This is a genomic window from Vibrio sp. Vb1026 (assembly GCF_033338745.1).
Classification (GTDB): domain Bacteria; phylum Pseudomonadota; class Gammaproteobacteria; order Enterobacterales; family Vibrionaceae; genus Vibrio; species Vibrio alginolyticus.
This window is the reverse complement of the sequence record NZ_JAWOTH010000002.1, coordinates 230687-346029: the sequence shown is the minus strand read 5'-3', so window position 1 is coordinate 346029 and position 115343 is coordinate 230687. Positions and strand designations below refer to the sequence as shown.

Below are 115343 nucleotides of genomic sequence, written 5' to 3'. Positions count from 1 at the left end.
ATGTTTGCTGCTTGGTCACTGAGATTGTTGGGGTAACGGGTTTGCAGCTCTTTGAGGTGCTGTTGAAAATGGCGCTCTAGTGCGTCTTCATCTTGGTGGTTCCTAGCGTTAAGCAGAGTCGCTTTAAGTAGGATACCGTCAAACTTATCGCCGAAACGCAGTTTGCTCTGCTGGGCAAATTCGCTCTGTTCTGTCTCGAAGCTCGCGTGTTGGGTGAGGTGTAAAGAGAAGTGACTTGCTTCAATATCAAGCAGACTGGCAATAAACATCGCCAGATGCGACACACTGAGCTGCATCAGCTGTGGGATACCTCGTTCGCTGTGCACATCAATATTGAGCGACAACCGTACCCAATCATCTTGTGGCGTCATGTTGAGAGTGACCCCTGACGAATGCAGATAGAGAAAATCATTCACCCGCGCCAAGGCTTCACCGACCGTTTGCGCCCGGGAAACCAGCATTGGCAAGTCTCCCAAGCTCTGTAGGTTTTGACGCTCGGCGAGCAACACGCCAAACAGCGGTTGCTGACAACGAGCAGCCGCTTCCTCCAGCAACTCAGCCAGCCTAGGGTAGGCGAGATACGTATCGGGATTGCGAAACTGCGCCGCAGACAGCCCGACGGCAGCCATAATCTCAACCGGATTCTGCCCCAGTTCGGAAACCAAGCTATCAAATTTATCGGCAGCGCCACTTCGTACGATATACATGTCTCGATCTTTAAATGTTAACAGGTTGTAAATCGCAATGTATCAAATTTACTTCGCAAAAGGTCAAGTGAGTGTCAGTGAGTTGATCTAGGTTACATTTTGATAACAACAACGCATGGGTGAGAAGCAGTATGGAACTTATCAATAAAACGGCCATTGTGACTGGGGCGGCTGGTGGAATTGGCCAAGCCATCATTGCAAAGCTGAGAGAGCAAGGAGCCAAAGTGCTTGCTGTCGATATTTCAGAACAATCACTGCAAATGTACACAAGTTTTGACCCAAAGCAGTTGGGAACCTTTGTCGCGGACGTCACCGATTACCAACAAGTTGAAGCTATGGTGAAGTACGCGGTTGAACAGTTTGGCTCGCTTGACATCATGGTTAACAACGCGGGCATCGGTGCACCGAAACCTCTGCTTGACCACGATCCAATTGCCGATTTTGAGCCGATCTCTAAGGTCAACCAAAATGGCGTTTACTACGGCATTCTTGCCTCTGGAAGACAATTCCAAGCGCAAGGCACGCCGGGCGTGATCCTCAATACTTCTTCTGTTTACGCACGAATGGCGTCTGAGATGACCTTTACCTACAACGTCAGTAAAGCCGCAGTCGATATGATGACCAAATGCGCCGCATTAGAACTCGCACCATTGGGTATTCGTGTTTGCGCTGTCGCTCCGGGACGCGTTGATACTCCGATGTTAAGGCAATACGAAGAGATTGGCCTGTGGGACCACATCCGCAAAGAACAGATGCGTCAAAACTTCACACAACCAGAAGAGATTGCTGATGTGGTGGCGTTTCTGGTCAGCGAGAAAGCCAACTGTATCAACGGTTGTACCATCTGCGCATCTGACGGTTTCGAGAATTTTAAGTACCCACTTATGGGATAGGCGAGTACGCCACATTACAGCAATAGCGAGGATGTAAGTTATGTCATTACCAGAAGTTATTCAGCACCAAGATTTCTTATTAACTCTTAATACCAATGAGGAGTCGCTCATCAAAGACGCGTTACCGGGTGTGGATGTTTACCCGTTGTTTCTTGACCCAGAAAACGGTACTTGGGTGATTCGTGCCAAATTCAAACCGGGTATCACTCTGCCTAAGCACTTCCACACTGGCGTGGTGCATTTCTATACGCTGAGTGGCGCTTGGCACTACATTGAGTACCCAGATCAAGTCCAAACTTCTGGTAGCTACTTATATGAGCCGGGCGGTTCGATTCATACCTTTCACTGTCCAGAAGAGTCGGGTGGTGCAGATGGCTTTATGGTGATCCAAGGTGCGAACATTAACTTTGACGACGAGGGTAACTTCATCAACATCATGGATGCAGGTTGGATTGAGCAAGTTGTTATTGCAACAGCGAAAGCACAAGGCTTCACCGCGCGCTACATCAAACCGGGTGCGATTGCTGGCCTAAGCGATGAGCTAGCGGAGTAACCCCATGCAACAGATGAACAGTATCATAATGCAGGATGGTAGTGTCCGCCTGCAGCAAGTCGAAATCCCCAAACCTGCAGCGGGACAAGTGTTGGTTCGCAGCCTTGCCTGTGGCATTTGTGGCTCCAACCTTCACATTACTCGACACGCGGATGAGGTATTTGATGTATTCCACCAGCTCGGGTTGATGCCTGATGAAGCCGGTGAGCACGCTCAAGTGATGTTGGGGCATGAGTTCTGTGCGGAAATTATCGAATACGGTGCCGATACGCAGCAAACGTTGTCCGTTGGTAGCCGAGTCACCTCAGTGCCGATGTTGCTCAGCCAAAATGGCGCGGGCGTTGGTGTTACTCCGGGTACTTATGGCGCTTACTCTGAGTACTTCCTGCTTGATGAAGCGTTATTGCTACCTGTGCCAGACGGAATGCCATCTGAGGCGGCGGCACTGACTGAACCACTGGCGGTCGGTTTGCACGCGGTCAATCGCAGTGAGATCGAGACGGAAGAAACAGCGCTGGTTGTCGGTTGCGGTCCTATAGGGCTGGCTGTGATTGCTGCACTGAAACAACGTGGCGTCAGCAATATTCTTGCGGTCGATCTTCAGGAAGAAAAGCTGCAACTTGCCAGCGAGTTTGGCGCAAATCGATTGATCAACCCGACCAAGGAAGACGAGATCGCCGTTGGTGAGCAGTACGCGATGAACTCACGTCTGGTCATTTATGAGTGTGTGGGTAAGCATACCTTGATTGACGATTTTATGCGCCGCGCTCCTGCCCGAGCGCGAATCGTCATCTCGGGTATCCATACTACACCCGCAATCATCAACTACGCGTACGCGACGGTAAAAGAGCTCGATTTGAGATTCTCTTACTACTACCAACCGCACGAGTTTGAGCAATGCCTACAAGCGATTGCCGAACATACGTTGCCTTGGCAGAAAATGCTCACCGCCAAAGTGGGAATCGACGGTGTCGAAGACGCATTTACACAGTTAATGACGCCAAATGATCACATCAAAGTGGTGATCGAACCTTGGCGCAGCGGCGCGTTAGAAGTGATTTAACTCTTAGCCAGCTTAAGCCAGCCAAAACCAATTTTAGTTTGGTGACAGCCCCAACCGTAGCAGCTAGGTTGGGGCTTTTTTTTGTTAGGCCTGTTCTGCGCATTCCTGTTGCAGAGCAGGGTAATCGGTGTAGCCTCGTTCGTTTCCGCCAAACAACGTTGAGCCATCGAGTTCTGCCAACGGATGGTGATGTTGCAAGCGAGAGACTAAGTCTGGGTTTGCTACGAATGGTCGTCCGAATGCGACAAGATCCGCGTAGCCTTTCTCTAACACTTCGTTTGCTCGTTGAGGATCGTAGCGACCTGCGACAATGATAGCGTTGCGAAAGCGCTTTCTAAGTTCGATTCGAAACGTCTCGGGAATCGTTGGTGCATCGGCCCAATCGGCCTCAGACAAGTGCAAGTAGGCAATGTCGCGCTCCTGTAGCTGTTTTGATGCTTCCAAGATTGTTGGCACGATATCTGGGCAGTCCATATCTTTAAACGTAATGAATGGTGCCAATCTCACTCCAACTCGATGCGCACCAACAGCGGCGATAACTGCATCCACCACTTCGATAAGAAAACGGATACGATTTTCTCGTGAACCGCCGTAGTTGTCTGTTCGATGGTTTGAGTTGGTTCTTAAGAACTGATCGATCAGATACCCATTCCCGCCGTGGATTTCTACACCATCAAAACCCGATTCAATAGCGCGTTTGGCTGCGTTCGCGAAATCACCGACAACTCGGTTGATATCCGCTTGTGTCATGGCGCGAGGCTCAACACAATCGACCATATTGCCGTTGCCTTGTTCATCTGCAATCCAAACTTGCGTCTCTACCGGAGCGAGCGCAGATGGCGCGATAGGCTGTTCACCATTTTGGAATGTTGGGTGAGACACTCTGCCCACATGCCATAGCTGACAAAACATCGCTGCGCCTTGTGATTTGACCGCTTGGGTCACACCCTGCCAGCCCGCCACTTGCGCATCGGTGTAAACGCCAGGGGTGAACGAATAGCCTTGAGAATCGTCCGAAATTTGTGTGGCTTCGGAAATGATCAGCCCGGCAGAAGCGCGCTGTTGATAATACGTTGCCATCATCTCATTCGGGATGTTGCCCGGCTGAGTGGTGCGTGCGCGAGTCATTGGTGCCATGACAATACGGTTTTGTAGTGACAACGCTTTCAGTTGAGCTGGTTCAAACAGCTTATTTGATCTTTGTTGCATGTTGCGCTCCTTAGATAAGTACTGGCACGTTGGTCGCTTTACGAGCGGTTGCCATCCAATGAAGTACGGCTGGATCCCATTGCACTTCGGGAGCACTGAAAAAACCGCGTAGAATAGAGAACATAATGGCTTGGTCAACCAGTGACGTTTGCTTTTCTGAACTTAGGTTGAGCAAGGGTTTGGTTTGTTCTATCAAAGCGGCGACTTCTTTCGCAATCGCAGGTGTATCGTTAATCAAGGCTTCAAAATTTAACGCTTCGGTTTCTTTTTTTGCACGCCATGCTTGTTTAGCGGTTTCTGTTGCAAATTCCGGTAACGTCATGTTTGACCAACGCGGATACCCGACTTTTTGTAGCGGTAAAAACGCTTGTTTTTGCCAGTCTAAAACCGGCGCTGAGGGTTGGCTGCTTTCATTGGAAGATGCCAATTCAAGGAAGTAGTTGATGATGTCTAAGCTTTCCGCCATCGCTTCACCATCGTCTTTGATCAAAAGAGGAACTTGTTTTGCGCCGATGATGTTTGTGGTGGTGCTCTCGTCGTCATAAGCAATGTTGATGACGTCGAGCTGAATATTCAGCATGCCAGCGACAAAACGGACGCGGGCGCTAAAGGGGCAATGTTCATAAATGTACAGTTTCATTTTTTGTTTCCTATTCTCTTGGCTGGGTAGGGCGTGTTGTTGTGCGTTGAACAGCGTTACGGCGTTTAACTTTGCCCTGTCACATAACGTTCTGGGTCTAAACAATGTCGATAGGGTCAGTATATGGATTCGACTTAATTTGATAATTGGGTTATATCTGAATTGATTATTCAGTTTTTCCAAATAATAAGGGCGCGAAGGTGGATAAGTTTTCGGATATGACGTTGTTTGTCAGCATCGTTAAACATCAAGGTCTGGCAGCGGCGGGAAGGGAGTTAGGTTTGTCTCCGGCGACGGTAACGGCAAGGCTGCAAGCGATAGAAGAACGCTATGGCGTAAAGCTGCTCAACCGAAGCACACGCCACGTATCACTCACGGACGCAGGGGCAATGTACCATCAAGCTTGTCTGAACATCATTGATAGCGTGAAAGAGACGGAAAACTTGCTGCAAACGGGTATTTCGGAAGTGCGCGGAACGTTGAAAATTTCAGCTCCACGAGATATTGGCAAACAAATTATTTCGCCGATGGTGTCGGCTTTTTCTGAGCAATATCCGGATGTGACGCCTTATCTTTATCTTAATGACAATTTATCGAACTTGGCTGAATCGGGGCTCGATTTGGTGATTCGTTATGGCGAGTTAGCGGACAGCAATCTCATTTCGCGCAGGCTGGCGTCGAGTCAACGCGTGCTGTGCGCATCACCTGACTATTTGTCGAAGCAAGGTGTCCCAAACTGTCCACAAGATCTCGCGGATCATCGCTGCTTAGCCATGGTGCGCAGCAATGAAGAATTAAAAACGTGGCACTTTAAAGATGAAGAGTCTCACCAAACGATCACGGTCACGCCGAAGCGCTTTTCTGATGACGGTGAAGTGATTCGACAATGGGCGTTGGACGGTGCGGGGATTGCGTTGAAATCGATTTTAGATATTCAGCAAGACCTCAAACAACAATGTTTAGTAACGGTTTTGGATGGGTATATGAAAAACTTCAGCGCCTTTTCGCAAGGCGCTGAAGCGGATCTGCATGTCATTTATCAAAGCCGTCAATATCAACCGAAAAGAGTTCGCCTGTTTTTGGACTTTCTAGTTGAGCAATTTAGCGCGCTGAGTGATGCCAGCAATCAGCTCTAGATGCGATTCGGAGGTTTCTCGGCGGTGGCGATAAATCCCGACGGTGCCAGGGTTTGGTTCTTTTTCCATGGTTAAGCATCGTAAGCCAAAGGATTCCAAATACGGTTGCAGATGGCGAGTATAAGACATCACCGCGACGCTTTCTTTCAGTACATCAATGCTGGCGAGCAGAGAATCTACTTCGTAAGTCGGTCTGTCATCCAGTTGCTGCCTTTCGCGTTCATTTTGTTTCGGGATTGGGTTATCGATGACGTGAGCGAATTTCTTAGCGTCATAAGTGACCGAAAGAGCGGGGTATTCGTGCAGCATCTCTTCGGTGACGGTTTTACCTAGCAGTGGATGATTTGGGGAAACAAAATAGGCATCAACCGTTTGAAATAACGGAATAAACGTAACATCGCATTTAGACGACAAGCCGACAATCTCGTGGCCGATGAAGAATTCAATCTGTTCGTTGATTAATGAATCCATCAAGCCTAAGTGGTTGCCAAATTCGACGTGTGTAGATGCCGATGGCTGCTTGGTCAGATGTTCATTGAGTGCTTGTTTGACGAACAGCGGCCACCACGCATCGCCAGTACCCATTTTAATTTTTCCGACTTGATACTGTTTCCGTTCATCAATGCTTTGCATCATTTGGTTGTATTCATGCTGCATCGCGTTGCTATGGCGATAGAGGATGCGTCCGTATTCGGTCAACACCATGCCATTAGGATGACGTTCAAACAGCGTCACGCCGAGATTCTCTTCCAGCTTCTTTAAATTGCTTGTTACCGTTGGCTGGCTTAACCCTGCCATTCTTGCCGCAGCACTGATGCTTTGGCAGCGTGCAACCAGTAAAAATTGCTGCAGAGATTTGTCCATTTTCTTTCCCCTCTAAGAACGAGGGGTATTTTGCACAATTTCATTTATAAATCACAAATCTGTAATCTCATTTGATTGAAATTATGCGCATTTCATAGATCTACATCACTGTTGGGGTCTGACGTATAGATGTTATCTATAGCTCGCTCCTGACTTCCTATTTTCTCCTCAAAAAGGTGTTCTTTAGACTGTCGCCAAAACAACAATCTAAGGGATGAACATGAAACCGAGTTTTATTGCGCTTGCTGTCGCGTCTTGTATTGGTCTTGCTGGATGTGGGTCAGATTCCTCTGATGCGCCAGTGTCAGTCGACAAACCAATTATTTCAGCCGACTTATATTTACGTGGTTTAAATGGGGATTGGGGCACGGCAGAGCATGCCAAGCTAAACTATTTGGGTAATAACGAGTACGAAACCGTACTGCGCGTCGCTCGAGGTAGCAATCATTTCAAGATTGCTGATCCGGGTTGGCAGATCCAATACACCTACTTTGAGGAGCCCGCGGCGTTCGATAAAGCTCAGGAGTACCTACCAAAACCAGACACGAATGAAGCGTGTATGAACGATGATTGCAACTCTGAGATCACGTTTGAAGACAAAGGGTATTACAAGTTTTCTGTGAGCTTTACCGATGAAAGTCGCGCGACAATGACTGTGACGAAAGCAACGCAAGAAGAAGCGGAAAAATACTACTCTGATGCGATTCTCGACCCTGCAATGGTGCATGAAGGGCATCAGAGCAAAGAAGTGAAACTGTTCGCCAATTACGATGACTCGAGTGATACCGTGATTTTCTCGGTGAAAGATCCTAAAGCGGAGCTGCGTGAATTTGGTATTTCAACGACGACAGAATTGCGTGATGCGCTCGACCAAGGCTTAGTGATTAATGAGCAAACAGGGCCGCGAGTGGTGTCGGGTGATGTCGCGTTTGACGCGTTGTTTGCATTGACGATGAAAGAGCTAGACCAGCTTGCCGTTTCTGAAATCAAAGACGGCAATTACAACTACAACAACCCAATCAAAGCGGAAGTTTTTGAGACGGGCGCGAAGTGGCATTACGTATGGACGCGTGATTTGGCGTACGCAGCAGACCTTTCGCTTGCATTGATGAATCCAACTCGCGTGCAAAATGGTTTGAATTTCAAATTGTCTGCTTTCCGCGACACGACCGATCAGCAATACGATGGCGAGCAGATTGTGCAAGACACGGGCACGGGCGGCAGTTGGCCAATCAGTACCGACCGCACGACTTGGGCGCTTGGTGCTGAACGCTTACTTTCGGCATTAGATGGGGAAGAGTACAACCAATTTGCTGAGCGCGCATATAACGCTATCAGTAATACACTTGAAGCCGATCGCCTGGCGGCTTTTGATGCGAAATCCGGTTTATACACTGGTGAGCAATCATTCCTCGATTGGCGTGAGCAAACGTATTCAACGTGGACGCCAAACGATGTCAATACGATTGGGAGCAGCAAAGCGTTATCGACAAACGTGGCTCACTACCGCGCGATTCAGCTCGCGGCTAAGTTGGCAGAGAAGTACGATTCAACCAACGCGGTCAAATACACCGATTGGGCTGAGCAGTTAAAAACCGCTATCAACGAGCAGTTTTGGAATGCCGAACGCGGTATGTACGTAAGCTATTTGTTTGACAATGGCAAAGACATCGCGGTCGACAAATACGACATGTTGGGCGAAGCGTTGGCGATCATCAGTGGCGTGGCAAGTGATGCGCAGGCGAAACAAATCATGGCCAATTACCCACACAGTGAGTTTGGCGTGCCGGTTTACTTCCCTCAACAACCGGACGTGCCTGTGTACCATAATCGCGCAATTTGGCCATTTGTTACCGCGTACAGCTTGCGCGCCGCGCATCAAACACAAAATGTGGCAGCAGCGAACAATGCCATTCAATCGTTGGTTCGTGGCACGGCAACTAATTTATCCAACATGGAAAACTTAGAGTGGCTTTCTGGTAAGTCATTCATCATCCATAGTGATCATGGTGAAGATCCAAGCATGGATGGCCCAGTTATTAACTCTCAGCGTCAGCTTTGGTCTGTGGGTGGCTACTTGAACATGGTGGTAGAGACCCTATTCGGCATCCATACCGAAACGGGCAAGTTGGAAGTGAAGCCGTTTATCACAAGTTGGGTGCGCAATAACTTGTTGGCTCAGTCTGAACAAATCACGTTGGAAAACTTTGCCTTCAAAGGAAAGAACTACTCGGTAACGATTGACTTGCCTGAAGTAAGCAAAGATGACACAGGTTACTACCCAGTTGAAAATGTCACGATGGACGATGAGGGGCATTTCCACGTGACATTGGGCGCGCTTGTGAATGTAGATAGCAGCATTACTTTAGTTTCTGGTGTGAAACCGTACGCAAGTGAAGATAGTCGCGTTTATTCTCCGCAAGAGCCAACATTGGTGGTAAAAAGCGTTGATAATTCGGTTTCGATTGACGTGACGAGTAAGTACAACGTGAACTTGTATCGCAATGGCGAGCTGATTCAAAAGAACGTGATTGCTCAATCTTATTCCGATACGCCAACAGGTTTTGCTTGTTATTTGGCTGAAAGCATTAACGATAAAGGCTTCCGCTCCAACCCAAGCCAACCGGTTTGTGTCGGTGAAGAGATCCGCATCAAACTTGATGGCGAATATCAGCCACTCAAAGACAATGTCTCAGTGGTTACGGTGAGTAAAGACAGTGGCATCGTAAAAGGTGCAGAGTCGTTTACAGCCCCTGTAACGGGCACTTACCAGTTCGATGCTTGGTACAACAATAACCTAGGGCAACTTAATACTGGCATCACGAACACCGTGAAATTGTTAGAGGTATTGGATGATGCAGGTAAGGTGGTTGGCCAAGGTTACTTGCAGATGGGCCATATTGGTGAAAACCAAGGTATGCGTTACTCAACGCCAATTGAAGTAGCGTTGGAGCAGGGAAAAACCTATCAGATCGCGCTGAAGGACCACTTCAATATGAGTTACCTCAAATCGAATGAAACCTACATCTACGCTGGTGGTATTGAGGGTGAAAAGAACGAAGCGCAAATCGCAGATATTCGAATCACACCTTTAATGTAGACTGTTTTAACAAAGCTGTATTCTAAAAAACTGTGTTTTAAGAAAAAAAGCCGCTGAGATTATCAGCGGCTTTGTTGTATTTGCTATCGGTGGCCGTTTACAGATTAGTTTGCAGCCTGCGGACGAGGTTTACGGCGCTGACCTGACGGTTTGTTTCCTGCAGGCTTAGCATTGTTTGGCTTGCGGTTACCAGACGGTTTACCAGCGTTGCCACTCTTATTACCGTTTGGTTTATTTCCACTCGGTTTATTGCCATTTGGCTTGTTGCCGTTAGGTTTACGTTCATCTGGTTTGCTGTGTGCACGACCTTGGCCTTCACGGTTACCTTTAGGCTTACCCACACCGCCTTGGTTGGTGCTGTTTTTGTTGCCGTTGTTACCACCGTTGAAGCGACGCTTAGGTTTGTTTGCACCATTGCCTGCTTTCTTATTGGTTGCTGGGGCGTCTTTTGGTTTTTTCGGCTTCTTAGGCTTTTTCGGTTTGATTGGGCGAGTATCCAGTTTAGATTCTGGCACCACATTGGTTGGCGCAAAACCTTCCAGCTCTTTACGTGGTAGTACTTCTTGAATCAAACGTTCAATCGCAAACAACTCAGATGCTTCTAGCGCACACACGAGTGAAATCGCTTTACCTACTTCGCCCGCGCGGCCAGTACGACCAATACGGTGAACGTAGTCTTCTGCCACTTTAGGTAGCTCAAAGTTCACCACTTGCGGCAATTGAGGAATATCGATACCGCGCGCAGCAATGTCCGTCGCGACCAACACACGAATTTCACCCGATTTAAAATCCGCCAGTGCTTTGGTACGCGCGCCTTGGCTCTTGTTGCCGTGGATGGCAGCAGCCGGTAGGTTTTGTTCGATCAGGAACTTCGCTAGACGGTTTGCGCCGTGTTTCGTTTTCGTAAACACCAGCACTTGCTTCCAATCGCCGTCTTTGATCAATTTAACCAACATCGGTGCTTTCTTTTTCACGTCTGCTGGGTAGATGCTTTGCTCAACCGTTCTCGCCGTCGAGTTTGCCGGGTTCACTGAAATCTCAACCGGGTTGTTCACCAAGCCTTTCGCAAGGTCGCGGATTTCATCCGAGAAAGTTGCCGAGAAAAGTAGGTTCTGACGCTGTTTTGGTAGCAGAGCTAGGATCTTACGAATGTCACGGATAAAGCCCATATCCAACATACGGTCTGCTTCATCCAGCACTAGCACTTCCAGTTGGTCGAACTTCACCGCATTTTGGTTGTACAAATCCATCAGGCGCCCTGGTGTCGCGACCAACACATCCGCACCTTTGCGAAGACGCAGCATTTGCGGGTTGATCTTCACACCACCAAAAACAACTGCACTGCTTAGTGGAAGGTGACGGCTGTACATAAACACGTTTTCTTGCACCTGAGCCGCAAGCTCACGTGTTGGCGTCAGGATAAGTGCACGAACTTGGTTAGCACGAACGCGAGGGCCGTTCGATAAACGCTCAAGAATCGGTAGCGTAAAGCCTGCAGTTTTACCTGTACCAGTCTGCGCTGCTGCCATTACGTCTTTCCCTTCCAAAATAGCAGGAATTGCTTTTGCCTGAATTGGCGAAGGGGTGTCGTAGCCTTTCTCTTGAATAGCTTTAAGGATTGGAGCAGATAGACCTAACGAGGTAAAACCCATATGTATGATTCTCAATTGTAGAGTTAGATAACAACGCGCCGAAAATAAATCGGTGCGAAAAGTGCGACATTCTGAGGCTTTTACGCGCAGGCTTCAACTAATTCCGTCATGGATAAATATTTGAACTGGATCTCATTTCTTTTTGGCAGGCAAAACTGATAACTGGTTTGGTCGATCGATTGAATGGTTTTACGTTGGCGATGCCCATTCTTACATCGCTATCACGGTATGCAGTTTTAGTTTATCAAATGCTGTTCGGAGTGTGGGGGAGGCTTGCTCCTTTCATTACTCCGCTTTTGCATGCGTTAAAAACGCACTCGTCAATTGCTGAAAGAGCGAATCTACCGACGGGCGGTCGGATATATGATGGAAGAGCGGTGTGTGGACATCACCACGAATATCATCGTCATGACCACAAAACTGATTACACATTCGTACTGGTTCGACAATCTTCTCGACGTCGGCATCAATCAGAATGCATGCTTGTGATAACACTACTTGCCCACCGCCTTTTTTCAGTAAAACGCGCTGCGCGGTTCCCACGACTTTTTGCCCGCCAATGTTGAGGTTGTACTCGCCATCGCAGTAAGAATAAGGCGTAGCATGAACATCCACTTTCACGCCGAGCTGTTTAAAGAAAACCGTTAATATCGCACATAAATCGAGATACGCTTTTTTGATGTTGTAAGGCTCGCCTTCTGGCCAGTGGTAAATGTGGGATAGATTGATAATACCTGGCACCTGAGGGACTGGGGCACCACCGGTTTTACGAGAAAAGAGCTTCCAGCCAGACGTATTTAACGCATGTTCTAACTCATTAGACACTGGCCATTTCTTACCCGCGGGAAGCACGAGCGTTGGACTTTTTACTTGCCAAAGCAATAGCACTTGCGAGAGTTGGTTGGACTGAACTTGTTTAATGAGCTCATCTTCTTTGTCAAATGCATCAGCGACTTCCGTAGCTGTGTAGCGAATTAGCTTATTTTTAGCAACCAAACTCTATCCCTCGCGGCTATTTAATCATTACTGTTGTATCTCAGATACAGCTTTATTGCTAGGTTTGAGTGATTAGGTTTTTGCTCGCTAGTTGCATGATCACCTTTTGAGTCTTTTCCGTTGTCCATTAAGTTTGCTTGAACACGCGATAAAAAGTTTTTGCTAGTCATCACATCAGCCATTCATAAAATCTGCCATCTATGAAATTTTTTGGCGATATAAGTATGAAAAAGCGAGTGATGACCCTCGCGTTAGCGGCATCATTAACGGGATGTGTGACGTTCCCAACTCAAGAATCTGAGCAAGTACAGGTGCTTTGGGACAATGTGAATGCGATTGAAAACTGTGAACTAATGGGTACCGTGATCGGCTCAGAAGGACACTTTTACGACTATTGGCTTCACGCCGATAAAGACATGGTTTGGGGTACGTTAAACCAAATGCGCCTCAAGGCGGCGGATTTAGGCGCAGATACCTTGTACTTATATCAACCGTTGAGCTTTTCTACGTCAGTGACGATGTTTGCAAATGCTTACAAGTGCAAACAGTAGCTATTGGCTTGATCATAATTGAAAGACAGGCGCTGCTCGCCTGTCTTTGATGCGCTCTACAAATACTGGAGACTTTGCGTTAATTGACGTTTGCTGTCGCCACCGCTGATGTATCAGAGAACGACAATGTAAAGTCTCGCTCGGTATTAAGCACTTTGGCTGGAAACTCTAAGCTCAACTGCGTATGTGGCGCGACTTCTGAAGCAATGCTAGTAACGAATTTTCGGGTTTCTCCAGGAGAGATCGATATGTCACTTCCACCTTGTGATGAGAGCTCAGCGATACCCATTGTTTCAAGTGTGTTACCTGCAGTATCCGCCAGGTGTAGTAAAGATTCTGACTTGTAGATTAATTCTCCACTTTCTGTGCGATATGCATTAAACGTGTTGAAATTTGGTTGTAATGATCCTTGTGAACCAATGTTAGTAACGGAAAATGTCACATTAGCGCCATCAAAGTTCTCGACTCTTACGAGTACGTTACCGTCTTGGTAACGAGCGGCTGCTGCCGCGGTTGCTTGTTGTTTCTGCCGCTGTTTCTCTTTTTCAATGTCGCTTAACTGTTTCTGCTCATTAGCGATTCGATTCTTTGCCATGGAGTACGACTGATCGACCATTGCTATTAAAGCGGGGATTGAATACAAAGTGAGGCCTTCCAAATGGTCAAAGTCGATTTTGGCATGTTGAGTACGTTTATGATTAGAAAATTGGCAGTAACCATCAATCAAACTGATGAAAGCCACTTCAAAAGTGCCCTGTAATCGGCTTACTTCCTGTGCTGCTTTCTCTAGATTTGAGCGGACTTTCCGAATCTCTTCCAAACTCTTTTGTGAAAGACGACCGTTTGGCGATACGTCGTTAGAAACCGAAACCAGTTCTTCGGTCACAAATGGATTGTTTTCGGCTGGAATCACCGTAGTTATACGGTTGGATTTGGTGATGTCTTCGCCCAATAAAACCATCATTTTTTGCGATGCGGCGGTTGTGTTGCCCGCTAATACGTTACTACAGTTTGGCGACGTATTGGCATACACGGCGAATGCGGTAAAAAGTGAAAGTGTAACGGACCAGCCGATGGTGACGAGTCCTGTCGTGGTTCGAGTATTCATCCTGATAACCCCTCTGTCATTTGGTGCGATTCACTGACGTAATTGCCAATCAAAAGATTGGCTCGCGACATTCAGAATGGTTCTGGTCAACCCTTCGTAGTGGGTCTGCCCACAGATGCTTTTTTAGTCGTTTATCAACCGCTAAGCCACGATTGATAAAGTGTCTGAAATTGAGAGCATTAACGCTGCGAAGTTGATGTCTTTGACTGAAAGATAGACGTAACTTTTCTAACCATCAAATACGTGATTGAGTTCTCATTTTTATATGAGTGAGAGGTTCAAGAGAAAACAGGCACTTACTGTAGAGAGTTGATTTGAAGGAAAAATATAAATTTTTTTGGGGAACTTTTTTGATGCTGCCTTTGAGACTTTTTTTGAATCTCAAAGGCAGGTTCTTACACTCGCGTTCAATTACAACGTGTTGAGGACATCCGCGAGTCGAGAGACAGCTGTCGTCAGTTCTTCTGGTGTAGCATTGGTAAAGTTAAGACGCAGAGCGGCTTTTACCTTTGAACCTTCTGGATAAAAGACCGGGCTCGGCACTACGGCAACCCAGTTTGCGAGAAGGTTTTTCGCCAGTTCGAAGGTGTCGCATTCTGGAATCTCGACCCAAACGAACATGCCACCATCGACGGGTTTGAGTACGCAACTTTCTGGCAGCTGTTTTTGCAGCTCAGCAAACATGACATCGTAACGTGATTTGTAAAGCGCACAGATGGTTGAAATGTGCGTTTCGAAGTTGTCATGTTGCAGCAGACCATGCAGCAAAGCTTGCATAGGAATACTAGAGTGCAGATCGGCACCTTGTTTAATTTTGATGAGTGGCTCAAGGTAGCTGCTTTTGCCCGTAACTACACCAATACGCAAGCCTGGTGAAGCTATTTTGGAGAAAGAGCGCAATACGATGGAGTGCTGTGGGCAGAAGTCCGAAACCAGTGGAAGCGCTTCACCAGAAAAACGCAGCTCGCGGTATGGTGCGTCTTCAATGAACGCCACGTCGTATTGTATACAAAGCTCGGCAACTTTTTGGCGAGTCTCTAGCGCCCAGCATACGCCCGTTGGGTTGTGAAAATCGGGTACGGCGTAGAACATTTTTGGTTGCTGCGTGGCAAAGCATTGTTCGAGTTCTTCAAGGTTTGGGCCACACTCGGTTTGTGAAACGGTCACGATGTTGGCTTGCACTAGACCGAATACTTGCATAGCACCAAGGTAGCTCGGTGCTTCCATCACCACTTTATCGCCCGGATTCACGTACGCACGCGCAATCAAATCTAGCCCTTGCTGAGAGCCCGTTGTGATCATCGCCAAATGAGATTCTGGCAGCTGGTAATAATCGGTCAAAAAATTAAGTAGCGGTGCGTAGCCTGCTGTTGCGCCATATTGAAACACCTCTGGCATATTCGCGAGGTTTTCTAGCGTCGGTTTCATTAAGTCGATCGGGAAGGTTTTTTCGTCCGGTAAGCCACCAGCAAGAGAAATGACGTTCTTATCGCTTGCTGCTGCGAGGATCTCTCGGATGTAGGATGACTTAGTTTGTTGTAATGACTGTGCGATTTCCATGTGCTGTGCTTCTCGTAATTGTCTTTTTTTATGTCAGAAATAGTATAGGTAAATTGCCAAGCTTGGTGTGTCCATTTATGCTGTTAAATGTGTCCATTTATGCTATTTAAGCGAAAGTTTACTCCGTGAGCCATCAACAAGTTTCCAGAATCAATGACGTGCTGTTTTACATTCACCAGGACATTAGCAGAGATTTATCGGCTAAAGAGCTAGCAGATGTAGCAGCCTATTCTGAACAGCACTTCCATCGTATTTTTAAAGATGTGGTAGGGGAGTCTGTCCATCAATATATCCGTCGCACAAGAATGGAATACGCCGCCAATCAACTGATGTTTGATACCAGCTCATCGGTGTTAGACATTGCTAACAAGTGCGGCTTTAGCTCGGTATCTTCTTTTAGCCGAGCGTTTAAAGCAACGTTCGCTATGTCTCCTGGTGCGTGGCGAAAGCATGATTTACAAGTCGCAGAAAAGCCGTATCTAAAAGATCCGGAAGTGGCTGCGGGTTATCATCGGGTTGCGAAACGCGAGTTGCCAGAACCTAAAATTATGGAGGTTCCACAACGCTTTGCGGCTTATGTGCGGCATGAGGGTTATAGCCGTTCCATTCGCAATGCGTGGCTGATTTTGAAGGCGTGGGCAAGCTCTGAGAATCGGGACTTTTCGGTTCAATACGGTTTGCATCACTCCAACCCCGCTTGGGTCGAGCTCGATAAGTGTCGCTATGTGGCTTGTATGGCGATTGATAAGCCGCTTAAAGTACGCGGTGTCGTGAATCAAATGACGATTCCGGGTGGTTTGCATGCTGTTTTTCGCTTAACAGGGGTATATGGAGAGCTTCTTCCTCAATTGAGTATGGTGTTAGAGAAGTGGTTGCCGAATTCAGGCTTTAAGCAGCGTTCTACTCCCGCTTATGTTCACTATCATAAAAACCATTTCCTCAGCCATGATGAGGCGTTTGAGCTGGACTTCTATCTGCCCATCAGCTTTTTCTAACTGGAGTATTTATTTACTATCCGTAAGGAAGAAAATGCTAAGCTCTATATGGTGATTTTTTACAAATAATTGAAAATTAAATGAACATCGATCATGTAAAGCTATTTGTCCGTTTGGCTTCGACACACAACATCAGCATGGCTGGTCAGGAGCTTGGACTTTCTCCTGCTGTCGCTAGCGCACACATCAATAAACTTGAGGACAGCTTAGGAGTTCGTTTAGTTCATCGCACCACACGCAAAGTTTCCTTAACTGAAGAGGGGCAGGCATTTTTACCTCACGCGGAGGAGGTCCTTGCAACAGTGGAGGCAGCAAGGGGAGCTGTTGGCTCAGGGCAGAGCGCGCCAACGGGAGTATTACGTATAACCGCCTCTGCAACTTTTGGTCGCTTGCATATTGTGCCCGCATTAAAAGGTTTTATGGCGCGTTACCCAGGGTTAACCGTGGACTGCCGATTTTCTGATTCCATTATGGATCTGGTTGAGGGAGGTTTTGATGTCGCCATTCGTGTCGCTGAGTTGAAAGATTCTTCATTGGTCGCAAGAAAGCTTGCGCCAGATCGTCGTATTATCGTTGTATCACCAGATTATATTGAACAATTTGGGAGACCTAACAAGCCCCAAGACTTGGCGAATCATGAATGTATTAACTTAGTTGGAATGAATAATTGGTCATTCAATACAAAAGATGGAATGTTCAATGTAAGAACTTCTGGTCGTTTTAAAACCGATAATGGTGATGCGATGAGAGACGCGACGGTAAACGGGTTAGGTATTTCTATCAACTCGGTTTGGAGTGTTTATCAAGAATTACAAAGTGGTCAGCTAGTGGAAGTACTCGAAGATCACCCTTTAGCGATGGATGCTGGGATTTGGGCTGTGTACCCAAGCTCTCGTTTAATTGCGCCTAAGGTACGTGCCTTTATTGATTACTTTGCTGAATACTATGGCACGCCACCTTATTGGGAGTTTGCGGAAAAGTGATAACAAGTTTCACTTATCGAATACATTGTTTTTAAGGTCCGAATAAAAACGAACCTCAAGATAATTCTTAATTGTTATTAATAGAGTTTGCTTAAGATTAATTCAATAGTATCAATTATCTGCTGTGTTTTGCTTTGATCTACTGCATCAGGGTGTGGGGGCGCGAATGCTTCAATGTCATTATCGAAGTACATACCATGCGCTTGAGCAAACTCTTCTGATAGCGCAGCGCGAGTTAGAATATCTGCTCCTAAGCGGATATCACCACCAGCAACCCCATAAGCATCTTTAACCATCTTACTACCTAGGAATGATTTTGGGTTTACTGATACCAACATAGGGCCAGTGTTCTTAAGCTTTAGTCCGATTGCTCGTGACCACATCGTTAATGCCAATTTGCTTTGGGCATATGCTTCGCCATCTGACAATGGTTTGTTACCGAGTAAAGCGCTAGTGTTTACTGTTGTTTGTGCAGCTGAAGACAAATTAACCACACGACCCGTATCTCCGAGCAACGGCAATAGCTCTCTAGTGAGTAAGTAGGGAGCAATGGTGTTGACTGCGAAGCGTACATCAAGACCCTCTTTAATTCTTGGATTTGGTGTTGCGTACACACCAGCATTGTTAATGATGACGTCTAAATGATTGAACCGTTCTGTTATCTCCATCACTATCTGTTTTACCGCATTGGGAGAGGATAAATCAGCAACAAGGCTTTCAACTTTACCACTTTTCATCTCCCTCAAACTTTGCTCAACTTGTTGAACTTTCTCTATATTCCGGCCATGGATTATTACGTGTTGTTCACGGTTAATTAACATTTTCGCGGTTTCTAAACCAATACCGTCAGTAGATCCAGTAACTAGAATTGTCTTTCGCATGATCGCTCTCATTGTTGAGGGTTAATATAGAACGATCATAGTGGCATCTTTTGCATTCGACTATTGAGACTAAAAAGAAAACACTTTCTAGGAAAAATTGAAAATAACTTTGTTGTTCTTTTTGTGGACGGTGCGACGAATTAACGTCTCATTAGATGCTACGGTTATACATGTGGTGCTCAAAAATTAGGCACTATTTTGTACTCAAATAATAGCCAAGAGGTCTCTATGTTAGGTGAAAATCACTCATTAACTCATGAATTCCCAGAACATTTGGATACCATTACTCAGCTTACCGAAAACGATGCATCATTTGCTGAAACCGTTAAAAACTACAATGCTTTAGATAAGGAAATCCGCGTACTAGAACTTCAAGGAAGCCCGATTGATGATCACGAAATGAACGTGTTAAAACATAACCGGGCTGAGCTCAAAGACTGGCTCCACTCGCGAATAATGGGTTCTTAGTGACGAAATGATCATCGGCTCGTAAATTGCGGGCCGATTTTAGTTCCAATGGACGATGCCAAGTGTGCAAACACTAGGAGTGCTGAGCAGGAGCTTGGAGCGGCAGGTGACCAGTTTTTACCCAAATGATCGTTTCTTGCTCTACAAAAGGAAAATGCTCACTCATATGTGGGCTTCGAATCCAAGAGAGAGCGGGATAGGTACCTAGCTCGTCTCTAAACTCTCCTGACAATACGAAAATTTCTTCACCACCAAAGTGACGGTGTGGTTGAAACTTCTCACCTTTTGGCCATTTAACCAACGCGACATGTTCGTGCTCAAAATTATGCAACGGCATGACTTGCAACCCACCGACACCACTCTGCCAGCTCGCTTGGTTTGTATTAATGCGAACTGTTTCAAGATCCTCAGATTCGAACTGATTTAGTTTAACTAAAATCACACAGCCTTCTTTGCTAAATGGTGCGTGTTGACTTCCTGGAGGGTTACGAAGGTAAGTGCCAGCAGGGTAGTCACCGTATTCGTCAGAGAATACTCCCTCGAGCACCAATATTTCTTCTCCTTGAGGGTGAGGATGAGTCGAAAACTGCGAATTTGGCTTGTACTTAACGACGCTGGTGGTATGCCCTGATTCTTTGGCTTCTCGTTCCAAAGGTTTGCGCCACACACCTTTGGAAGGGCTGGCGATCCATTCCTGTTGAGCAGTATCTATCACGATTCTTTTTGAAAAATCCATATTCAACATATTGAAATTCCGTTACTTATTTAATTACTAATTCTCATTAGTATACGTTTAAAAAACATCAATTGATTCATTTGTTGATAGCCTAATTCATGGATTGAGTACGAACATGAAATCGGAACCTAATTTAAATTTCTGCTTGTGTAATGATAATTGTTATATTATAACATCGCAAAATTAAATGTTATAACATAACAAAAAGGAAAAAGTAGTGAATAAGAAATTGGTGTCTCTCGTGATCGGTAGCATTTTTGCATCCCCTGTTTTTGCCGACACACTATCGAACCCACAGATTGGTGTTGTTGTTGATGGCTACTACCAAGATGGCCAACGTCATAATTCTGAGCGCGAAGAAGGCTTTGGTCTAGGCCATACGGAATTAAACTTCTCATCGAATATCGACGACAAGTTTTACGGCGCATTGACCGCGGTTCTTGAAAGTCACGGTGATGAGACAGAATTAGAGCTTGAAGAGGCATTCATCGAAACTTTGGCATTGCCATATGGTGTAAATGTGCGCGCTGGCCGATTCCTATCTGACTTTGGTTATCTGAATAACCAACACATGCACACCGATAGCTTTGTTGAGCGTCCAATTGCTTATCGTACTTTCCTTGGCTCGCACTACTACGATGATGGTGTACGTGCAAACATCGTGTTGCCAACCGACCTTTACGTAAAATTTGGTGTAGAAGCGCTTAGTGGTAGCAAAATGTCTTCTGTCGAAGATGGTTCTGAAGTTGGCGTGTACACCACGACGCTGAAGCTTGGGAATGACTTCTCCGAATCTTCAAGTTGGCAGTTTGGTTTAAGTTACCTGCGCAACGAAAACGGCAAGGTTAAAGAGTTCGAAGATCACGACCACGGTCATGAAGAAGAGCATGATCACGATCACCATCATGGCGCAGCAGTGACAGGTGCGAACCTTTACGGGGCTGATTTTGTTTGGAAATGGGCACCAGACGGTAATTACAAATACAGCAACTTCACGCTATCGGCTGAATACATGCTGTTAGACGGTGTGGTAGACAGCAAATATAAAAACGATGCAGAGTCACCAGACAACTTAAGCGCTTACTATGTTTCGGGTGTTTATCGCTTCAACCCAAGCTGGTCAGCAGGTCTACGTTACGGCGAAGCAGAAAGCTACGATGGTCATGCACACGGCGACCACATGCATTTTACTGAGCTGAATGATAAAGAAATGGATGCGATGATCGCATGGGATTCTTCTCACTTCGGTACTATCCGTGCGCAATACACTCGCATTGATAACCAAGACAGTGAGACAGACAACGTGTTCACTCTGCAATACGTGATGACATTTGGAGCGCACGGTGCTCATGCGTTCTAAGCTGACATTAAATAAATGTAGTTTGGTGATGATGGCGGCAGGAGCTGCCATCATTGCTTCGCCTGCTTCGGCTCTAAACATTTTCGTTTGTGAGCCAGAATGGAAAGCCTTTCTCGAAAGCCACGCGCCAGATGCCAGTATTTATTCAGCGACAACGGCTAAGCAAGACCCACATTACGTACAAGCTCGTCCTTCTTTGATTGCGAAGATGCGCCAAGCGGACATGGCAATGTGTTCGGGCGCAGAGCTAGAGGTGGGGTGGTTACCTATGCTGCAAGTTCGTAGCAGCAATGCGGCGGTGCAAAATGGTGCGCCGAGCATGATCTACGCGACGGACTTCGTGCGCATGTTAGATACTCATGCTCACGTTGACCGTAGCATGGGAGATATACACGCTCACGGTAACCCACATGTTCAATTTGCGGCAAATGACATGATTCCATTATCTCGTAAAGTCACGGAGCGCCTAAAAGCGATTGATCCCGACAACGCACAAAGTTACCAAGTGAATGGTATGAAGTTTCGTGCTCATTGGCGTAAAAAGCTTAAAGAATGGAATGAGAAAGGGGCTGCTTTAAAAGGTAAGCAAGTTGTCGGTTATCACGCGACGTATCGTTATTTGTACGATTGGCTCGGAATGAAGCAGATTGCCGATCTCGAACCTAAACCGGGCATTTCACCGACCACATCTCACCTGCAATCGCTTACCAAGTTAAATGCCGACAGTTTTGATGCGATTGTTTACTCCTCTCATCAGGATCAGCGTCCAGCGAACTGGTTGCAAGATCATACTGACAAACCTGTGATTCAACTGCCATTGACCGTTTCTGAGGGTGAAAGCTTGGATGAGATGTACGATCAGGTCATTGATGATTTACTGGATGTGTTAGTGCCACCCGTTCCTGTGAAGATCTAAGTCATGGCGGATTATGCATGGCTTTTACCTGCGGTTTTGTGTGGTTTAATTGCGTTAGTTGGCAATATCGTTCTGGGGCAACAAGTTCTTAATCGTCAGATCATCTTTATAGATTTGGCGGTGGCGCAAGTCGCGGCATTGGGGGCAGCACTAAGCCACTACTGGTTGAGCCAATACGCGCTGTTCTCAGGCTCATTCTTTGGCGAAATGATTGGCCCTTGGGTGATGTCTTTGATGCTTTGCGGTTTGATTGCCTTAATGGAGAAACGATACCAGCAGCATTTAGAGCCCATGATTGGCAGCTTGTTTGTCGTGTCTGCATCGCTGGCAATCCTGCTGGTGAGCAAAGACCCACACGGCGGAGACTTTATTCAAGGCATTCTTAATGGGCAACTGTTATGGGCGACTTGGGCAGACGTTTGGCCTTTGGCACTCATTACCGCTGCGATGTTGCTATTGGTTTGGTTAAAACCTGCGTTTATGCGCGGTAGTGGTTTTTATCTGATCTTTGCTATTCTGATGCCCATTACGGTCAAGTTAACCGGCATTTATTTAGAATTTGCTTTGTTGGTGATTCCAGCTTTATGTGCGGCAGCATTGAAAGGAACTCGATTCTTTGTCGCCAGTATCAGCATCGGTATTGTTGGGATCTTATCGGGTATTGCCGCATCGGCTCGCTATGACTTACCGAGTGGTGCGAGTATTGTGATCACCCTGTTTATTGCTGGCATGTTGTTTAATCTCTTGCTTCAGCCTTTTATGGTGAAAATAACAGAACCAGCTTTTGTAAGAGATTAAGAAGCAAGTAATATTGGTCTGATGAAGTAGTATTTGAGTAATCAGACCAATACTTTTCTATCCAAGCCCTCCAATCGTGTAACTTTGCGCCTTCCAACACACTTTCTTACGTTGATCTTGCCATAGTCATCAAGTTGCCTTGATTAGTTCACATCCGACTCCCAGACTGTTTCTATAGTTTTTATAAGATATAAAAGACCCTGCGTATGGGAAGCGCAGTTGTAACGCGACTAGGCATAAAAACAAAAAACGCTAGGGATACAAGCGAATTTGTAATCTCAACATTTAAGGAAGACCAAGATGAAACCGGAAAAAGTAGCAGTAGTCACTGGTGCGGCTCGTGGTATTGGCCAAGCGATTTGTGAACAATTACTGGAGGATGGATTCCATGTAATCGGGCTAGATATAGCGCCCGTGGAATGGAGCCAGTCGGCGCAGCTAAGCAGTTATCAAGTCAACTTGTGTGATGCCGAAACCGTAAGTGAAGTAGTAGAAAGTGTTGTAGAGCAGCACGGAAGAATCGATGCTCTGGTTAACAACGCGGGCATCACTCGAGATGCACTGTTGCCAGACATGTTAGAGCAAGACTGGGACAGCGTGATCGACGTGAACCTAAAAGCGGTGTTCTTACTCACTCAACGTGTTGCTCCTGTCATGCTAGAGCAGGGCACAGGCAGTATTGTTAGCATTTCTTCTATAGTGGGAACGGATGGTAATATCGGCCAGAGCAACTACGGCGCAAGTAAAGGCGGCGTCATCTCAATGAGCAAAGGCTGGGCGAAAGAACTTTCAAGAAAGGGTGCACAGATACGCGTCAACTGTGTCGCGCCAGGCTTTATCGCCACCGACATGACCAAGAACCTGCCAGAGAAAGTTATTCAAATGATGGAAGGCAAAACCCCATTAGGGCGCATGGGCTCAGTTCAAGATATTGCCAATGGCGTCTCCTTCCTAACCTCAGACAAGAGCGCCTACATCACAGGACAAGTGCTCAAGATTGACGGTGGGTTGGTATTATAGCTCGCTAATCAAAACGTCAAATACCAAACGCCCTTTACTTATATGAAGGGCGTTTTTGTTTGAGGAACATTAATTGACCTGCTGGTATTTTTTTGCTCCTAAATGATTCAGTGGAATCAGTCAATAGTACGTGATGGAAGGTATAATTGCTTACTTTTATTAGCGAAGAAACTGATTGTATTGAGTGTTTTGTAGCCACTTGTTTTCTGGTAGCTTACAGCTCTTATTAAAGCTGTTGTGCCAGTCACATCTAATTAACCAAACATACAAGGAAGGAATTGTGAAGTATACGCCAAAGCCAAAGCCTATTCGACCTAGCAACCCATCTGCATTAGAGTTGGCTATTTATCGCTACGAATGTCAGGCCGCTGAATATCACGACAAAAAGAATAGTGTTGCGCCTAACAATGAATCTAAAGAAGCTTGCAAGCAGCGTATTGATGCTTTGGAAAAGGATTGGGCACACCTTCAGCATGAGCGAAAAAAGATTACTGCTCAGGTGATGCTACAGCAGGATCTTGAAACATACCGTGCTGAAAACAAGTTGAAAGATGAAGATGAGTTGTTCGAGGAGGCTCATCATCCGACTCGTGTGCTGGCTCGTAATCTCACTGCAGTTGGTGAACCTAAGCCGAGTAGCATCCATGACCCACATCATATCATTCCGGGTAAAGGGCGGTTTCAGCAGGTTAGACTTGTTGTGACACGATTAGCTCTTCATGCTCACGGTATTGGAATCAATGACCCGTTGAATGGCGCTTGGCTACCTCGCTATAAAAAGCACAAAGGTCACTGGGCAGGCAGTGAAGCACCAGCTCATCGAGAGATACATCGGTATAACTATGAATCATGGATTGTGAATACGTTTAGTTCTCCAATGCTGCCTGAGCAGGCAATGATTAGTCGCTTACAAAGAGTAAAGCACAAACTTCTGCATGGTGGATATCCGCAGAAAATTATTGAAAAGAAAGACACTAGCTGGAGCGGTCAATCATGAAAATCTACCAGTTAAAGCAACGCCCTGAGGAGTTTAAAACTCTAACTCTGGATATTATGAATCTTGCTAATCAGCTTGGTAATAAAAAGCTAGTAAGGCAACTCCGACTGCAGCCTTCTACTAATGAGCCTTTACTACCAATTTGGAAAGATGGTGTGGTTGGCGATTTTGAGGATGTTTTAGGAAAAAACTCTACGATGCCGGACATATCAACATGGTATAGCACATATCTAGCGCTAACTGCAGGTGCATGCGATAAGCTAGAATCGGTACTAGCGTCTGAGGGGGAGTTCTTGCCTATAAACGTTGGTGACGAAACCATATATGTTTTTAATTGCCTTAGTTTTGGCGCTGAAGATGAGTCTATGTGCCTTAAGAAATATACCGATGGTTTTGAAGATGGTCTGGAAACCATTGAATTTGATGAAGAGGATATCGAACCACGCTATGTATTCAAATCTCGCTTACAAGGCTGTACAGTGCTCTATGCTACAGAATCTTTCAAGCTTTTGTGCGAAGAGCATGGACTAGAAGGACTTAAGTTTGATGAAGATTTGCTGGATCCGTTTTAGTAGTTGACCAATGGGGTTAATGAATCCAACCACTACACTAGAAATTTGCAATACCTAAGCTAATGTTAGTGGGTTAATCGGCTCGTGGTTTTTCACAGTAGAGCCAAATTAGAAGTTGCATTTATTGCTAGTTCTGTCTTTTCTTTAGTAACAGTAGAATATGAAATCATGCAGTCGAGGCGTCAGGTGGCGGGATTGCAAAGCAGTCTTTATCTCTAGTATCAAAGAGGACGGGGAGCCGCTTTTTACAGGCGACTATATCGAATACACTAATTAGCGCAGTTTTAATAAGCGTAATGAAAATGAAAATGAGAAGCTGAGAAAGCCCGAGAAGAACTATTAAGTCGAGATTCCTTTCTAATATGTAGTGAGTGGGTTGATTTGGCCAACCGACAAAAGGATTTGTAACATCTATAATTGTCCATTAAATGCTAATTTAGCAAAACCTATAACTCAATTTTCCAAAAATGAGTTTCGTTAGCTTGAACTAGAATAACAAAGCGCTCTTCACAGAAAGTGAAGGGTGTTTATCTCGTCTTAACTGCCTTTCATGTCTTTTGAACCAAGGTATCGAGATCCGCTTCGCTCCTAGTTACGTTCAACCTTAGCTGCTACTTTTCATCAATAAATAGAGATGAGTTACCATCAAGTAGCATAGGGAAGCGCGTGAGCACTATTCTCTCAAATGAACACTAAACTCCTTCTTTGTAGCCTGTCACCTTCAAACTACTTCCTCTAGCGCTAACAATTAATTCAAATGTGCGCTGGTTAATGATTTTTCTGTAAGTAACACAATTGAACGTGATAGAAGTAACAAAATGGCCTCTTAACGGTAACGTTCCCGAAAGGTTTATATATTATCGCCCTCATTGATATAAGTAGTAGAGACGCTCTGAGTCCGAGCGCTCTGAAATTCAGGCTTTAGATGGACATTTAAAGTCACCATATGTTTGCGATTTTTATTGGGAACGTTTGCAATGCACCTAAGTATAAATTTACGTGAGACTATGGAAATGAAACTACACACTTTGACGATGGCAGTAGCGCTTGGACTGGTTACTGCACCTGTATTCGCAGCAACAGATGTTGACGCTCTTGAAAAGCGAATTAATGAATTAGAACAGAGACTTGAGCAGACAGAAAAAGCATCCACAGAAGCAAATGAGAAAGCCTCAAGCTTTGAGTTTCACGGCTACGCTCGTTCCGGGCTACTGATTAATGACGATCTGAATGGTGCAGTGGGTACTGGTCCTTACATGACGGCAGCTGGTGCTATTGGCGCTCCAGTTGGGCGATTAGGGGTAGAGGATGATCATTATGTGGAAGCAAACCTTATTCACAAACGTTTTGCAGATGATGGTTCCAGCGCATTGTTCCGAATCATGTTGGCAGATAGTACGGAAACCAATAACGAATGGACGGCGAGCGAGAGTCAATTAAACGTTCGTCAGGTATATGCTGAGCTAAACAAGTTGAGCATGTTCTCTGAATCAAGTGCGTTTGCTGACGCGACGTTTTGGGCTGGTAAACGATTTGACCGTGATAACTTTGACATTCACTTCTTTGACTCGGATATTGTTTTCTTATCTGGCACTGGTGCTGGTGTGTATGACGTCCAAATGAGCGAATCATGGAAAGCAAACTTCTCGATCTATGGTCGTGATTTTGGTGAGATTGATAGCTCGTCAACGGATGTTGAAAACTATATCGCGACAATGAACAACCGCTTCGGTAATTGGCAATTGATGCTGAGCGGCATGACGTCAGCTGATAACAATGATCGCGTAGAAGGAGCAGCGGACAAAGGTTTACATGCGATGTTTGCCTACCATGGCGATAACTTCTTTGGCATGAGTGAAGGCTTCTCTAAAACCGGTATTTTGATGGGTGATGGACTGGGAGCGGAACTTAAAGGCATCGGTTCAAACGGAGATTTGTTAGAAGACGCAAAAGCCGTACGCTTGTTCAGCTATGGTGTAACACGCATCGGCGACAACTGGCGTGTAGCACCTGCGTTGCTAGCAGAACACAGCCAAGATCGCTTTGCTAAACATGATGAATTTACGTGGGCATCGTTCAACATCCGCTTAGCGCAAGAGTTTACGCAGAACTTTGAGATGGTTTATGAAGGCTCATACCAATACATGGACCTAGACAATGCGATTGATAAAGCAAGTGGCAGTTTTTACAAAGCGACAATTGCACCAACGCTTAAGATGTCTACCGCTGCAGGTTTCTTTGACCGTCCGGAGCTACGTTTTGCAGTTAGCTACGTTGATTGGAGCGAAGACTTGAATGGCTACTCGATTAGCCAGGATGCGGGTGCTGCAACGATGGGTGATGGTGGTGAAGTTCTGTTTGCACTGCAAATGGAAACTTGGTTCTAAAGGGACCTAACCTACAAAGAGTAATAAGAAAAGCGCCAACTGATTTCAGTTGGCGCTTTTTCATTAACAGGACTGACGCTCAATAGTTTTGAAGGTTAGTACCATCTTACTCATTTCAAAACTTCTGTTGGCAATTCTATCTAGTAGCAGTTTCGCACCATTTTCCCCTGCTTTATCAAATGCATAGTTAAATGTTGATAAGGTTGGGGTGCACACTGATGCGAGCTCATCATCACCAACGCCTAGCACTAAAACGTCTTTACCCGGTGTTAACCCGAGCTCTTGAATCGCTCTCATCGCACCGATAGCAATACGGTCTGTCGCACAGAACAAGCCATCTAGCTTAGGGTTCTTTGTTAAGTGTTGTTTTGCCAATGAATAGCCAGAATCGATGGTAAAGTCACCACGAGCATGGAAGGCGAGCTCAAAACCATGATGCTGTAGCGCTTGAACAAATCCTTCAGAGCGTTGCTTATCTACCGCGATATCGTCACCTTGCACACCAATAAAACCCATGGTTTGGCAACCTTTTGCAACCAGTCTATTTCCCGCTTCAAACCCTACTCGTGCGTCATCATGAATGATGCTTGGAATATTAAACATGGAACCATCTTGACCGACGAGCACAACTGGGACGGCTGAGTTTTGAATTGCTTTTACCAGCTTGGAATCGAGGTGGGTGGCGTAAAGAATGATCCCTTCAACCCGTTTTTGGTTAAAGATCTGAATGTATTCCAGTTCTTTTTCGTGGGCTTGGTGAGTGCTAGCAAGTAAGACATGTTTCCCGGCTTTTTCAAGGACATCGGTTAATCCATCGACACCTTGGGATGTGGCATGAGAGGAAACCCGAGGAACAATGACACCAACCAGATTGGTCTTTTGAGATTTTAGATCTTTAGCGACTTGGTTCGGCACATAGCCACACTCCGCTACTGCTTGGCGGACCTTCAGTTTTGTCGCTTCTTTTACGCCATATTCATCGTTTATAACCCGTGACACTGTTGATTTTGATACGCCAGCCAGACGGGCGACATCATGCAGACTCGCCATTGTTCCTATCCATTCTGTTTTTCGTTTTTGGGATTGTTTGCAAAGAGAAGATGAAAAGCTCTTTGATAAGTAGCGATTCTAACCTCCTATACTGCTCTTAGGGAGAGAATTTGACGATCATTCTCACATTCTATCTGCTTTATCTTTGATCATTTGGTTTTATTGAGCAAAAATCTGTTTTGCAAACGTTCCCGAAAATTTCGCAAGCTCAGATAATAATCCAATGGGGTATGAAATGAATTATCCGGCAGTAGCAAAAGAGTTGTTAACTCTATTAGGTGGTAAAAGCAACATCACCGCACTTGCGCATTGTGCGACACGCTTACGCCTTGCCGTTGCAGATGAGCAAAAAATAGATGAACAAGCGATTGATAGCCTTGAAGGAGTAAAAGGGCAGTTCAAAGTTGCGGGTCAGTACCAAATCATTTTTGGATCAGGCATCGTAAACCAAGTTTATGCAGAAATGGCGAAGTTGACGGGGATGAGTGAAATGTCCACCAACGACGTTGCGTCTGCTGGCGCAGAGAAACAAAACATCGTTCAGCGCGCGGTGAAAGGGCTGTCTGATATCTTCGTCCCAATCATTCCCGCAATCGTCGCTGGCGGTTTGTTGATGGGTATCTATAACCTATTGACTGCTCAAGGTTTGTTTATTGATGGCAAATCTTTGATTGATGCCAACCCAGGACTGACAGACTTGGCGAACATGATCAACACGTTTGCGAACGCTCCGTTTGTTTACCTGCCTATTTTGCTGGCATTTTCAGCCAGTAAGAAGTTTGGCGGTAACCCTTATTTAGGGGCGGCGTTAGGTATGTTGATGGTTCACCCTGACTTGTTGAATGGTTGGGGGTTCGGCGGCGCATCTGTGTCTGGCAACATTCCGGTTTGGAATATTCTTGGCTTTGAAATCCAAAAAGTGGGTTACCAGGGTTCGGTGTTACCGGTTTTGGTATCGGCATTCATTCTTGCGAAGGTTGAGCTAGGCTTACGTAAAGTCATACCTTCTGTTTTAGACAACCTTTTAACGCCATTACTGGCGATTTTCATAGCGGGTTTGCTAACGTTTACTGTCGTCGGTCCGTTCACACGTGATATCGGTTTCCTATTAGGTGATGGTCTGAACTGGCTATACAGCACAGCTGGCTTTGTTGGTGGTGCGGTATTTGGTCTTATTTATGCTCCGTTTGTTATTACTGGTATGCATCACAGCTTCATTGCGATTGAAACTCAACTTCTTGCGGATATTGCGACGACGGGTGGCACTTTTATCTTTCCTATTGCGGCGATGTCTAACGTTTCTCAAGGAGCGGCAGCGTTGGCGGTGGGCGTGATGAGCAAAGATAAGAAGATGAAAGGTATTGCGATTCCATCGGGTGTTACGGGTTTGCTGGGTATTACAGAACCGGCTATGTTTGGTGTTAACTTAAAACTACGTTACCCATTTATTGCGGCAGTTTGCGCTGCGGCGTTATCAAGTGCGTTCATCACAATGTTTAATGTGAAAGCTCAGGCATTGGGCGCAGCTGGTCTTCCAGGCATCATTTCCATTACGCCAGAGAAGATTGGGTACTACATCGCGGGTATGGTGATCGCGTTCTTGACCGCATTTGTTCTCACCATTGTTCTTGGTATGCGTGACCGCGCTAAAGTCGGTAAAAAAGCAGCGGCTTAATCTGAACTCCTTAAGGGTGGAGTCCCCCAAAATCCACTTCTTTTCCTAAATGTTTGGGGTGCTAGCCAAGCACTAATGGCTTGGCTAGCCTTTTTCAATTTTTACTTGGTAGTGAAGGTGTTCAACACGTTGGACTATCAGGGCTTTAATTTTAAGGTAAGCAAGATGAATCAAGTATGGGTAACTGGTGATGCAGTTGTCGATCTAATACCGGAATCTGAGACTTCTTTACTCAAATGTCCCGGTGGTGCACCAGCGAATGTCGCCGTAGCAATTGCTCGTCTATCTGGTAAGAGTGCGTTTTTTGGACGTGTAGGTGATGACCCATTTGGTCGCTTCATGCAATCAACGCTCGATCAAGAGGGCGTGAGCACGGAGTTTCTCGTTAAAGACCCTGAGCAAAGAACATCAACAGTGGTGGTAGATTTAGACGATCAAGGGGAACGCAGCTTTACATTTATGGTAAAACCGAGCGCTGATCAGTTTATGTCTGTTGAAGACATCCCAAACTTTAAGCAAGGTGACTGGCTACACGTTTGCTCAATTTCACTGGCAAATGAGCCAAGTAGAAGCAGCACATTTGAGGCGATCAAAAGAGCAAAAGCCGCTGGTGGTTTCATTAGCTTTGACCCTAACTTGCGTGATGAAGTGTGGCAAGATCAATCAGAAATCCAAGCTGTCGTGATGAAGGCTGTAGCGATGGCCGATGTGGTTAAGTTCTCTGAAGAAGAGCTTTTGTTCTTAACTGACTCAACGTCGATGGCGCAAGGTTTACAACAAATAGCCTCTTTGAATATTGCTTTGGTCTTGGTGACACAAGGTGCGAAAGGTGTTTGGCGCGTCTTTGAAAGTCAGAGTGAACTGATCACAGGTCAAGTCGTTAGTCCGATTGACACCACAGGTGCGGGTGATGCTTTTGTCGGAGGGCTACTGGCATGCCTGTCTCGGCATGACGATTGGAAAAATCATCCTGTTGTTAGCTCTGCGATTCAATGGGCAAATGGCTGTGGTGCATTAGCGACGACGCAAAAAGGCGCAATGACCGCGCTTCCGACCCAGACAGAGTTGCTGCAATTTATTGGGCAATGATCTTCAGATCCAATTTCAGTTGAGAAAAATTATGAGCTTAAACAACCGTTGGACTGTAGAGCAAAGATATCGTCGACTTGAGCAAATCCCTCAGTGTGATATCGAAGAAATGACACTTTCACGTCAGCAAGATAAAGGCTTTCCTAGTTTTCATATCGCCCCTAGATTTGGGCTGTTAAATGACCCAAATGGGTTGTGCTATTTCAATGGTGAGCACCACATCTTTTACCAGTGGACGCCTGTGGGACCAGTCCATGGAATGAAGTATTGGTATCACCTTTCTACTAAAGACTTCATCCATTTTACTGATCATGGCGTGGGTCTTCATCCCGACCAAGACTACGATTCACATGGTGTCTATTCGGGCGGCGCTTTGGTGGAAAACAACAAGGCTTTGCTGTTTTTTACTGGCAACAAGCGTGACCAAAACTGGAATCGAATCCCAACACAGTGTTTTGCCACCATGGATTCAGACGGCAGCATTGAAAAGCACGGTGTAGTCATTGAGAACGAACATTACACGGAGCACTTTCGTGACCCAAAAGTTTGGAAGAAAGGCGACGACTATTTGATGGTGGTGGGTGCTCAAACCAAAACCGAGCATGGTTCTATGGCGCTCTATCAAAGCAAAGATTTGAAAACGTGGCAGCATAAAGGTCCTATCAAGACCAAGTTCTCTGACCTTGGGTACATGTGGGAGTGTCCTGATTTATTTGAGATTAATGGTCAATCGGTGATGCTGTTTTCTCCACAGGGCGTGAGCAGTAGTAATCCTTATGATTTCAAAAACATCTATTCTGTCGCGTATATCGTGGGTGATCAGTTGAACCTAGAGTCGATGACTTTAGAAAACCACCAAGATATTTTACAGCCAGATTATGGGTTTGATTTCTACGCCCCACAAACCTATTTAGATGAGAATTGGCGTCGCATTCTTATTGCATGGATAGGGTTGCCAGAAATCGACACGCCATCGGTCACACACCAGTGGGCAGGAATGTTGTCTCTTCCTAGAGAACTAACGTTGAAAGATGGTTTTCTTGTTCAAACTCCACTCCCTGAATTGGAGAGTTTAAGAAAAGAAGAGGTAGTCTTTGCACAGTCCCATACACTGGAAAGCACAAGTTGTTTGATCCAATTAGACCTTGAGGGCGATGGCTTTGAACTTGAGCTGAGTAACCTCAAAGGTGACAACATCGTCTTTAGTGCGACAAAGCACGAGTTTATGCTGGACCGTCGTCACATGTCTCATTTGTACGCAGAAGAATTTGGTAGCATTCGAAAAGCACCAAGATTGGACGCTAAGCAGACGATTGATATATATATCGACAATTCTGTCATCGAGATTTTCATTAATGGTGGCAAACACACGATGACCAGTCGTTTCTTTATTGATGACCTGAATACGGTAACGTTGAGAGGGTTGGAGCAAGCAAGGCTTTTCCCTTTGAAAGGTATTTCTGGTTTGTTTGAATCAGCTAAGTAACGGTTTCGAATACATTAAAACGCCCTTCATTGATTTAGTGAAGGGCGTTTTTCTTTCTAACTATCTAACTTAACTGCCTATCACGCACGTAAGTTGTTTGAACTAAGGTATCCAGAACAACTTCATTCTTGGTGACTTTGAAGTTTAGCGGTTGTTCTAAATCCCCAAATAGAGGTGCGCCGCCGAGTGTAGCTTACTCATCGTTGGCATCTCGAACCTAGTTCACATTACCGTGACGTTTTTACTTATAGCGTGAAAGAAAATCCCATAACCAAAGGTTCTAACTAAAAGAGATTACAGGACTTTTATTTAGCGAATTCGACCTAATATCTTGAGTATGCCTAATCGCAGTTGGCGAAGAGGTGATGTTAATAATGCTTGCTGGCGCGTAAGACCCGTCAGTTTGAAGATGCATTCAAACACAATAAGGGAAAACAATGGCTAACGAATACATTCCACCAAAAGTTTGGACAAACGATAATGAAAACGGCGGTCAGTGGGCGAGCATCAACCGTCCGGATTCTGGCGCACGTCATGAGCAAGAGCTTCCAGTTGGTGAGCACCCATTCCAACTTTACTCAATGGGTACCCCAAATGGTCAGAAAGTGACGATCATGTTTGAAGAGCTTTTGGCGGCTGGCGTAACGGCAGCAGAATACGATGCATACCTGATTAAGATTGGCGATGGTGACCAGTTTGGTTCTGGCTTTGTGGCTGTTAACCCAAACTCTAAAATTCCGGCATTGGTTGACCGTTCGGGTTCTGAGCCAGTGAACGTGTTTGAATCTGGCAACATCTTGTTTTATCTAGCAGAGAAGTTTGATCATTTCTTACCAAAAGAAGGCGCTAAGCGTGCTGAGGTAATGAACTGGTTATTCTGGCTGCAAGGTTCTGCGCCATATCTAGGCGGTGGTTTTGGTCACTTCTACGCGTACGCACCAGAGAAGTTCGAGTACCCAATTAACCGCTTTACAATGGAAGCAAAACGTCAGTTAGATGTATTAGACAAGCGTCTTGCGAACAATGAATTCCTAGGTGGCGATGAGTACAGCATCGCTGATATCGCAACTTGGCCATGGTACGGCAACCTTGTGTTGGGTCGTGCTTACGATGCGGCTGAATTCTTAGACGTAGAAAGCTACAAAAACGTTGTACGTTGGGCAAAAGTAATTGATGAGCGTGAAGCGGTAAAACGTGGTCGAATTGTGAACCGTTCATGGGGTGAGGAATGGGAGCAGTTACCTGAGCGCCACAGCGCAGAAGATATTGATAAAGTATTGAAACTTAAACCATAAGCAATCTTGGCCTAGCTACGTCAAATGAGTTTAGTTTTATCTATGCTTATACAGTGACCTCAATCAAATCTATAGCGCACCATATTCTTCGGTGCGCTATTTTTATTCTCATCTAGTCTCGAAATTCTAATTTATATCACCTCTTGAAGATCATTTAGTTCGTAGATGAATCTTTAATGTATTTATATATTATGATGCAAAACAAAGCTCATATTTCCATGTTAAATATGGACTGGTCATACTGCTTTCTAATAATTAAATTATTTAAAAATTATAAACTGATTTTATATCCATTATAAATAAAATTAATGATAATTAATATTTGACATAACCACTAAATTTATGTGGAATGTGCGGGTTGATTTGTTTTGAAGAAATAAAATTAATTTCTAGTACTTTTATTTAAGACAAGCTTAGCTTTTAGCGATGTTTAATTATTAATGCTTATATCATGAAAGAGGATATGTATGATGTCGTCGTTTGAGTCGTACTGGGTTGGGATACGTCAAAGAATAGCCGTACAAACCGAAGGTAACCGCAGTTTAAAGTCTCTAGTCATTAAAAAGCAGCGTGTGAACTTAAATAACAGTGGGTTATCCTTTCGCGCTAAGTCCGGATGCCTTATCCCTCACTGTTATACCAAGTTCTCTGATGAGATAAACCTAAAAACATCGAAAAAATCGTCTCTTAGTTTTAAAAAAGGAAAGCTGTATTTTTCTCCAGTTTAATAATAAATGAAATTTACATAAATTATAATATTAGGTTTTTAAATTTATCGATAATTAATTACGATTTTATGATGCGTTTTCAATATGTTTTCTTGGTAAATAATTAGCTGGGCTTATTGTTGATTGTTTTTGTTGTTTCCTATTTAGATATGGATAAAAGCTCAACTACTTTTCCTATACCAACTTACTCCCTGAATTGACTTGCGCGCTTTTTCTCCCCTCTCAAAAAACATAGCGTTACGGAATTATTTTCGCTCCTGTTTCATTCTTCAAGACGAAAGCTCTACCTACCTCTCATTATTTTCGACAAACATTGAGTAAAAGTAACCAATCGTAACAAGGTGGCTGTAACTGAGCGCCGTTTCAATATACTCGTTTTTTAACTAGGTAATCCCGCGCTTTGAATTCATTCGGGTACCGTTTGTAAGCCTTAAATGCTACTAAGATAAGATGTCATGATGAGAAAAAGTACTATATTACACACAGTGTTAATTACAGGGTTCGCTGCTGTATCCTCGTTGGCTTATGCTGCGCCTTCAGTTGTGCCAAATGCGCCGGAACTCAGTTCTCGTGGTTATGTTTTGATGGACTTCCATACGGGGAAAGTACTGGTTGAACGTGATGCCCACAAACGTTTAAACCCTGCGAGTTTAACGAAGTTGATGACTGCTTATGTAGCTGGTCAAGAAATTAATACAGGCAATATTACGTTGAATGATGAGGTTGTCATCAGCAGAAATGCTTGGGCAAAAAATTTCCCAGATTCTTCAAAAATGTTTATTGAAGTCAATACTTCCGTTTCTTTGTCTGACTTATACCGTGGTCTGATTGTTCAATCTGGTAACGATGCCAGTGTCGCTATTGCTGAGCATGTTGCGGGAAGTGAATCAGGGTTTGTGAGTTTGATGAATAGTTGGGCCGCCAAGCTTGAATTGTCTAACACGGCATTCACCAACCCTCACGGCCTAGACAGTGACGGTTTATATTCGACACCTTATGATATTGCCAAGTTGGGCCAAGCGATTATTCGTGACTTACCTGATATCTATCCGCTGTATAGCGAAACCTCTTTTACTTACAATGGCATCACTCAATACAACCGTAATGGCTTGCTTCGTGATCGTAGTATGAATGTCGATGGCATGAAAACTGGATATACAAGCGGTGCGGGTTATAGTCTAGCGACTTCTGCAACACAAGGTGATATGCGTCTGATTGCTGTAGTGATGGGAGCGAAGAGCGAGAATGTTCGTGAATCAGAAAGCAAGCAGCTGTTAAGTTATGGCTTCCGCTTTTACGATACGGTAATGCCGACTGAGGCGGGTGCGGAACTTGCGAAAGCTCGAGTTTGGATGGGCGAAAAAGACGAGCTTACTGTCGGCGTAGCTAACGATGTTTATCTCACTTTGCCAAAAGGAGATGTAAAAAAGTTGCAAGCGGAAGTTGAATACAACGGTGATTTAGTTGCGCCAATTTCTGAGCAACAAGTGGTTGGTAAAGTGCTTTACAAAGTCGACGGTAAGGTCGTAAATGAAGCCGAGCTCGTTGCATTGGAGTCCGTGGAGGAAGGCAGTTTATTCAAGCGAATTTTAGACTGGTTTAAACAATTGGTCGCTAGCTGGTTCTAAACAGTAGCGAACTTCTGTCTATATCACTCTATCTTGTTAATGTTCTATTAAATCAATTTACTAAGGCGACCAACGTGGTCGCCTTACGTTTTTGGAATACTCGTTGCGTTAAAACGCAGGCCTTCTTGTAAGGGTGTGTTTTTACCTGACCAAGAGCGTTTTGTGTTTTTGGGTGCGAGAGAAAAGAAACTAGAACAAGAATGGAGTGACACGTGCACAAGATTTTATCTTTGACATTGATTTTATCGCTCATGGGCTGCGCTATGCCTTACCAGCAGGAGGTCGATAGCGGCCAATGTGTTGGAGTCATGACCTCTCAGGATGCATATGGTTATTTAAACCCAAACCATTACACGATGCAGGTACTCGCGCTAAAGCAAGAAAAAGATGTGAAAGATTATATTCGCTATATCGATCCTAAGCATCCGGTTTGGGTTAACTGGAAAAACAGCCGAGGCACGCGTTGGTATACGGTAACTGTTGGTGATTTTAAAACGAAACAGGATGCCTACAATGCGCTTTCTTCATTACCAAGCCGTGTAAAGCAGTCATCCCCGTTTGTGCTGACTTTTGCGGAAATGCAGCGTAAGCAACAAACGAGTGTTGTGAGAATGCGTTAGCCAACAAAAAACGGAAGCGATGGCTTCCGTTTTTGTATTTAGGAGTAAGCTTAAAGCGCCGCTAAAATCGTTTCTGCTTTGCTTGCTTCAAACTCTTTTGGCTCTTCAACGTTAAGCTTAGTCACTGTGCCGTTTTCAATGATCATCGCGTAACGTTGTGAGCGAATACCACCAAAGCCGCCTGTATCCATTTCAAGACCTAATGCTTTAGTAAAGCTAGCGTCGCCATCACCCAACATCAGAATCTCAGAAGCGTTTTGAGCTTCGCCCCACGCTTGCATCACAAATGCATCGTTTACAGAAACGCACGCAATTAAATCAACACCTTTTGCCTTTAGCTCATCAGCTAATACCACATAGCCTGGTAGATGAGCTTCTGAACAGGTAGGGGTGAATGCGCCAGGTACAGCAAAGAGTACGACTTTCTTGTTCGCAAACAGTTCTGTAACGTCGTGGTTAACCATACCATCGGCAGTCAACTCACTTAGAGTTGCAACTGGTAGAGCTTGGCCTTGTTGAATCATGATTATATTCCTTTTTGTGTGCTAGTTTAGCTTTCTCAGTCTAGCGTTTATAAATGCGGTTAACCACAGAGTTTTTGTAGGGTTTTAATACCTACGCGTTTGACCTAAGGCGTGGCACTGATGCCTTTATTGCAACGCTTCGTGCTGGTTTACGTATTGGCTAACAAGGTGACGATATTTCGCCTTTAACTCGTTATCGATAAAGCTGGCATCAATCGCGTTCATTGTAAATTGGGCAAGTTCACTCTTACTCATTGGATGTGCGTTGTTGACGGCCAAAAAGTTGTCCGTCATGTAGCCACCAAAGTACACAGGATCGTCTGAGTTAATCGTTACGGCGACACCTTTTCGTAGCAAATCCACAATATTGTGATCTTTCATATCGTCGAATACACATAGCTTAAGATTCGATAACGGACACACTGTCAGTGGCATTTGGCTTTCGATTAAGGATTCAACTAATGCTTCATCATCAACACAGCGAACACCGTGATCCACGCGGCTCACGTAAAGCATTTCAATGGCATCGCTAATATTTTGTGCGGGGCCTTCTTCTCCTGCGTGAGCAACGGTAAGTAAGCCTTCTTCTACTGCTTGTTTAAATACGCGCTTGAATTTAGCTGGCGGATGACCTTGTTCTGAAGAATCTAGTCCAACACCAATGATCTTATCACGGTGTTTCAGAATAGCCTGTAGGGTCTCTATGGCGCTCTCTTCTGAAAGGTGACGGAGAAAACACGCAATAATTTGCGAGGTAATGCCAAGTTTTTCGTGACCATCTTTTAGCGCACGAGCGATTCCATTGATAACAGTGTCAAAGTCTATGCCGCGTTCTGTGTGTGTTTGAGGGTCAAAAAAGATTTCGGTATGAATAACGTTGTCTTCTTTACAGTGCAGTAAGTATTCCCAAGTGAGATCGTAAAAATCTTGCTCAGTACGCAGAACTCCCGCTCCTTGGTAATAGAGGTCGAGAAATGATTGTAAGTCTGTGAACTGATATGCGCTGCGCAGTTCACTCGGAGAAGAGTAAGGGATCTCGATGCCGTTTCGTTTTGCTAATTTGAATAAGAGTTCCGGCTCAAGTGAACCTTCGATATGTAAGTGCAGCTCTACTTTTGGAAGACCTTGAATAAATGCGTTCATATTCCACCTTATGTGTATTGTGGATGCAGTTACTCTAAGAATAGGTATAGATAGAAATAAATCGAACGCTATCACAAAGAGTAAGATCCACGATGATCTCAACTCTTCGTAATCAGCACTTTGCGGGAACTGGTAGAGACCCCCAAACCATATCATTGGGGTTATACGAAGCAAACGAGAGGGATTATACGCAAAAATATCGCTTTGGCTATACGCAAATAACCTAATTGTCATTAGTAACGGGGTTTCCTGTGAGCGAAACGACTATTTGCAAGTCACTTGAGTATAGAGGAGCCAGTTGTTTTTGCGTGTGTGAGAGGCACGTGTAATTAGAAGAGTCGTCTAAAAGAGTGGAGATTCGTTTGAGCAAAGGTAGGTGGCGGTACCTTGCACAACGATAAAGGCAGAGAAAGCACTAGAGAGCATTTATAGATCGAATAACTTATCAAATTCTCTTTGTTCCATGATGTCTTCTATGCGGCGTCGAGTTTTCTGCTTTACCGCCGCCGCGTTTTGTTCAGACTCTTTTTTGTCTTTTTCTGACTGCTTCTTACTTTTTCTAGCCATTGGATACCTTCCAAATTAGTTGCATTATCCATTAATGCATGAAAACTGAATCAGTTAACAGTAAAACTTCCTAACTTTGAACCTGAATCACAGAGAATAGTTCCAGATTGCGTTTTCTCACAATATTCAAAATCGATCATGAAGCTATGAGAAAGAAGTTTCGGTAATACGTGTCTTCGTAAAATATCACCATTTAATTGATGTATTTTAGCGTGCCAAGAGGTTTGAGGTTGTTCTAAATTAAATTCAATTTCTAACATTTATTCTCCTGTTTTTTAGTGATTTTCTCTTTGTTAAGTAATTGATACCAATGCCTTTGACGGCCAGTTCTTTTTGAGGACATGATTTTTCCTATAAATAATAAATTAAGCAGTACTATTCAGTTTATTTTAGATAGCACAAAGCAATGACTAAAATTAGGCTGAGTGATTGATGAAAGAATATTTTTGAAGGAGAGAGGTTTGGTGCAGCATGGGCATGCTACACCAAGAAAAGCAGTCTTATAGAGGAGTTACTTCAGTCGCTTGAGGACCTTTTTTACCTTGCTCTACATTGAAGCTTACTTTCTGACCTTCAGTCAGTGTTTTGAAACCGTCAGAAACGATAGCGTTAAAGTGTACGAATACATCTTGGCCGCCGTTGTCTTGAGATAGAAAGCCGAAGCCTTTAGTTTCGTTAAACCATTTTACTGAACCAGTTACTTTAGACATAAAAATACCTTTGAATTAAACATAAAAATTATGATTTGTTTTGTGGATCTTTTCTAAGCTATTGAATGTTCAATCAAGAGGAAGTTGTACGCAGGTGTCTGAATTGGGGATTCAAGATTTTACTGAGAGGAAACTTAAACTAAATGTTGCATTAACAGCTCTCTTCTAAGAGCCAAGGCACACTATACACCTTGTTTAGAAAATAGCTACATTTATTTTAGATAAATTAAATGTGCTCATTATTAACTCGATAAATTGTATTGTTCGAAAAAGTTGAATAAGTAGAACGAATAGTATGGCTCATAATTTTAGCTCATCAACCTAAAATAGAACCTTATCGATAGCCATAGATTGAACATGCGATTTGCAAGCGGTCACAAAGATAAACTAGGAGAACTAGTATGAGTACATTCAGAGAAATTCGTCAGCTTATTCCTGCGCAACCTACTGCTGATGGTGATGGAGTGAAAATTCGCCGAGTAGCGGGTTTCAATCATGCTAGCTTTTCTCCATTTTTGATGATGGATGAACTCAAATCAGAAGACCGTGCTGACTATATCGGCGGTTTCCCTCCGCATCCGCACCGCGGTATCGAGACGCTTACTTATATGTTGAAAGGTCATTTCCAGCATCGTGATCATATGGATAATGTTGGCGAGCTTCGTTCCGGTGGTGCACAGTGGATGGCAGCAGGAAGAGGCGTCATCCATAGCGAAATGCCTATTATGAAGGAAGGCGAACTGCATGGTTTCCAAATTTGGATTAACCAGCCTGCGAAAAATAAGATGCAGCCAGCTCAATATCATGACTTTCAACCTGAAACGATCACTGAGTTTGATACTCCGAATACGGGGGTTGTACGTTTGATTGCGGGTCATATGACTATAAACAACGAACGAATTCAGGGGCCGCTAACAGAGACAGGTGTTGCTGCCACGGTAGCCGATTGGAGAGCGATGGGTGGTCAAGCTTTGAATTTGAACACGGAGCAAGACAACAACATGATGCTCTATGTCTATAAAGGTCGTATTCAATTAAAAGGTCGTGAGATCAATCGAGGCGAAATGGCCATTTTATCGAAAGGTGAATGGGTTGAATTGCAGGCCGAAAAAGAGAGTGGTGCACTGATCTTTATTGGTGAGCCAATTAATGAACCCGTGGTGCATTATGGCCCTTTTGTCATGAATAGCATGGAAGAGATAGAACAAGCCATCCAAGACTACAACTCTGGGTTGTTTGAAACTTACTAGTTTGGACTGCCTACTCGCTTTTTCAGTTAGCGAGCAAATTAAAACAGTTTTGAGCCTGAATATTGGGCTCGACCAGAAGCAAATACGATAATCCACTGCCATCGAATTTGCGTTAGCCACGTTTAATCCACGTGGCTTTTTTCTACTTCTGACTCCATCGTATGATGGCTTCCTTTCCTGCTTCAATTCCTAACTCATAAGCATGACGCAGTGGTGCTGGCGATCGACTCAGCCGTTTCAACTTGAATGTTTCAGGAGGACACACTTGAATGATTTCGATACCAGGTGGTGGGTTGTTGATCAGCGCTAAGGTCTGATTGTAGCGAACTTCACGTGTCAACATCGGTTCAATTAATCCGGGCGTTTCTTTCAACATCCTCCTAGTTAGGGCGCTGAATCTTCCTCTTGGCTTTTGATAGCTTGCGGGCTGGCTGCGTAAAATCATAATCTTTTTGGCTCCTCGCTTTATTGCTTCTGCAACAGGAAGTGCGTCTGAGACGCCACCATCAACGTATCTAATTCCGTTCAGTGATACGCCATTTCGGTAAAGTACAGGCAGTGCGCTGCTGGCTTTCATTGTTTCTGCCAAGTCGTCGACATCAGGAAGGTGGTACTCCGCTTGCCCATTGTCTTGACGCGTCACGCCTAAAAAGAAAGGTCGTGAATCAGCTTTGAGCGCAGATTTATCGATGCCAAGTTCTTCGAGGGTGACATTCCACATCCAGTCTAAGTTCATCATATCACCACCACGTAGAAGTTGAGATGGAGAGATAAATTCTTTTCTTAAGCTGTAATCGAGGTAGATTTTTAAGTTACGTCCGGGCATTTTAGCTAAGTAGGCAGCCAAGTTGCTAGCACCCGCAGACACTCCCCAAAAGCTATCAAATGGAGAGAACTCGCTAGCAAGAAAATGATCGAGTATGCCGCATGAAAATACGCCTCGCATGGCTCCACCTTCGACAATCAATGCTCGAGAGCCTACTTTTTCCATCACTTCGCTCCACTCTTTATCAATCGGATAATAGCATGCAGCTTAACGCATAATGGTTTTATACCCAAGTGGGCCAAAGGTCTAGGTTGCGTTCCTTTGAATAAAAAGGGCATCAATGGATGCCCTTGTCACTTTTAGCCTATGGAATTGCGGGTAATTGAGTCTCTAATTTAGTGAAGGAGACCGAGCCAATTAGCCCCCTTACATAGAGCCATACCTGTAGTCCCATACTGATCGTTGTTGGAATAGTTTGATGATCACTTGTTAAATAGGCATACAAACACTATCCAGAGCGTTGTAAGCAAAAGTAATGGGGTGAATACTTTCTGGATAGAAGCGCCATCAGTTAAATTGTAAATTTTGATGGATTCATTATAGAACGCTCGTTTGAATTCTTTGAAGCTAATGTCGCTCTTCGCATGCGACTGTTCATAGTGCTGGTGCGCAGCGTCCGATAGCTGGTATTCCAAGTCTTGGAGCTCGTACTCCTTGTTAAAAAACGCATCCCAAGCCGAAAGGCGGGCTATCGTTTTAGGAGATGGATCCCCATTTAGTTTCTCTAGACGTTTAGCATAAGCTGCTTGATATTTATCCACGGTATATTCCTGTCTGAATAGACGTTGAGTTAGAACATATGTAAAAAAGAAAAATAAGTAATAAAAGGTTTTTTACGTTCTATACCTGTGATAAATGCTAAAAATTTCAATGCTCTAGCACTCCGATGTCGCAAATGATATTGATGGAATTGCTCTGCGACAAATAAAATAATTACTCTAGATAACAACGAATTTTTGTTGTTTTTTTAAAAAACTGATCATGAGATTGAGTGGGGATTTTTACCGAGAAGAATTTCGCTACTGTAACTGTCTATATTTACTCAAAAAGAGAAAATCTTAGAAGCTTTCTTTGATTGATGTGAGATATTTTAGGTCGAAAAGCATTAATTTTGGCTATGCTTATAGTTCGTCTTTTTTGTTGTTGAACTCTACTTCGAGGGGGAAAGAACCCATATTTCGAGCATAGGATAGCTCGCTTTTTCGTTACGTCGTTCTTGGAGTTTGAATCAGTGACGACGCTATGAGTCTAGCATCTTGAACTCACTTGGGTGTATTAATTAATTATAAAAGTAAAGCAGTGCTGAGCTAGGATAAACTTCAACGTAAAGGTGACGGTATGAATATACAATCAGCCATTATTGAATATGCGATAGCGATTATAGGCTTACTTTTGACGGGCGTTACCCTCTGAGCATGACTGCCCAGAGGATAGAAAGCGCATTAGCTTTTTGCTAACGATTGATGTTGTATCGAGCCATTGCAGCTTCTTCTGACGATACAACCGTTTTACCAATTGGTGCGAGTGAAATAACCGCTAGCTTGAGGTGTTGGAGCGCAAACGGAATGCCGATTATGGTGACAAAGCATGCTGCTGCAGAAAGTACGTGACCGATAGCTAACCAAAGGCCTGCAAATACAAACCAAAGGACGTTACCAATAACGCCGAGCGGACTGGTGCCAATGTCCATTTCATTGGTCAATTCATCGCGTGAGATGGCCTCTTTACCGAATGGGAAAAAGGAAAAATTACCCATAACGATACACGCACGCCCCCAAGGTATTCCGATGATGCTAATAAAGGCCAAAATACCAAAAAACCACCATAGCAACCCCATAAATACGCCACCAAATACAAACCAAATGATGTTACCAAGTGTTCTCATTCTATTTCCTTTATTCTTGAATGTGATGATTCAGATACCTGAGAGCAGCGTAAAACAAATCTAAACCGTCTGTTTTGTCGATGTGTGCTTTTGTGCCCTCATTCACCTGATTGATAGAATAATCGCTGTAGTCTTAACAGAGAATGAATGCCTTCCCTAAGGCAAGTCTTTTTAGTATAGAGCGTAATACTCAATCAAGCATATAGCCAAGAATCGCATTATCTAGAGACAACTTTCTCGATATATTGACAAATTTGCTCTGCCAATCGATGGCTGGCAATGTTGCGTTTTACTACTTCATTAGCAATATTTCCAGACTCAACGACGCCAAACCAGTCGAGCAACATCGAATGGAAACCTTTACTCGTCAGCATTGGCGTCCAGTCTTTCAAATTGATTTTTTGCTCTTGGTTAGCTTGCCATAGTTTGCCTTCAACGAAGGAGTCGAACTCAACTGCCTTGTTTGCATAACAAGCTTGAACGCGCTCTGTAGTGATACCGAAGTGGCGATTCATCGAGGCGTGGAGCAAAGTATCTCCATGTTGCCACTGAATATCTAAACGCGCCAACTGACTACCTTCAAGTTGATGAGTTACATAAGCATCTTTTAGATCGGCTTTGGCTGTGACGTTAACGCTGTCTAATGGGTGAATAAAATCATCAAATATAAAGGTACGAACATCCCCCGGTAGTTGGTGACGGTTCTTTTCCCAGCGTAGCGACTTTAAGTCAGATATGTTGCCTTGCTGCACTTGTGGCATATGTTGGTTGTAAAGTGGAATGTGACGACGGTTAAAGCCCACATAGAGTGGCTGTCTCTCTTTTTCGGCAATGTCGTACAGCTTTTCTACGTCATCAGCACTATTCGCTAATGGTTTGTCGACAAAGGTTGGAATTCCATGCTGCAGAAAAAATGCCGCTATTTGAGGGTGTACGCTTGTTGCCGCATGAATCATGACGGCATCGACGCCAAAGTGCAGAAGTTGCTGGTAGTCTTGGCAGATCTCTGAGATTCGATACTGCTTAGCCAGGATCTCAAGTGTGTTTGGGTTGCGGGTACAAAATACAAGTTCGATATTTGGAAGCTGAGTGATAACAGGAAGGTATGCTTTCTGAGCGATATCCCCTAGACCAATAATACCAATTTTCATCCTAGTCCTTATCTCGATGTATGGATCGCGGACTGTCAGTATAACGCTTGGCGCGGCGATGAGTTTAAATACCTTGTTAGAAAAAGCCTGATTCACACTTTGAGCCAGGCTTTATTGAATGATTTAGGAAACGGCTCGGCAGGCTTTGAATATATCTAACTTGCTATCGTAGGCTTGAGTTTGTACATCCATAATGCCTAATAAAGAGTGGAACACGTTATCATGTGAGTATTGGCCTGCATTCTGTGCTTGCTTATACAAACAGTCGGTATTGATCTGCTTCGCTTGTTTAAAGCCCGAAGACAGCCACATAATCAAAGGAACGCGTTTTTGGAAATCTGGTGCAAGGCCATAAGGCATACCATGTAAGAACAATCCGTTTTCGCCTAGTGACTCACCGTGATCCGATATGTAAATTAGCGCAGTGTTATACTCAGACTCTAACGCTTTAAGTTTTTTGATGGTTTCTGCCAATACAAGATCGGTGTAGCGTATTGTATTGTCATATGTGTTCACTATTTGTTCGATGCTACAGTTTTCGATGTCTGCACGTGGACAGTCTGGTTTAAAGAAGGCGTTGTCTCTTGGGTAACGCTGAAAGTAGGTCGGACCGTGGCTTCCTATAAGGTGCATGGCGACCACTCGGTTACCGTGCATATCCGCGACTTCCTGATCAAAATGATCTAATAGCGCCATGTCGTAACAAGTTTGGCCATTACACATAGGGTTTACTTGCTTTCGATCCACTTCAATTTTCTTGATCTTGTGGGCTACTTCTTTATCCCCACCGTCATTTTCTTTCCAAATGAGGTCAACCCCAGCGCGCAGCATTATATCGAGAGCATTGTCCTGGTTATCCGCTTTGGTGCGTTCAAACTCGTTTCGCGTGAGCTGTGAAAACATACAAGGCACAGATACAGCAGTCGCGGTGCCACAAGACGCGACGTCTTGAAATGAGATAACATCCAGTTTACTAGTATAAGGGTTTGTCTCTCGTGTATAGCCATTGAGTTGGTAGTTCTGCGTTCGAGCGGTTTCTCCTACGACAAAAACCAGTAGTGTTGGTTTGCGCTGTGCTTGCTGTACGGCGCTATCTGACTGCTTTGCATCTGTGCCGATTTCTCGATATGGCTCTGGCGTGGTGAAATATTTCTCCTTCACATACCCGGTCGCGCTGTAAACGAACTGGGTGGGTATGATGATTTTTTTTAGGTGGCTATTGTTGCGCCCTACAGATGCGTAGTCTTGATAGTACACGCTGGCAATGACGGCGATGACAGCTAGCGACGACAGCATCGATACTAATTTGGTAACAGAGAAGTACAGTAATTGGTGACGTTGAGATTGCAGCTTGACCTTAAAGATAATTATCGCTGGGATAACTCCCATAATCAGCGTCCAAATTACAGAGTGAGCACTCAGGTAAGAACTCGCCTCGCTCGAATCGGTTTCAACAATATTGGCAATCATTCCAGAATCGAAAAGTGTGCCATAGTTATAGCTTGCGTAGCTCACCATACTTGAAACAATGATTAAAATTATAAAGAACGGCTTGCCGATCCAAGGCCAACTAAATAAATTAAAAAGGAAATTGAGCGCGGCAAGAAAGAAAATTGGTATTGTGATAATAAATCCAATCTTGACATTATCTAAGTGTGTAAAGATGCCGATCAGTTCTTTATAAATAGGGATGTTTACGACGAGAGCGAAATACAGCGCCAACAGGAAAGTAAAGGTAACGTAAGAGATACCTCTCTGTTGTAAATCATGTGTCTTCATAATGAGTGTCTTGAATAAAAATTAGAGCAAGAACGAAGCCCAAATAAAAAGGGCAAGAGTTAACGCAACAAATACTGCTGCTGAACCAATATCTTTGGCTCTACCACTGAGCTCGTGCCAGTCATCGCTAACACGGTCGACAACCGCTTCTACGGCGGAATTAATGAGTTCGACGATCAATACCAAGAACAGGCTACTGATCATCAGCACTCTTTCGTATGTGGTGACAGGAAGGAAAAAAGCACATACGGAAAGCACCAAGGCGAGAATCAATTCTTGTCTAAAAGCGGCTTCGTGTGTCCATGCGGCTTTCAATCCTTGAAATGAATAGCCGGTCGCATCCATGACACGGCGTATACCTGTTTTACCTGGCTTCAAAATATGACCTTACTATTTAAGCATTGGGATGGAACACATATCCCAGAGAGGTAACGAGATTAATCGTTACAGCGTGAAACATTTGTGAATAGAATCCATCGCGCGATAATTTAAGAAAAGTGCTTATTTAATCAAGATCGTAGACGGTATAGCCTTTGTTCTGGAGACATTTACGCAATACGAGAGATTGGGTTTTGGTTGAATCATTTGTTCCACTCAAAGCACCAGCTCCAGCTCCTACAGCACCGCCGGCAGCAGCACCGACAGCCGCTCCACCTAATCCGTCTTCTAGCGCACCAGCAGCTGCGCCGATCAATGCGCCTGTAACTGCCCCATTAGTGGCTTCAGATTTCGCTGCCTCTGATTTGTCGACATTTTCTGCATAGCCTTGGCAGTAAAGAAAGTCTTGTTCATATGTACTAGGGTCAACATTGGTCATGTCGACGACAGGTTTTTGGTTGTAGGCGCAAGCTGTAAGCGTAGAAGTAAGCGCCATAATCAGGATAAAAGATTTATACATGAGTACTATCCATTTAGTGTGTGAATCTTATGGATTAAATGTACACTGTTTTATTGTTGGGCTCTGTCGCTTGAGTGTATTGAAGTGTCGTCTTCTGTAAACGGGGTAGGAAGGTTAAGTTAACTGTCTGATTTTTTGAGGCTAAGTGTGAAGCAAGCTCCTCCAAGTGGGCTATGGCAAATCGAAACTTCTCCACGTTGAAGCTCCATTATCTGTCTGACAATCGCCAAACCGAGCCCAAACCCGCTCGTCTTTTTGTTGCGAGATTCATCCGCGCTGTAAAATGGTTCGAATAGATGAGGCCAATGCTTTTCTTCAATACCTATGCCATCATCATGAACATTGATGAAGCAGCGGTGCTGATCGTGTTTTATCTCTACTAAAATCTGCTTATCTGCGTATCGCATTGCATTGCGCAGCAAGTTATCTAAGGCTCGCTTTAACAATTTTGGGTCAGCAAACGCAAGAACGTTTTCTGAGTTTACTTCTTGAAGCGAGATAGCGAGCGTAGTCTCTTTTTGCCATCTCTGTCGTAACTCTTTGACTAAGTTGAATAGGACGACTTCTTCTTGAGTTTGTAATGCTGTGTCAGGACGCTCCATCTTTGCGTAGTAAAGCAATTCTTCAACCATTTCTTCCATCTCGTCAATGTCTTCGACGATACTGTAAACATACTTTTTCTGTTGTTCAGTTAAGGTTGAATCCGATAACAAATCTGCTTGCCATTGTAAGCGGAAGATTGGGGTACGCAATTCATGTGCAACGGCGTTAGTTAGCATTTTATTGCTAGTGATCAAGCGAGATACTTTATCGGCCATCGTGTTAAAGCTTTTGTTTAACGTCCCAACAGACTTAGCGCTTGAGGTACTAGCTCGAGCCTTGAAGTTACCTGAGGCAAACTCAACGGTCACTCTCTCTAGCTCTCGAATCCGACGGCTTAAGAACCAGATCAACAATATGCAATACAGAGCAAATCCAGCTAAAAAGAACAACCAAACGATATTGTCATCAAAGTTGGCAGCTTTAACCACAGGACTATTCGGATTATCGCTCATTTTAAAGATAGGCGTGCTCGCATCTAGGCGGAACCAGATATCCCTTTCTTCATCGTAAGCGACGTTAACGGAGGTATCACTTTCAAACGCCTTTTTGATGTCTGTTGGAAGCTCTTCAAGCGTATGAGGCACCAACAAACGATGGCTTGATGTGGCAAATTGTTCCAACTGTTGTTGAGTATATTCTAATCCGTGTTCTTTATAGATAGGGTAGATCAGATCGTGAAAAGCTTGACCCTCATGCTCTTGTAATAGGTAGTCATAATCTGTGTTGATCTCATAAACTAAGAACTCGTATCCCCACAAGCTAGCCATAAACAGAATGATAAGGCCAACAAAGCTTTCCAGATAAATCCGTCTCATTATTCATTCCATGCATCAGGCATAAATAGGTAGCCTTTGCCGCGAACGGTAATGATTTTTTGTGGTGAGCAAGAAGCATCGCCTAGCTTCTTTCTCAGTGTCACTATGCGATTATCAATGGTGCGGTCTGTTCCATCGTATTCAATACCACGTAGTGTTTTGGTCAGCCACTCACGTGATAGTGTTTTTTCAGCATGCGTAGCAAGAACCCACAACAAATCGAACTCGCCGTCTGTCAGCGCAATTTCTTCTTGGTTCATTACGCACGATTTACGCAATCGGTTTAAACACAGAACACCAATTTGTAGGCCGTTTTCGGACTCGGTAGGCGCCGCCTCTTTTCTTCTTAATAGCATGCGAATACGAGCCAGCAATACGCGAGGTTTGATGGGTTTAGTAACAAAGTCATCTGCGCCTATTTCTAATGCGGCGACATGATCGAAGTCATCATCACTTGCTGTCAGCATCAACACTTTGCCTTTGTAGCATTCTCGGATTTGACGACATACACTCAGACCATCTTGCCCGGGTAGCATCAAATCTAACAGCACCACGTCTGGTTGTGTGTCAATAATCGCATTGGGTGCGTCCGTCCCATTGTCGATACATTTGACCTGAAAACCTTGTTCAACAAAATACTCTCCCAACATAGTTTGTAATTTGGGATCGTCTTCCACAATGATTAGAGATGGTTTGATTTGTTGTGCGTTCATTTAAGTGATGTATACAATATTTAATATCAATGGAACTTAAACAAATTTACGAATTATTTCAAATAAAGCTTTCTCAGAATAAGGTTATCGGATGAGTTAACTGGATAAAATTGCCAATTAATGATTTAAATCTAATCACCAATCACATTTCGAGAGATGTAAAAAGGCGCAACGTTTGCGCCTAGGTATGGAATCTTAAAGCGAAATTACCGCTTATTCGGTGGTACATACGACGCTGTTGTCGCTGCCAAATGCATTTGGAACGTAAGCATCAGCTTGTGGGTCATTTTCCCACTTCGCGTCATCGAGCAAGTAACGGAACTGAACATTCTGCGCTTTAGGTAAGCGGGTTTTAAATTTAAACTGACGACTTTTCTTCACTAATTTCATCGGTTCTGGTTGCCAGTTGTTGAAGTCTCCAGCAATTTGGACAGAGTCCCACTGATCTTTATCTAGCTCGAACGTGACTTCGACTTCATCTTTTGTCTTAAAGAATCTCTTTTTAAGCATTGATCTTTCCTTGTTCGTACAAAAACTGTTCTAACTATTACTCGTGTTTCATAATGATTTCAAGTTTTATCGAATTGTTGCTGGTATCTGATGAGGGGAGTATCCGAACGGTGAATAGTTCGTTGTGCTGGTTTCGTGTACTGAGGGATCGTTAGAGAGAAAATTCACTAGCCTAAAATGGTCAAAGAACAGAGTTTGTTAGCGAGCCGAGAGTCCGTATCTTGAAGTCAAACCGTTATCATGTATTATCTTAAATCACCATTTTCCTTGATGTAGCTATGTTGAAGTTGAACCGTACATTGTTGACTGCGATAGTTTGCTTAGTTGCTATGCTTTTGAGTAGTGTCGCTCCTGTGGCGCAGGCTTCCGCTCCGATGAAAACAATTGATGTACGCGATCTTATTGTTCAACAGGCTGCTCTGCACAAACAACTTGGCGTCAATGACGACTGCGTAGAATCACATCACGATGAGTCAGCCATCAATAAGGCACAACAATCTCACACGAGTTGTAGCTCTTCCTGCATGGTCAAAATTCCCGCCAACTTATCTCAAAACGACTTACTGCTTCTTCCTTATAGCCTTGCTTTGATTGATAGGCCTCTAGTCGAAAAAGTAGTGACAGTGATCACCAAGCTTTATCGTCCTCCGATTGTTTAATTCCTCATCTCAAATTACTTGGGGTTTACCCCTTTTTACCAAATGAAATGATTTGGCATTTGAATGCCACAAGGAAATAAACAATGAAAAAACTACTTGCCTTATGTAGTGCACTTTTACTGACTTTTACCGCTCATGCAGCGCAATTTGAAGAAGGGAAGCACTACAAAGTTCTGGATGTAAAGAAAGCATCGAAACCTGTTGTGACGGAATTCTTTTCTTTTTATTGCCCACATTGCTACAAGTTTGAGTCGCTTATTGAGCGTTTAAAACCTGCTCTGCCAAAAGAGGCAAAGTTTGAAAAGGTGCATGTGGGGTTCATGGGCGGAGATATGGCGATTCCGATGGCCAAGTCCTACGCGACGATGGTGTCGCTAGGAGTTGAAGATACAATGATTCCTGCCATGTTTGCCCAAATTCATCAAAAGCGACAAGCGCCAAAAGACGAAGCTGAGCTGAAACAACTCTTCGTTGATAATGGCGTAGAAGGTAAGAAGTTTGATGCGGCGTACAACAGTTTCGCCGTAAACTCAATGCAGAAAGGTTTTGATAAGCAATTCTCTGCCAGCACGTTAAGAGGGGTTCCGGGTGTGGTTGTGAACAATAAATACATTGTTTTGGCCAACGAAATTCGTACTTACGACGAGTACAATCAATTAGTTAATTACTTATTGACGCTGTAACTGTAAATAGCATTGAAGCTTAAAAATGGCGACGGTAGAGTCGCCATTTTTATGCTTATCACTTTCGTATTATCTAAGAACGCTTGTACATGCTTGAGTCGGAACACTAGTCATAAATATGGCATGCGGATAAAACAAGCTAGCAGCAGTGATTGCAACATTACATGGCTGAGCAATCGTGGTTTTAATCACATTGGTAAGCACGGCACCTGTATTATTTACTGTTTGAGCGGCGGCTTGTTGTGCCTGGTAAGACACGCAACCTGTCGTTGCATTGATCATCGCAGTGCTAAACAAAAGTTTGCGAAAAAACATATTCATATCCTTTGTGAATGCTTTGAATTACTTATATGTGGATTGATTCATAAATGAAACAAAACAGTGTTCAAAATATGTGTGCATTCACGAAATGAACATTGTTTTATAAAAAGACGTTTTTTTGTGATCTTAGTACTGGACAGACCAGGTTATGAAACTAAAGCTAATCCGTGCATTACGATTACGCCGAAGGTCAGTTTGCTCCTCATTCCTTGATATCCCTTGGGCTCGGCGTCTTGTTCGACTTTCCTCACGAGCTTTTCTGCATACCAAACAGCAAGATACCCAATTGCTAAGAGTAGGGTAGCGACCGCGTAATGTTTGTGGCCCTGCAGTAATGCACCCCAAGCCAGTAAGACAAAAAGGTTGCTGAGAATTAATATATTTCGGCTAAGGCGATGGTAGTAATGCTCAATGCCATTACCCCAAAGGATGCCGGATAAAAAACTTAATATAACGGCGCTATATGCGATGAAAAATTGCTGACCACTTAAATTGAAGAGTGAGATGTCAGCGAAAATCAGCCCTAAACTAAACACAAATGGAACTAGGCCTAAGTAACCGAGTTGTAGCATGGTTGAGCGTGTTGTCATGGTCGTCACCTTATAATTGTTGCTCTATCATATTGGTAAGCGTAGTACTTGTCGGTGATGTGGAGCTTGGAAAAGTCGCAATAACTTTACCTTCAGAGCTAATTAGAAACTTGTAGAAGTTCCATTTTGGTTTTATGCCTGCTTGGTTAGTAATCTGGTTGAAGACTGGATTCGCATCTACACCTAATACTGAAGAGCGAGCCATCATTGGAAAGGTTACCCCGTAATCGAGATAACAGACTTTCGCTGTGTTTGTTTCGCTTCCTCTATCTTGTCGAAAGTCATTGCTCGGGAAACCGATAACGGTGAAGTTTTGGTCTTTGTAAGTTTGATAGAGGGTTTCTAACTGTTCGAACTGAGGAGTGAAGCCGCACTGGCTTGCTGTATTGACGATTAGTAGTGTCTTTCCCTTAAAGCTTTCGCATAGATCGACTTCTTCCGTTGAGTTTAACAACCTTTGCTTACCTTGAAGAATATCAGGGCACTCAGATGCAAGAGCAAGCGAATTCATGGAGAGAAAGCTAACAAGAGCGGCGAAGTTCAGTAATCCTTTCATGGTGTTGTTCCCCTTGTTTTCAATAAGTATAACTACTTAAGTGCAAAGAGGATCGATCAAAAAAGCCGCACAAATGCGCGGCTTTTTTCTAGAGCTGAGATCTGACTATGCCAGTTTCAACTCGAACTGGTTCAGGTACATTACCATGTCTTCAATCGTCAGTACCGGCATGTTGTGCAGGCGACCGAATGCTACGATCTCCGGTGCCTTTGCCATCGTGCCATCTGGATTGGTCACTTCACACAGTACGCCAGCGGGTTGAAGCCCTGCCATTTGCATCAGATCAATCGTACCTTCTGTGTGACCACGGCGAGTCATTACACCACCTGGACGTGCGCGCAGAGGGAATACGTGACCCGGGCGAGCAAGATCTTCCGGTTTTGCGTGCGGGTTTGCCGCCGTTTTAATGGTCGTTACGCGGTCTGCTGCTGAAACACCCGTTGTTACACCAACTTTCGCTTCAATAGAAACCGTAAATGCGGTTTGGTTTGCACTGTTGTTGTTTACCACCATTGGAGGCAGTTCCAGTTTGTCTGCTTGAGCATCTGTTAAGCACAAACAAACGATGCCGCTACATTCGCGGATCATCAATGCCATTTGCTCGTTAGTGAGGTGCTCGACTGAATAAATGATATCGCCTTCGTTTTCGCGATCTTCATCATCAAGAAGCAGTACGCCACGGCCTTCTTTTAAAGCGATAAGTGCGTTTTCAACGCGAGTAATTGGGTCGCCGAATTCGGCAAGTAGTGATGACTGATTCATGGTTAACTCCTAAATTTCACCAGAATCAGGGCGGTATGAGAGATCGCCGTAAAATACGATCAAAAAGAAGTGCACCAGCATTCTTAGCGATCTGACTCGCTATGCTGGTGTATTCTTATTCTCTTTCATCCGGACTATAACCGTCGGCTCTGGCATCTCACCAGATCTGCTGACCTCGACGAATCGAGCGCTCGCGGGCTCACTTGAAAAAGTATACCGCCGGTGGGGAATTTCGCCCCGCCCTGAGAACAATTAAAAATGTACCACTTCATCCAAGTTGTGAAGAAGTGGAGCTAGGATAGTACTGCGAACTGAATAGCTTGGAAAGTCGATTCCATCTGTATGATGGAAAAGTGTGCTATCGACGGAAATAATCTGTGCGAATAAAGTGATCAATTTGCTGCGGCACGAAGGTGTTGTAAATCAGGCTCGTATGCGTTTGCTTCACTTCGATATGATCTTGCATACCGTCCAGTCTTGTCTCTTCTACGGTAACGGTACCGTCCGACATGGTGTTGTCATTACGGATCAACAATGGGCGAGCGCCAATCGGCATCGTTCCTGCGATACTGCCGAGTTTTTGAGGGAAATCCCAAGCGTCATCATGTTTGTTTAATCCGTGGTGTGGCGAATTGCCTAAAATTGCACCCAATCCGAGATCTTGAATCCGACCTACTATGGACGCGCCTTTAAGAGGCGAACCGATAGCGACAACATGAGAGATTAAGTTAGTGCTCGGTTTTCTGTTGGCGAGATAGCGCTTAATCATCAAGCCTCCCAAGCTGTGTCCCACGAGCACGTTTGTGGTCAGTGGATTAAGCGAATGATCAATAGAATCAAACAGTGAAGACTCATCGATAGCAACAGTGTTATAGCTGAGTACTAGCGTTTCGTATCCGAGTTTTCTCAGCTTTTGGCTAAGAGGCTGCATGACCAGCCCATGCATATAAAGACCATGTAAGATGATGATTTTCATAATACCTCCTAGATTTATGACGTCGTAGATATCCTACTCTAATTAACAAAGAACTACTTGTGCTTTGTGGTGCATATTTACGTTTTGCTGCAAAGTTTGACTGCTGTAGCAAGCGACTCAGCCCAGTAAATCCTGTACTTGTTGTTGCAATTGATGACGATTTAAAGACGCAGGACTTAACACTTCACCGATAACAACATCCACTTTTGACCAAAAACGAGTCGGTCGTTTTGTGAGAGCATGTCCGCCTTTGTGGCTGAAAAAAGAACCCCAAAGCCCTTTTAACGCCATAGGGATGACAGGTACAGGGTTACGTTCGAGGATTTTCTCTACACCAGAGCGAAACTCACCCAATTGACCGTTAGACGTTAAACGACCCTCAGGGAAGATACAGACAACCTCACCGTCGTTAAGTGCTTGTTCAATCTGCTCAAATGCTCGTCGGTAAGTGTCGGCACACTTACGTGGAGAACAGATCGGGATAACACCGGCATGACGGAATACATATTTAAGAACAGGTAGCTCGCTGATGGACTTGTCCATCACAAAACGAACCGGGCGAGTAGAGGTTCCCATCAAAATCAATGCATCGACATAGCTAACATGGTTAGCCACGATTAACGCAGCGCCTTGTTCAGGAATATGTTGGCGCCCCTTTACGGACACACGATACATACAATGGCTGAGTAAATAACTGATAAAGCGTTGTGTAAATTCCGGTACTTGGCGATAGACATAGATCGCCACGAAGAAGTTACCTATTGCCATCATGGCAAACAGTTCCACAATAGAAAGCTCTAGTACGCTGAGTACAACGATCGAAACCAAAGCAGACACCACCATAAACAACGCATTCATGATGTTGTTAGCAGCAATGGCACGTGCACACTCCCCTTTGTTTGAACGCGATTGGATGAACGCATAAAGAGGAACAATAAAGACACCGCCGCTTACACCAACAAGGAACAGGTCAATCATGACGCGCAGATGTTTGGATTCAGCAACGAAGCTTTGCACATCATAAAAGTGCACCGGAAGTGATAGATAACTTGGGACTGCCCATAGCAAGTCGACGCCAAAGACTGTCAGACCAAGGATACCGAATGGCAAAATACCAAGCTCAACGTGGTTGAAAGAAAGTTTTTCACACAACCAAGAGCCTGTCGCGATACCAATCGAAAACAATGCCAACAGTAAAGAAACGACAGTGCTATCTGCGAACAAATGTTCGCGTGCGAAGTTAGGGAATTGAGTTAGGTAAGTCGCACCCATGAACCAGAACCAACTGATGGCAAGAATAGACATCCAGATGCCTCTCTGTTTTTTTGCCACTTTTAACGTGTTCTTTAAACCAGAAATCGGTTCAAATTTCGCTTTGTCATTCGATTGGCTAGGCATCGCTGGAATATTCACGCTGCTCATGAACCCAAGCAAAGACAAGGCAATCACGGTACAAGAAGCAATCAAGGTACCATTAGGAATGGATAGCAGCAGGCCTGCACAAAGCGTACCTATAAGAATCGAAAGGAACGTGCCCATTTCAACCCAAGCATTTCCTTTAACAAGCTCATTTGGTTTGAGCGCTTGTGGTAGCAAGGCGTATTTCACGGGACCAAAATAGGCCGATTGAGTGCCTGTCATAAACAGCAGAACCAGCATCAGCATGGCACTTTGGGTGGCAATAGCGGTTGCTGCGCAAGACATGATAGCTAGTTCGATGAGCTTTAGACGTCGGATTAACTTGGCTTTGTCCATGCAGTCAGCGACGGCACCAGCATGCGCTGAGAATAGAAAGAAAGGTAGGATGAATAAGCCTGCCGCCAAATTAACGAATAGATTGACGGATATTGGTAGGTTATCAATTTGGCTGTATGTCACCATCAATAACAGAACGTTTTTGTAGATGTTGTCATTGAGTGCGCCAAGGCATTGCGTCACAAAGTAAGGAAAAAAGCGTTTTGAGAAAAACATACGGGCCCCGATTAAACAAAGTCGAATGAGATGGGAGCACTTTATGCTCAATGAACGATTAAACCAGCTTTCTTTTTCAAGTGACGTTGTATGCCACCAAAAGTAACGAAATTCGTTACTTTCATTTCCATTCGTTTATTGAGTTACTAATTCCGAGACTTCTGAGTAGGTTTTCTTTCCCATGGTTCAAACAGAGGGAACGTCCAACGACGCATCGCAATAATCAGAGAGGTGCCGTGTTTTTCGTCCATATCGAGAGAGCTATCATTTTGGCAAGCCTGATAAAACTCATCGATGACCTTTTGCAGTTTCTGTTGTAGCTTCTTGTTGGTTGGTACACTCATCAATCCTGTTGCCATGGAGAACTTTTCATCTTCACCAGAAAAGTAGCTTTGGAAAAAGGCGTCTTGAACTTGCTGTTGGAAGAACCGTTGAATAGGGCCGCCCATCTGCCACTTAAATGTCGGAGATATACGCAAACGAATTTTGTTATTTGGCTGCAAGTCGATGATGTTCAGACGATCCAAATGAGCAAGCTTTTGCACCAGTTCAAATTCATTGAAGGTGTATTGCTGAACGATTTGCTCAAACTGATAGCCATTTACAACACAGATTGCCACGAGTAGCAGGGCTTTATCATCAACCAACTGCTTTTCTTGCTCTAACGTTAGCGACTCTAGACCTTTATTGTGCGCAGCCGCAAGCTTAAACAGGTCCGCCATTTCTAAACCAATCAATTGGCAAATGCGTTCTAAGCGTTCAAGACTAATGTGTTGACCTTCAGCGAGTAAACGTTTGACGCTTCCTTCACTTAAATCAAGGTGTTGTGCAACATCAGCATAATGCAGCCCAGCTAACTTTAGTTGGCGTTTAAGCTCTTTAATTAACGTATAGCTTTCTGACATTTACGCTGTTACCTCGTCGTGTAACTGCTCTAGGTACGTTTGCATAAAGGTTTTGCGTTTTTGCGCTTCGCGTCTTGCTGACTCTGTGTTCATAGTTTCAGCGATTTTGAATAACTTGGTCTGAAAGTGATCCAGAGTGAATTGTTTATCGTTAAGTTCACGTTCTTCGGCAAATATATCGCTGTCGTTGTAAAGTTGCGCGTTAAATTGAGTGCTGACTTGAATGCATCGCGTCACGCCAATTGCGCCTAAAGCGTCCAGACGGTCGGCATCTTGGACGATTTTGGCTTCTAACGTATTTGGCCTGATGTTTGCGCTAAAGCTGTGTGCCTCTATCGCATGAGCAATGGCATCATGATATTGCTGGGGATAATCGATACTCTCTAAAAATGCGACCGCTTTTTTGGCTGCGATGATTGAGCTCTCTTTGCGATTTGGGTGATCTTTCGGGTAAGTAAAGCAATCATGCAAATAGGCAGCCGGTAATACAATCGCGATGTCTGCATTTTCTTCTTTGCAGAGCTGTTTCGCTGTTTTGACCACGCGTTTTACGTGTTTAAGATCATGAGCTGCATCTACTTGCATCTCTTGCTGCATAAATTCCAAAAATTGCGGTTCTATCTGGCTTAATGACGTCATGGTTCATATCTACAACTAAAATGAAGTCAGAAGTATGCCCAACGCTTAGAATAATTTCCAAGTGCGATGGTGTAATTGAGATTCAGCCACCAGAACCTTGTGCAACGTTTGGTACTGAGCCGTTTTATATGGCCTTTCAATGTGTTCAGTGGTTTATGAGACAAGAATAGACAGAGCGAGCAGTGATGTTTACCAGTAGAAAAAAGGCCTGACGATGTCGTCAGGCCTTTTTCTTTTCGCCGATCTTTTTAGCGTTTGAACGTTACTTGCTCTGCTTGTTCAAGATGAATATGAGTTGTCGCAGGCTGTGTTTCTGCAATCACTTTACCGTGACGAACAGAGTAACGAACCGGCACTTGGCGACGTACTGCGTCAAAACCATTTTCTGCGGGAAGAATCAGTAAACTACCTGGTTTGCCTTCTTCAATGCCGTGCTTGTCTTGAATGTTCAGTGTACGTGCTGAATTGGTGCTGATCAGATCCAGTGAGTTGTTGATTTGGTCGTAACCCATCACCTGACACACGTGCAGACCCATATGCAGCACTTGCAGCATGTTTGCAGTGCCTAGTGGGTACCAAGGGTCAAATACATCATCGTGTCCAAAGCAGACGTTGATGTTGGCATTCAGCATCTCTTTCACTCGTGTTACGCCGCGACGTTTTGGGTAATCATCAAAACGGCCTTGTAAGTGAATGTTCACCAATGGATTTGCCACGAAGTTGATACCGGACATGCGTAATAAACGGAACAGGCGAGATGCGTATGCACCGTTGTAGGAACCCATCGCTGTGGTGTGACTGGCCGTGACTTTATTCCCCATATCAAACTTGTGCGCTAATGCTGCCAGTGTTTCAACGAAGCGAGATTGTTCGTCATCGATTTCATCACAATGCACGTCGATCAGGCGGTCGTATTTTTGCGCTAACTCGAATACGTAGTGCAGCGATTCAATGCCATATTCGCGTGTGAATTCAAAGTGTGGAATCGCGCCAATCACGTCCGCACCTAATTTGACGGCTTCTTCTAGCAGCTCTTTGCCATTTGGGTAAGAGAGAATTCCTTCCTGCGGGAAGGCGACGATTTGGATATCTACCCATTCTTTCATCTCTTCACGCACTTCTACCATCGCTTTTAGGGCAATTAGGGTAGGGTCTGAAACATCGACGTGGGTACGAACGTGTTGTACGCCGTTTGCTATCTGCCATTTTAAGGTTTGTTTTGCGCGCGCTTTCACGTCTTCAATCGACAGCATTTCTTTGCGCTCAGCCCAACGTTCAATACCCTCAAACAATGTGCCAGAGATGTTCCAGCTTGGCTCGCCTGCGGTTTGAGTTGTATCTAAGTGAATGTGTGGCTCGCAGAAAGGCGCAACCGCCATACCGCCTTCAGCATCGATGATGTCACCGTTATGACTAAGCTCCACATCGTTGCTTTCAATGTGCTTGAATTGACCATCTTCAATCAAAATTTGCTGCAGACCTTCTTGTCCTTTTAGCGTTACGTTTTTGATCAGTAGTGTTGTCATGATGGTTCCTTACGCTGGCTGTGTAGCCAGTGCTTTTTTGTTAAGAATAGGATTAAGAATCAGGAAGCTAATTGCGCCGCCAAGTACAGCGTTAATCGGCACTACGCCAGGCAGGAAGTGTCCCGCACCAACGCCAATCACGACAGCGATAATGCCAGCCCAGTTAACGTTTTGGAATTGGGCGGCTTCAAAGTTTGCGTAGCGTTTACGGTTCGTGAAGAAGTCAGCGATGATCACACCGCCAATCGGTGGAATTGCCAAAGATAAGAAGGTCAGCCAGCCAACAAAGTTATTGTAGAGCCAGAGAGCGCAAAGTGTGCCAACAAGACCGTTCGCCATTGAGATGTATTTACTTGGTAAGCCTGTGATGTTGGAAAATCCAAGACCCGATGCGTAGAGCGCGTTGTCGTTGGTCGTCCAGATGTTCAAGCCAAGAACGATGATAGCTGGAATAAGAAGACCTTGCGCGATCATCACTTCAGAAATGTCTGATTGACCCGTCACCGACGCACCTGCCGCGCCAAAGATAAACATTAACGAGTTACCGATGAAAAATGCCACCATGGTGATCATCACGGCGCTGCGCGGCTTTTTACCAAAGCGTACGAAATCCGCCGTTAATGTACCAGCACTGACAAAAGAGCCGACAACCATCGCGAGAGCTATTGAAAAATCGAGTGGCTCGGTTGGTTGAACCTGTTGTAGTTCGCTTATACCGCCAACACTATTTACTGCCTCGATGACAGAGTAGCCGCCAAGTAGCGCAATGGCAGGAACGGCAATTGCTGACAACACCATCAGTGCGGAGATGCCAAAGTAAACGGTCGCGGTCATGAGCAAACCGGAGACGAGGATCAAAGTATTGGTATCGATGCCCGTTGCTTTGTGCACCGGAATCGCAAACATCGCGACACCAACTCCAAACCACCCAACTTGAGTACCGCCAAGAAGAGCAGAAGGAAGCCAAGAGCCTTTAGAACCAAAAGAGAAACGAGCAAGAAGGTGAGTAGAGAGACCAGTAGAAGCGCCGATGTAACCGAGGAAAGAAGTGTAAATACCGAGGATTAGGTTACCGATGAGAACAGCGAGGAAAAAATCATTAAAGGAGAGCCCAGTACCGAGAGAACCCCCAGTCCACATACTTGCGGAGAAAAAAGTGAGTCCTAACATCACCATTGTAAGTGACGCCACGCCTTTTCTGGCCGTGTTAGGAACTGGTCCAAGACTGTAGTTATTGTCTCCAGCCATTATTACCTCCGCACATTGAAATATTAAATTATAGCACCTGATTTTCAGGCAAACGGCGCGTATTATCGTGATGTAAATTTAATAGTCAATGATAAAATTGCAATTTAAACGTTTGCTTTGTTTTTGATGTGTATTTTTTCTTTTAATAACAATGGTTTGATTTTTAAATTATAAAGGTGGAAATTTTGATTTTACGTATTTTCTATGATTTATAGACAGGTTTTCTATGTGAAATGAATGTTTTGAATTGCTATTTGTTTTTATGGATTAAATTTATCTATAACTCTGGATTGTTCAGTCGATTTCTATGAAAAGAAAACGATTTCATGATGAGGTTTTTGGTTTGGACGTTATTTGTTCTTTTCTGGGTGTGTTTTCTTGGTTTTATTTTATGTAGGTGATTTATTTTTGTTGAAGCTGGCATTTCTAATGGTTTAGTGGGCGAATATTTGAATTTTATAAACAGTAAACAATCTGTTGTGGGTAAGAAAAGTACAACCGAGCTCGGTCAGAGGATAAGAGGGCAATAGCCACATAAAAAAATAGCCAACCGCAAAGAGTGCGATTGGCTTATATACATGTGAACAAAATCAAGTTCACTAACAACGTCAGTTGGCTAGGTGACCCTCGGCTTAAGAAGGGTCGATTTATATAATGCAGTTACTGTGCCAACTTTAATATGCCCTAAAACACGTAGTTTCTGTGACATGCGTTGCTTAAAGTTTGAGTGTGTTTGCAATTTGCAACTGCGTTATGCAATTTGACTCTATTATGCTAATGATTGATTAATAAACAATGAACCTTTTAAAGCATGACTAAACTCGCCGTTCCTAAAAAGGCGAAAAAACCTACTACATCTGTCACTGTTGTTAGAATCACCGAGCCAGCCAAAGCGGGGTCCAATTTAAACTTATCCAGAATGATGGGAATCAGCACACCAAATAAAGCTGCGGTAATAATATTGACGATAATGGCCAGCGCGATGGTCCCACCTAGAACCGGAGATTGAAACCACAATCCGGCGAGCCCGCCGATGATTAACGCCCAAGCAATGCCGTTCAGAGAGCCAATACCCAACTCATTTTTCAATAGCTTGAAACGGTTACCTGGGGTGATCTGATTAAGCGCCATCGCACGAATCATTAGAGTGAGCGTTTGGCTGCCAGCAATGCCCCCCATGGATGCAACAATTGGCATGAGCACCGCCAAAGCCACCACCTGCGCAATTACATCTTCAAATAGTCCGATAGTGACAGACGCCAAAATCGCAGTAAGCAAATTGATGCCTAACCAAACACCGCGCTTTTGCGAGCTTTTTAATACTGGCGCAAACAAGTCATCGCCTTCATCCATACCTGTACCGGCCATCAAACGTGCTTCGTAGATTTCACGCTGTGTACTCAATGCAAACTGCCAATCGACTTCACCGATCAGTGTTTGGTCTGCATCAGTTACAGGGAGAGCGGGCAGTGTGCTGTGTTCTAATGCCTCTACCGCTTCAGGAAGCATCATTTTACTGTCTAGAACCGTCACAGCCTCAATAACGAGTGTTTTTAAGCGAGTATCGGGGTCACCACGTAAGATATCGAAGTAGTTGACCGTTCCACGATACTGTTTATTACGATTAATCAGATACACCTGTTGAGGCGTGTCGTAGCTATAGCGCTCCATTAACTGCTTAGCTGTCCCAATCGTAATGTTGAAGGGCAGGGTGATGATCTTACGTTCAGCCCAGTGGCCGAGTTCTTCATCAGCATACTCGTTTGCTTGATCGTAAAGTTCCAACTCATCTTTTTCTATCAACGAGAGCGCTTCGTTGATGATCGACTCTGGCAACGAATCGGCCCATTCGATGAGCGACAAGTTGTCGAGTTTAGCGAGAGTGAGCTTTAGCTCGACTTCAGATAACGCATTGATGATAGAGAAACGTACGTCCGCACGCATTTCCGTTAACACGTCGATATGTAGCTCTAGTGGTAAAGCTCGCCATAAGCGAACACGATCGTCGATTGGAAATGCTTCTAGAATCAGGGCAACCGCGCCGGGCTCGAGGCCCGCTTCAATAGATTCATTGAGCGTTGCGACTTGATCCGCTTCTTCGGCTTGGCCAATTTGCTGGATTAGAGTGGAGAGATCTTGAAACTTGCTCACCGAGTACCCCGATAGTTAATTCGTTTTATGGAAGTATGGCATGTTATTGAGATGCACAACTATGCATCTTAACCTTGCTCAAGGTACTTGAAAGTAACAGAAAAACAATAGGCTATTTGCTGTTGATGGTGAGATATGGCTGTACCAATTGGCGAATGTTCACTTTTGCGCCAATACGGGCTGCCAGCAAGTACATTCCGCCTATTTTTCTGTGCAAAAATAGGGCATCTGCTGGTGGAGTATGCCAGTATTCTTGTTCCATGCTTAAAATAGTGCCAGCTTCGCGAAGCTTTTGTGCTAAGCCACTGGCTTTAAAGTCATAAGGCTCATCAACTAACATCGGTTCACATGCCATTTTCACTAGATCGAGAATCGCTTGGCGCTGGTCTGGAAGGATGGTTTGGCTGAAGAAGCCTATTTGTTCAAGCGCATCATTTAAGCCTTGTTCGTCATTATTCACGACAGACGCAAAAGCTTGGCGATAGCCGGTACTGAACCGTTCGCTGTATTCGCGGGTCGCCCCGAAATCTAGCAAGCCGATTTGACGAGTGTTTTCGATATATAAGTAGTTGGCGAAGTTTGGGTCGGTTTGTACCATCTTAAATTCGAACAGCTCTCGAAACAGTAATTCGAGTAGGCTGTGCATGACAAAATCCCGTGTACTCTGATCATAATGTTCGATTTGCTCAATCGGGCTACCATCAATGAATTCCATCGCGAGAACGGAGTCTGAGCAACTTTCAGTATGAATCTTCGGTACGACAAAATGAGGGTGCTCCTTCAAAGCGTCATGATAACGAATGGCAAATTGTGCCTCTCGTGCGTAATCGGCCTCGTCATGTAGCTGCTTTTTCGCTTCTTCGAGCAATCCTTTGTAGTCGACAGACTCGGGAATCAACCCAACGACCTTGAGCAGTGTACCGACATTATCGACGTCGCTATCGATACTTTTCCGTATGCCCGGATATTGCACTTTGACGGCTAGGTTATCGCCCGCATCGCTGTAAGCTTGGTGCACTTGTCCTATTGATGCACTGGCGATTGGTTTGAAGTTAAATGACAGAAACTCAGCTTTCCAATTCGTTCCTAGCGAACTTTCCATTACTGCGTTGAGTTGTTTTGCAGGCATTGGGTCTGCGTTGGAACGAAGACGGGAAAGAATATCGGCAAGTTCAGGTTCTAAAACATCACCAGCATCCATTGACAGCATTTGACCAAGCTTCATTGCAGCGCCACGTAGGTGAGCAAGTTGGTCAGTTAAACGCGCGATGTTCTGTGGCGTCAGCAAGAGGTCTTTCGCTTTTGGTTTGTTGCCTTTGGCTATCTGCTTCGTGCCTTCTGTAATCACATTGCCTGCGACACGGGTAGCAAGTGAAGCGAACTTGCTGAATCTTGAGATGCGATGGGTAGGTAGGCTTCTTTCCTTTGCCGACATGAATCTTCTCCGCTATTTACTAACTAATTGTTATACGGGAAAAGGATATGTTTGGATACAAATGAAAAGAAAACCGCCAGCGTAACTGGCGGTTTGCGAGTTTAGATAGAGTAGAAGAAGTACAGTTGAGACTTCATTCGGATGATGATCCCGCGAATCACATCCAAGAAGGCCATGAAGCCTATCGGTTTTTCACCGCTGACCCATGCGAGGCCAACAGAGCCAACAGGGATGTCGTAGCCTTCTGGCTCATCAATCTTAAGACGAACAAAGTGGTGTTTGTTCTGTAAGTTCTTTCCAGTGGTGACACGTACGGAATCATCGAAACCCAGTAGATTACCTTGTGACTCACCTGTTGCTTCAACAATGCCTTCGACGGTCGCTGAGAAGATCTTACCTGGGTAAACGGACGAAGAGAATTCCGCTGGCTGACCCGGTTTGATGTTACGAATCGCCTGGTGGTTGACTCGCATCAGCACGTACTTCTCGTTAGTGTACATGTTGATACGCGGCATCATCGATACACGCTGACCTTCACGCAGGATAAAGTTGGTGACAAAGCCATCTGTTGGGGCATGAACTTTTGTGCTATTCAAATCCCATTGCGCTTTTGCAATTTGCTCTTCAGCTTGGCGCAGTTCGGCTTGTTTAGTTTCAACTGCAAGTTCCGCTTTATGAATCGCCAGTTTTGCACGGGAAATATCGACTTGTTTCTTCTTGATTTGAGACTCAAGGGTCAACACGTTGTGACGTGCCATATCAACCGCACTCGATTGTTTGTCGATATCGCTTTCCGTGATGGTGTTGTGCACTACTCGGTTTTGCTCAACATAACGATCTAGCATTTTTTTCTGCAATTTGTAGTCAACTTTCGCCGCTTCCAACTGGCTCTTTGATGTTTCTAGATCTTGCACTAGCGCTTCGTGGTTAGCTTCTTCAATCTCGATGTCGCCTTTTGCCGTAGCTAATGCAACGCGAGCAGAATCAGCGGATACGTTCGCTTGATTTAATGCGATTTTGTATTGCGTTGGGTCAAGTTCATAAATTAGCTGACCTTCTTTAACTTTCTGATTCGGCTCAATGTAAATGTGGTCAACTTTACCTTTTACATTGGTTGAATCTGGACGCAATTGGATGTGTGGTGACTGCACGACAGAACCGCCGGATAAATCCATCGGGGTGAAGTTAATCAAACCTACCCAGACGAACATTAGCCAACCCAAGCCGCCAAGATAAGCGAACGATTTGGTTGCTTTGTTCCAAGGCATGCCAACCAAACGCAACAGATAGATGAAGAGTGCCCATACCGCTAAACCTTCTAACATTATGCTTCCTCTTTTGGCTGTGTTTCTGTTTGCGGTTTACTTTTCCATGTATCACGCAGATTGATGATGGCTTTTTCCATATCAACAAATGCAAAGATCACGGCTAGCACCCAAACCCAGTGCCAGACAAACCCTATCCAGGTCAGCGCAGTGATGAGCCCTAACTGATGATGGTCTTTGCTGTGTGCTTTATTGATAGGCAATTCATGGATTTTCCAAAAGCCGTAACACGCGCCCGCGACACTCGCAATTAAAACGACAGCAGCGACAACATGTAACGCCGTATCTGCGCCTGTACCGACAAATGGGACACTCAGTAAACTCATTAAACACTCCTCTATCAAACTGTTGGCGTATTGTGATCTGAATTTGATTTGCGGCTTTCTTTGTGACAGATTCAATCACTATAGGATTAAATTTGATGTAATTGGTTATGAAAACGGTTCGGTTTATTCGCGCGATGGGCATTCTAAACATGCATAACCTCGCGTTATCTAAATACAATTTGGACTCGGATGAGTTAGGAATCCCAGTATCGGTGTTTCGTAACCCAATGACACTGATCCCGCTAAAAGCCGTTGCGGAATGGTATCGTTGTGTTGAACAAGCCAGTGCTGACCCGGATGTGGTGTTGAGTCTCAGCCGGGGTATTGAACTGCAAAAGCTAGGGCCAGTGGGACGCTGGTTATTCTCCGGCAATGATTTAGCCAGTACCATTCGGCGAGTGAATTATGGTGTGAGCAATCTACAATCAGGGGCGTTTTTTGCTGGCGAACAGTCGGGTAAAATCATCAAATGGACTTACCACAACCCGTTTATAGAAACGTCAGTAAAGGTGCACGATAGTATCCGCTGTGCGGTATTTATGATTAAGGTGTTACGCGAATTTCTTGGCAAAGATTACCAGCCTTTACGTGTCAAGGTTTCAGGCTCGAGAAAAAATACTGAGCGATACCGGGAATATTTCGGCTGCGAGGTGGAATGGAGTCAGCCAAAAACAGAGATATGGATCCCGGGAGATGACCGACTAGCTTCTCGCCAAGTGAGCCATCGAGAAGACAGCCGTCTAGCGATGAGTTTTTCCGATTTGGATGATTTGCTTAATATGCCCGACCCAGAAGATGAGTTGAAAGTGATTTATGAAGTGGTGAATTACAGCAGCCATTATGGATTGCCAACGTTAGAGCGCGTGTCTTCTCTGCTTGATTTATCTGAACAGCAGTTTCAACGTCGTTTGCATAAATTAGGGCTCAATTTTTCGACGGTTTCTGGCTATGTATTGAGTAATATTGCAGCTGGTTTGTTGAGTAAGCGCGTGAGTATTGATGACATTGCCACGCGCCTTGGTTACACCAATGTGGCGAGCTTCAATCGTATGTTTAAGAAACATCGTGGATTAACGCCCAAGCAGTATATGGGAAGATTAGAGAAGTAGTGCTCCACTTATCTCTATGAGTACAAGCAATAAAAGCCCTCAAAAAAGTAGAGGGCTTTGTTTTTTTGTGTGTTGTTGTTTTATGTAATGGCTATTTCTTAGGACGCCAACTTAGTGCACTTGCAACAGCGCCGATGGCAATTACATCCTTTTTTTGTTCGCTAAGTTCAGGGAGCATCTGTACCGCAATGGTACCGTTCGTCTGCACTGCGGCAATTTCTTGTGTGCCCTCCTTAAAGCTATAACCCAATGGAATGTCTACCGCCATCATGGCGTCAGGACTAGTATGTACAGTTTCTACATTAAAGTGGGTGCTACCAATACGCACTACGCCTGTCTCTTTTTTCTCAAAGCTGATGTCGATGAGAGCCGATTTTGGCTCCATCGCAAACTCACCGACTTTTTTACCATCTTGAGTAATGTCACAGGTGTAAGGATCATTCCCACCAAAATCAACGCCCATGTAGTTAACCGACATACCGCCTCCGGTGCAGTTCAAAAGCCAAGTTTCCCCGCTGTCGATACGAGTCACTTCTGCGCCCATTGAACCTTCTTTGAAAGAGATACGGTTAAACCAACTTGAGTTAGAAGCACTGCGTGAATACTTGCCTTTGTACTTACCAGCAAAATCAAAATGGCCATCTGCACCGAATCCCCAAAAATCACCGTCGGTTTTGATCAGCATTTCTGGTTGTGCTTTTACGGCATCAGTACGATCCATGACGGCTAGGCCACCACAACCAGCAAGGAGCAAGGGAGCGAATAGAATAAGTTTCTTCATGTTTTTCATTGTTTATAGCTTGGTTACATCTAGGGTTTGGTCGGTGAATTGGATGTTCTGAATGTCGTACAACTCGTCAGTGCCTGTATTTGGGCACTCAACAGAAACGCTCTTTGCTTTGATAACAGTACATTCCGCCAGTTTGTGTGGCACGATATAGGTGTTGATACCGCCTTCACCATAAATGCTGTTGTCTTTGCTGTTGCCTTCAAAAGTATTGTTTTGATCATTACCGATCACATTCATCGCGTCGTCGCCAATGATCTTCACTTTTGTTAGCCACTGAGATTTGTAGGTGTACGCTTCTATCAAACCGTCTTTGTTGGGAGCCATACGGAAGGTAGGTACTGTGCCTGGATTTGTCTTTTCTGTGTAGAGCTTGACGCCCGCAGAGTCGATATTCGCGGTATATTGCAAGTATCCGTGGAATAAGCCACTGATCCAATCAACGGCTTGTGGATCTTGGGTTTGCATTTCTTCACGCGTTAACGCTTGGTAGCCATCTAAACCATGTCCGTTTGCTTTTGCTACGCCCATGTACGCTTCAAAAGCGGCAGCAAAATATTCGTGAGAATATGAAGGGCCCGTTTGTTTCACACTTTCAGGATCGAAGTCGTCCGATTTCCAATCGTCCCAGTCATACTGAGTAGGGCGCCACACTGTCGGTTTGCCCGATTGAATATCGTTATAGATGCTTAACGCATGAGCTTGAATGTCATTTTGCAGTGCCGCAGTCGCCGTGTTAGGTGCAATACCTTGCGCTTGGACCAAGTGTAAAATTTCTTCAAAAGCGGCGTCTCGTTCGGCTTTTTTACCAAGATTGGCGCAGTAATCGGCAAAATTACTCATGTAATGGCAATCGCCTTCAACTGTCAGTTCTCGATACATTAAAGATTGGCTGTTCCTTAGCCAGTTTGGTGTTTCTTTACTAGTTACTAATGTTGACGCGATAGATGTGACAAGTGTATCCATATCATCTTCGTTAAGTACGATCATGCTTACAACAAACTTTTCTAGAGAACTCGTATCAAAAGAGTGTGCTAAGCCCGAGTTTGTAACTGCATCGTTCAATTTATCTTGGCGAATCAGTTCGTTGATAAAGATTTTGGTTAACATCTCATCATTCTGTTCATCGTTTTCGGTCAGCATTAGTGTGGCATCACGCTCGGCTAATGTCTTAGCGATACGAGACTTGTCAGCACCGTACTTAGAGTCTGGTTGGTTTGTGAGAAGGTGTTGGATGATTTTGGCTGCACGAAAGATTTTTTCATTATTCGCACCGTCATCAACAGCCACAATGTGAAATGTATCGTTGTTGTTTGCTTCGGAAAGGGAGATTTTCACATAGTGGGTGAAGCCAGCATCAGCAGCCACTTTTAACTTGGCTGGAAACTCTGTAGAAACGACAGTTGGGATTGTGACAGTGCTCAATGTTGGCATTGGTGGTTTTGGAGGTGTCGTTGTCGATGGTTTCGAATTAGATTCACTGCCGCCACAAGCAGTTAGACTTATCGCGCAAAATATGGCTAAAGGCGTTGATTTGGAATATCTCATTTCATGTTACTCGTAGACTTTATTAGAGCAAGAAACTTAGAAGCAACATAAAGTCCTGTCTATATAAGCAAACTAAGTCATATATGTTGATATTGTTTTTTGGTAAGACCTATTATTCGATATATTTAAAAACATAGTGGATTTTTATTCCGAATTTTATTATCTCTGTGAAGCTATATTCTGATAATGAATAAAACCTCAGGTTATTGCATGGTTTTAGGGGTATAGAATGATTAGGATTATCGTATATGTATGGTTTGTAAGCGTATGTAAGCCTGCTTTTTATTAAAATTGTCATTTAAGTGGGTTGCGCAGTATAGGGCGAGCGATATACTCCCTCCATCATATTGGTGGAGTAAATGATTCATGGTGGGTAATACAATCTTACTGGTAGAAGACGACTCAGAGATTGCTCGATTAACCAAAATGTACCTCGAAGCCGAAGGGTATACGGTAACTGTCATCGATAACGGTCAAAATGCATTAGAAACGATTAAGGGGCTCAAGCCGGACCTAGTGCTGTTAGATTTGATGTTACCAGGAAAAAATGGCGCAGAAATATGCCAAGAGGCGCGTAAGTTTTATCATGGTATTATCATTGTTTTGACTGCGACCGATGATGAAATGAGCGAGGTGAGCTTATTTAAGTTCGGTGCTGATGATTACCTTACCAAACCGATAAAAGGTAATATTTTGCTCGCCCGTATTGAAGCAGCGTTGCGTCGCTATTGTCGTCAAGTTGATATCGTTGAAGAAGAAAAGCTGAGCCGATATGGCATTAGTCTTTGTCTTCGTCGCTCCCAAGCATTTTATTTGCAAAAAGATATTGGTTTAACGAGTTCTGAGTTTGAAATTTTAGAGCTCCTGATGCTGAATGTCGATAAGCCAGTATCTCGTGAATCATGTTGCCGTCTTGCCCGAGGCATTGAATACTGTATTACTGATCGTTCGATTGATATGCGTATATCCTCACTAAGGAAGAAATTCTCTAAGGCTCATATCCATACGGCTACCATTAAAACCATACGTCACCACGGCTACATGCTGACAGGTAAATGACGCATGTTTTCCCTGTTTACTCGTCTATATGTGGGGTTAGTAACTGGCCTTGCGCTGACTGTTGCTTTGTTTCTCTTTATGGGGGAAGAGTACATGCGCAAAACAGAAGTCGGTGTTTTTTTGAGTGACGGTGCTTATTTTGTCGATCAATACATTGAGCAACGAGGCACTCCGGATTCTCTCTACAAGAAGTTAACCGAAAACGGCAAGCAAGATTTCTTTATCTTTGATTTAACATTGGTTGAAAACTGGGACGGATCACCGCCTTGTCGAGATTGTAATCTGCTGTACCGTATGCAAGGGATACCTGTTTATCTTATTGATGGCAGTACCTATGCTGCGGTATTCCCTTTGCCTAACACTTCGAAGAGTTTAGTTTTCAAAGAAAAAACGGATTTCTTTAGCCCACACGTTGATTGGAATGAAGATTCTGAGATTGTATTTATACTTACTCTACTTTTGGTTGTTGTATGCAGTTTAGGCATTATGGTTTACATACCTGTACGACGTCTTGACCGCCAAATTCGGCAACTAACGGCTGCGCAACAACAATTTGGTTCTGGTGAGTTGAATACGCGAGTCGAGCTAAAGCAATTTTCGCAACCCGTGAAAGAGCTCGCCCAAGGCTTCAACTGCATGTCTGAAGAGATTGAGAGACGAGTGCGCCAAACACACATCTTTACTCAAGCTATTCCTCATGAAGTGCGCACTCCGCTGAGTCGTATTCAGCTAGCGACGGATTTAGCTCGACGCACGAGTGGTGAAATGCAGGCAGAGTTACATGACGATATTGAACGATACGTTGATGTCGTGACGGATTTAACGTCCGACATTGTCATGCTGTCTCGCTTGAGTGTGAAAAACCACTCATGGATCGATTCTGTTGAAACCATGGAACTGCCACTTTGGTGTAAAAGCCGCATGAATTACCTAGGCTTAGAGTCCGCCATGTTGAGAGCAGAAAATAAACTCGCGAACCAATTGATTCACTTTCAGCCTACTTTGGGTAACCTTGTCCTCGATAATTTACTGCAAAACGCCAAGCGTTATGGTGAGTCCTGCGTTGAGGTGACGATTCGAACGGTAGCGGATTGCTGGAGCATCGATATTGAGGACGATGGTCCGGGCATCCCTGAGGCGATGCGAGAAGAAGTATTTATGCCATTTTCGCGCTTAGACAAAAGCCGCAACGCCGACATGAAAGGCTTTGGTTTAGGGCTTGCCATCGCTACCAGTGCAGCGCGGCAACTGGGGTGGGAGCTTTCTGTCGGCGAGAGTCACTTAGGCGGCGCACGTTTTACGGTGCTTATTCCTGCCAACGGTTAGAGTAGGCACTGCGGTAGTCTGGCTCTGCGATACCTTCATACAAATCGTCACAAGCTTGCAGTGGACCTACGACGGTTCGGTAGGGTAGGACACCTGCCCAAACAGGGATGTCCATGTCTTCCGCATCGTCGTTGACGCCAAAATTGCTGATTTTCACTGATGCCTCCGTGAGCGGGATACGCAGTAGCATGGTGGCTTTGAGTTCTTTTTCATTACTCAAACGGACTTGTTCTGTTCTCCCCGGAGCGATCTGTTCAATAAAGTGATTCAGCAACCTGTCTTTCTCTTGGTTATCTTCCACCACCTCAAACTGGCCAAAGACCACAGCACTGCGATAATGCGCACTGTGGTGAAACGCACTTCGAGCCAATACCCAACCATCAAACAAAGTAAAGGTTAAGCACGTTTGCACTCCTTGTTTGAGTGAGCGTAACAGTCGACTGTTGTTGGCACCATGGATATACACGTAATCATCGACACGCCATGCCAGCATAGGGATGACCACAGGGCCTGACTCGTTGGTTATCGCAATATGAGCGATTAGGCTTTCATCTATGATGGCGTGCAGTTTGCTAACATCAGAGACGGCTTTATGTGCGCCTTTCTTAATTTCCGTTCTATTGGTGTTGGATAGCATTTTCTCTCCTTGTTTGCTCACGATTACGAGCGATTGATCCTCATTCTTTGATTGCAATGTAGCGTTTAACTGGTAGCTTAAAGAGAGCCACTTTTAACTAATGGATGGATCCAGTTTGTCTTTGATTGATATCGGTGACCTGCATTTAAAAGACAGTGATGGAACGCGTCAGCAAGCGTTGTTTTTTGCTATTCGCAAGAAAATTGTTCAAGGACTGTGGATGAAGAATGGGAAGCTGCCTTCTACGCGGAAGCTTTCACAAGAGCTTAATCTAAGTAGGAATACAGTGATTTCTGCCTACGAACAGTTAGTGGCGGAAGGGTACTTGAACAGCCAAAAAGGTTCTGGTTTTTATGTTGCCGTAGAACTGCCAGAGCAGTACTTGCCTGAACCTAGTTCAGTTCAGAGAGACTCATCACCGAAAGCTCACTTTGATATCAACCGCGCATTTGCACCGGGTGTGCCGGATTTGGACGCATTTCCGATGGCGCAATGGCAAAAGTTACTCACTCGCCATATGTCTCGTACTTGCTTGTTGGGGAATCAAGATATTCAGGGCAGTTGGACATTACGCTGTGCTTTAGCTGACTACCTTGCATCTAGCCGTTCAGTGAATTGTTCTCCAGAGCGCATTATTATTACCTCTGGGGCGCAGCAAGCGTTGTCGATTGCGACGATGGTAGTGCTCAAACAAGGTGATAAGGTTCTGATGGAGCAACCAGGTTACGCGCAAATGCGGAAGTTGATTCAGTTCCAAAACTATCAATTTGAGCCTTTGTTCGTAAGAGAGACATTAGGTTTTGATGTGGAAGCGGTGACCACAAGCGATGCCGATGCCCTGTATATCACCCCAAGCAATCAATATCCGATGGGCACCACACTCAATACTGAGCAAAGAGGGAAGATCATCAACTGGGCAGTCGAACAGTCACGTTGGATCATCGAAGACGATTATGACAGCGAATTCCAGTTTGCTCATCGTCCCTATACCAGCTTACAGGGGCTAGCGGCTCAAATGGGTCGAGATGAGCGTGTGTTGTATGTGGGTTCCTTCAGTAAAGTGATGTTTAACGGATTGCGGCTTGGCTACCTTGTAGCTCCTGAACGTTTAGTAGAGCAATGTTTGGTGGTTAAGGATGCGTTAAGTGGTGATTCGCCGACGCATACACAAGAAGCATTGGCAGATTTTATTACTGAAGGTGGGTTATTACGTCATATTCGAAAAATGCGTCGACTGTACAAAACTAAGCATGAACAGATGCATTTATCCATTCAACAGCATTTTGGCGACCGTGTTTGCGTCGTTAGCCAAGCGGCGGGGCTTCATATTACGTTGAAATGGCAAGACGGTATGGATGAGCAGCGTTTTACGAAACTAGCAGAGCATGAAGGGATCATCTTGCGACCTTTGAGCTATTATGAACACCCAGATTTTCAAGCACGTCACTGGCATGGTGCCGTGCTTGGTTACGGCAATATCGCGTTAGAGAACATAGACGCTGGTATCCAACGTTTAGCTCACATATTTCGAAATGGGAAGCGATGACTATTCAACTACACGTGTTTGTCGCTTATGTCGCCACTGTTTCCAAGGCAGTAAAAGTAGAGTAAAAATGCCAAGTGCATAAAACATTGACCAGCCTAAACATATAAAAACACCGGTACAAAGCAGTAGGGACAGTCCCGCAAGTGTTTTACCAAATCCTCGAAGCAATTTGAAAGCGGCTAACATCGCCAACATGTAAACCAGAACGAATACACTGTTTGCGAGTTTTAGGAAAAACTCCAGATCGAGCTGTGATAGGGTTCCTATCACACAAGATATCAATAATATGCCGCCAACTAATATGGTGGCTGAGAAAGGGACACCACGACGTGAAATCTTGGCTAGTGGACTAGAAGGACGATGTTCACGAGCTTGAGCCCAGACCATTCGCGCTAGGCTCTGTGTGTATAAGTTAACGCTCGCGAAACAAGCGGAGAAACCTATCAAGCTGATTATCCATTTGGCTCCATCGCCTAGTAGTTGGGCACTAAGCCAGGGGATGGATGCGTTATCAAATTGAGCGTTACCATACGCGCCAAATTTTAAAATAACGACAGAGCATGCCCAATAGGTAGCCCCTGCTACAAAACAACCGACCACAATGGCAATAGGGAAATCTCTTTGAGGGTTTTTGAACTCTTCCCCCATATGGGCAAAAGCCTCTATGCCAACAAAACACCAGAACATCACGCCTAACGCTGCGGTAATAGGCCAAATTGACTCTTGTGTGATGGCGGGCATCACAAGATCGGCGTTGTTAACGTCGCCTTTCCATAAAAATGCGCCAACAAGTGCGAAGACACTCAAAGCAATAAGAGTTTGTAAATGACCTGATGATTTTGTGCCCATCAAGTTGACGAACACAAGAAGTACTACCGTGAGAACTTGTGCAAACAGATTGTTGCTAATAGGCTCTGGCAATATTTGTTGTAGGAAGCCTGCGGCGAGTGCAATCGCGGCCGGAACCCCTACCGGAATGACACTAACAAATAGCCAAGCGACACTACTTTCCAGTTTGGCGTTAAAGGCTTTGCGTACAAAAAAGGCTGTTCCGCCCGCGTTGGGGTATCGTTTACCCAGTTGAGCAAAAGTCAGCGCAATAGGACAAATCGCGATGAACAATAAAATCCAAGCCCATAGTGAAAAATGGCCAGCTATACCTGCTGCGATAGCCGGGATCATAAACAGCCCCGTTCCCATTAATGTGGTGGATAACTGTGCGATACCTGATGTGAGTGAAATGTCTTTTTTGAGCTCTTCCATGCGAATTGATTCATCCAATGTTATGAGGTTTATTACGAAAAAGCTTGTGGCTTCTGGTTATTTCGTTTTATGTGTTTAAGCGATGCTATTTATGTGCTGAGCACTTAAGTTGGGAATTTGATTTCAATGTGTTATCTATTTTCTGTTGAAATGGATAACAGCACTCATCTCATGCCCGCCAAATAGCATATCCAAAATGTTAATAACAAAATGATTTACTAAACCGTCAATATGACGGTTGTTTTAAATAATTCCAACAAAATGTTGGTTTCTTATGCAGTTAGAATCGGTATAGAATGAGAAAAATAAGGAAAGCTTGGTAACGGTATGGACAAGTTTGATCATAAGATTGTGGATCTGCTCAGGCACAACGCTCGGCTGTCGGTGACTGAAATTGCGGATAAAGTAAACCTTTCTCGTTCTGCGGTAACGGCCCGTATTCGTAAGCTAGAGCATGACAAAGTGATTCTAGGGTATCACGCTGAAATTGCACCTTCGGGTGGGGATTCGATTTGCGCCTATTTTGCCTTAAAGTTCGATAAATCAACCTCTACGTATTATTGCGAATCATACGCGGACGAGTTATACAAAATTGATGGCGTAAAATGGTGTCATGCGATCAGCGGTGAGACGGACATGATGGTTTTTGTCGAAGTGCCTACGATGGCTCGCTTGAACGAAATCAGAGATCAAATTCAACGATATCCAGAGCTTCGAAACCTGATGACTCATACCGTCTTAGCTGAATTCTTTAACACGACTGGGAACCTGTTTGTGAAGTGACCATGAATGGATGCCATGTTGAAAACCCTTCTGAGCGAATATGTTAAACAACATTAATTTGAATCTACTTAGATCCTTGCATGTACTTTTAGAGGAGTGTCATGTCAGCCGGACCGCAGACCGTTTGCACATTACGCAGTCTGCCGTCAGTCGACAGCTTGCACAATTGCGCGATCTGTGTGGTGACCCACTGCTTATTCGTCAAGGTAATCAACTGATACCAACGCCACGAGCAATAGCGTTAAAATCAAAGCTTGATGCATTACTGGCTGAGTTTGACCATTTACTCGATGACCAACCTTTTGAGCCGCGGCAGTGGCAAGGTGAGCTTGTTATTGCTTCTAGTGACTACGTGGCGCAATACGTATTGCCCGATATTGCCTCTCACTTGGGTGAACAAGCGCCACAGTTAGATATGGCGTACCGACTGTGGCAACCCAACTTTCTTGATAAACTTCATGAGACGGGCATCCATATCGCGTCTTCTATGTATCCAGAAAAACCACAGAGTGTGTCGAGCGTTAAAATTGGTGAGGATTCATCAGTTTGTTTGATGAAATCTTCTCATCCGTTAGCAAAGCAGGACCAGATCAGTATTGAAGACTTGATTTCATATTCACACATCAAAGTGACTGGCGGCGGAGACAAAGATTCCTACACTGATTTAGCATTGAAAGAGCTAGGGCACACCCGCCACGTTACCTTTAAGGTTCCATTCTTCTCTGCTGCGATCAATCGCTTAGTTGCAAGTGAGCACCTGATGGTGGCTCCTCAACATATTGCCGTTAACCTCGCTAAGCATTGGGACTTAACCCATAAAGCATTACCACTCGAAACACCTATTCATCAATATTGGTTAATGTGGCACCCCAAATACGACACGGATCCTGCGCATAAATGGGTGCGAGAAGAGATTCGCTCAGTAATGCAAATCTCTGAATATTCCATTCGCTAATACGTACACCGTTTAGCTATGACTTTAAGTCATGATTAGTATGAATAACTTTGATTTCTAATTATACCTCTTCCGTTGATAGAGTGAGCTTCAAAGAGGGGAGATTCTTATGACACTAACAGTTTGGTTATCACTTTTTACCGTGTGTTTATTAGGGGCTATGTCACCAGGTCCCAGCTTAGCTATTGTCGCTAAGCACTCGTTGGCTGGTGGACGTATCAATGGATTAGCTACGGCTTGGGCTCATGCGTTTGGCATTGGTATATATGCGTTTATTACCTTGATTGGGCTCGCTGTTGTTTTGCAGCAAAGCCCGATGCTGTTCAAGACGATTAGCCTTGTGGGTGCGGCATATCTTGCGTATTTAGGGTTTAATGCTTTGCGTTCAAAAGGTGGTGTGGCTGCGAAGTTGGAGTCAGGTGAGGAAACAACGGTAATCCAGTCTGCGCGAGAAGGCTTTTTTATCTCGATTTTAAGTCCCAAAATTGCTTTGTTTTTTATCGCATTATTCAGTCAGTTTGTCGCACTCGGTAATGATTTGAGTAATCAGATGATCATTGTTGCCACGCCGTTTGTTGTGGATGGGCTTTGGTACACCTTTATTACCCTAGTGCTATCGAGCTCTAAAGTCGTTGACAGAATTCGCTCTAAGGCAGTGTTGATTGATCGTTTGTCAGGGGTAGTACTCATGCTGCTGGCTCTTAGAGTGGTCGTAACGGTATAGACAAGCTCGCAAGACAGAAATACTAAAAGCAACCCGTGTGGCTGCTTTTCAAAAAAGCACCCTGCCATTTTAAGGACAGGGTGAAAGCAAGAAGTTTCTCAGGAGCGGTCGGGGGAGAGAAACTCATCTAAATCTTATTTACTTACCGGCGAACCTCTTCAAATTCACCTTCAATCGCATCTGCTTTACCTGTATTAAACTCATACTCTTCGTGCATTTCTCTCTGCATTTTCTTGACGCGCTTTTCAATACGTTTACCGGTAATTAATGCTGCGATGGTCAACGGAATCGCAATGATCAAGCTAAATACTAACGTAAAAAAGCCGGTAATCAGTGCTAGTGCAGTTACAATAATCCGATTCATAATCATGACCTCTCTGTAATTTATGTGCTCAGATTAATGCTGTGAACATGAACAAAACATGAATGCTGACGTTCACTTTGTCCGGAGAGTGTCAAATGAATGAAACGAAAAAACGCCTGAGGGTGATCAGGCGTATAAACGGGGAAAAATATTAGTAATGCGCATGGCGCTTATTATTTAGAACAAATATGAGATATTGTCCGCTACGCTATGTGGTTAACGTTGTGGAGCAAAGTTCACCTATCGAGGGAATGTTTGGTAACGAACACCCATCATTTGTTCCATACAGTGCACAACTTGGCAGCTGTAACCGAATTCGTTGTCGTACCAGATGTAAAGTACACAACGCTTGTCCTGTGCGATAGTCGCTTGACCATCTACGACGCCTGCATGACGAGAACCAACTAAGTCAGTTGATACAATTTCTGTTGAATCGGTGTAGTCAATCTGTGCCGAAAGCTCAGAGTTCAACGCCATTTCACGCAAGTAATCGTTCAGTGAATCACGGTCTACGTCTTCACCTAAGTTTAGATTAGCGACTGCCATAGAAACGTTTGGTGTCGGTACGCGAATCGCGTTGCCTGTTAGCTTGCCTGCAAGCTCTGGCAATGCTTTAGCAACTGCCTTTGCCGCACCTGTTGAAGTCAGAACCATGTTTAGTGAAGCACTACGTCCGCGACGGTCACCAGAGTGGAAGTTGTCGATCAAATTTTGGTCGTTTGTGTATGAATGCACGGTTTCAATATGGCCAGAAAGAACACCATATTTATCGTTCAGAGCCTTAAGGACTGGCGTGATTGCATTTGTTGTACAGCTTGCCGCAGAGATGATGGTGTCATCTTCTTTAATTACCGACTCATTTACACCGAATACAACGTTTTTGATGTCACCTTTACCTGGTGCTGTTAGCAGTACTTTCTCTGCGCCTTTACACGCTAAGTGCTGGCTCAGACCCTCAGAATCACGCCAAACACCTGTGTTATCAACAACTAGCGCGTTATTGATACCGAAAGCTGAGTAATCCACTTCGCTTGGATTATTTGCGTAGATGATTTGGATGTAGTTGCCGTTAACGATCAGTGCTTTACGCTCTTCATCGATAACAATGCTACCGTTGAACTGACCGTGAACTGAGTCACGACGCAACAAGCTAGCACGCTTCTCCAAATCGCCTTTTTTACCGCCACGAACCACAATCGCACGTAGTCTTAGTGGGTAACCTGGACCACTTTTCTCAATGAGAAGGCGAGTAAGTAGTCGACCAATGCGACCGAACCCGTAAAGAACCACATCACGCGCTTTCAATGAAGAATCTGCGTCGCGAGCGCCATCAAGTGCAGTGATAAGGAAATCGTTTAGAGAGCTTGTATCGTCATGTTCATTCCAGTACATAGTTGCCAATTGGCCAACATCGACACGGCATGAAGAAATGCTCATTTCACAAAGCGCTTGAATAATAGGCATCGTGTGCTCAAGCGAAAGTGGGTTACCGGTATAACGTCTTGCAACGCGATGAGTTTTGAGAATGTCTATAGTAGTAGCATTAATAAGCGTTTTACCAAACAGAACCACTTCGATTCCTTTTTGACGATATAGCTTACCAATTAGAGGGGAAATAGATTCAGCAATCGTTTGGCTAGTTTGCCAGTCTTGGAGATATTTCTCTGGACTCATTGTTGTATTAGACCTTTCACGTTTTGGGGGCTAACCATACTCTCTGCTGTTGCCTCTTCGGCAGCGTGCAAGAGTGTGGTGGGTTATGTAATCGGGTTGTAATAGTTATGTGTGCGGATTCTAAGGTCGGAGTCCTTATTCTGCTAGGAAAATTAAATCCAGTGTAAAACACTACTTAAGGGGACGTTAGTGGTGGATTAATGTGACTAAAGCAGTGGTTTTCACGTATTGACATTTAGAAAGTAACTTACTTTTTTTGCGATGATAACGTTTGCTTTCAAATTAGTTTTGTTGACAAAAATGGATATTTTGCATTTTTGTGTGATTTAACTCGACAAGGCAACTCAATAGGTAAACATACAATAGATGATTTCCTGAAAAGTGATGCGACTCTTAGTTGTGAGTGAAACTTTATTGTTTGCATCCAACTTTAAGATCAAAAAATATGACTTGAATCACAATTGTCACTTCATTAGCCGATGATAAAACACTCACAATAACCATAATCTAGGTAGGTGAATGTTGTTTGAAAGTAACAATGTCGTATATGCCTTTCAATGCTAGAAACTAGTCTAATATTAAATAAACGGATGAAATCAACCATTAGGCTGATGGATGTTGAGATTATCAATAAAAACACGCTTAGCACTCCTCGCACTATTACCCGCTGTGGTAATAGTGGTATTTGCAGTTCAGCAGTTTTCTGATAATGCGTTGCGCGTGAGCCGTCTCAATCAAACGGTTAGCAATATTCAAGGTTTCCAATTGATATCCAAGGCCTCCCACTTTATTTACTCCATAGAGAAAGTACGCCGACAGCCTGATCTTCAAGTCTCTGCAGCCATTAATATTGAAGAACAAGGTGAAGTTATTTCTTCTTTGCATCAAAAGTTTGTGAGTAACCCTAATACTGCTGAGTATGCTGATGAACTGAAAGAAGCCATGCTGGGGGTATTGTCAGGTAGATTGAGTGAGATGAACGATCTGGGTGATTGGGCATTTAAACAGCTCCAAAATATGTCGCGCTCTTTGTTGCAAAATCATCAATGGTATGGCAGCGACGATGGCATTCGCATGCAAAATTTTATTGCCTACCTTGCTCAGCTCTCTTTTTGGACACAGAAAGAAGCTTGGCTGACGAACCGTTTAGTCCAAGACCCTAAGAGTCGGCTAAGTCAAAGCATGTTTTATCAGGCGATTGACCGACAGCAGCAAAATTTGGATGCGTTTTTAAACTTAGGTGGGTCATACGAGCAAGTGGATAAATTGCTTGGCTTGTTTACTTCGCCGAGATATCAGAGAAACTTGGCGTCTCGCGGACAATTAATGTCAGGAGACATGTCACAAAGTGACTACGCCGCGTATTTAAAAGAACTCGATTTTCGTGTGCAGCGCTTACAAGTGCTCATTGATGGGTTCACCAAACAAACTGAGCAGTCGCTTCTCACGCAGGTTCATGAACAAAAGGCCAATATAGCGATGATCAGTTTTGGCGTTGCCTTAGTGGTTATCCTGCTTTGTTGGCTCGGATTTAGTACTTGGTTCCGAGTTAACAGCAAACTCGATGCGATCATTCATACTTTAAACGCGTTGATCAACTCCGAAGAGAAGCAAACAAAAGTCAAAGTTGATGGAAGTGATGAACTGACCATTTTTGCTCAGCAAGTGAATCGAGTGGTTGAAGAAATGCAGAGACAAACTGAAGAAATACTGCATGCAAAAGAGTCAGCAGTATCGGCTAATCGTGCAAAATCTGTGTTTCTTGCCAACATGTCACATGAAATACGCACGCCCCTTAACGGGATCATGGGCATGACAGAAATACTCTCTCAAAGTGAGTTGTCTTCGCATCAACAAGAAGTTGTTGATGACATTGACTCCTCATCTCAAACACTGCTTACTTTACTTAACGATATATTGGATCTCTCTAAAATCGAGTCTGGACGATTGGAGCTGTCACTAGTAGAAGCGGATATCCGAGAAGTCGTGTATCAGTCGGTGATTTTATTCCAATCCAAAGCAACATCTAAACAGCTAAAGTTAGGTATTAATTTAGCTGAAAATATCCCCATTCGCGTGATGGTCGATGATCATCGTGTCAAACAGGTAGTTACGAATCTGGTATCGAATGCGGTTAAGTTTACCGAAAGTGGGCATGTATGCGTTGATGTTAGTTATGAGGAATTACTTGAGAAAGAACGTGGAGTGCTGACGTTTAAAGTAGAAGATACCGGAATAGGCATTGATCAAGATAAGTTAACCACGATTTTTGAACCCTTTACTCAGGAAGATGAAGGAGTGTCGAGGCAATTTGGCGGCACAGGGTTGGGTTTGGCAATTTGTTGTCAGCTTGTGTCGATGATGGGGGGCAAGCTCGTAGCAACATCTACAAAAGGAGTGGGCACATGCTTTGAATTCTCGATTGAGGTTGAAGCAACTCCGGTGTTTGGCTGGCGTTCGGAGATGATTAATAAAGGGCTTTTGATCTGCTCAAATTACGACTACGCCGACCAAGTATTAAAAGAGTGTCGCTTAGCGAAAATCAATCTCTTTGGTGTTAATAATGTGAATGAAGTGCAAGCGATAAATGATGACTTTGATGTCATATTTCTGTGCCACAGTAACGACGCTAATACCGATGAAATCTTGGATAATCTATCATTTAATTACGATCTTCGCCGTGTGATTATTTGCCAGCATCATTTATCCACTCCCTACGAAAATGCAGAAAAAGTACATGCCGTACTCACATTACCTTTCCTTGGCAATCGATTTAAGCATGTCATTGATGATTTAGCTAAGGTTGAAAAGACCATATCAAGTGACAATGTCACCAATAATGTTGTCAGCTCTGAATATCGAGCGTCGCGCTCTCATCGGAGGATCTTAATTGCGGAGGATAACTTGATGAACCAGAAAATAGCGAGTTTCTTTCTGGATAAAGCAGGTTATGACTATTTGATAACAAGCAACGGTCAAGAAGCGTTAGAAGCCATCACAAAGGGAGAAGAATTCGATGCAATTTTAATGGACTGCATGATGCCCGTGATGGATGGACTGACCGCGACGAAAGAAATTCGTCGTTGGGAAAAGAAAGCAGGACGTGAAAAAACGATGATTATCGCACTCACTGCGAGTGTTTTGGAAGAAGACATCCACAACTGTTTTGCGGCAGGCATGGATGCTTATTTACCTAAGCCGTATAAATCGAACCAGTTATTTGAGCTCTTTAGTGAATTAAAACTCGCCTAGCTAACATTTCAACTTAGACAAGGCGTCAAAACGATAAAGCCCCACTTCAGGGGCTTAGTTCTGATTATTCATTGTTGTGCGTTGGCTTGCGCGCCTGCGAGTTTGCGTATGGTTTGGCGATAGGTTAGGTATGCGGAAACACCAGCTAACAGGTTGCCGATACAAGCGCCTAAGAGTAAACCTCGGATTCCATCCATTTGAGCGCCAACCCACAAGCACGGTAGGAAAAAGACAAACAAGCGCAGCGCTGAAATGGTGAGCGCGGTGTAAGATTTGCCTAATGCATTACAAAGAGAAACCATTAGCATACAAACCCCTAATGAACCCAAACTGATCGGCACTATCAGTAAATGCATTTCCAAGACTTGCTCCACTTGCACATCACTTGTCATCAATAATGCGAGTGGGTTTGCGACGGCAAATGTAATGGCAGCAATCAAAAGTTGGAAACCTAGAATGAATTTTACGGCAATACTGACGAGCCTTTGGATATCTTCATAGTTCTTTGCTCCAAGTAAGCGTCCAACCATTGGAGGCATAGACATTGTCAGCGCCAAGACCGAAACGATAGCAAAGAACTCATAGCGTGAACCAAGCGCCCAAGCGGCGACTGCTGCGGTTCCAAAGCTTGCCAATAATTTTGTTGCTAGCATGGAAGACAACGGTGGCAGCAGTTGGCTAATCATCGCAGGGCCCATAATGTTACCGATAGATGCAACACTTTTGGCTACGTTAAGATCTTGCCATTGTGTCGTTGCCCAGTGATTCTTTTTCACGCGAGGAGCGACGACTAAAATACCAAACCCAAAAGCAACGATGGTTGCTATTGCCGCTCCGTTAATACCCAAGTCAAACGTGAAAATAAATAGCGGATCGAGTACAAGGTTCACGCCGCTGGTTATCATCATCATTGTGCCAGGTAACATTGTATTGCCATTAGCTCGGCAGATACTGTAATAAAAATACAAAACCGCACCAGTCCATGAGCTTAATAACCACCAAGGCCAGTAACTGTCGATTATCGGCATAACAGATTCTGGAGCGCTTAATAGAGCTAAAATGGGGTAGCGCAAAAGCCAAATTAGCCCGCCAAAAATAGCGACACCAATTGAGCCGATCATCAATACCAATCCGCCAAGTTGTTTGGCATACCGACTTTCATTCGCCCCAAGAGCTTTAGAAATGACCGCTGTCGTTGCGATCCCTAAACCAACTTGAATACCGATAATGACCATTTGCAAAGGCAGAGTGAAACCTTGAGCGGCTAACGGTAAAACGCCGAGCTGACCGATAAACGCGCTATCCACAAGCTGAAAGCTCATTAAAGACAGAACGCCAAATAGCATTGGCCAGGTCATCGTAAATAATTGTTTTGCAAGCGTTGGTTGTGTACTTGTCGTAGTTGAAGACATAGAAAGCTGAATGCGTTAGGAATAAGAGTTAGATTGATTGTACACGGCGGTTAGTTTAGAGACAAAAATAAACCCCGAGGAAGATATTCTTGCTCGGGGTTCGAAAATCTAGCTTACGCGTTTATTTTTTGCCGCTAGTTTGCTTGTCTTCTTCAGTCAGCTCACGAATGCGACGGCTGATGTCGCGACGTGCTTTAGAGATCTCAGCGCTTTTAATGATGTGGTCATCAACACGATCTTCATAGTCTGCTTTCATATTTTTGATGATTGCGACGATTTCATCGTGAGTCATTTCTGGTTTGATGTAGTCTAGAAGGTTTTCTAGAAGATCAACACGTTTGCGGTTATCACGAACTTTCTTCTCGTTATCAAGAAGCTCACGTTTTAGTTTGTTTTTACGACGAGCTTGGTTAACGATTTCAAATACGCTACTCATAGTTCTCTTTCCTAATTTTATGAATATCTTCCTCGATTAAAGCACAACATCCAGTGGCATAACAGTCTTTAGATCAATAGCAATGCAGAGTTGAACATTTCTCAACCAATTGCGCTGTGTCCATATAATCGTGCTGCTTTCTTCGAGTTTTGGCCAACATCGTAGAATCCATCGATTCATTGTCATAACGTGGCCTTCACTATATTATCAACACCATTGAATGCAAAATGATGAACTTGATATGGACTCTGGTAACACTGCGGAGCAAGTAAATAGTCAAGATAATGAGCAAGTCACTCGCTCTGTGGCTGAAAAGTTAAAAACGGCGTATATCAACGCTCGCGAGCAACTCGAAATCATCGAAGTTGAGCTTAATCGTTCAAAAATAATGATGGTCGACCAAGATGGCAATTTGACGAGAGTGCCGATTCTCTCGGAGCATTGATACCTGACCCTATTCGTAAGGGGTGTCAGGTCTTACGCTATGCTTTAGCCTGACACCAACACCTGAACCGCTAACGCTTCTTGCACTGCTGTGTGAATTTATGGCGTATGATTTCGAAGCGATTTAGGTACAAAGTCAAATGCAAAAATAATAAGGAAATGCATTATGAAAGTTGAGCTAACGGCAATTGAAGCACGAGTTATTGGTTGCTTGATCGAAAAAGAAGTCACTACCCCAGATCTTTACCCCCTCAGCCTGAACGCATTAACCAACGCGTGTAATCAAAAAAGCAACCGTGATCCCGTGATGTCACTCTCAGAGTCAGACGTACTCGATGCCGTTGATGCTCTTATTGAGCGCAGGCTCGTCAGTGACGAAAGTGCGTTCAACAGCCGCGTCAGCAAGTATCAACACCGTTTCTGTAATACGGAATTTGGTGATTTAAAGCTGACAGAGCAGGAGAAGGGCATTGTATGCTGTATGCTTTTGCGCGGTGCTCAAACGCCTGGGGAAATTCGTACTCGTACTAATCGTCTCGCGACATTTCATGATGTAAAAGAAGTGGAAACGGTTCTTGAGCATTTAGCAAGTGAAGAGAAAGGACCATTAGTGGTCAAATTACCACGTGAGGCTGGTAAGCGGGAGTCGCGTTATATGCATTTGTTCTGTGGTGATGTTGATGCGTCCGAACTTGCAGCGCCTGTGTCTGCTGCAAGCTCGAGCTCCGATCGAGTAAGTCAGCTAGAGCTCGAAGTCGCTCAGCTTAAAGAAGAGCTGGATGAATTAAAAGCTAAGGTTGAGTTACTGCTTTCATGATGGAAAATACAACGCAGCGTTGGAGTGTCTACCTGATACGAAATAACCGCAACGCGTTGTATTGTGGTGTTACCAATGATGTTGAACGAAGATTCAATCAGCACCAAACCGGAAAAGGAGCTAAAGCTTTGAAGGGAAAAGGCCCTTTGATATTGGAATGGTCATCGGATTTTGAGTCAAAGACGCTTGCCATGCGAGCAGAGTACTATATTAAGCAACTAACTAAAGCGAAAAAAGAGCTGCTCGTTATGTCAAAAGCAAATATTGTCGTCGACGAACATCAACAAATGATGTTAGAGATAGTGGCACTCTGATAAGCCCTTGCTACGCAAAGATACACGGAAACCGCCTATGTCACATTGGCGGTTTCTTTTTGTTTTTGGAGTACCATGTAGGAATAAACTGACGCATAATGGGCTGGTGTTCTGTTTAAAGGGCCTGAATATGAAAAGCGCGAAATGTCTCTACGTTATCGAGACAAAGGAAGCGACTCAATGTACTTTCATTTGCATCCACTCAGACCAAGAACTAATTTACTATTGAAACAGGCACTAAGAGGAAGGTAGATTACAAGAGTATAGGATGACTCGGCTAGGTAATGAATAGAGCTGAATTAGGCTCATAAAAAAGCTAAAAGAGCAGTAGATGAAAAAAGCGTTAGTATTCTCCCTGATTTCAATGGCCGCTTTTGCGCCGAATGTGCAGGCCACCCAAGTTCTTAATGGGTATTGGGCATATCAAGAGTTTTTAGACCAGTTTCCACAACAGAAGCAGTTAACTAGTGCGTTGGCTGAAGTGGTAAGAGAAACCCCTGTACCCGTAGCAAAAGACAAAAAGCGTCCACTGAAAATTTCTGTTGTTTATCCAGGGCAGCAGATCTCTGATTATTGGATTCGAAACATCGATGCGTTTGAAAAACGCCTAGATAAGCTTGATATCGACTATCAACTAAATCAAGTGTTTACTCGTCCTAATGCAGATATAAAGCAGCAAAGTTTGTCTTTAATGGAGGCGCTGAAAAGCAACTCCGATTACTTGATCTTTACTCTAGATACCACAAGACATCGTAAGTTTGTTGAGCATGTCTTAGATTCAAAGAAAACTAAGTTAATTTTACAAAATATCACCACACCTGTTAGGGATTGGGAACATCATCAGCCGTTTCTTTATGTTGGTTTCGACCACGCAGAAGGAAGTCGTGAATTGGCCGTTGAGTTTGGCAAGCGTTTCCCTAAACATAGCCACTATAGTGTTCTCTACTTCTCAGAGGGCTACATTAGTGACATCAGAGGCAACACTTTTATCAACCAAGTGAACCGCGATAATCAATTTGAACTACAATCTGCTTACTACACCAAAGCAACAAAGCAATCTGGGTATGAAGCTGCAAAAGCCAGTTTGGAGAAGTATCCGGACGTTGACTTCATTTACGCGTGTTCTACCGATGTAGCATTAGGTGCTGTTGACGCTCTTAAAGAGTTAGGTCGTGATGATGTCATGATCAATGGTTGGGGCGGCGGTTCAGCAGAGTTAGAGGCGCTTTCTAAAGGGGAGTTAGACGTTACCGTTATGCGTATGAACGATGATACAGGTATTGCAATGGCTGAGGCCATTAAGTGGGATTTAGAAGGAAAGCCAGTTCCCACCGTTTACTCTGGTGATTTTGAAGTCGTTACCAAATCGGACTCTCCAGAAAGAATTGAAGCATTAAGAAAACGTGCATTTAGATACTCAGATAATTGATGACAACTACATCAAAAACAAGAAAGCGTCGCTCACTGTCGACGCTTATTACCAAAATAATTATTCTCGTACTTGCTCCGATCATTCTAGGCATCTTTGTTCAGAGTTATTACTTCTCGAAGCAGATTATTTGGCAGGAAGTCGACCGAACCAAGCAGCAGACCTCTGCCCTGATCCTGAACATTTTTGATAGCCATTTTGCAGCGATTCAGATTCATCACAACAGCAATTCGAAAAGTGATGTTGTATTGGATTTTTATACAGAACGTGATGAAGAGGCACTCAATTACTTTTTCATGAGTATTGACCAGAGTGATCCTTCCCATACACCGGAGTTTCGTTTCCTAACCGATCATCAAGGTATTATTTGGGACGATGGCAACGCGCATTTCTATGGCATCAACAACCTGATACTTAGCCGACTTGCCAGTCAAGTGACCTTTAGCAACAACTGGTATTATCTACCCTCACAGACCCCGATGGGAACTCGCCATCTGTTACTTCGTCGCGTACCCGTTTTACAACCTAAAACCGGTGAAGTGATGGGGTACTCTTACAATGTTGTTGTTTTAGATAATAACTTTGGGTTGATGGAAAGGTTAAAAAATGAAGGCAACGTCGACAATGTTGTGTTGGTCGCTAACAACACACCATTGGCAAGTTCATTAGTAGGAGATGAGGCTTATCAAATATTTGACGTACTCAAACGACGAGAGTCCCAGCACAAGCTTGACCAATTATTGATCATCAAAACCCCTATTGAGGTAAATGCCGCCGAGACTGACTTGTGCTTGCTTACTGTGCAAGACAATCAGAGCGTGGTGACATTGCAAATCCAACACCTGCTAGCAATGCTAGCCTCAGTTATCGGTATGGTCATGATTGCGCTAATGACTAAAGAATGGATCGAGAATCGTGTAGTTGAAGAGTTAGGATCCCTGATGGCATATACCCGCTCGGCTCGTGAAGAAAAAGGATTTGAGCGTTTTGAGGGGTCAGATATTGAGGAATTCGATCATATTGGTTCGACACTAGAAAACACTTTTGAAGAGCTTGAAGCACAAAAGCGGTCTTTCCGCGACCTGTTTAACTTTGCGTTATCACCTATTATGGTGTGGTCTGAATCGGGTGTACTTGTCCAAATCAATCCGGCAGCACGCAAAGAGTTAGTCATGGAAAACGATGTTGAAACCATGCACCCAGTGTTCAAAGGTTTCAAAGAAAAGTTGATGCCACACCTTCGCATGGCGGCTCAGGGAGCTACGTTGACAGGCGTTAATGTGCCAATTGGAGACAAAGTATATCGCTGGAACTTATCGCCGATTCGAGTTGATGGAGATATTAGCGGTATTATTGTTCAAGGTCAGGATATAACCACGCTTATTGAGGCGGAAAAACAGAGTAACTTGGCGCGCAAAGAAGCAGAAAAATCTGCTCAAGCCCGTGCCGACTTTCTGGCTAAAATGAGCCATGAGATCCGAACGCCAATCAATGGAATTTTAGGGGTTGCTCAATTGCTAAAAGACTCTGTGGAAACAGAAGAGCAGAATAACCAAATTGACGTACTTCGGCATAGTGGTGAGCACTTACTTGCTGTTTTGAATGATATTTTGGACTTTTCGAAGATTGAGCAGGGTAAGTTTAATATCCAAAAGCACCCGTTTTCTTTCACTGATACAATTCGAACGTTAGAAAACATTTATCGTCCTATTTGTGAAAGTAAAGGCGTCAACCTTGTCATTGAAAACAAAATAGATCCCAATGTTGAAATCTTTACTGACCAAGTTCGTCTGAACCAAATTTTATTCAACCTAGTCAGTAATTCTGTGAAGTTTACGCCCTCGGGTAGCGTGCGCTTGCATGCGGAACTGGAGCAGTTCTATGGTGCTGACAATAGCGTGCTGGTCGTGGAAATTACGGATACAGGTATCGGCATCGAGTCTGACAAACTCGACCAAATGTTCGAACCTTTTGTTCAAGAAGAAGCAACAACGACTCGAGAATACGGTGGTAGTGGCTTAGGGCTGACCATTGTGAAGAGCCTTGTCGACATGCTGGAAGGTGATGTTCAAGTCCGCAGTCAGAAAGGTTTAGGAACGACTTTTGTCATTACAATGCCAGTGAAAGATCGTGAGCGAGTACTCACCCCTCTTGATTCGAGTTTGCGAGTTAAGCCAGGTGAACTATTTGCAGAGAGTCTCAAAGTGTTGTTGGTAGAGGATAACCATACTAACGCATTCATTCTAAAAGCGTTTTGTAACAAGTACAAAATGCAGGTTGATTGGGCGAAAGATGGGTTAGAAGCAATGGAATTCTTAAAAGATCATACTTACGATTTGATACTGATGGACAACCAACTTCCGCATCTTGGTGGAATTGAAACGACCAAAGAGATCCGACAAAAGCTAAAACTAGGCACGCCAATTTATGCGTGTACTGCTGACACCGCGAAAGAAACCAGTGACGCCTTTATGGAATCGGGTGCAAATTACGTGCTTCTCAAGCCGATTAAAGAAAATGCGCTCCATGAAGCATTTGTGGATTTTAAACAGCGGTTCTTAGTCGAGCGAACATGAATAATTGGCTCACTACGAGATAACCCAATTATTCATTATCTGAAAAGCACAACACCATGACTGTGGGTTGTGCTTTTTTGTATCTGACCCTTTTACTCTTATACAAATCAGACTTTATTGGTCTCGACGTTTGTTGTGTACATCGCTGCATTTCAAGTTCAAACATAGTGTTGTGTTACTTAGATTTCTGCCCCTTCACTGACACACCCAACGTGATTTCAATCACAAAAAGATATTTACTTAGCGTGCTAACTATTTTATATTACTTAGCACGCTAAGTAATTGAGTAGATCTTATGATTCAAGACATCAACAGTTTGCGAGACCTTTCTCTGGCTGAAAAATTATCTCGTGTTGCTCGTTTGTGGAAAATGGTTGCAGATCGCGAGTTAGAGCCTTTAAACCTAACGTATCCGCGTTGGACTGCGTTATGGAAGCTTTATCGAATGGGTGACAACATCAGTCAGAAGCATTTGGCTGAAGCGCTTGAGATCGAGTTAGCGTCGTTGATGCGAACATTAAAATTATTAGAAGAGCAATCTCTGATCGTTCGCCATTGCTGTGAACACGATAAGCGAGCACGTATTGTTAGCCTCACAGAAGAGGGGAAAACCCTACTAAAGCAAATGGAGGCTCGAATTCTTCAAGTTCGAAGCAAGCTCCTAACGGACATCAACGACCAGGAACTTCAGCAGCTTTCATTGATTCTTGATCAGATTGCTCACAATGCGCTTGATTCACTTAGCGAATAAGTCAGAAAACCGAATAAAAAGAGAAGTAAACGCCTATGACTCCAGATCAAAAATTCGCACGTTGGATCAAATATTCTTGCGTCGCGTTTGTCCTTGTCTTTGCCTATTTTCTAGTTGCAGATCTCGCCATGCCGTTGACGCCTCAGGCAATGGCAACGCGTGTGGTAACTAAAGTGGCCCCCCGTGTGAGTGGGCAGATTACGCATCTTTATGTTGCCAACAACCAAGAAATAAGCCAAGGCGATCTACTATTTCAGATTGATCCCCAGCCTTATCAGCTCGCCGTAGAAAAGGCTCAACTTAACCTTGAGCGTGTGATTCAAAACAACGAACAACTTGATGCTTCTATTGCTGCGGCAAAAGCAGACGTTGAAGCGAGCAAAATCGTGGCGGAACAAAAAGTTCGCGAAGCAAAACGTCTTAATACCCTGTTTCACCGTAATGGTACTTCGCAACAGCAGCGCGATGACGCACAGAGCAGTGCAACGGCAGCTAAAGCGAACTTACTGGCCGCACGTGCTCGTTTAAAAGAGTTGGAAGTAAACCGCGGTGATTTAGGCGCGACGAATGTGAATATCCGCGTAGCGCAAAACCAGCTAAAACAAGCGGAACTTAATCTGTCTTACACTCAAGTCTCGGCGGAACATGATGGCGTTGTCGCTAACTTGCAGCTGGAGACGGGGGCCTATGCGGCAGCTGGTACACCTCTTGTCGCTTTAGTCTCCGATGACGTGGATATCATTGCCGACTTTCGTGAAAAGAGTTTACGACACTTTAATCAGAACAGCCGTGCGTTAGTGGCTTTTGATAGCTTACCTGGTGATGTATTTGAAGCTCGTATTACGAGTGTGGATGCCGGGGTCAGCTCGGGTCAATTCGATGCGGATGGTCGCTTAGCAACACCAACTGACTCAAACCGTTGGGTGAGAGATGCGCAGCGCTTACGTTTACATTTAGCTATCGATGAACCTCAGCAGCGCGCATTTCCAGCAGGGGCACGAGCAACCGTGCAGTTGTTGCCAGAAAACTCGTTATCTGGTTGGTTAGCGAGGTGCCAGATCCAATTCTTGAGTCTTCTTCATTATATTTATTAACGAGGAGGCGATATGAAGTTATGGGACCACCCCATGTCGGAAAACGACTTCCGTCAGTGTTTGCGCATTGCAACTGGTGCGACTATTGGTTTCACTTTATGTAAAGTATTTGGTTGGAACTATGGCGTATTCTTTACTGTAACCCCGATGCTGTTACTTGGAATGGTGCCAGTCATGAGTCTACATGCCGCACGACAACTGATTTTTTCAGCGGTTGTGTGTGGATTAGAAGTTGGGGTGCTTGGTGGGTTATTTGGTGGGCACCCAGGCATGATGACAATCATTGCATTCGGGTTGTTCCTATATAAATTCGCCTGTATGTCAAAAGGGAGCTTGTTCTTATTTGGAGCGAACAGCGTACTGAGCTTAAGCATCATGCTGCATTTTGCTAGTTATCCAACCACTGACTTAAATGACCTAATATTTAGCAACCTGCAAGCGAATGTTATTTCAGTGATCGTTGCTTATGTGGTGACATTTTTGATTCCCGATGCGGAACCTCGTCAGCCACCAGCGAAACCGTCGCAGCCTAAACAGAGTCATCGAATGCGTCATGAAGCCCTTATGGGGGCGAGTATCGCTACAATGTCTTTCCTTGTATTCCAGCTATTTGACCTCAGTGACTCTATGTCTGCTCAGGCGACAACCTTGCTTTTATTGTTTCCTATGCATTGGAACGGTGCTTTAGGGTATGCGCGAAAAAGAGCAATGGGAACCTTGATGGGGGTGACCTTTGGTATCGTCGGACAACTTGTATTATACGATTGGTCGGATACTTTATTGTTTATCGTCCCATTGCTTTGGATTGGGGCTATGATGTTCAGCTATATGCACGTGAAAGAATCTAGCGGTTCGGGAGCCGGATTTGGCGGCTTAACCACATTAGGCATTTTGTTCGGCCAATATCTTACTCCGGATGGTGACTTAATGTTCAGTGCGCTGTATCGCGTGAGCAGTATTTTGTTTGCTATTGTTGCGACGCTGCTTGTGACCTATACGGTTCACAGAATACTCAACAGCTTTGAGGCGACGCGCTTTAGCGAGCAGTAAGCTCAGACGTTACTGGTTAGAAAGGATTGCTCCAGTAACTCTGTTTTTAGTTCGTGAGTCATCTCAATGGAACTAGCAAACTTAATTCCAACTACCCATCCCTTCGCCAATTTCTTAATGTTGGCAATGACACATCGATTTTCTTCTCCGATATAGTGGCTTAACGGGCATTCGATGGTAACACTCTCACCCACGTTGAATTCGGGCTCAATCAAGGTTGATATACCAACACCTGCTAGAGAGAAATCGATAAGGCTACCGTCGTAGACATTCCCTGCATGAATAACGTTACAGTCCATTTGCAACTTGTAACGCTCATGTTCTCGAACTGGTTTGGTTGCAAATGTTCCTGGAATGCGGATAAACAAAAGGGGGGATGGTCGAACGGTCGTCGTCAGTACGCTGGACTTAAACGCAATGACATGGCCTAACTCCGTATCTGATACTCCACGCACGATGATATCGGCGTTGGGGAGTTTTCTCATCACTTGCTCTTCAAGCAAACGCATTGGTATATCAAGAATCAAATAAGCATTTTCTTTCATCCCAAGATAAGTGGTGGAATACGTATATTGATCCTTAGGCCCAAATTCGAAATTAGTAGAAAGTTTCATTCCCGGTTTGAGAAACCTATGCAGTTCATCTTTAGTATGAGTGGCTGGCATCACATTGGCGTTTTAATTTTTAGTTAAGCTGAGGCTATCAAAACGCCATTTTGTTATTAAGATAGTAAGGCATAAGTTTTTGTAAAATCATCGCTATCTGTGAAGTGGTGGGCGATAAGTTTGGCTCATTCCACCTTTCATAAAGATTTGGCTTGCCACAATACTGCCGCATGTGACCAACATCAGCGCTAACCAAGTGAGAGAATCTGGTTGTTCACCAAAAATTGGAACGGCAAGAAGTGTCGCGACGACTGGAGTTAATGAACCAAAAGCAGCGCTGGCTTCGGCACCGATGATCCTAATTGCATAAATGAAAGTGAAAGAAGCGATTAAACCTGCGCCAACACCTTGTAGCATCGCGTGGCCAAATAACTCCTCCCATGGCCACTGGCTGAACGGTGTTACCACCAAATAACTGTCTACCCACCCGAAACCAACGGCGATGATGAGTAGAGCCAAAGACGCGATTGCAACGAATCCTGCACAGACGTGTGCATTAAGATTAGCGACACGAGCGCTGATGGTGAAAGCAGCCCACATGATGCTGCCAGTTAGAAACAGGATATGCCCTTGCAACTGAGACCAGTTGTACTCTGCGCCGCTATTAGAAAGAAGGAATACGAAAATCCCTAACAACACCGTAGAAAGCCCGATTAAGCGGTGAGCACTCAGCGACTGTTGATAACAAAGTACCGCGATAGCAGAAACAAACAATGGCAAAGTGCCAGGTACTAATGCACTGCCGTGCGCCACGGGAGCGAAATGCATAGCCGTTCCGACGACCAGAAGATAGGGAAGGCCGCTTCCAACCACAACACCAACCAGGTAGCGTTTAGGCACCACGCGCAGCGACTGTTTATGCTTAATCACAAATGGTAATAAAATTATACTTGGGATTAGAAAGCGAACTAACGCGATATCGGCTGGCTGCAAGGCAGAAATTGCGCCCCCTTTTAAAGAAATAAAGAAACCAGACCAAAGCAGTAAGGTCGTTAATATAGCTGCGTATCCCAAGATCATTATCGACATGTCCATTTGTAAATGATGTGTTAATTGTTGAATAAAACTCTTGCCAAAGGGAGGCAAAGTTTGACGTAATTAGGCTTGATGTTGGTGATAAATTGCGTATAAATGTTAATTATTAGTGATTAAAGGCACGGAAGAATAAATGGATAAAATTGACAGGCAACTTATCAACCTAATGCAGAAGGATGCCACTTTGACAACTGCAGAACTTGCTGACCAAGTAGGGCTATCGGCATCACCTTGTGCAAGGCGCATTAAGCGTTTGGAGCAGGAAGGTGTAATTAGTAGTTATCGAGCTATTGTGTCCAGAGACACCGTAGGCATCGCGATGACTGTATTTGTTGAAGTGAGTTTAAATAACCACCAAGCTTCTTCGATTGATGAGTTTGAACATGCCGTTGTTGAGATGGATGAAGTGATCTCATGCCATGTCGTATCAGGGGCCTATGATTACCTGTTAGAGGTGGTCAGTAAAGATCTCGCTGGTTATGAAACATTTACTAGAAAGTTACAGCGATTAGAAAATGTGAAAGATATTCATACCCACCTGGCGATTAGACAAGTGAAAGGAAATGGCAGTTTGCCGATTTATGCATAAGAAAGATGAAATTTTTCGATAGACTTAAGATTGCCCACTATCATCGAAAGCGATATAGACAGTTTGGTAAAGACAGAGCCCGAACTCTGGGATGGGCAGATAAGTATAGTCAGATCAGCCGTTTTGAGGCGTTGTGCCGAGGGTTAACGTTAGACGGTTCAAGTATTTTAGATATTGGGTGCGGCTACGGAGACTTGTTAGCGTTTATCGAACTTATGGGGGGGCTTCCTCAAAGCTATATTGGCATTGATCAGCAAAAACAGTTTATCTCTGAAGCCAGAAAACGAGATTTTCGTACGCAAAGTAAGTTTATATGTGGCGACTTTTCAACGTTGGTATTGCCTCGTTGCGACTTTGTTTTTGCTTCCGGATCATTGAACTATCAATCCACCAACCCAAATCACACCATTGAAATGATTGAGAAAATGTACCGAGCGACAGAGAAAGGTTGTGTGTTTAACTTGTTGGATGAATCCAAACTACCCAGCATGAAAATGTTAGCGTCGCACAATAAAGAAGGTGTCTTTCGCTATTGTCGGTTGCTGTGTCCGAATACACGATTGATTGAGGGGTACTCCGAGCACGACTTTACGATTGCCATGATCAAAAAAGCGGAGTCCGTTTCCTGACTCCGCCTTATAAATTCTTAAGCCTTATTGGTTTTTGTATTGTGAGATTTCACAGTTACCTGTGTATCTATCAACCTTGAATGAGAAAGCGGCTGAATGGTATTCCCTCCCATCACTCCATATTGTTTCTCCGAAGATTTTACAAAGATCCAAATCACTGATTGAACCGAACTCTTTTACGTGCCTAACTACTGACAAAAACTTGGCTTTGGTAGCATTAGGACATTCCCTGTTACTTAATCGATTGATAACCATGTTTGTAGCATCATCTCCAGCCAAATGTGACTTTTTATTAAATTTTATTAATGGCTAAACTAACCAAAAAATGTCCATAAGTAAAGCATTAATGTGACGTATGTCTCTATAAATTGATTGTCTTGGTCATGGTTTAGTCAAGTTTGTCAAAGGGAACAATCCCATTATTTACATTTGATATTATTCACGACTAAGGAAAGATAAAAAGCACGAATAACGTCCAATATTGGAGTGAAAAACCAACATCGTCTATTCAAAACTGGCTCTGTTTTTACTTCGAAACATCTTGAGCGTATTGAAGTGCTCGAGCTTCTTTATCATAGACTTGTGACAGAGTTTGATATTGTGAAGAGAGGCGCTTGTAATCTTCAGCAAGTTCCAAAGCGTTGGTGTTATACCATTCCGCAGTTATTTGATTGGCTGTTTTGTTTGACTCGCGGCACTTTTGGGCCAGGATCTCCCACCCATTAGCTGACCATTGGGATTGTGTGCTCAATTTAAGCAGCTGATTCGCTTTAGTTGTGAGCTCTTCTTTGTATTGAATCGATGCTTTTAATTGCGCTTTGAACACATTTTGGTTCGACTTGGCACGCCAAAGTAGCACGAGCTCATGCAGTGAAAAGGTTTCGGACAATAACTGACGCTGTTTATGTTCGGTTAAAAGTGTATTGAATACCTCAACATGCTGATTGTAATTGGACTCTAAACGATTGAATTGGGTAAGATTGTCATTCCACGACGATGGGTTACATTGAATATTGGCGTGCCCCGTTATCGGGAACAGAAGAAATAGTAGTATCCAATTGAGTCTGTTGATCATTATTGCTCGCGTTAGTTGACCTGCTCTTTTGAGTATATACCCAAATTTCTACGACATGCGTGCTGCTGGTGGGATAAGAATAAAGAATGAAAAGGAAAAGGGCATGAAGAAAATTCTCGTCGCATTGATTGTCATGCTGTTGCTCGGCGGAGCGGGGGCTGGATACTATTTCTTCTTTATGCAGAAAGATGAACCTGAAGTACCAAAGGCTACACAAGTCGAGCAATCGTCACTGCAAAAAGAAACATCCAAACCGATTCTGGATTTAGAAGCCGTTCCCCCGGAAGTTACTGAGTACTACGTTATTGAGCGTCGTGTCAATGTTTACAACAAGCCTAACCCTAATGCTTTAGTTGTCGATACGCTCTATAAGGGAGAAAAAGTATCGGTGTTAGAAAAAGTAGATGGGTGGTACCGAATCTCCGGCTATCTTGTCTATGAAGAGGGTGGAGAAGAAAAAGCCGAATGGTTGAATGCTGAAGGGTTATCTGATGCAGAGCCAGTTATTAAAGAGCAAGAGCGCTTAGAGATATTGGATGAATACCTACAGAAGTCGGATGATTTAAAAGTTCACTTGGATATTTTCCGTAAGAAAACACAGCAATTGTTAGACGATGAAACCTGTGATCCGAGTGATTTTGAGGAGCTCGGAGGCTGGGTTCGTTCTGTGACGTTTAAAAAGCGCAACGTTTACTTCATCTATTGTGGCGGTTTGGAGCAAGAGAACAAGATCTACTTAGATGTTGATAAGGGCGATATTTTTTATCGATAACTCACCACCAATTACACTCGTTTTCTAAAGACGTTTTGATAAAAGCAATAACGATGCAAACCTGAAATCAGAGATTTATAACTTTTTAGTTGTGAACCATAATCAATAGGAATACTATCAACGAGTCAAGTGACCTAACTTGGCTCTTTGTGTTTTTAGTGAGTTCCTATGCCTTGGATTTACCTTAGAAAGTTGATTTTGCTGCTATTTGCAATGGTATTGCTACCAGTGCATGTATCTGCTGCGCAAATCGATCACAAGGCTCACGTACCGCACTTTTCTAAGCTACAACCTTTTGTAGCCGTAAGTGTATCGCCAAACTCTTCCGTCGATTTTTCTGAAGTTTCAGAAGAAAGTTCTCAATCTCCAGTATCTGAAGGCCATGCAAGTCTCGATTCCGTTGCTTTGTTTAACTCTCAGCGCTGGACGTCTTACTTACGGGAAGGGCTTGATGACGAGCATGTAGATTTTGTCGGCGATCTCACTACTCCGTTTTACGCTGATGCGGGTTACGCATACAGCTTGATGGACATTAACTGGCGTCACAACCAGTCCACATTTTATCATTTCACAAGCGATCATCGCATTTCTGGTTGGAAAGAGACCAATGCCATGTACGTCGCACTCAATAGTCAGTTTTCTGCCTAAACACCATCTATTTGCACCATTGTGCACTCTTAACACGACGATTGTATTCGACAGGACGTGAGCGTTCTGAGCATTTCATACCCTGAATTTATTCTGGGCGCATCTGTCGTGTGTTAAGCCTTGTTATTAAAAGCTTCACTTCATCGTGAAGGGATGATGTTTACATGAAAAAAACACCAAAGCAGCAAAAGAACAGAAAGCTGATGAATCACTACTCAGCTTGGAAATATGTAGTATTAATCACGACGGTCATTATTTTAACCCTAAGTGCTATACCAACTTGGTTTGGCGAACAGCCTTCTATCCAGTTGACGTTTGCGGATCAAAACAACAGTGAAATGTCGGTTGTTCATCTGAATCAACTGCTAAAAAACAACCATATTTCAGCCGACAAAATCATCGAAAAAGACGGCAAAACAACCATTGTATTCGATGGTGAAGATGCGCAAAGTAAAGCTCGTGCGTTGTTAAACAAAGAGCTAAATAAAGACGACAGCATCACTTTCTCATACGTATCGGTTGCGCCAGAATGGTTGAATGAGATGGGCTTTAGCCCAATTAAGCTCGGTCTTGACCTTCGTGGTGGCGTTCAGTTCTTGTTGAATGTTGATGTGAATAAAGCGTTTGAAGAGCAACGTGATGCGTTGATTGATGAAATCAAAGCGAATTTACGTGATCAACGTGTTCGTGGTGTGCAAGTTCGAGCAGAAAGCGGCAACCGAATTACGGTAAACAGTGACAGCGAGCAAGCATTGTCGGAAGTGAACAAGTTCTTGCGTCAAAATTACCCTGGCTGGATTTCAAAAAGTTCATCTCGTGGCTTTGTGCTTGAACCGAGTGAACAAAATATCCAAGAATTTCAATCCTCGACTCTTCAACAAAACCTGAAGATCATGCGTGGTCGTATTGAAGAACTTGGTATCACAGAGGCACTAGTGCAACGCCAAGGCAAAGAGAGCATTCGAATTGAGCTCCCTGGTGTACAAGATCCTGCTCAAGCGAAAAACGTTATTGGTGCAACAGCAAGCTTGGCGTTTTATGAAGTGAAAGATGCAAGCCAAGCACACAGCAGCCAAGATCTTGTTCTTCAAGATAATGACGGTCGTACTGTGATTTTGGCAAAACGACCAGTTCTAACGGGCGAGCACATCGTGAACGCTCGTGCTGGTGTCGACAAAATGGGCATGTCAGAGGTAAATATCTCTCTTGACCACGCTGGTGGTAAGAAAATGAGTGACTTCTCGGCAACTCACATCGGCAAGCCAATGGCGACCGTTTACCGTGAATACAAAACAAACGATCGCGGTGTAACTGAGCGTAGTGAGCGCGTTATCAGCGTCGCGACTATTCAATCTCAGCTTGGTAGCCAGTTCCGTATTACTGGGGCAGGTAGCATGGACGATGCGCAGCAGTTGGCGCTATTGCTTCGCGCGGGGTCACTGACCGCGCCAGTTACTATTGTGGAAGAGCGAACAATCGGTGCTTCTCTGGGTGCAGAAAACATTGAAAACGGTTTTGCAGCACTGGCTTTAGGTATGGGACTAACACTGACCTTTATGGCACTTTGGTACCGCCGCTTAGGTTGGGTAGCAAACGTGGCGCTTTGTGCCAACATGCTTTGTTTGCTTGGCTTAATCGCCTTGTTACCAGGAGCGGTTCTAACGCTTCCGGGTATTGCCGGTTTAGTGTTAACCGTCGGTATGGCAGTAGACACCAACGTTATTATCTTTGAACGTATTAAGGACAAAATGCGTGAAGGCCGCAGCTTCGCTCAAGCGATTGATCTTGGCTTTGACAGCGCATTCTCGACCATCCTTGATGCCAACATTACTACCATGATCACCGCCGTGATTTTGTACGCCATCGGTAATGGCCCAATCCAAGGCTTTGCCTTAACACTCGGATTAGGTTTGTTAACCAGTATGTTTACAGGCGTATTTGCCTCTCGAGCAATGATCAATTTAATTTGGGGCCGCGATGCCCGTCGTGATGTGAGGGTTTAATCATGGTCGAAATGCTAAAACAAAATATTCGTAAAATTCGCTACTTTACTACGCTAGTTTCCATCATTTTAACGGTGATCGCGATCGTCGCTCTAGGCTTTAAAGGGTTGAACCTAGGTTTGGACTTCACTGGCGGTATGGTGACAGAAGTAAAGGTAGATAAGCAGCTAACTAACCATGATCTGCTTGACGTTCTGCAACCAAAGCTTGGTGAATCTGCGTCAGTGACACGCTCTGGTGAAGATGGCCGTTGGGTGATTCGTTACTCTGCGCCGGAAGATGGACAAACGTTACCAAGTGTAGAAGAGGTGTTGAAGCCAATCTCTCACCAAGTTGATGTTGTCAGCAACAGTATAGTTGGCGCTCAAGTTGGCCAAGACTTGTTTGAACAAGGTGGCTTAGCATTGTTGATTTGTGTGTTGAGTATTCTCGGTTACTTGTGTTTCCGTTTTGAGTGGCGTTTGGCAAGCGGTTCACTGTTTGCTTTGGCTCATGATGTGATCTTAGTGCTTGGTTTCTTTGCAATTACTCAAATGGAGTTCAACTTAACCGTTTTTGCTGCTGTGCTGGCGATTTTAGGTTACTCATTGAATGACTCGATCATCATTGCAGACCGAATCCGTGAGCTGTTGATTGCGAAGCAGAGTTGGAAAACAGAAGACATCAATGACCAAGCTGTTATCGCGACGTTTTCACGCACCATGGTGACATCTGGTACAACACTGATCACCGTTGGAGCATTGTGGATTATGGGAGGAGCGCCTTTGGCTGGTTTCTCAACCGCGATGTTTATTGGTGTTCTGTCTGGTACATGGTCATCGATTTCGATTGGTACCGTGCTGCCAGAGTGGTTGAAACTGGAGCCGAAACATTATCTGCCTGTTGAGATCGACGCTGCGCCGTAGCATTATTTTTAAGGTAAAAGTGCTTGCGCCACTCATCTTGAGTGGCGCTTTTTTGTGCTTATTTCACGCGCATCAGACGATGTTTTACTCGTCCCAAATCGAACTCTAAGATCTGTGAGCGCTTCATTGCTTCGACTTTATTCAACATCGACTCTTGGTAGCCTTTCTTCTTCATCCACTGAAGAGGTACAGAGAAAGCATCTTCATTAACGACATAAGACTCGCCTTTATGCTCACCGCTATAGACGTTCACAACCCAAACTCGGGCTTGAAAGTCCAATACTTCACCCATGACTTTAGCGATTTTATTCAGAATATTTTTCATTGTTTCCAGTTTGCCTTAGCTTAGTAGCAACCAGACACCAACTCCCATCATTAAAGTGCCTGCGATACGGTTCATTAGACGTACATTCTTAGACTGACCTAATACGTGTTTCAACCCTTTACCACCAGTAGCGTACAGAGACATGCAAATGAACTCAAACAGTAAAATAATGGAGACAAGTATGATCAGTTGCGGTGCAAGCGCTGCGTTTTGGTCTATAAAAGGCGGTAAAAGAGAAATCATAAATGCCCAGCCTTTTGGGTTTGCGATTGCGGTAACGAAGCCTTGCATGATCAGTGTGATATTGTCACTCTTTGGTGTTTCTAAGTTGTCGACATTAATCGCAAGTTTCCCTCGCGACCGCCACATTTCAACACCAAGATAGAGTAAATAACCGCCACCAATGAACTTTAACGCGATAAACATCCAAGGATAATTGAGCATAATCGCAGCGATACCTAACACCGCAGAGACTGACACCAGCGCAACACCGAGAAGTTCTCCTATCATCATCCATAACGTGCGACGATAACCGATACTCATACCTAACGTTAGGGCGAGAGTCATGCACATACCAGGCGTGATTGAGACAAAAAAGAAAGTAGGGATGAACATACTGAGCAATGCAAGATTCATATCTGTTGATGATTTAGTGATTAAAGAGAAGCCACAAAGATAGTGCAAAGTGGAAAAGGATGCTACTACAAAGCGAACGATTACTTTCACTAGTAGCTAGTTGATGTTCTTCGAGTATATAAATTTAAAATGAAATTATATTTTAATCTATGCGTCATAATAGTGCGTATTGCACCAGTATGAGACAAGCTCTTATATCATGTTTAGATTAAATATGTTTAATTTATTATATTTTATCGGTATTAATCATCACTGTATTAAAATAATCGAATTGATAACTAAATTATCATTAAATGCAGTAATTAAATGATATGTTTGATAATTATTTTTACCGATAATTGAATTATTATTCTAATCTCAAGTTTGTTGTAATCATATAGGCTTAAAATTCAGATCTTAAATCATGACATAATGTAACGTCTACCATTCTGTATGTAAGTGCATGATATTTAATAATTATGTTTCTATTTCTGTTGGTGTGGCTTTTGTGGAAGTGTGATTTAAAACAATGACTTATGTAAAATTAACCATTTTATAACATTTCACGGGTAATGAGATCTAAATCAATCTTATGCAATTGGGTGAGTTTTTTATTTGAAATGTAATATTTCTAGGTTAACTTAAAATAAAGGCAGCACGGGATTGGTTGTCAAAAGAATAAATAAACACGTCAGTTGGTGAACTATTTCATCAGTGTATTAAGTTTGCTTTTTAAATGCCGTTAAGAATGGAGTCTTCAATGAAGAAAGTCGCTTTGATCACTGGATCAAAAGGCGGAATTGGTTCTGCTATTTCCTCTCAATTAGTCAATGACGGTTACCGTGTAATCGCTACTTATTTCACAGGTAACTACGAATGTGCGCTGGAGTGGTTCAACAGCAAAGGGTTTACCAAAGATCAGGTTCGCCTTTTTGAGTTGGATGTAACAAACACGACAGAGTGTGCAGAGAAATTGGCGCAATTGCTTGGGGAGGAGGGAACCATTGATGTTGTTGTCAACAACGCAGGAATCACACGTGATGGCGTGTTTAAAAAGATGACTGCGCAAGCTTGGAATGATGTCATCAATACCAACCTCAATAGTTTATTCAACGTTACGCAACCCCTCTTCGCTGCAATGTGCGAAAAAGGCGGTGGTCGTGTCATCAATATCTCTTCAGTCAATGGTCTTAAAGGGCAGTTTGGTCAAGCAAACTACTCGGCGGCGAAAGCTGGGATGATCGGTTTCTCTAAAGCCTTAGCATACGAAGGTGCTCGCTCGGGTGTGACAGTTAATGTTATCGCTCCGGGTTACACGGGTACGCCAATGGTTGAGCAAATGAAGCCAGAAGTGCTGGAATCCATCACGAACCAAATTCCAATGAAACGTCTTGCGACACCAGAAGAAATTGCAGCATCAGTGAGCTTCTTGGTCAGCGATGCGGGCGCCTACATCACCGGAGAGACTTTGTCGGTGAACGGCGGCCTATACATGCACTAAGGAGAGAAGATGATGGAAAAAGTATTTATCGTAGCGGCGAAGCGTACTCCAATTGGTGCTTTTGGTGGCAGCCTGAAAAATACTTCTGCTGGCGATCTGGCAGCAGTAGCGATTAAAGGCGCGTTGGAAGCGGCAAAGTTGCCTGGCGACAAGGTTGACGAAGTGATTGTTGGCAACGTTGTTGGTGCAGGTCAAGGAATGGGTGTTGGCCGCCAAGCGGCACTGTTTGCGGGGATTCCTGAATCTGTTCCTGCATATGGCGTAAACATGGTTTGCGGTAGTGGCATGAAAACGGTCATGGATGCCGTGTCCCATATCCGTAGTGGCGATGCTGAGATCGTTGTTGCAGCGGGTGTTGAAGTCATGTCTCAGATTCCGTTTGCTGCACCAAGCAGCATTCGTGATGGCAACAAAATGGGCAATCTGGAGCTAAAAGATCTGCTCGTAGCGGACGGTTTAACCGATGTTTACAACCAATATCACATGGGTGTGACGGCAGAAAACGTAGCAAAACAAATCGGCTTAACTCGCCAGCAGCAAGACGAATACGCGCTGTCTAGCCAACAGAAAGCGGTAGCCGCTATCGAAGCTGGCAAATTTCAAGACGAAATTGTGCCAGTGGAAGTAAAGCAACGCCGTGAAACCGTGATGTTTGATACGGATGAATACCCAAAAGCGAACGCGACAATGGAAGCCTTAAGCAAGCTACGTCCTGCTTTTGACCGCGAAGGCACTGTGACTGCGGGTAATGCATCAGGCATTAACGATGGAGCGAGTGCGATTATCGTGGCGTCTGAAAGCGCAGTTAAAGCGCATGGATTAACGCCGCTTGCTGAGATCGTAAGCTATGCGCAATCGGGTCTTGATCCGAAGATCATGGGCCTAGGTCCTGTTGAGTCGGTCAATAAAGCACTCGAAAAAGCAGAACTCACAGTAAATGATATCGACGTTTACGAGTTAAACGAAGCATTTGCAGCGCAAGCACTTGGCGTGATTCATCAGTTGGCGGAAACAAACCAAGTTCCAGTTAACGCGATTCAAGATAAAGCGAACTTTAACGGTGGTGCTATCGCGCTAGGACACCCGCTTGGTGCATCTGGAAACCGAATCTTAGTCACGCTGGTTCACGAGCTTCATAAGCAAAATGGTCAATATGGCGTTGCTTCACTTTGTGTGGGCGGCGGCATGGGCACGGCTGTGGTTGTAAAGACAGTTAAGTAATTATTTAAACGGACATTTTTAATTCTTTCTCTAGGAGACAAACCATGTACACAGATTTCTTCAAAACATTTAGCGATCAAACTGAAAAAAATCTAGAACCTTACTTGAAGTTCAACAAGCTAGTGACAAAAAACGTAGAAGTGTTGACCGAGCTTCAATTGAACGCCATTCGCACATACAGTGAAGTGGGTCTAAACCAGATGAAAGCAGCGACAGAAATCAAAGACGTAACGTCATTGACTGCTTTCAACAGTCAGCAACTAAGCGTACTTACTAAACTTTCTCAACAAATGATGGATGACAGCAACAAGCTTCAAGCGATTGCAAAAGAGTTCAAAGAAGACGTTGAGAAAATGACTTCGGAAAATCTAAAGACTGTTACTCCAGCGTAATTTGTCCGATTCTCGCCGCCCCTAGATTTGGGCGGCGTTGTTTTTTCCGAATATAGGAGTAAGACTATGTTTCAACACTTCTTTTCGGACTATCTTGTGAAGCTTCAGGAAACCAATCATCAGTGGTGGCATGATTTCGAAGTGAACAAGGCAGTCGTGAACTCTCCTTTAAACAAGGCCATGCAAGAAGTGAACTTTGAGGATACTGCCAAACTGTTCGAACAAGCTGCGAATCAGCCTGCTGCGATTTTAAAGCTGCAAGCACAGTGGTGGGAGCAGCAGCTGCAAATTTGGCAGAATGTTGCATTGGCAGGGAACCAAGCACAAATCGTCGAAGCTGAAAAAGGGGATAAGCGTTTCTCAAACGAAGCGTGGCAAAATGAAGCCATGTATAGCTTCATCAAACAATCCTACCTTTTATTTAGTAAGACCTATCTGGACACCATCGAGTCTTTGGAAGGCTTAGATGAAAAGACGAAAGAACGTATTATTTTTTTCTCTCGCCAAGCCATTAACGCCCTTTCTCCTTCCAACTTCATCGCCACTAACCCAGAGCTTTTGAAGCTGACACTTGAGCAAAACGGTCAAAACTTACTGGCAGGCTTAGAGCAGTTGAAAGAAGACGTTGAGTCGAGCGCAGACATTTTAAAAATTCGTATGACGAATAATAATGCATTCCGCGTGGGAGATGACGTTGCGACGACACAGGGCAATGTGGTTTTTCAAAACGAATTGTTTGAGTTGATTCAATATCGACCTCTAACAGAGAAAGTGAATGCGACGCCGCTGCTCATCGTCCCACCTTTCATCAATAAATACTACATCCTTGATTTAACAGCAAAGAACTCAATGGTTCGATGGTTGTTAGAGCAGGGGCACAGTGTATTTATGATGTCTTGGCGTAACCCAGGCAAGGCACAAGCGCACATAGAGTTTGGTGACTACGTGACAGAAGGCGTGGTGAAAGCCGTCGCTGCAATTGAAGATATAACAGGACAAGAGCAAATCAATGCGGCTGGTTATTGTATTGGTGGTACTGTTTTAGCAAGCACGGTTGCGTACTACGCTGCAAAACGTATGAAGAAGCGCATTAAGTCTGCCACTTTCTTCACCACGTTGCTCGACTTCTCTCAACCAGGTGAAGTCGGCGCGTATATCAATGACACCATTGTTAGTGCAATTGAAGCGCAAAATAACGCAAAAGGGTATATGGACGGCCGTTCCTTAAGCGTGACGTTTAGTTTACTGCGTGAAAACAGCTTGTACTGGAACTACTACGTAGACAACTACTTGAAAGGCAATAGCCCAGTCGATTTTGACTTGTTGTACTGGAATAGTGACAGCACCAACGTCAGCGCCGCGTCTCATAATTTCTTGCTTCGCGAGCTCTATTTAGAGAACAAGCTGGTGCAAGATAAAGGCGTCAAAATTGGTGGAGTATGGATTGATCTAAATAAGATCAAAATTCCTAGCTATTTTGTGTCAACGAAAGAAGACCACATTGCGTTATGGCAGGGAACTTACCGTGGTGCGCTGAACACGGGTGGTAACAAAACGTTTGTCCTCGGTGAGTCTGGTCATATTGCGGGCATCGTGAACCCTCCAGCTAAAAATAAGTATGGTTATTGGTTGAACGATAATTTGGATGACTCTGCTGATGAGTGGTTGAATAACGCGGAACACAAAGAGGGATCGTGGTGGACACACTGGAACGAGTGGTTACTCCAATTCAACCCTAAAGAGCAAGTTGAGCCTTTCCCTATTGGCTCAGAAAACCATCCGGTTATTGATGAAGCGCCAGGACAATACGTCAAACAGGTTCTGCCAGTAAAAGAATCTTAAACAACTCCCTATACCAGTAAATCTTAGCGGCCTTTATGGTCGCTTTTTTTATGTATGATTGCTTGTTTATTTATTTATTGTTGGCAGTACCATTGAGCAATAAATAAAAAGCGCCGAGCATTTGCTCGGCGCTCAGTGTCAACAAATAGGCTAGTTGACGAGTAGAGATGCGTTACGTTACACCTCTTTATCCTTACCAAATGACAGCAGCCAGAGAGAGATTGCTGCTACCGCCACAAAGCCGGAAAGAATAATCACTGGCATAGCACTGTAGCCAAGGATATGCCAAATTACAGATTCTAATGTACTCATGGTAAGTCTCCTTAGTGCCAGCCTTCAACGCCGCTCATGTCTGGTAGTTTGTGCGCAATACCTTTGTGACAGTCTACACATGTTTTCTCGCCTGAGGCTAGAGCGGTGGAGTGCTGTTCTGCCGCACGTGATCCTTGCTGAGAGTAATCCATGAAATCAAACTCATGACAGTTACGACATTCAAGAGAGTCATTCTTTTTCATACGTGCCCACTCTCGCTCTGCGAGGTGTCCACGACGCTCTTGGAACTTCTCTGGCGTATCGATCGTCTTCGTTACGAAGTGTGCAAATAGCTCTTTAGATGCCTGTACTTTACGAACGATCTTATCCGTCCATTCATGAGGAACGTGACAGTCTGAACAAATCGCACGAACACCAGAACGGTTGGAGTAGTGAATTGTTTCTTGAATTTCAGCAACGATCGGCGCGTGACAGCCAGAACAGAATTCTTCTGTGTTGGTTGCTTCCATACCTGTGTTGAATGCGCCCCAAAATAGAAGGCCACCAGCGAAGCCTAGAAATAAAACCACACCAGCGGCAGCTTTACTCGGGCTCGACAGTCTCTTCCAAAACGCTTTAAGTATTTTCATAAGTAACCTCTTAGTACTCGCGTTTCAATTACTGAAGCGAATCGACTGCCTTAAACTCGTTTTCCACTAGTGGTTTTGCATCCGTTTGTGGAACGTGACATTGCAAACAGAAGTAACGACGAGGAGACATATCTGCCAGTACCGCATCTTCTCTGTTTACATAGTGCGTTACGCTAATTTTAGTCGCACCTGACTCTTTTGCATTTTTCCAGCTATGGCATGCAAGACACTTGTTAGCATTTAACGAAATTTCGTAGTGACGAATGCTGTGTGGGATCAACGGTGGTTGATAAACATAGCTGTCTTCAACAATTTGATCTTTAGGGAAGTCTTTGAACTCGTCTGCTGGACGCGTATCTTCCAATTGAGACATTCCACGTAAAGATTCTAGACCTCCAATACCACCTGGATTATCCAACTCAGCTTGCGCAATGCCTGTCACTAACGCACCTACAGATAAAACTGCGACAAGTAATTTTTTCATCATTTCATCTCCGCCTTTATGGCTTAAATTCTTTATTAGGCCGCCATAATGACGGCCGTAGCATTCAGTATCTGAAGGTTAAGCAATCTTAGTGATTTTGACTGGGCACTTCTTAAAGTCTGTCTGTTTAGACAGTGGATCAGTCGCATCTAGGATAAGCTTGTTAATCAAAATACGTGCATCAAAGAACGGTACGAATACCAAACCTTTTGGCGGACGGTTACGACCGCGAGTTTCAACACGAACGCGTACTTCACCGCGTTTGTTTGCCATGAGTACTTCTTCACCACGACGAACATTGCGTGCTTTTGCGTCTTCTGGGTGCATGTAACACACTGCGTCTGGTACTGCTTTGTATAATTCAGGTACACGACGAGTCATGGTGCCTGTGTGCCAATGTTCAAGAACACGACCAGTACATAACCACATATCAAATTCATCGTTCGGTACTTCTGGTGGCGCTTCGTATGGCGCGGAAATGATCTTCGCTTTGCCGTCAGCATTGCCGTAGAAGTCCCAACCAGAGCCTTCTTTCGCGTATGGGTCTGAACCTTCTTTAAAGCGCCACTGTGTTTCCTTACCATCAACAACAGGCCAACGTAGACCACGTACTTGGTGGTAGCGGTCGTATGGAGCCAAATCATGCCCGTGACCACGGCCAAATGTTGCGTATTCCTCAAACAGACCTTTTTGAACATAGAAACCGAAGTGGTGAGCATCGTCATTCAGTTCACGAGCTTCTTCGATAGGGAATTTGTCGACGTTACCATTGCGGTAAAGTACGTCGTACATTGTTTTACCACGGTATTGAGGCGCTTTCGCTAGAAGCTCTTCAGGCCATACTTCTTCCATTTTGAAGCGTTTCGAGAACTCCATTAGTTGCCAAAGGTCCGATTTTGCTTGACCGACTGTGCCCACTTGTTGGTACCAAGCTTGGGTACGACGCTCTGCGTTACCGTAAGCACCTTCTTTTTCAATCCACATTGCGGTAGGAAGAATAAGGTCTGCTGCTTGTGCTGTTGCTGTCGGGTATGGATCAGACACAACGATGAAGTTTTCTGGGTTTCGGTAACCTGGAAGACGTTCTGTGTTGATGTTTGGACCGGCTTGCATGTTGTTGTTACATTGAACCCAGTAACAGTTCAGAACGCCGTCATTCAGCATACGGTCTTGCAATACGGCGTGGAAGCCAGGTTTTGGTGGAATCGTACCTTCTGGTAGTTTCCAGATGTCTTCTGCAATCTTACGGTGTTTAGGGTTAGCAACCACCATGTCCGCTGGTAGGCGGTGAGCAAACGTACCAACCTCACGAGCGGTACCACATGCTGATGGTTGGCCCGTTAGTGAGAATGGGCTGTTCCCCGGAGTCGAGATCTTACCGGTTAGTAGGTGGATGTTGTAAACCAAGTTATTCATCCATACACCACGAGTATGCTGGTTCATACCCATCGTCCATAGAGACATCACTTTCGTGTTTGGATCCGCGTATTGCTTCGCAAGCTCGATAAGCTTCTCTTTCTCAACACCAGAGATTTCAGATGCTTTCTCTACTGTGTATGGCGCTACTGATTTCTTGTACTCTTCGAATGAGATAGAAGTGAGTTTGCCAGAGTTCGGGTTCTTCGCTGCTTTTTGTAGCGGATCATCGTCACGTAGACCGTAGCCGATGTCAGTGTCTGCTTGAGTGAAGTTCGTGTGTTTGTTCACGAAGTCCCAGTTTACTGCATCGTTTTCGATGATGTAGTTTGCGATGAAGTTAGCAATTGCAAGGTCAGACTGTGGATTGAAAATGTAGCCGTGGTCTGCCAACTCAAATGAACGATGGTAGTAAGTAGAAAGCACGTTCACTTTAACATGAGAGTGACTTAGGCGGCGGTCAGTAATGCGAGTCCATAGAACCGGGTGCATCTCTGCCATGTTTGAGCCCCAAAGAACGAAAGCGTCTGCGTTCTCGAAGTCATCGTAACAACCCATTGGCTCATCGATACCGAATGCGCGCATGAAACCTACAACGGCAGAAGCCATACAGTGACGAGCGTTTGGATCAATGTTGTTTGATCGGAAGCCTGCTTTCATTAACTTTGATGCAGCGTAGCCTTCCATTACTGTCCATTGGCCTGAGCCAAACATACCTATGCTTGTTGGGCCCTTTTTCTCGAGGGAAGCTTTCCATTTCTCAGCCATGATGTCGAAAGCGTCATCCCAAGAGATAGGTGTAAATTCACCATCTTTGTGGAATTTGCCATCTTTCATTCGTAGCATCGGTTGAGTTAGACGGTCTTGACCGTACATGATCTTAGAAAGGAAGTAACCTTTGATACAGTTCAGGCCTTTGTTTACTGGTGCTTCTGGGTCACCCTGTGTTGCTACCACTTTGCCGTTTTGAGTGCCAACAAGAACAGAACAGCCTGTACCACAGAAACGACAAGGTGCTTTGTCCCATGTGATTTTGGTTTGATCAGAGCTTGCAATCAGGTTGGCTGCAGATGCTGGTAGTGTCACACCTGCGACAGCAGCAGCTGATGCAGCCGCGTTTGCTTTCACAAACGCACGTCTTGTCATTTTCATACTTCACCCTCGATTTGGGAATGTTGTGTTCCAGTGTCTTCTTCATCCGTTTCTTCAAGCCCAGTTTCGATTTGGTGATAAACCAATACCGTGCTTAAGACGTTCGGTAAATTGTTAATGGCATCGATAGTGTCTGTGATGAAACCTTGGTTCTCAGTTTCAAGTACGACGATAATCTTGCCTTCAGGACTGTCACCATAGATTTCCGCATTTTCGTGTGCTTCTATCTTTTGTTTGATTTCGTCCAAATGTTCCGGCAGCACATGTACTACCAAACTTGAAATATGCACTTCATTTAGTGACATATAGCTCTCTCATTTATTTTTATTGCCTTTGGCCGACGACATTCGGCTTAGGCTGTTGTATTGCTCACATTGATGGATGAAGTCGGGCACACTGAAACACAGGCGCCGCAGCCGTTACACTCATCAAGGTCTAAATTGGGTTGTGCTACTTTCCCCAGTTCTAATTTGAACTGAATTGCCATCGGGTCGCACATATCCCCACAGCTTCGGCATTCGACATTTTGTTTTGCTAAGCAGTTATCGTTGATACTTGCTTTTGCTTGCCAAGGTTGTTCTGTTTCTGGCAAGAAAAGGGGCTCAGGACAGGCGTTTGCACATTGATAGCAAAATGTGCATTCATCGATGGAAAAATCGACCGAGGGGAATCCGCCATCACTTTTGGTTATAATCTTTGTTTCACAGGCCTCAATGCATTTACCGCAGCGAGTGCAATCGTCCGTAAACTGTTGCGGTTTAGTTAACCAAGGCAAACGTACGGCGTTGTCGGGGTGCGCTTTTCTTGCAAAGAGTCTTCTTCTGGAAAGGTCTACCACTTAGTCACCTCGAAACTTGGAACCCAAACTAAGCATAGTCCACAATTTTCATTAATAAACTGTCATTTAAACTAACGAAATTGTAGTTTTTGACATATTTGTATAAATACCTCTTAGGGGGTAAATGGTATGCAATATTGTTTTGGATCAATAAATTCCGTCGCAGGTGATCACATATTGATAAAGTTGAAAGGTAATGGGTTCATTGCACGTAAAAATAGGATTGTTAATGGGCGAGGAACTCAGATTGTTTAAAAATGTGAAAAAGTCGGTGACGCGCACGATTGCGTCCGCGATGCTTCTTATTTTGCTGCTCTCAGTCGCTACGACTGGTTTTGCGATTTTTACGTTAGCGTCCAGTTTGAACGATGCTGAAGCCGTCAATGTTGCTGGCTCGATGCGAATGCAAAGCTACCGTCTGGCGAATGATATTCAGGTTAAATCTGTTGACTATTCTTCACATATTGACGCATTTGAACATTCGATATATTCACCTTCAATGAAAGCGCTTCAGCATTGGTCTGTGCCAGAAGACATCACTCACGATTACTACCGTCTTATTATCAGATGGCATGAACTCAAGGCGGTGCTTAGAGGAGACAACCCGGCAGAATATCAACTCCTAGTGGCCGGTTTTGTTGAACAAATCGATGAGTTTGTATTTAAGCTACAAAGCTTTTCGGAGCAAAAACTGATTAACTTAGCCTGGATCGGCGGGTTAGGGTTGGGTGGCATTCTTTGTGTCAGTATGTTTGTCGTTCATTTTGTGCGCCTCGAAGTTGTTCGGCCTCTGCGTGCCTTAGTTTTTGCTAGCGAGCAAATTAAAAATCGCTCATTCAATATATCGCTCAATGTATCCAGCGATAATGAAATGGGAATACTGACTCGAACCTTTAACCGGATGGCGACAGACCTTGGTAAGTTGTACCGAGGATTAGAACAAGCGGTTGATGAGAAAACACGTAAATTGCAGCATGCCAACCAGTCTTTAGAAGTGCTGTACGACTCGTCAAAAGAACTCACGGCGTCGCGTATTAATCAAGACAATTTCCAGGCGATTTTGCAGCATATCGTCAGTCTTGAGGGCATTAAAGCGGTCAAACTTGAAATCGAGCAGCTAGGAGAACCGAGCTGGATATTGATGGAAGGAGAAGAATGCTGCCAAGATTGTGATGAAGATTGCCACGGTAAAGCCCTGATGCTAGATGATGAGCACTTGGGCTATTTATATTGGAAAGCAGGGTTACCTTGTCCGAACGAGGCTCTTATTGACAACTTCGTGCAGATTTTATCACGCGCCGTGTATTACAATCGGGCGCAGCGCCAAGCAGAACAAATTCTGCTGATGGAAGAGCGAGCCACTATTGCTCGGGAGTTGCATGATTCATTGGCTCAAGCACTCTCTTACTTAAAAATTCAGGTCGCTTTGTTAAAGAGAAGCGTAAAGAACTTGCCTGACGAAAAGGCGATCGCGCAGGCTAATCAAGTTATTGCTGAGCTAGATACGGGCTTATCTGCCGCGTATACGCAGTTACGCGAGTTACTGACGACGTTTCGTCTTACGATTAAAGAGGGCAGTTTTGGCCAAGCATTGCAAGACATGGTTGAAACGCTCAGTGAACAAACTGCTGCGGACATTACGCTAAAAAATAGACTTTCATCAACTGAACTGGATGCACATCAGCAGGTTCATTTACTACAGTTGATAAGAGAAGCGGCAATTAATGCAATCAAACATGCGCAAGCAGATAATATTCACATTCAATGTCTCGATAATGATGGAAAAGTCACAGTAACCGTTAGCGACGATGGAATAGGCTT

The 115343-nt window shown here is 44.2% G+C and carries 111 protein-coding genes, 2 pseudogenes and 2 riboswitches (2 of these 115 running past the window's edge); of the genes and pseudogenes, 53 read left to right on the top strand and 60 right to left on the bottom strand.

Translation table 11 applies throughout. The features are described from left to right. Positions 1 to 707 carry the 5' portion of a helix-turn-helix domain-containing protein gene (locus tag R7E47_RS05440; RefSeq protein WP_115386513.1) on the bottom strand. The gene continues 316 nt to the left of window position 1, outside the view, so the window shows 707 of its 1023 coding nt (coding positions 1-707); the start codon lies at positions 705 to 707; its stop codon lies beyond the left edge, outside the window. A 131-nt stretch (positions 708 to 838) separates the two neighbouring features. On the opposite strand from R7E47_RS05440, the gene R7E47_RS05435 reads away from it, so the two are divergent. Genes R7E47_RS05435 through R7E47_RS05425 form a run of 3 tightly spaced genes read left to right on the top strand, consistent with a single transcriptional unit; the run spans position 839 to position 3216 of the window. After that, a complete protein-coding gene (locus R7E47_RS05435) occupies positions 839 to 1600 on the top strand; it encodes an SDR family NAD(P)-dependent oxidoreductase (RefSeq protein ID WP_115386514.1) in 762 nt (253 codons plus the stop codon). A gap of 40 nt (positions 1601 to 1640) precedes the next feature. After that, positions 1641 to 2153 carry a 2,4'-dihydroxyacetophenone dioxygenase family protein gene (locus R7E47_RS05430; RefSeq protein ID WP_104976255.1) on the top strand — a complete coding sequence of 171 codons (513 nt, stop codon included), beginning with the start codon at positions 1641 to 1643 and terminating at the stop codon, positions 2151 to 2153. 4 nt (positions 2154 to 2157) lie between these two features. After that, positions 2158 to 3216: a zinc-binding dehydrogenase gene (locus R7E47_RS05425; protein WP_318083941.1), complete on the top strand. Its 1059-nt coding sequence runs from the start codon at positions 2158 to 2160 to the stop codon at positions 3214 to 3216. 84 nt (positions 3217 to 3300) lie between these two features. Here R7E47_RS05425 and R7E47_RS05420 read toward each other — a convergent pair whose 3' ends face one another. Next, complete coding sequence (locus tag R7E47_RS05420) at positions 3301 to 4425, bottom strand: alkene reductase (RefSeq protein WP_262665189.1); 1125 nt, start codon at positions 4423 to 4425, stop codon at positions 3301 to 3303. Positions 4426 to 4435: 10 nt separating this feature from the next. Further along, the gene (gene grxB / locus R7E47_RS05415) at positions 4436 to 5065 is read right to left on the bottom strand and encodes a glutaredoxin 2 (protein ID WP_029825713.1); all 630 of its coding nucleotides are present in this window, start codon (positions 5063 to 5065) and stop codon (positions 4436 to 4438) included. A 200-nt stretch (positions 5066 to 5265) separates the two neighbouring features. Between grxB and R7E47_RS05410 the strand changes: the two genes are divergently transcribed. Beyond that, entirely contained in the window at positions 5266 to 6201 is a 936-nt protein-coding gene (locus tag R7E47_RS05410; protein WP_262665191.1) for a LysR family transcriptional regulator, read from the top strand. Here the strand turns inward: R7E47_RS05410 and R7E47_RS05405 are convergent. Next, entirely contained in the window at positions 6154 to 7065 is a 912-nt protein-coding gene (locus R7E47_RS05405; RefSeq protein WP_005373761.1) for a LysR family transcriptional regulator, read from the bottom strand. The two genes, R7E47_RS05410 and R7E47_RS05405, sit on opposite strands and share 48 nt — an antisense overlap. Before the next feature lie 220 nt (positions 7066 to 7285). On the opposite strand from R7E47_RS05405, the gene R7E47_RS05400 reads away from it, so the two are divergent. Further along, positions 7286 to 10165: an amylo-alpha-1,6-glucosidase gene (locus tag R7E47_RS05400; protein WP_262665192.1), complete on the top strand. Its 2880-nt coding sequence runs from the start codon at positions 7286 to 7288 to the stop codon at positions 10163 to 10165. A gap of 104 nt (positions 10166 to 10269) precedes the next feature. Here the strand turns inward: R7E47_RS05400 and R7E47_RS05395 are convergent, their stop codons facing one another. Then, positions 10270 to 11817: a DEAD/DEAH box helicase gene (locus R7E47_RS05395; protein WP_262665193.1), complete on the bottom strand. Its 1548-nt coding sequence runs from the start codon at positions 11815 to 11817 to the stop codon at positions 10270 to 10272. Positions 11818 to 11965: 148 nt separating this feature from the next. Between R7E47_RS05395 and R7E47_RS25500 the strand changes: the two are divergent. Further along, positions 11966 to 12043: pseudogene (locus tag R7E47_RS25500) on the top strand (VOC family protein); the annotation flags it as partial. Positions 12044 to 12102: 59 nt separating this feature from the next. On the opposite strand, the gene R7E47_RS05390 reads toward R7E47_RS25500, so the two are convergent. Continuing rightward, entirely contained in the window at positions 12103 to 12813 is a 711-nt protein-coding gene (locus R7E47_RS05390; protein WP_318057794.1) for a lipoyl protein ligase domain-containing protein, read from the bottom strand. A 224-nt stretch (positions 12814 to 13037) separates the two neighbouring features. Between R7E47_RS05390 and R7E47_RS05385 the strand changes: the two genes are divergently transcribed. Continuing rightward, positions 13038 to 13364 (top strand): DUF4156 domain-containing protein, encoded by a 327-nt coding sequence (locus R7E47_RS05385; protein WP_031778841.1) that lies wholly within the window; start codon positions 13038 to 13040, stop codon positions 13362 to 13364. Between the two features lie 79 nt (positions 13365 to 13443). On the opposite strand, the gene R7E47_RS05380 is transcribed toward R7E47_RS05385, so the two are convergent. Beyond that, positions 13444 to 14472 (bottom strand): hypothetical protein, encoded by a 1029-nt coding sequence (locus tag R7E47_RS05380; protein WP_318083936.1) that lies wholly within the window; start codon positions 14470 to 14472, stop codon positions 13444 to 13446. Between the two features lie 411 nt (positions 14473 to 14883). Next, entirely contained in the window at positions 14884 to 16032 is a 1149-nt protein-coding gene (locus R7E47_RS05375) for a PLP-dependent aminotransferase family protein (protein ID WP_017819834.1), read from the bottom strand. Positions 16033 to 16157: 125 nt separating this feature from the next. Here R7E47_RS05375 and R7E47_RS05370 point away from each other — a divergent pair, with 125 nt between their 5' ends. Beyond that, positions 16158 to 17027: a GyrI-like domain-containing protein gene (locus tag R7E47_RS05370; protein ID WP_005387011.1), complete on the top strand. Its 870-nt coding sequence runs from the start codon at positions 16158 to 16160 to the stop codon at positions 17025 to 17027. An 80-nt stretch (positions 17028 to 17107) separates the two neighbouring features. Further along, entirely contained in the window at positions 17108 to 18010 is a 903-nt protein-coding gene (locus R7E47_RS05365; RefSeq protein ID WP_258670477.1) for a LysR family transcriptional regulator, read from the top strand. A 77-nt stretch (positions 18011 to 18087) separates the two neighbouring features. Here the strand turns inward: R7E47_RS05365 and R7E47_RS05360 are convergent, their stop codons facing one another. Next, positions 18088 to 18891 (bottom strand): SDR family NAD(P)-dependent oxidoreductase, encoded by an 804-nt coding sequence (locus R7E47_RS05360; RefSeq protein ID WP_318083933.1) that lies wholly within the window; start codon positions 18889 to 18891, stop codon positions 18088 to 18090. A gap of 228 nt (positions 18892 to 19119) precedes the next feature. Between R7E47_RS05360 and R7E47_RS05355 the strand changes: the two genes are divergently transcribed. Then, positions 19120 to 19359 (top strand): YdcH family protein, encoded by a 240-nt coding sequence (locus tag R7E47_RS05355; RefSeq protein ID WP_005373737.1) that lies wholly within the window; start codon positions 19120 to 19122, stop codon positions 19357 to 19359. A gap of 73 nt (positions 19360 to 19432) precedes the next feature. Here R7E47_RS05355 and R7E47_RS05350 read toward each other — a convergent pair whose 3' ends face one another. After that, positions 19433 to 20104, bottom strand: a complete 672-nt coding sequence (locus R7E47_RS05350) for a cupin domain-containing protein (protein ID WP_053304576.1) — start codon at positions 20102 to 20104, stop codon at positions 19433 to 19435. A gap of 208 nt (positions 20105 to 20312) precedes the next feature. Between R7E47_RS05350 and R7E47_RS05345 the strand changes: the two genes are divergently transcribed. From R7E47_RS05345 to R7E47_RS05315, 7 genes are all read left to right on the top strand, one after another. After that, positions 20313 to 21455, top strand: coding sequence for a hypothetical protein (locus R7E47_RS05345; protein ID WP_054577734.1), 1143 nt, complete (start codon positions 20313 to 20315; stop codon positions 21453 to 21455). Beyond that, positions 21445 to 22371: a metal ABC transporter solute-binding protein, Zn/Mn family gene (locus R7E47_RS05340; RefSeq protein ID WP_258670472.1), complete on the top strand. Its 927-nt coding sequence runs from the start codon at positions 21445 to 21447 to the stop codon at positions 22369 to 22371. The genes R7E47_RS05345 and R7E47_RS05340 overlap by 11 nt, the downstream gene beginning before the upstream one ends. Before the next feature lie 3 nt (positions 22372 to 22374). After that, entirely contained in the window at positions 22375 to 23169 is a 795-nt protein-coding gene (locus R7E47_RS05335; protein WP_258670470.1) for a metal ABC transporter permease, read from the top strand. A gap of 300 nt (positions 23170 to 23469) precedes the next feature. Continuing rightward, entirely contained in the window at positions 23470 to 24189 is a 720-nt protein-coding gene (gene fabG / locus R7E47_RS05330; protein WP_213910128.1) for a 3-oxoacyl-ACP reductase FabG, read from the top strand. Positions 24190 to 24469: 280 nt separating this feature from the next. Next, entirely contained in the window at positions 24470 to 25186 is a 717-nt protein-coding gene (locus R7E47_RS05325; RefSeq protein WP_199266783.1) for an AHH domain-containing protein, read from the top strand. Next, positions 25183 to 25758: a hypothetical protein gene (locus R7E47_RS05320; RefSeq protein WP_213910129.1), complete on the top strand. Its 576-nt coding sequence runs from the start codon at positions 25183 to 25185 to the stop codon at positions 25756 to 25758. Before R7E47_RS05325 ends, R7E47_RS05320 begins: the two co-directional genes overlap by 4 nt. A gap of 1013 nt (positions 25759 to 26771) precedes the next feature. Further along, positions 26772 to 28145: a carbohydrate porin gene (locus R7E47_RS05315; RefSeq protein ID WP_258670601.1), complete on the top strand. Its 1374-nt coding sequence runs from the start codon at positions 26772 to 26774 to the stop codon at positions 28143 to 28145. 63 nt (positions 28146 to 28208) lie between these two features. Here R7E47_RS05315 and R7E47_RS05310 read toward each other — a convergent pair whose 3' ends face one another. Next, complete coding sequence (locus R7E47_RS05310; RefSeq protein WP_017633789.1) at positions 28209 to 29195, bottom strand: LacI family DNA-binding transcriptional regulator; 987 nt, start codon at positions 29193 to 29195, stop codon at positions 28209 to 28211. A gap of 235 nt (positions 29196 to 29430) precedes the next feature. On the opposite strand from R7E47_RS05310, the gene R7E47_RS05305 reads away from it, so the two are divergent. The 3 genes from R7E47_RS05305 to R7E47_RS05295 all read left to right on the top strand — a co-directional run bounded on the left by R7E47_RS05305 (position 29431) and on the right by R7E47_RS05295 (position 33445). Next, on the top strand, positions 29431 to 30870 hold the full coding sequence (locus R7E47_RS05305; RefSeq protein ID WP_318083927.1) for a sucrose-specific PTS transporter subunit IIBC: 1440 nt from the start codon (positions 29431 to 29433) through the stop codon (positions 30868 to 30870). Between the two features lie 165 nt (positions 30871 to 31035). Beyond that, complete coding sequence (locus tag R7E47_RS05300; protein WP_053349293.1) at positions 31036 to 31959, top strand: aminoimidazole riboside kinase; 924 nt, start codon at positions 31036 to 31038, stop codon at positions 31957 to 31959. A 31-nt stretch (positions 31960 to 31990) separates the two neighbouring features. Next, the gene (locus tag R7E47_RS05295; RefSeq protein WP_258457547.1) at positions 31991 to 33445 is read left to right on the top strand and encodes a sucrose-6-phosphate hydrolase; all 1455 of its coding nucleotides are present in this window, start codon (positions 31991 to 31993) and stop codon (positions 33443 to 33445) included. Between the two features lie 64 nt (positions 33446 to 33509). Here R7E47_RS05295 and R7E47_RS05290 read toward each other — a convergent pair. Then, positions 33510 to 33629: pseudogene (locus R7E47_RS05290) on the bottom strand (dihydrofolate reductase); the annotation flags it as partial. A 253-nt stretch (positions 33630 to 33882) separates the two neighbouring features. Between R7E47_RS05290 and yghU the strand changes: the two are divergent. The 3 genes from yghU (at position 33883) to R7E47_RS05275 (ending at position 37716) form a co-directional block, all read left to right on the top strand. Then, positions 33883 to 34740 carry a glutathione-dependent disulfide-bond oxidoreductase gene (gene yghU / locus R7E47_RS05285; RefSeq protein ID WP_005373705.1) on the top strand — a complete coding sequence of 286 codons (858 nt, stop codon included), beginning with the start codon at positions 33883 to 33885 and terminating at the stop codon, positions 34738 to 34740. Between the two features lie 1186 nt (positions 34741 to 35926). Next, positions 35927 to 37096 (top strand): D-alanyl-D-alanine carboxypeptidase family protein, encoded by a 1170-nt coding sequence (locus tag R7E47_RS05280; protein ID WP_171342685.1) that lies wholly within the window; start codon positions 35927 to 35929, stop codon positions 37094 to 37096. Between the two features lie 212 nt (positions 37097 to 37308). Continuing rightward, positions 37309 to 37716 carry an SPOR domain-containing protein gene (locus tag R7E47_RS05275; RefSeq protein WP_005373701.1) on the top strand — a complete coding sequence of 136 codons (408 nt, stop codon included), beginning with the start codon at positions 37309 to 37311 and terminating at the stop codon, positions 37714 to 37716. 50 nt (positions 37717 to 37766) lie between these two features. On the opposite strand, the gene R7E47_RS05270 is transcribed toward R7E47_RS05275, so the two are convergent. The 5 genes from R7E47_RS05270 to R7E47_RS05250 form a co-directional block, all read right to left on the bottom strand. After that, positions 37767 to 38240: a peroxiredoxin gene (locus tag R7E47_RS05270; RefSeq protein WP_005373699.1), complete on the bottom strand. Its 474-nt coding sequence runs from the start codon at positions 38238 to 38240 to the stop codon at positions 37767 to 37769. A 126-nt stretch (positions 38241 to 38366) separates the two neighbouring features. After that, positions 38367 to 39383 carry an adenosine deaminase gene (locus R7E47_RS05265; protein WP_017819853.1) on the bottom strand — a complete coding sequence of 339 codons (1017 nt, stop codon included), beginning with the start codon at positions 39381 to 39383 and terminating at the stop codon, positions 38367 to 38369. A gap of 89 nt (positions 39384 to 39472) precedes the next feature. Further along, positions 39473 to 39572, bottom strand: a riboswitch (purine riboswitch). Positions 39573 to 39809: 237 nt separating this feature from the next. Further along, a complete protein-coding gene (locus R7E47_RS05260) occupies positions 39810 to 39950 on the bottom strand; it encodes a PA3496 family putative envelope integrity protein (protein WP_017633782.1) in 141 nt (46 codons plus the stop codon). Between the two features lie 50 nt (positions 39951 to 40000). Beyond that, positions 40001 to 40210 (bottom strand): hypothetical protein, encoded by a 210-nt coding sequence (locus R7E47_RS05255; protein WP_053304560.1) that lies wholly within the window; start codon positions 40208 to 40210, stop codon positions 40001 to 40003. A 240-nt stretch (positions 40211 to 40450) separates the two neighbouring features. Further along, on the bottom strand, positions 40451 to 40660 hold the full coding sequence (locus tag R7E47_RS05250) for a cold-shock protein (RefSeq protein WP_005373691.1): 210 nt from the start codon (positions 40658 to 40660) through the stop codon (positions 40451 to 40453). A 401-nt stretch (positions 40661 to 41061) separates the two neighbouring features. Between R7E47_RS05250 and R7E47_RS05245 the strand changes: the two genes are divergently transcribed. After that, positions 41062 to 41910 (top strand): pirin family protein, encoded by an 849-nt coding sequence (locus R7E47_RS05245; RefSeq protein ID WP_053304558.1) that lies wholly within the window; start codon positions 41062 to 41064, stop codon positions 41908 to 41910. A gap of 142 nt (positions 41911 to 42052) precedes the next feature. Here the strand turns inward: R7E47_RS05245 and R7E47_RS05240 are convergent, their stop codons facing one another. From R7E47_RS05240 to R7E47_RS05195, 10 genes are all read right to left on the bottom strand, one after another. Continuing rightward, positions 42053 to 42901, bottom strand: a complete 849-nt coding sequence (locus tag R7E47_RS05240; protein WP_005385563.1) for a patatin family protein — start codon at positions 42899 to 42901, stop codon at positions 42053 to 42055. A 257-nt stretch (positions 42902 to 43158) separates the two neighbouring features. Next, a complete protein-coding gene (locus tag R7E47_RS05235; protein ID WP_017635147.1) occupies positions 43159 to 43497 on the bottom strand; it encodes a hypothetical protein in 339 nt (112 codons plus the stop codon). 692 nt (positions 43498 to 44189) lie between these two features. Further along, entirely contained in the window at positions 44190 to 44621 is a 432-nt protein-coding gene (locus R7E47_RS05230) for a YccF domain-containing protein (RefSeq protein ID WP_005373685.1), read from the bottom strand. A gap of 218 nt (positions 44622 to 44839) precedes the next feature. Beyond that, a complete protein-coding gene (locus R7E47_RS05225) occupies positions 44840 to 45772 on the bottom strand; it encodes a Gfo/Idh/MocA family oxidoreductase (protein ID WP_318083922.1) in 933 nt (310 codons plus the stop codon). A 123-nt stretch (positions 45773 to 45895) separates the two neighbouring features. Continuing rightward, a complete protein-coding gene (locus R7E47_RS05220) occupies positions 45896 to 47551 on the bottom strand; it encodes a phosphoethanolamine transferase (RefSeq protein WP_005373681.1) in 1656 nt (551 codons plus the stop codon). 21 nt (positions 47552 to 47572) lie between these two features. Further along, positions 47573 to 47929 carry a diacylglycerol kinase gene (locus tag R7E47_RS05215; RefSeq protein ID WP_017635149.1) on the bottom strand — a complete coding sequence of 119 codons (357 nt, stop codon included), beginning with the start codon at positions 47927 to 47929 and terminating at the stop codon, positions 47573 to 47575. Between the two features lie 127 nt (positions 47930 to 48056). Beyond that, entirely contained in the window at positions 48057 to 48449 is a 393-nt protein-coding gene (locus tag R7E47_RS05210; RefSeq protein WP_005373677.1) for a glycine zipper family protein, read from the bottom strand. A 119-nt stretch (positions 48450 to 48568) separates the two neighbouring features. After that, complete coding sequence (locus R7E47_RS05205; protein WP_005373675.1) at positions 48569 to 49867, bottom strand: ATP-binding protein; 1299 nt, start codon at positions 49865 to 49867, stop codon at positions 48569 to 48571. Then, the gene (locus tag R7E47_RS05200) at positions 49867 to 50580 is read right to left on the bottom strand and encodes a response regulator (protein ID WP_005373673.1); all 714 of its coding nucleotides are present in this window, start codon (positions 50578 to 50580) and stop codon (positions 49867 to 49869) included. The genes R7E47_RS05205 and R7E47_RS05200 overlap by 1 nt, the downstream gene beginning before the upstream one ends. Before the next feature lie 213 nt (positions 50581 to 50793). Continuing rightward, the gene (locus R7E47_RS05195) at positions 50794 to 51090 is read right to left on the bottom strand and encodes an isoamylase early set domain-containing protein (RefSeq protein WP_005373671.1); all 297 of its coding nucleotides are present in this window, start codon (positions 51088 to 51090) and stop codon (positions 50794 to 50796) included. 278 nt (positions 51091 to 51368) lie between these two features. Between R7E47_RS05195 and R7E47_RS05190 the strand changes: the two genes are divergently transcribed. Both R7E47_RS05190 and R7E47_RS05185 read left to right on the top strand, forming a co-directional pair. Beyond that, on the top strand, positions 51369 to 51749 hold the full coding sequence (locus tag R7E47_RS05190) for a hypothetical protein (RefSeq protein WP_318083920.1): 381 nt from the start codon (positions 51369 to 51371) through the stop codon (positions 51747 to 51749). Positions 51750 to 51832: 83 nt separating this feature from the next. Continuing rightward, the gene (locus tag R7E47_RS05185) at positions 51833 to 52432 is read left to right on the top strand and encodes a thiol:disulfide interchange protein DsbA/DsbL (RefSeq protein WP_005373667.1); all 600 of its coding nucleotides are present in this window, start codon (positions 51833 to 51835) and stop codon (positions 52430 to 52432) included. 69 nt (positions 52433 to 52501) lie between these two features. On the opposite strand, the gene R7E47_RS05180 is transcribed toward R7E47_RS05185, so the two are convergent. The 14 genes from R7E47_RS05180 to R7E47_RS05115 form a co-directional block, all read right to left on the bottom strand. Then, positions 52502 to 52747, bottom strand: coding sequence for a hypothetical protein (locus R7E47_RS05180; protein ID WP_005373664.1), 246 nt, complete (start codon positions 52745 to 52747; stop codon positions 52502 to 52504). 152 nt (positions 52748 to 52899) lie between these two features. Further along, positions 52900 to 53343, bottom strand: a complete 444-nt coding sequence (locus R7E47_RS05175; protein WP_005373660.1) for a DUF3429 domain-containing protein — start codon at positions 53341 to 53343, stop codon at positions 52900 to 52902. Positions 53344 to 53353: 10 nt separating this feature from the next. Beyond that, entirely contained in the window at positions 53354 to 53899 is a 546-nt protein-coding gene (locus R7E47_RS05170) for a glutathione peroxidase (RefSeq protein WP_005373657.1), read from the bottom strand. Between the two features lie 105 nt (positions 53900 to 54004). After that, entirely contained in the window at positions 54005 to 54661 is a 657-nt protein-coding gene (gene ribB / locus R7E47_RS05165; RefSeq protein WP_005373655.1) for a 3,4-dihydroxy-2-butanone-4-phosphate synthase, read from the bottom strand. Between the two features lie 113 nt (positions 54662 to 54774). Next, positions 54775 to 54915, bottom strand: a riboswitch (FMN riboswitch). 104 nt (positions 54916 to 55019) lie between these two features. Continuing rightward, positions 55020 to 55637: a triacylglycerol lipase gene (locus R7E47_RS05160; RefSeq protein ID WP_318083918.1), complete on the bottom strand. Its 618-nt coding sequence runs from the start codon at positions 55635 to 55637 to the stop codon at positions 55020 to 55022. Between the two features lie 117 nt (positions 55638 to 55754). Then, positions 55755 to 57608, bottom strand: coding sequence for an MFS transporter (locus tag R7E47_RS05155; protein WP_318083917.1), 1854 nt, complete (start codon positions 57606 to 57608; stop codon positions 55755 to 55757). Between the two features lie 146 nt (positions 57609 to 57754). Beyond that, positions 57755 to 58513 carry a helix-turn-helix domain-containing protein gene (locus tag R7E47_RS05150; protein ID WP_005373649.1) on the bottom strand — a complete coding sequence of 253 codons (759 nt, stop codon included), beginning with the start codon at positions 58511 to 58513 and terminating at the stop codon, positions 57755 to 57757. Then, positions 58514 to 59152 carry an HD domain-containing protein gene (locus tag R7E47_RS05145; protein ID WP_017819864.1) on the bottom strand — a complete coding sequence of 213 codons (639 nt, stop codon included), beginning with the start codon at positions 59150 to 59152 and terminating at the stop codon, positions 58514 to 58516. 248 nt (positions 59153 to 59400) lie between these two features. Continuing rightward, the gene (locus tag R7E47_RS05140) at positions 59401 to 60678 is read right to left on the bottom strand and encodes a cytosine deaminase (RefSeq protein WP_005373646.1); all 1278 of its coding nucleotides are present in this window, start codon (positions 60676 to 60678) and stop codon (positions 59401 to 59403) included. A 9-nt stretch (positions 60679 to 60687) separates the two neighbouring features. Further along, the gene (gene codB / locus R7E47_RS05135; RefSeq protein WP_005373644.1) at positions 60688 to 61926 is read right to left on the bottom strand and encodes a cytosine permease; all 1239 of its coding nucleotides are present in this window, start codon (positions 61924 to 61926) and stop codon (positions 60688 to 60690) included. An 804-nt stretch (positions 61927 to 62730) separates the two neighbouring features. Further along, positions 62731 to 64077 carry a magnesium transporter gene (locus tag R7E47_RS05130; protein ID WP_005373641.1) on the bottom strand — a complete coding sequence of 449 codons (1347 nt, stop codon included), beginning with the start codon at positions 64075 to 64077 and terminating at the stop codon, positions 62731 to 62733. A gap of 112 nt (positions 64078 to 64189) precedes the next feature. Beyond that, positions 64190 to 65512, bottom strand: coding sequence for an ABC1 kinase family protein (locus R7E47_RS05125; protein WP_005373639.1), 1323 nt, complete (start codon positions 65510 to 65512; stop codon positions 64190 to 64192). Between the two features lie 101 nt (positions 65513 to 65613). Continuing rightward, positions 65614 to 66837, bottom strand: coding sequence for an HlyD family secretion protein (locus R7E47_RS05120; RefSeq protein ID WP_005373637.1), 1224 nt, complete (start codon positions 66835 to 66837; stop codon positions 65614 to 65616). Next, positions 66837 to 67163, bottom strand: a complete 327-nt coding sequence (locus tag R7E47_RS05115; RefSeq protein WP_005373635.1) for an MFS transporter — start codon at positions 67161 to 67163, stop codon at positions 66837 to 66839. Before R7E47_RS05115 ends, R7E47_RS05120 begins: the two co-directional genes overlap by 1 nt. Before the next feature lie 107 nt (positions 67164 to 67270). Between R7E47_RS05115 and R7E47_RS05110 the strand changes: the two genes are divergently transcribed. Then, positions 67271 to 68272, top strand: a complete 1002-nt coding sequence (locus R7E47_RS05110) for an AraC family transcriptional regulator (protein WP_318083913.1) — start codon at positions 67271 to 67273, stop codon at positions 68270 to 68272. 91 nt (positions 68273 to 68363) lie between these two features. On the opposite strand, the gene R7E47_RS05105 is transcribed toward R7E47_RS05110, so the two are convergent. After that, positions 68364 to 69053, bottom strand: coding sequence for a hypothetical protein (locus R7E47_RS05105; RefSeq protein WP_031778833.1), 690 nt, complete (start codon positions 69051 to 69053; stop codon positions 68364 to 68366). A 12-nt stretch (positions 69054 to 69065) separates the two neighbouring features. Continuing rightward, positions 69066 to 70607, bottom strand: a complete 1542-nt coding sequence (locus tag R7E47_RS05100; RefSeq protein WP_318083912.1) for a hypothetical protein — start codon at positions 70605 to 70607, stop codon at positions 69066 to 69068. A gap of 366 nt (positions 70608 to 70973) precedes the next feature. On the opposite strand from R7E47_RS05100, the gene R7E47_RS05095 reads away from it, so the two are divergent. Then, positions 70974 to 71666: a response regulator transcription factor gene (locus tag R7E47_RS05095; RefSeq protein WP_005373624.1), complete on the top strand. Its 693-nt coding sequence runs from the start codon at positions 70974 to 70976 to the stop codon at positions 71664 to 71666. A gap of 3 nt (positions 71667 to 71669) precedes the next feature. Further along, positions 71670 to 72992 (top strand): ATP-binding protein, encoded by a 1323-nt coding sequence (locus R7E47_RS05090; protein ID WP_005373622.1) that lies wholly within the window; start codon positions 71670 to 71672, stop codon positions 72990 to 72992. Here the strand turns inward: R7E47_RS05090 and R7E47_RS05085 are convergent. Next, entirely contained in the window at positions 72973 to 73629 is a 657-nt protein-coding gene (locus R7E47_RS05085) for a pyridoxamine 5'-phosphate oxidase family protein (RefSeq protein WP_005385609.1), read from the bottom strand. The genes R7E47_RS05090 and R7E47_RS05085 overlap by 20 nt on opposite strands. A 100-nt stretch (positions 73630 to 73729) precedes the next feature. Here R7E47_RS05085 and R7E47_RS05080 point away from each other — a divergent pair, with 100 nt between their 5' ends. Continuing rightward, positions 73730 to 75175, top strand: a complete 1446-nt coding sequence (locus R7E47_RS05080) for a PLP-dependent aminotransferase family protein (protein ID WP_318083910.1) — start codon at positions 73730 to 73732, stop codon at positions 75173 to 75175. Here R7E47_RS05080 and yjeH read toward each other — a convergent pair whose 3' ends face one another. Then, a complete protein-coding gene (gene yjeH, locus R7E47_RS05075; RefSeq protein WP_005373616.1) occupies positions 75176 to 76438 on the bottom strand; it encodes an L-methionine/branched-chain amino acid transporter in 1263 nt (420 codons plus the stop codon). Between the two features lie 327 nt (positions 76439 to 76765). Between yjeH and R7E47_RS05070 the strand changes: the two genes are divergently transcribed. The 3 genes from R7E47_RS05070 to R7E47_RS05060 all read left to right on the top strand — a co-directional run bounded on the left by R7E47_RS05070 (position 76766) and on the right by R7E47_RS05060 (position 78900). Then, the gene (locus R7E47_RS05070; RefSeq protein WP_005373615.1) at positions 76766 to 77221 is read left to right on the top strand and encodes an Lrp/AsnC family transcriptional regulator; all 456 of its coding nucleotides are present in this window, start codon (positions 76766 to 76768) and stop codon (positions 77219 to 77221) included. A gap of 40 nt (positions 77222 to 77261) precedes the next feature. Beyond that, positions 77262 to 78176 carry a LysR family transcriptional regulator gene (locus R7E47_RS05065; protein WP_318083908.1) on the top strand — a complete coding sequence of 305 codons (915 nt, stop codon included), beginning with the start codon at positions 77262 to 77264 and terminating at the stop codon, positions 78174 to 78176. 109 nt (positions 78177 to 78285) lie between these two features. Beyond that, positions 78286 to 78900, top strand: coding sequence for a LysE family translocator (locus R7E47_RS05060; RefSeq protein ID WP_005373611.1), 615 nt, complete (start codon positions 78286 to 78288; stop codon positions 78898 to 78900). Positions 78901 to 79042: 142 nt separating this feature from the next. On the opposite strand, the gene R7E47_RS05055 is transcribed toward R7E47_RS05060, so the two are convergent. Both R7E47_RS05055 and R7E47_RS05050 read right to left on the bottom strand, forming a co-directional pair. Beyond that, positions 79043 to 79264 carry a hypothetical protein gene (locus tag R7E47_RS05055; protein WP_005373607.1) on the bottom strand — a complete coding sequence of 74 codons (222 nt, stop codon included), beginning with the start codon at positions 79262 to 79264 and terminating at the stop codon, positions 79043 to 79045. A gap of 240 nt (positions 79265 to 79504) precedes the next feature. Further along, complete coding sequence (locus tag R7E47_RS05050) at positions 79505 to 80938, bottom strand: glyceraldehyde-3-phosphate dehydrogenase (RefSeq protein ID WP_025767937.1); 1434 nt, start codon at positions 80936 to 80938, stop codon at positions 79505 to 79507. 615 nt (positions 80939 to 81553) lie between these two features. Between R7E47_RS05050 and R7E47_RS05045 the strand changes: the two genes are divergently transcribed. Beyond that, positions 81554 to 84190 (top strand): ATP-binding protein, encoded by a 2637-nt coding sequence (locus R7E47_RS05045; RefSeq protein ID WP_318083906.1) that lies wholly within the window; start codon positions 81554 to 81556, stop codon positions 84188 to 84190. A 68-nt stretch (positions 84191 to 84258) separates the two neighbouring features. Here the strand turns inward: R7E47_RS05045 and R7E47_RS05040 are convergent, their stop codons facing one another. Beyond that, positions 84259 to 85602, bottom strand: a complete 1344-nt coding sequence (locus R7E47_RS05040; protein WP_025767935.1) for an MATE family efflux transporter — start codon at positions 85600 to 85602, stop codon at positions 84259 to 84261. Between the two features lie 121 nt (positions 85603 to 85723). After that, complete coding sequence (locus R7E47_RS05035; RefSeq protein ID WP_005373603.1) at positions 85724 to 86038, bottom strand: DUF496 family protein; 315 nt, start codon at positions 86036 to 86038, stop codon at positions 85724 to 85726. 220 nt (positions 86039 to 86258) lie between these two features. Between R7E47_RS05035 and R7E47_RS05030 the strand changes: the two genes are divergently transcribed. From R7E47_RS05030 to R7E47_RS04995, 8 genes are all read left to right on the top strand, one after another. Continuing rightward, positions 86259 to 86483: a hypothetical protein gene (locus tag R7E47_RS05030; RefSeq protein WP_005385630.1), complete on the top strand. Its 225-nt coding sequence runs from the start codon at positions 86259 to 86261 to the stop codon at positions 86481 to 86483. A gap of 165 nt (positions 86484 to 86648) precedes the next feature. After that, on the top strand, positions 86649 to 87299 hold the full coding sequence (locus tag R7E47_RS05025) for a YceH family protein (RefSeq protein ID WP_054577764.1): 651 nt from the start codon (positions 86649 to 86651) through the stop codon (positions 87297 to 87299). Next, positions 87296 to 87613: a GIY-YIG nuclease family protein gene (locus tag R7E47_RS05020; protein WP_053349265.1), complete on the top strand. Its 318-nt coding sequence runs from the start codon at positions 87296 to 87298 to the stop codon at positions 87611 to 87613. The genes R7E47_RS05025 and R7E47_RS05020 overlap by 4 nt, the downstream gene beginning before the upstream one ends. A 331-nt stretch (positions 87614 to 87944) precedes the next feature. Beyond that, positions 87945 to 89042 carry an autoinducer 2-binding periplasmic protein LuxP gene (locus R7E47_RS05015; RefSeq protein WP_005385634.1) on the top strand — a complete coding sequence of 366 codons (1098 nt, stop codon included), beginning with the start codon at positions 87945 to 87947 and terminating at the stop codon, positions 89040 to 89042. Next, a complete protein-coding gene (gene luxQ, locus R7E47_RS05010) occupies positions 89042 to 91618 on the top strand; it encodes a quorum-sensing autoinducer 2 sensor kinase/phosphatase LuxQ (RefSeq protein ID WP_017635176.1) in 2577 nt (858 codons plus the stop codon). The genes R7E47_RS05015 and luxQ overlap by 1 nt, the downstream gene beginning before the upstream one ends. A gap of 295 nt (positions 91619 to 91913) precedes the next feature. Further along, positions 91914 to 92369, top strand: a complete 456-nt coding sequence (gene slyA, locus R7E47_RS05005) for a transcriptional regulator SlyA (protein ID WP_017635177.1) — start codon at positions 91914 to 91916, stop codon at positions 92367 to 92369. A 35-nt stretch (positions 92370 to 92404) separates the two neighbouring features. Continuing rightward, a complete protein-coding gene (locus R7E47_RS05000; RefSeq protein ID WP_017635178.1) occupies positions 92405 to 93463 on the top strand; it encodes an HlyD family secretion protein in 1059 nt (352 codons plus the stop codon). Positions 93464 to 93475: 12 nt separating this feature from the next. Then, positions 93476 to 94513, top strand: a complete 1038-nt coding sequence (locus R7E47_RS04995) for a DUF2955 domain-containing protein (RefSeq protein WP_017635179.1) — start codon at positions 93476 to 93478, stop codon at positions 94511 to 94513. Positions 94514 to 94515: 2 nt separating this feature from the next. Here the strand turns inward: R7E47_RS04995 and R7E47_RS04990 are convergent, their stop codons facing one another. Together R7E47_RS04990 and R7E47_RS04985 are read right to left on the bottom strand one after the other, a co-directional pair. Then, positions 94516 to 95178 carry a flagellar brake protein gene (locus R7E47_RS04990; RefSeq protein WP_318083904.1) on the bottom strand — a complete coding sequence of 221 codons (663 nt, stop codon included), beginning with the start codon at positions 95176 to 95178 and terminating at the stop codon, positions 94516 to 94518. Positions 95179 to 95271: 93 nt separating this feature from the next. Continuing rightward, entirely contained in the window at positions 95272 to 96198 is a 927-nt protein-coding gene (locus R7E47_RS04985; protein ID WP_017635181.1) for a DMT family transporter, read from the bottom strand. Positions 96199 to 96346: 148 nt separating this feature from the next. Here R7E47_RS04985 and R7E47_RS04980 point away from each other — a divergent pair, with 148 nt between their 5' ends. Both R7E47_RS04980 and R7E47_RS04975 read left to right on the top strand, forming a co-directional pair. Then, positions 96347 to 96802, top strand: a complete 456-nt coding sequence (locus R7E47_RS04980) for an Lrp/AsnC family transcriptional regulator (protein ID WP_318083902.1) — start codon at positions 96347 to 96349, stop codon at positions 96800 to 96802. Between the two features lie 5 nt (positions 96803 to 96807). Beyond that, positions 96808 to 97431 carry a class I SAM-dependent methyltransferase gene (locus R7E47_RS04975; protein ID WP_053304531.1) on the top strand — a complete coding sequence of 208 codons (624 nt, stop codon included), beginning with the start codon at positions 96808 to 96810 and terminating at the stop codon, positions 97429 to 97431. Between the two features lie 526 nt (positions 97432 to 97957). Here R7E47_RS04975 and R7E47_RS04965 read toward each other — a convergent pair. Beyond that, a complete protein-coding gene (locus R7E47_RS04965; RefSeq protein WP_017635183.1) occupies positions 97958 to 98506 on the bottom strand; it encodes a hypothetical protein in 549 nt (182 codons plus the stop codon). Positions 98507 to 98609: 103 nt separating this feature from the next. Between R7E47_RS04965 and R7E47_RS04960 the strand changes: the two genes are divergently transcribed. The 4 genes from R7E47_RS04960 to secF all read left to right on the top strand — a co-directional run bounded on the left by R7E47_RS04960 (position 98610) and on the right by secF (position 102834). Next, positions 98610 to 99278: an SH3 domain-containing protein gene (locus R7E47_RS04960; RefSeq protein ID WP_213969574.1), complete on the top strand. Its 669-nt coding sequence runs from the start codon at positions 98610 to 98612 to the stop codon at positions 99276 to 99278. 168 nt (positions 99279 to 99446) lie between these two features. Beyond that, complete coding sequence (locus tag R7E47_RS04955; protein WP_005373572.1) at positions 99447 to 99926, top strand: hypothetical protein; 480 nt, start codon at positions 99447 to 99449, stop codon at positions 99924 to 99926. Positions 99927 to 100090: 164 nt separating this feature from the next. Continuing rightward, the gene (gene secD, locus R7E47_RS04950; protein WP_318083900.1) at positions 100091 to 101929 is read left to right on the top strand and encodes a protein translocase subunit SecD; all 1839 of its coding nucleotides are present in this window, start codon (positions 100091 to 100093) and stop codon (positions 101927 to 101929) included. Positions 101930 to 101931: 2 nt separating this feature from the next. Further along, positions 101932 to 102834 carry a protein translocase subunit SecF gene (secF, locus tag R7E47_RS04945; protein WP_005373567.1) on the top strand — a complete coding sequence of 301 codons (903 nt, stop codon included), beginning with the start codon at positions 101932 to 101934 and terminating at the stop codon, positions 102832 to 102834. A 58-nt stretch (positions 102835 to 102892) separates the two neighbouring features. On the opposite strand, the gene R7E47_RS04940 is transcribed toward secF, so the two are convergent. Then, positions 102893 to 103159 (bottom strand): hypothetical protein, encoded by a 267-nt coding sequence (locus R7E47_RS04940; RefSeq protein WP_158155839.1) that lies wholly within the window; start codon positions 103157 to 103159, stop codon positions 102893 to 102895. Between the two features lie 15 nt (positions 103160 to 103174). Continuing rightward, the gene (locus tag R7E47_RS04935) at positions 103175 to 103795 is read right to left on the bottom strand and encodes a LysE family translocator (RefSeq protein ID WP_158155841.1); all 621 of its coding nucleotides are present in this window, start codon (positions 103793 to 103795) and stop codon (positions 103175 to 103177) included. A gap of 739 nt (positions 103796 to 104534) precedes the next feature. On the opposite strand from R7E47_RS04935, the gene R7E47_RS04930 reads away from it, so the two are divergent. The 4 genes from R7E47_RS04930 to phaC all read left to right on the top strand — a co-directional run bounded on the left by R7E47_RS04930 (position 104535) and on the right by phaC (position 108730). Next, positions 104535 to 105275 carry an SDR family oxidoreductase gene (locus tag R7E47_RS04930; protein WP_005373555.1) on the top strand — a complete coding sequence of 247 codons (741 nt, stop codon included), beginning with the start codon at positions 104535 to 104537 and terminating at the stop codon, positions 105273 to 105275. 12 nt (positions 105276 to 105287) lie between these two features. Next, the gene (locus R7E47_RS04925) at positions 105288 to 106496 is read left to right on the top strand and encodes an acetyl-CoA C-acetyltransferase (RefSeq protein WP_031777157.1); all 1209 of its coding nucleotides are present in this window, start codon (positions 105288 to 105290) and stop codon (positions 106494 to 106496) included. Between the two features lie 44 nt (positions 106497 to 106540). Beyond that, the gene (locus tag R7E47_RS04920; protein ID WP_005373550.1) at positions 106541 to 106888 is read left to right on the top strand and encodes a phasin family protein; all 348 of its coding nucleotides are present in this window, start codon (positions 106541 to 106543) and stop codon (positions 106886 to 106888) included. 66 nt (positions 106889 to 106954) lie between these two features. Beyond that, positions 106955 to 108730 (top strand): class I poly(R)-hydroxyalkanoic acid synthase, encoded by a 1776-nt coding sequence (gene phaC / locus R7E47_RS04915; RefSeq protein WP_017819891.1) that lies wholly within the window; start codon positions 106955 to 106957, stop codon positions 108728 to 108730. A gap of 177 nt (positions 108731 to 108907) precedes the next feature. Here phaC and R7E47_RS04910 read toward each other — a convergent pair whose 3' ends face one another. The 6 genes from R7E47_RS04910 to napF all read right to left on the bottom strand — a co-directional run bounded on the left by R7E47_RS04910 (position 108908) and on the right by napF (position 113522). Further along, positions 108908 to 109042: a TIGR02808 family protein gene (locus R7E47_RS04910; RefSeq protein WP_005373546.1), complete on the bottom strand. Its 135-nt coding sequence runs from the start codon at positions 109040 to 109042 to the stop codon at positions 108908 to 108910. 11 nt (positions 109043 to 109053) lie between these two features. Continuing rightward, complete coding sequence (locus R7E47_RS04905; RefSeq protein WP_005373542.1) at positions 109054 to 109632, bottom strand: NapC/NirT family cytochrome c; 579 nt, start codon at positions 109630 to 109632, stop codon at positions 109054 to 109056. Between the two features lie 28 nt (positions 109633 to 109660). After that, positions 109661 to 110116, bottom strand: coding sequence for a nitrate reductase cytochrome c-type subunit (locus tag R7E47_RS04900; RefSeq protein ID WP_005389061.1), 456 nt, complete (start codon positions 110114 to 110116; stop codon positions 109661 to 109663). Between the two features lie 78 nt (positions 110117 to 110194). Next, positions 110195 to 112684 (bottom strand): periplasmic nitrate reductase subunit alpha, encoded by a 2490-nt coding sequence (napA, locus tag R7E47_RS04895; RefSeq protein ID WP_318083897.1) that lies wholly within the window; start codon positions 112682 to 112684, stop codon positions 110195 to 110197. Then, positions 112681 to 112989, bottom strand: coding sequence for a chaperone NapD (locus R7E47_RS04890; protein WP_005373535.1), 309 nt, complete (start codon positions 112987 to 112989; stop codon positions 112681 to 112683). Before R7E47_RS04890 ends, napA begins: the two co-directional genes overlap by 4 nt. Before the next feature lie 47 nt (positions 112990 to 113036). Continuing rightward, positions 113037 to 113522 carry a ferredoxin-type protein NapF gene (gene napF / locus R7E47_RS04885; RefSeq protein ID WP_005373529.1) on the bottom strand — a complete coding sequence of 162 codons (486 nt, stop codon included), beginning with the start codon at positions 113520 to 113522 and terminating at the stop codon, positions 113037 to 113039. 247 nt (positions 113523 to 113769) lie between these two features. On the opposite strand from napF, the gene narQ reads away from it, so the two are divergent. Further along, a protein-coding gene (gene narQ, locus R7E47_RS04880) for a nitrate/nitrite two-component system sensor histidine kinase NarQ (RefSeq protein ID WP_042522694.1) crosses the window boundary here: on the top strand, positions 113770 to 115343 show its 5' portion. 163 nt of this gene lie beyond the right edge of the window; only the first 1574 of its 1737 coding nucleotides appear in the window; its start codon is at positions 113770 to 113772; the stop codon falls past the right edge of the window.

What these genes read in the sequence shown, in the direction of transcription:
- R7E47_RS05435 (WP_115386514.1), top strand. Translation starts at nt 839, where the DNA reads ATGGAACTTATCAATAAAACGGCCATTGTGACTGGGGCGGCTGGTGGA.
- R7E47_RS05430 (WP_104976255.1), top strand. Translation starts at nt 1,641, where the DNA reads ATGTCATTACCAGAAGTTATTCAGCACCAAGATTTCTTATTAACTCTT.
- R7E47_RS05425 (WP_318083941.1), top strand. Translation starts at nt 2,158, where the DNA reads ATGCAACAGATGAACAGTATCATAATGCAGGATGGTAGTGTCCGCCTG.
- R7E47_RS05420 (WP_262665189.1), bottom strand. Translation starts at nt 4,425, where the DNA reads ATGCAACAAAGATCAAATAAGCTGTTTGAACCAGCTCAACTGAAAGCG.
- grxB (WP_029825713.1), bottom strand. Translation starts at nt 5,065, where the DNA reads ATGAAACTGTACATTTATGAACATTGCCCCTTTAGCGCCCGCGTCCGT.
- R7E47_RS05405 (WP_005373761.1), bottom strand. Translation starts at nt 7,065, where the DNA reads ATGGACAAATCTCTGCAGCAATTTTTACTGGTTGCACGCTGCCAAAGC.
- R7E47_RS05400 (WP_262665192.1), top strand. Translation starts at nt 7,286, where the DNA reads ATGAAACCGAGTTTTATTGCGCTTGCTGTCGCGTCTTGTATTGGTCTT.
- R7E47_RS05395 (WP_262665193.1), bottom strand. Translation starts at nt 11,817, where the DNA reads ATGGGTTTTACCTCGTTAGGTCTATCTGCTCCAATCCTTAAAGCTATT.
- R7E47_RS05385 (WP_031778841.1), top strand. Translation starts at nt 13,038, where the DNA reads ATGAAAAAGCGAGTGATGACCCTCGCGTTAGCGGCATCATTAACGGGA.
- R7E47_RS05380 (WP_318083936.1), bottom strand. Translation starts at nt 14,472, where the DNA reads ATGAATACTCGAACCACGACAGGACTCGTCACCATCGGCTGGTCCGTT.
- R7E47_RS05375 (WP_017819834.1), bottom strand. Translation starts at nt 16,032, where the DNA reads ATGGAAATCGCACAGTCATTACAACAAACTAAGTCATCCTACATCCGA.
- R7E47_RS05365 (WP_258670477.1), top strand. Translation starts at nt 17,108, where the DNA reads ATGAACATCGATCATGTAAAGCTATTTGTCCGTTTGGCTTCGACACAC.
- R7E47_RS05360 (WP_318083933.1), bottom strand. Translation starts at nt 18,891, where the DNA reads ATGCGAAAGACAATTCTAGTTACTGGATCTACTGACGGTATTGGTTTA.
- R7E47_RS05355 (WP_005373737.1), top strand. Translation starts at nt 19,120, where the DNA reads ATGTTAGGTGAAAATCACTCATTAACTCATGAATTCCCAGAACATTTG.
- R7E47_RS05350 (WP_053304576.1), bottom strand. Translation starts at nt 20,104, where the DNA reads ATGTTGAATATGGATTTTTCAAAAAGAATCGTGATAGATACTGCTCAA.
- R7E47_RS05340 (WP_258670472.1), top strand. Translation starts at nt 21,445, where the DNA reads ATGCGTTCTAAGCTGACATTAAATAAATGTAGTTTGGTGATGATGGCG.
- R7E47_RS05335 (WP_258670470.1), top strand. Translation starts at nt 22,375, where the DNA reads ATGGCGGATTATGCATGGCTTTTACCTGCGGTTTTGTGTGGTTTAATT.
- fabG (WP_213910128.1), top strand. Translation starts at nt 23,470, where the DNA reads ATGAAACCGGAAAAAGTAGCAGTAGTCACTGGTGCGGCTCGTGGTATT.
- R7E47_RS05320 (WP_213910129.1), top strand. Translation starts at nt 25,183, where the DNA reads ATGAAAATCTACCAGTTAAAGCAACGCCCTGAGGAGTTTAAAACTCTA.
- R7E47_RS05315 (WP_258670601.1), top strand. Translation starts at nt 26,772, where the DNA reads ATGAAACTACACACTTTGACGATGGCAGTAGCGCTTGGACTGGTTACT.
- R7E47_RS05310 (WP_017633789.1), bottom strand. Translation starts at nt 29,195, where the DNA reads ATGGCGAGTCTGCATGATGTCGCCCGTCTGGCTGGCGTATCAAAATCA.
- R7E47_RS05305 (WP_318083927.1), top strand. Translation starts at nt 29,431, where the DNA reads ATGAATTATCCGGCAGTAGCAAAAGAGTTGTTAACTCTATTAGGTGGT.
- R7E47_RS05300 (WP_053349293.1), top strand. Translation starts at nt 31,036, where the DNA reads ATGAATCAAGTATGGGTAACTGGTGATGCAGTTGTCGATCTAATACCG.
- R7E47_RS05295 (WP_258457547.1), top strand. Translation starts at nt 31,991, where the DNA reads ATGAGCTTAAACAACCGTTGGACTGTAGAGCAAAGATATCGTCGACTT.
- yghU (WP_005373705.1), top strand. Translation starts at nt 33,883, where the DNA reads ATGGCTAACGAATACATTCCACCAAAAGTTTGGACAAACGATAATGAA.
- R7E47_RS05280 (WP_171342685.1), top strand. Translation starts at nt 35,927, where the DNA reads ATGAGAAAAAGTACTATATTACACACAGTGTTAATTACAGGGTTCGCT.
- R7E47_RS05270 (WP_005373699.1), bottom strand. Translation starts at nt 38,240, where the DNA reads ATGATTCAACAAGGCCAAGCTCTACCAGTTGCAACTCTAAGTGAGTTG.
- R7E47_RS05265 (WP_017819853.1), bottom strand. Translation starts at nt 39,383, where the DNA reads ATGAACGCATTTATTCAAGGTCTTCCAAAAGTAGAGCTGCACTTACAT.
- R7E47_RS05260 (WP_017633782.1), bottom strand. Translation starts at nt 39,950, where the DNA reads ATGGCTAGAAAAAGTAAGAAGCAGTCAGAAAAAGACAAAAAAGAGTCT.
- R7E47_RS05255 (WP_053304560.1), bottom strand. Translation starts at nt 40,210, where the DNA reads ATGTTAGAAATTGAATTTAATTTAGAACAACCTCAAACCTCTTGGCAC.
- R7E47_RS05250 (WP_005373691.1), bottom strand. Translation starts at nt 40,660, where the DNA reads ATGTCTAAAGTAACTGGTTCAGTAAAATGGTTTAACGAAACTAAAGGC.
- R7E47_RS05245 (WP_053304558.1), top strand. Translation starts at nt 41,062, where the DNA reads ATGAGTACATTCAGAGAAATTCGTCAGCTTATTCCTGCGCAACCTACT.
- R7E47_RS05240 (WP_005385563.1), bottom strand. Translation starts at nt 42,901, where the DNA reads ATGGAAAAAGTAGGCTCTCGAGCATTGATTGTCGAAGGTGGAGCCATG.
- R7E47_RS05230 (WP_005373685.1), bottom strand. Translation starts at nt 44,621, where the DNA reads ATGAGAACACTTGGTAACATCATTTGGTTTGTATTTGGTGGCGTATTT.
- R7E47_RS05225 (WP_318083922.1), bottom strand. Translation starts at nt 45,772, where the DNA reads ATGAAAATTGGTATTATTGGTCTAGGGGATATCGCTCAGAAAGCATAC.
- R7E47_RS05220 (WP_005373681.1), bottom strand. Translation starts at nt 47,551, where the DNA reads ATGAAGACACATGATTTACAACAGAGAGGTATCTCTTACGTTACCTTT.
- R7E47_RS05210 (WP_005373677.1), bottom strand. Translation starts at nt 48,449, where the DNA reads ATGTATAAATCTTTTATCCTGATTATGGCGCTTACTTCTACGCTTACA.
- R7E47_RS05205 (WP_005373675.1), bottom strand. Translation starts at nt 49,867, where the DNA reads ATGAGACGGATTTATCTGGAAAGCTTTGTTGGCCTTATCATTCTGTTT.
- R7E47_RS05200 (WP_005373673.1), bottom strand. Translation starts at nt 50,580, where the DNA reads ATGAACGCACAACAAATCAAACCATCTCTAATCATTGTGGAAGACGAT.
- R7E47_RS05195 (WP_005373671.1), bottom strand. Translation starts at nt 51,090, where the DNA reads ATGCTTAAAAAGAGATTCTTTAAGACAAAAGATGAAGTCGAAGTCACG.
- R7E47_RS05190 (WP_318083920.1), top strand. Translation starts at nt 51,369, where the DNA reads ATGTTGAAGTTGAACCGTACATTGTTGACTGCGATAGTTTGCTTAGTT.
- R7E47_RS05185 (WP_005373667.1), top strand. Translation starts at nt 51,833, where the DNA reads ATGAAAAAACTACTTGCCTTATGTAGTGCACTTTTACTGACTTTTACC.
- R7E47_RS05180 (WP_005373664.1), bottom strand. Translation starts at nt 52,747, where the DNA reads ATGTTTTTTCGCAAACTTTTGTTTAGCACTGCGATGATCAATGCAACG.
- R7E47_RS05175 (WP_005373660.1), bottom strand. Translation starts at nt 53,343, where the DNA reads ATGACAACACGCTCAACCATGCTACAACTCGGTTACTTAGGCCTAGTT.
- R7E47_RS05170 (WP_005373657.1), bottom strand. Translation starts at nt 53,899, where the DNA reads ATGAAAGGATTACTGAACTTCGCCGCTCTTGTTAGCTTTCTCTCCATG.
- ribB (WP_005373655.1), bottom strand. Translation starts at nt 54,661, where the DNA reads ATGAATCAGTCATCACTACTTGCCGAATTCGGCGACCCAATTACTCGC.
- R7E47_RS05160 (WP_318083918.1), bottom strand. Translation starts at nt 55,637, where the DNA reads ATGAAAATCATCATCTTACATGGTCTTTATATGCATGGGCTGGTCATG.
- R7E47_RS05155 (WP_318083917.1), bottom strand. Translation starts at nt 57,608, where the DNA reads ATGTTTTTCTCAAAACGCTTTTTTCCTTACTTTGTGACGCAATGCCTT.
- R7E47_RS05150 (WP_005373649.1), bottom strand. Translation starts at nt 58,513, where the DNA reads ATGTCAGAAAGCTATACGTTAATTAAAGAGCTTAAACGCCAACTAAAG.
- R7E47_RS05145 (WP_017819864.1), bottom strand. Translation starts at nt 59,152, where the DNA reads ATGACGTCATTAAGCCAGATAGAACCGCAATTTTTGGAATTTATGCAG.
- R7E47_RS05140 (WP_005373646.1), bottom strand. Translation starts at nt 60,678, where the DNA reads ATGACAACACTACTGATCAAAAACGTAACGCTAAAAGGACAAGAAGGT.
- codB (WP_005373644.1), bottom strand. Translation starts at nt 61,926, where the DNA reads ATGGCTGGAGACAATAACTACAGTCTTGGACCAGTTCCTAACACGGCC.
- R7E47_RS05125 (WP_005373639.1), bottom strand. Translation starts at nt 65,512, where the DNA reads ATGTCGGCAAAGGAAAGAAGCCTACCTACCCATCGCATCTCAAGATTC.
- R7E47_RS05120 (WP_005373637.1), bottom strand. Translation starts at nt 66,837, where the DNA reads ATGTTAGAAGGTTTAGCGGTATGGGCACTCTTCATCTATCTGTTGCGT.
- R7E47_RS05115 (WP_005373635.1), bottom strand. Translation starts at nt 67,163, where the DNA reads ATGAGTTTACTGAGTGTCCCATTTGTCGGTACAGGCGCAGATACGGCG.
- R7E47_RS05110 (WP_318083913.1), top strand. Translation starts at nt 67,271, where the DNA reads ATGAAAACGGTTCGGTTTATTCGCGCGATGGGCATTCTAAACATGCAT.
- R7E47_RS05105 (WP_031778833.1), bottom strand. Translation starts at nt 69,053, where the DNA reads ATGAAGAAACTTATTCTATTCGCTCCCTTGCTCCTTGCTGGTTGTGGT.
- R7E47_RS05100 (WP_318083912.1), bottom strand. Translation starts at nt 70,607, where the DNA reads ATGAGATATTCCAAATCAACGCCTTTAGCCATATTTTGCGCGATAAGT.
- R7E47_RS05095 (WP_005373624.1), top strand. Translation starts at nt 70,974, where the DNA reads ATGGTGGGTAATACAATCTTACTGGTAGAAGACGACTCAGAGATTGCT.
- R7E47_RS05090 (WP_005373622.1), top strand. Translation starts at nt 71,670, where the DNA reads ATGTTTTCCCTGTTTACTCGTCTATATGTGGGGTTAGTAACTGGCCTT.
- R7E47_RS05085 (WP_005385609.1), bottom strand. Translation starts at nt 73,629, where the DNA reads ATGCTATCCAACACCAATAGAACGGAAATTAAGAAAGGCGCACATAAA.
- R7E47_RS05080 (WP_318083910.1), top strand. Translation starts at nt 73,730, where the DNA reads ATGGATGGATCCAGTTTGTCTTTGATTGATATCGGTGACCTGCATTTA.
- yjeH (WP_005373616.1), bottom strand. Translation starts at nt 76,438, where the DNA reads ATGGAAGAGCTCAAAAAAGACATTTCACTCACATCAGGTATCGCACAG.
- R7E47_RS05070 (WP_005373615.1), top strand. Translation starts at nt 76,766, where the DNA reads ATGGACAAGTTTGATCATAAGATTGTGGATCTGCTCAGGCACAACGCT.
- R7E47_RS05065 (WP_318083908.1), top strand. Translation starts at nt 77,262, where the DNA reads ATGTTAAACAACATTAATTTGAATCTACTTAGATCCTTGCATGTACTT.
- R7E47_RS05060 (WP_005373611.1), top strand. Translation starts at nt 78,286, where the DNA reads ATGACACTAACAGTTTGGTTATCACTTTTTACCGTGTGTTTATTAGGG.
- R7E47_RS05055 (WP_005373607.1), bottom strand. Translation starts at nt 79,264, where the DNA reads ATGAATCGGATTATTGTAACTGCACTAGCACTGATTACCGGCTTTTTT.
- R7E47_RS05050 (WP_025767937.1), bottom strand. Translation starts at nt 80,938, where the DNA reads ATGAGTCCAGAGAAATATCTCCAAGACTGGCAAACTAGCCAAACGATT.
- R7E47_RS05045 (WP_318083906.1), top strand. Translation starts at nt 81,554, where the DNA reads ATGTTGAGATTATCAATAAAAACACGCTTAGCACTCCTCGCACTATTA.
- R7E47_RS05040 (WP_025767935.1), bottom strand. Translation starts at nt 85,602, where the DNA reads ATGTCTTCAACTACGACAAGTACACAACCAACGCTTGCAAAACAATTA.
- R7E47_RS05035 (WP_005373603.1), bottom strand. Translation starts at nt 86,038, where the DNA reads ATGAGTAGCGTATTTGAAATCGTTAACCAAGCTCGTCGTAAAAACAAA.
- R7E47_RS05030 (WP_005385630.1), top strand. Translation starts at nt 86,259, where the DNA reads ATGCAAAATGATGAACTTGATATGGACTCTGGTAACACTGCGGAGCAA.
- R7E47_RS05025 (WP_054577764.1), top strand. Translation starts at nt 86,649, where the DNA reads ATGAAAGTTGAGCTAACGGCAATTGAAGCACGAGTTATTGGTTGCTTG.
- R7E47_RS05020 (WP_053349265.1), top strand. Translation starts at nt 87,296, where the DNA reads ATGATGGAAAATACAACGCAGCGTTGGAGTGTCTACCTGATACGAAAT.
- R7E47_RS05015 (WP_005385634.1), top strand. Translation starts at nt 87,945, where the DNA reads ATGAAAAAAGCGTTAGTATTCTCCCTGATTTCAATGGCCGCTTTTGCG.
- luxQ (WP_017635176.1), top strand. Translation starts at nt 89,042, where the DNA reads ATGACAACTACATCAAAAACAAGAAAGCGTCGCTCACTGTCGACGCTT.
- slyA (WP_017635177.1), top strand. Translation starts at nt 91,914, where the DNA reads ATGATTCAAGACATCAACAGTTTGCGAGACCTTTCTCTGGCTGAAAAA.
- R7E47_RS05000 (WP_017635178.1), top strand. Translation starts at nt 92,405, where the DNA reads ATGACTCCAGATCAAAAATTCGCACGTTGGATCAAATATTCTTGCGTC.
- R7E47_RS04995 (WP_017635179.1), top strand. Translation starts at nt 93,476, where the DNA reads ATGAAGTTATGGGACCACCCCATGTCGGAAAACGACTTCCGTCAGTGT.
- R7E47_RS04990 (WP_318083904.1), bottom strand. Translation starts at nt 95,178, where the DNA reads ATGCCAGCCACTCATACTAAAGATGAACTGCATAGGTTTCTCAAACCG.
- R7E47_RS04985 (WP_017635181.1), bottom strand. Translation starts at nt 96,198, where the DNA reads ATGATCTTGGGATACGCAGCTATATTAACGACCTTACTGCTTTGGTCT.
- R7E47_RS04980 (WP_318083902.1), top strand. Translation starts at nt 96,347, where the DNA reads ATGGATAAAATTGACAGGCAACTTATCAACCTAATGCAGAAGGATGCC.
- R7E47_RS04975 (WP_053304531.1), top strand. Translation starts at nt 96,808, where the DNA reads ATGAAATTTTTCGATAGACTTAAGATTGCCCACTATCATCGAAAGCGA.
- R7E47_RS04965 (WP_017635183.1), bottom strand. Translation starts at nt 98,506, where the DNA reads ATGATCAACAGACTCAATTGGATACTACTATTTCTTCTGTTCCCGATA.
- R7E47_RS04960 (WP_213969574.1), top strand. Translation starts at nt 98,610, where the DNA reads ATGAAGAAAATTCTCGTCGCATTGATTGTCATGCTGTTGCTCGGCGGA.
- R7E47_RS04955 (WP_005373572.1), top strand. Translation starts at nt 99,447, where the DNA reads ATGCCTTGGATTTACCTTAGAAAGTTGATTTTGCTGCTATTTGCAATG.
- secD (WP_318083900.1), top strand. Translation starts at nt 100,091, where the DNA reads ATGAAAAAAACACCAAAGCAGCAAAAGAACAGAAAGCTGATGAATCAC.
- secF (WP_005373567.1), top strand. Translation starts at nt 101,932, where the DNA reads ATGGTCGAAATGCTAAAACAAAATATTCGTAAAATTCGCTACTTTACT.
- R7E47_RS04940 (WP_158155839.1), bottom strand. Translation starts at nt 103,159, where the DNA reads ATGAAAAATATTCTGAATAAAATCGCTAAAGTCATGGGTGAAGTATTG.
- R7E47_RS04935 (WP_158155841.1), bottom strand. Translation starts at nt 103,795, where the DNA reads ATGAATCTTGCATTGCTCAGTATGTTCATCCCTACTTTCTTTTTTGTC.
- R7E47_RS04930 (WP_005373555.1), top strand. Translation starts at nt 104,535, where the DNA reads ATGAAGAAAGTCGCTTTGATCACTGGATCAAAAGGCGGAATTGGTTCT.
- R7E47_RS04925 (WP_031777157.1), top strand. Translation starts at nt 105,288, where the DNA reads ATGGAAAAAGTATTTATCGTAGCGGCGAAGCGTACTCCAATTGGTGCT.
- R7E47_RS04920 (WP_005373550.1), top strand. Translation starts at nt 106,541, where the DNA reads ATGTACACAGATTTCTTCAAAACATTTAGCGATCAAACTGAAAAAAAT.
- phaC (WP_017819891.1), top strand. Translation starts at nt 106,955, where the DNA reads ATGTTTCAACACTTCTTTTCGGACTATCTTGTGAAGCTTCAGGAAACC.
- R7E47_RS04910 (WP_005373546.1), bottom strand. Translation starts at nt 109,042, where the DNA reads ATGAGTACATTAGAATCTGTAATTTGGCATATCCTTGGCTACAGTGCT.
- R7E47_RS04905 (WP_005373542.1), bottom strand. Translation starts at nt 109,632, where the DNA reads ATGAAAATACTTAAAGCGTTTTGGAAGAGACTGTCGAGCCCGAGTAAA.
- R7E47_RS04900 (WP_005389061.1), bottom strand. Translation starts at nt 110,116, where the DNA reads ATGAAAAAATTACTTGTCGCAGTTTTATCTGTAGGTGCGTTAGTGACA.
- napA (WP_318083897.1), bottom strand. Translation starts at nt 112,684, where the DNA reads ATGAAAATGACAAGACGTGCGTTTGTGAAAGCAAACGCGGCTGCATCA.
- R7E47_RS04890 (WP_005373535.1), bottom strand. Translation starts at nt 112,989, where the DNA reads ATGTCACTAAATGAAGTGCATATTTCAAGTTTGGTAGTACATGTGCTG.